Source organism: Rhodococcus sp. BH5, from assembly GCF_027583855.1.
Taxonomy (GTDB): domain Bacteria; phylum Actinomycetota; class Actinomycetes; order Mycobacteriales; family Mycobacteriaceae; genus Rhodococcus_F; species Rhodococcus_F qingshengii.
In genome coordinates, this window is record NZ_JAJHVW010000014.1 from 1 (window position 1) to 115,343 (window position 115,343).

General features: G+C 62.5%; 96 protein-coding genes, 1 tRNA gene and 1 riboswitch (1 of these 98 running past the window's edge). Of the genes, 68 read left to right on the plus strand and 29 right to left on the minus strand.

Annotated features, from left to right (window positions below; translation table 11 throughout):
- From RhoBH5_RS26880 to RhoBH5_RS26890, 3 genes are all read left to right on the plus strand, one after another.
- Nucleotides 1-12,523: non-ribosomal peptide synthetase (locus RhoBH5_RS26880; RefSeq protein ID WP_270008996.1), on the plus strand; the 12,523-nt coding region annotated here is incomplete at its 5' end.
- 86 nt (nucleotides 12,524-12,609) lie between these two features.
- Nucleotides 12,610-13,632, plus strand: a complete 1,023-nt coding sequence (locus tag RhoBH5_RS26885) for an alpha/beta hydrolase (RefSeq protein ID WP_003944025.1) — start codon at nucleotides 12,610-12,612, stop codon at nucleotides 13,630-13,632.
- A gap of 102 nt (nucleotides 13,633-13,734) precedes the next feature.
- Complete coding sequence (locus RhoBH5_RS26890) at nucleotides 13,735-14,556, plus strand: helix-turn-helix domain-containing GNAT family N-acetyltransferase (protein ID WP_003944042.1); 822 nt, start codon at nucleotides 13,735-13,737, stop codon at nucleotides 14,554-14,556.
- 10 nt (nucleotides 14,557-14,566) lie between these two features.
- On the opposite strand, the gene RhoBH5_RS26895 is transcribed toward RhoBH5_RS26890, so the two are convergent.
- The 5 genes from RhoBH5_RS26895 to RhoBH5_RS26915 form a co-directional block, all read right to left on the minus strand.
- On the minus strand, nucleotides 14,567-16,033 hold the full coding sequence (locus RhoBH5_RS26895; RefSeq protein ID WP_047272229.1) for an FAD-dependent oxidoreductase: 1,467 nt from the start codon (nucleotides 16,031-16,033) through the stop codon (nucleotides 14,567-14,569).
- A gap of 87 nt (nucleotides 16,034-16,120) precedes the next feature.
- Nucleotides 16,121-16,582 carry a carboxymuconolactone decarboxylase family protein gene (locus RhoBH5_RS26900; protein WP_003944075.1) on the minus strand — a complete coding sequence of 154 codons (462 nt, stop codon included), beginning with the start codon at nucleotides 16,580-16,582 and terminating at the stop codon, nucleotides 16,121-16,123.
- Nucleotides 16,579-17,514: an NAD(P)-dependent oxidoreductase gene (locus RhoBH5_RS26905; protein WP_270008997.1), complete on the minus strand. Its 936-nt coding sequence runs from the start codon at nucleotides 17,512-17,514 to the stop codon at nucleotides 16,579-16,581. The genes RhoBH5_RS26900 and RhoBH5_RS26905 overlap by 4 nt, the downstream gene beginning before the upstream one ends.
- Complete coding sequence (locus RhoBH5_RS26910; RefSeq protein WP_007728639.1) at nucleotides 17,511-18,260, minus strand: SDR family oxidoreductase; 750 nt, start codon at nucleotides 18,258-18,260, stop codon at nucleotides 17,511-17,513. The genes RhoBH5_RS26905 and RhoBH5_RS26910 overlap by 4 nt, the downstream gene beginning before the upstream one ends.
- Nucleotides 18,261-18,320: 60 nt before the next feature.
- Nucleotides 18,321-19,787, minus strand: coding sequence for an aldehyde dehydrogenase (locus tag RhoBH5_RS26915; RefSeq protein WP_007728641.1), 1,467 nt, complete (start codon nucleotides 19,785-19,787; stop codon nucleotides 18,321-18,323).
- 217 nt (nucleotides 19,788-20,004) lie between these two features.
- On the opposite strand from RhoBH5_RS26915, the gene RhoBH5_RS26920 reads away from it, so the two are divergent.
- The 20 genes from RhoBH5_RS26920 (at nucleotide 20,005) to RhoBH5_RS27015 (ending at nucleotide 39,507) form a co-directional block, all read left to right on the plus strand.
- Nucleotides 20,005-20,862 carry a mycofactocin-coupled SDR family oxidoreductase gene (locus RhoBH5_RS26920; RefSeq protein ID WP_047272231.1) on the plus strand — a complete coding sequence of 286 codons (858 nt, stop codon included), beginning with the start codon at nucleotides 20,005-20,007 and terminating at the stop codon, nucleotides 20,860-20,862.
- Between the two features lie 136 nt (nucleotides 20,863-20,998).
- Nucleotides 20,999-21,565: a TetR/AcrR family transcriptional regulator gene (locus RhoBH5_RS26925; RefSeq protein ID WP_024487471.1), complete on the plus strand. Its 567-nt coding sequence runs from the start codon at nucleotides 20,999-21,001 to the stop codon at nucleotides 21,563-21,565.
- Entirely contained in the window at nucleotides 21,562-22,767 is a 1,206-nt protein-coding gene (locus RhoBH5_RS26930) for a cytochrome P450 (RefSeq protein ID WP_270008998.1), read from the plus strand. The genes RhoBH5_RS26925 and RhoBH5_RS26930 overlap by 4 nt, the downstream gene beginning before the upstream one ends.
- Complete coding sequence (locus tag RhoBH5_RS26935) at nucleotides 22,767-23,573, plus strand: SDR family oxidoreductase (protein ID WP_003944110.1); 807 nt, start codon at nucleotides 22,767-22,769, stop codon at nucleotides 23,571-23,573. Before RhoBH5_RS26930 ends, RhoBH5_RS26935 begins: the two co-directional genes overlap by 1 nt.
- A complete protein-coding gene (locus RhoBH5_RS26940) occupies nucleotides 23,570-24,964 on the plus strand; it encodes a cytochrome P450 (RefSeq protein WP_270008999.1) in 1,395 nt (464 codons plus the stop codon). Before RhoBH5_RS26935 ends, RhoBH5_RS26940 begins: the two co-directional genes overlap by 4 nt.
- Before the next feature lie 2 nt (nucleotides 24,965-24,966).
- Entirely contained in the window at nucleotides 24,967-25,158 is a 192-nt protein-coding gene (locus tag RhoBH5_RS26945; RefSeq protein WP_020907945.1) for a ferredoxin, read from the plus strand.
- Nucleotides 25,159-25,195: 37 nt separating this feature from the next.
- The gene (locus RhoBH5_RS26950) at nucleotides 25,196-25,747 is read left to right on the plus strand and encodes a nuclear transport factor 2 family protein (RefSeq protein ID WP_270009000.1); all 552 of its coding nucleotides are present in this window, start codon (nucleotides 25,196-25,198) and stop codon (nucleotides 25,745-25,747) included.
- Nucleotides 25,748-25,752: 5 nt separating this feature from the next.
- Nucleotides 25,753-27,000, plus strand: a complete 1,248-nt coding sequence (locus RhoBH5_RS26955; protein WP_087503877.1) for a hypothetical protein — start codon at nucleotides 25,753-25,755, stop codon at nucleotides 26,998-27,000.
- 26 nt (nucleotides 27,001-27,026) lie between these two features.
- Nucleotides 27,027-28,664, plus strand: coding sequence for an acyl-CoA synthetase (locus RhoBH5_RS26960; RefSeq protein WP_270009001.1), 1,638 nt, complete (start codon nucleotides 27,027-27,029; stop codon nucleotides 28,662-28,664).
- A 53-nt stretch (nucleotides 28,665-28,717) separates the two neighbouring features.
- Entirely contained in the window at nucleotides 28,718-29,971 is a 1,254-nt protein-coding gene (locus tag RhoBH5_RS26965) for a cytochrome P450 (protein WP_030536770.1), read from the plus strand.
- Between the two features lie 34 nt (nucleotides 29,972-30,005).
- Nucleotides 30,006-30,746 carry an MlaE family ABC transporter permease gene (locus RhoBH5_RS26970; protein ID WP_070161424.1) on the plus strand — a complete coding sequence of 247 codons (741 nt, stop codon included), beginning with the start codon at nucleotides 30,006-30,008 and terminating at the stop codon, nucleotides 30,744-30,746.
- Nucleotides 30,743-31,615: an MlaE family ABC transporter permease gene (locus RhoBH5_RS26975; protein ID WP_270009002.1), complete on the plus strand. Its 873-nt coding sequence runs from the start codon at nucleotides 30,743-30,745 to the stop codon at nucleotides 31,613-31,615. The genes RhoBH5_RS26970 and RhoBH5_RS26975 overlap by 4 nt, the downstream gene beginning before the upstream one ends.
- A 9-nt stretch (nucleotides 31,616-31,624) precedes the next feature.
- A complete protein-coding gene (locus RhoBH5_RS26980; RefSeq protein ID WP_270009003.1) occupies nucleotides 31,625-32,794 on the plus strand; it encodes an MCE family protein in 1,170 nt (389 codons plus the stop codon).
- Nucleotides 32,791-33,813: an MCE family protein gene (locus RhoBH5_RS26985; protein WP_054187427.1), complete on the plus strand. Its 1,023-nt coding sequence runs from the start codon at nucleotides 32,791-32,793 to the stop codon at nucleotides 33,811-33,813. The genes RhoBH5_RS26980 and RhoBH5_RS26985 overlap by 4 nt, the downstream gene beginning before the upstream one ends.
- On the plus strand, nucleotides 33,810-34,832 hold the full coding sequence (locus RhoBH5_RS26990) for an MCE family protein (RefSeq protein ID WP_030536766.1): 1,023 nt from the start codon (nucleotides 33,810-33,812) through the stop codon (nucleotides 34,830-34,832). Before RhoBH5_RS26985 ends, RhoBH5_RS26990 begins: the two co-directional genes overlap by 4 nt.
- Complete coding sequence (locus RhoBH5_RS26995) at nucleotides 34,832-36,094, plus strand: MCE family protein (protein WP_270009004.1); 1,263 nt, start codon at nucleotides 34,832-34,834, stop codon at nucleotides 36,092-36,094. The genes RhoBH5_RS26990 and RhoBH5_RS26995 overlap by 1 nt, the downstream gene beginning before the upstream one ends.
- Nucleotides 36,091-37,224, plus strand: coding sequence for an MCE family protein (locus tag RhoBH5_RS27000; protein ID WP_270009005.1), 1,134 nt, complete (start codon nucleotides 36,091-36,093; stop codon nucleotides 37,222-37,224). The genes RhoBH5_RS26995 and RhoBH5_RS27000 overlap by 4 nt, the downstream gene beginning before the upstream one ends.
- Entirely contained in the window at nucleotides 37,221-38,540 is a 1,320-nt protein-coding gene (locus RhoBH5_RS27005; RefSeq protein ID WP_270009006.1) for an MCE family protein, read from the plus strand. Before RhoBH5_RS27000 ends, RhoBH5_RS27005 begins: the two co-directional genes overlap by 4 nt.
- A complete protein-coding gene (locus RhoBH5_RS27010) occupies nucleotides 38,507-39,043 on the plus strand; it encodes a hypothetical protein (protein WP_270009007.1) in 537 nt (178 codons plus the stop codon). The genes RhoBH5_RS27005 and RhoBH5_RS27010 overlap by 34 nt, the downstream gene beginning before the upstream one ends.
- Before the next feature lie 5 nt (nucleotides 39,044-39,048).
- Nucleotides 39,049-39,507, plus strand: coding sequence for a hypothetical protein (locus RhoBH5_RS27015; protein ID WP_270009021.1), 459 nt, complete (start codon nucleotides 39,049-39,051; stop codon nucleotides 39,505-39,507).
- Here RhoBH5_RS27015 and RhoBH5_RS27020 read toward each other — a convergent pair.
- Nucleotides 39,504-40,094, minus strand: a complete 591-nt coding sequence (locus RhoBH5_RS27020) for a TetR/AcrR family transcriptional regulator (RefSeq protein WP_003943994.1) — start codon at nucleotides 40,092-40,094, stop codon at nucleotides 39,504-39,506. The two genes, RhoBH5_RS27015 and RhoBH5_RS27020, sit on opposite strands and share 4 nt — an antisense overlap.
- A gap of 220 nt (nucleotides 40,095-40,314) precedes the next feature.
- On the opposite strand from RhoBH5_RS27020, the gene RhoBH5_RS27025 reads away from it, so the two are divergent.
- On the plus strand, nucleotides 40,315-41,853 hold the full coding sequence (locus tag RhoBH5_RS27025; protein WP_270009008.1) for an FAD-binding protein: 1,539 nt from the start codon (nucleotides 40,315-40,317) through the stop codon (nucleotides 41,851-41,853).
- A 28-nt stretch (nucleotides 41,854-41,881) separates the two neighbouring features.
- On the opposite strand, the gene RhoBH5_RS27030 is transcribed toward RhoBH5_RS27025, so the two are convergent.
- Nucleotides 41,882-42,391, minus strand: a complete 510-nt coding sequence (locus tag RhoBH5_RS27030) for a MarR family winged helix-turn-helix transcriptional regulator (protein WP_030536759.1) — start codon at nucleotides 42,389-42,391, stop codon at nucleotides 41,882-41,884.
- A gap of 174 nt (nucleotides 42,392-42,565) precedes the next feature.
- On the opposite strand from RhoBH5_RS27030, the gene RhoBH5_RS27035 reads away from it, so the two are divergent.
- Nucleotides 42,566-43,348, plus strand: a complete 783-nt coding sequence (locus RhoBH5_RS27035; protein ID WP_003944012.1) for a dioxygenase family protein — start codon at nucleotides 42,566-42,568, stop codon at nucleotides 43,346-43,348.
- Between the two features lie 39 nt (nucleotides 43,349-43,387).
- Here RhoBH5_RS27035 and RhoBH5_RS27040 read toward each other — a convergent pair whose 3' ends face one another.
- A complete protein-coding gene (locus RhoBH5_RS27040; RefSeq protein WP_030536758.1) occupies nucleotides 43,388-43,846 on the minus strand; it encodes a peroxiredoxin in 459 nt (152 codons plus the stop codon).
- Nucleotides 43,847-43,903: 57 nt separating this feature from the next.
- On the opposite strand from RhoBH5_RS27040, the gene RhoBH5_RS27045 reads away from it, so the two are divergent.
- The 12 genes from RhoBH5_RS27045 to RhoBH5_RS27100 all read left to right on the plus strand — a co-directional run bounded on the left by RhoBH5_RS27045 (nucleotide 43,904) and on the right by RhoBH5_RS27100 (nucleotide 60,307).
- Nucleotides 43,904-45,490, plus strand: coding sequence for an anthranilate synthase component I (locus RhoBH5_RS27045; RefSeq protein WP_058227001.1), 1,587 nt, complete (start codon nucleotides 43,904-43,906; stop codon nucleotides 45,488-45,490).
- Nucleotides 45,487-46,191 carry a TIGR02234 family membrane protein gene (locus tag RhoBH5_RS27050; protein WP_162114712.1) on the plus strand — a complete coding sequence of 235 codons (705 nt, stop codon included), beginning with the start codon at nucleotides 45,487-45,489 and terminating at the stop codon, nucleotides 46,189-46,191. Before RhoBH5_RS27045 ends, RhoBH5_RS27050 begins: the two co-directional genes overlap by 4 nt.
- Before the next feature lie 125 nt (nucleotides 46,192-46,316).
- Nucleotides 46,317-47,126 (plus strand): indole-3-glycerol phosphate synthase TrpC, encoded by an 810-nt coding sequence (trpC, locus tag RhoBH5_RS27055; RefSeq protein WP_003944016.1) that lies wholly within the window; start codon nucleotides 46,317-46,319, stop codon nucleotides 47,124-47,126.
- Nucleotides 47,127-47,200: 74 nt separating this feature from the next.
- Nucleotides 47,201-48,550: a tryptophan synthase subunit beta gene (gene trpB / locus RhoBH5_RS27060; protein WP_007728699.1), complete on the plus strand. Its 1,350-nt coding sequence runs from the start codon at nucleotides 47,201-47,203 to the stop codon at nucleotides 48,548-48,550.
- The gene (trpA, locus tag RhoBH5_RS27065) at nucleotides 48,547-49,350 is read left to right on the plus strand and encodes a tryptophan synthase subunit alpha (RefSeq protein ID WP_003944010.1); all 804 of its coding nucleotides are present in this window, start codon (nucleotides 48,547-48,549) and stop codon (nucleotides 49,348-49,350) included. The genes trpB and trpA overlap by 4 nt, the downstream gene beginning before the upstream one ends.
- A complete protein-coding gene (gene lgt, locus RhoBH5_RS27070; RefSeq protein WP_019748656.1) occupies nucleotides 49,347-50,420 on the plus strand; it encodes a prolipoprotein diacylglyceryl transferase in 1,074 nt (357 codons plus the stop codon). Before trpA ends, lgt begins: the two co-directional genes overlap by 4 nt.
- On the plus strand, nucleotides 50,417-50,842 hold the full coding sequence (locus RhoBH5_RS27075) for a TM2 domain-containing protein (protein WP_270009009.1): 426 nt from the start codon (nucleotides 50,417-50,419) through the stop codon (nucleotides 50,840-50,842). The genes lgt and RhoBH5_RS27075 overlap by 4 nt, the downstream gene beginning before the upstream one ends.
- Nucleotides 50,843-50,968: 126 nt before the next feature.
- The gene (locus RhoBH5_RS27080; protein ID WP_047272252.1) at nucleotides 50,969-51,796 is read left to right on the plus strand and encodes a TM2 domain-containing protein; all 828 of its coding nucleotides are present in this window, start codon (nucleotides 50,969-50,971) and stop codon (nucleotides 51,794-51,796) included.
- 133 nt (nucleotides 51,797-51,929) lie between these two features.
- Nucleotides 51,930-56,429 carry a glutamate synthase large subunit gene (gene gltB, locus RhoBH5_RS27085; protein WP_270009010.1) on the plus strand — a complete coding sequence of 1,500 codons (4,500 nt, stop codon included), beginning with the start codon at nucleotides 51,930-51,932 and terminating at the stop codon, nucleotides 56,427-56,429.
- Complete coding sequence (locus RhoBH5_RS27090) at nucleotides 56,422-57,924, plus strand: glutamate synthase subunit beta (RefSeq protein ID WP_065454987.1); 1,503 nt, start codon at nucleotides 56,422-56,424, stop codon at nucleotides 57,922-57,924. Before gltB ends, RhoBH5_RS27090 begins: the two co-directional genes overlap by 8 nt.
- Nucleotides 57,925-58,006: 82 nt before the next feature.
- Nucleotides 58,007-59,425, plus strand: a complete 1,419-nt coding sequence (gene pyk, locus RhoBH5_RS27095; protein ID WP_003944038.1) for a pyruvate kinase — start codon at nucleotides 58,007-58,009, stop codon at nucleotides 59,423-59,425.
- On the plus strand, nucleotides 59,426-60,307 hold the full coding sequence (locus RhoBH5_RS27100; RefSeq protein WP_003944096.1) for an acyl-CoA thioesterase: 882 nt from the start codon (nucleotides 59,426-59,428) through the stop codon (nucleotides 60,305-60,307).
- A gap of 33 nt (nucleotides 60,308-60,340) precedes the next feature.
- On the opposite strand, the gene RhoBH5_RS27105 is transcribed toward RhoBH5_RS27100, so the two are convergent.
- Complete coding sequence (locus RhoBH5_RS27105) at nucleotides 60,341-60,844, minus strand: SRPBCC domain-containing protein (protein ID WP_030536752.1); 504 nt, start codon at nucleotides 60,842-60,844, stop codon at nucleotides 60,341-60,343.
- A gap of 174 nt (nucleotides 60,845-61,018) precedes the next feature.
- Nucleotides 61,019-61,099: riboswitch (ZMP/ZTP riboswitch) on the plus strand.
- Nucleotides 61,100-61,121: 22 nt separating this feature from the next.
- On the opposite strand from RhoBH5_RS27105, the gene RhoBH5_RS27110 reads away from it, so the two are divergent.
- A complete protein-coding gene (locus tag RhoBH5_RS27110) occupies nucleotides 61,122-62,093 on the plus strand; it encodes a bifunctional 5,10-methylenetetrahydrofolate dehydrogenase/5,10-methenyltetrahydrofolate cyclohydrolase (protein ID WP_064689630.1) in 972 nt (323 codons plus the stop codon).
- A gap of 111 nt (nucleotides 62,094-62,204) precedes the next feature.
- Here the strand turns inward: RhoBH5_RS27110 and RhoBH5_RS27115 are convergent, their stop codons facing one another.
- Nucleotides 62,205-62,819 (minus strand): AMIN-like domain-containing (lipo)protein, encoded by a 615-nt coding sequence (locus RhoBH5_RS27115; protein WP_270009011.1) that lies wholly within the window; start codon nucleotides 62,817-62,819, stop codon nucleotides 62,205-62,207.
- A 75-nt stretch (nucleotides 62,820-62,894) separates the two neighbouring features.
- Nucleotides 62,895-62,971: transfer RNA gene (locus RhoBH5_RS27120), tRNA-Leu, on the minus strand.
- A gap of 107 nt (nucleotides 62,972-63,078) precedes the next feature.
- Between RhoBH5_RS27120 and RhoBH5_RS27125 the strand changes: the two genes are divergently transcribed.
- Nucleotides 63,079-63,696: an ANTAR domain-containing response regulator gene (locus RhoBH5_RS27125; protein WP_003944029.1), complete on the plus strand. Its 618-nt coding sequence runs from the start codon at nucleotides 63,079-63,081 to the stop codon at nucleotides 63,694-63,696.
- Between the two features lie 208 nt (nucleotides 63,697-63,904).
- Nucleotides 63,905-65,236: an ABC transporter substrate-binding protein gene (locus RhoBH5_RS27130; protein ID WP_003944031.1), complete on the plus strand. Its 1,332-nt coding sequence runs from the start codon at nucleotides 63,905-63,907 to the stop codon at nucleotides 65,234-65,236.
- Nucleotides 65,237-65,307: 71 nt separating this feature from the next.
- On the opposite strand, the gene RhoBH5_RS27135 is transcribed toward RhoBH5_RS27130, so the two are convergent.
- Genes RhoBH5_RS27135 through RhoBH5_RS27150 form a run of 4 tightly spaced genes read right to left on the minus strand, consistent with a single transcriptional unit; the run spans nucleotide 65,308 to nucleotide 69,437 of the window.
- On the minus strand, nucleotides 65,308-66,114 hold the full coding sequence (locus RhoBH5_RS27135) for an ABC transporter ATP-binding protein (RefSeq protein WP_007728720.1): 807 nt from the start codon (nucleotides 66,112-66,114) through the stop codon (nucleotides 65,308-65,310).
- Nucleotides 66,111-67,139, minus strand: a complete 1,029-nt coding sequence (locus tag RhoBH5_RS27140; protein WP_007728722.1) for an ABC transporter ATP-binding protein — start codon at nucleotides 67,137-67,139, stop codon at nucleotides 66,111-66,113. The genes RhoBH5_RS27135 and RhoBH5_RS27140 overlap by 4 nt, the downstream gene beginning before the upstream one ends.
- Nucleotides 67,132-68,121, minus strand: a complete 990-nt coding sequence (locus tag RhoBH5_RS27145) for a branched-chain amino acid ABC transporter permease (protein ID WP_003944088.1) — start codon at nucleotides 68,119-68,121, stop codon at nucleotides 67,132-67,134. Before RhoBH5_RS27145 ends, RhoBH5_RS27140 begins: the two co-directional genes overlap by 8 nt.
- A 5-nt stretch (nucleotides 68,122-68,126) precedes the next feature.
- Nucleotides 68,127-69,437, minus strand: a complete 1,311-nt coding sequence (locus RhoBH5_RS27150) for a branched-chain amino acid ABC transporter permease (RefSeq protein WP_223304673.1) — start codon at nucleotides 69,435-69,437, stop codon at nucleotides 68,127-68,129.
- Nucleotides 69,438-69,739: 302 nt separating this feature from the next.
- Here RhoBH5_RS27150 and polA point away from each other — a divergent pair, with 302 nt between their 5' ends.
- Nucleotides 69,740-72,487: a DNA polymerase I gene (gene polA, locus RhoBH5_RS27155; protein WP_007728727.1), complete on the plus strand. Its 2,748-nt coding sequence runs from the start codon at nucleotides 69,740-69,742 to the stop codon at nucleotides 72,485-72,487.
- Between the two features lie 58 nt (nucleotides 72,488-72,545).
- On the opposite strand, the gene trxA is transcribed toward polA, so the two are convergent.
- Together trxA and RhoBH5_RS27165 are read right to left on the minus strand one after the other, a co-directional pair.
- A complete protein-coding gene (gene trxA / locus RhoBH5_RS27160) occupies nucleotides 72,546-72,917 on the minus strand; it encodes a thioredoxin (protein ID WP_003944106.1) in 372 nt (123 codons plus the stop codon).
- A 74-nt stretch (nucleotides 72,918-72,991) separates the two neighbouring features.
- Entirely contained in the window at nucleotides 72,992-73,987 is a 996-nt protein-coding gene (locus RhoBH5_RS27165) for a helix-turn-helix domain-containing protein (RefSeq protein ID WP_003944097.1), read from the minus strand.
- Nucleotides 73,988-74,200: 213 nt separating this feature from the next.
- On the opposite strand from RhoBH5_RS27165, the gene RhoBH5_RS27170 reads away from it, so the two are divergent.
- Nucleotides 74,201-75,130: a DMT family transporter gene (locus RhoBH5_RS27170; RefSeq protein ID WP_054187415.1), complete on the plus strand. Its 930-nt coding sequence runs from the start codon at nucleotides 74,201-74,203 to the stop codon at nucleotides 75,128-75,130.
- Here RhoBH5_RS27170 and RhoBH5_RS27175 read toward each other — a convergent pair.
- Nucleotides 75,075-75,650, minus strand: coding sequence for a 2'-5' RNA ligase family protein (locus RhoBH5_RS27175; RefSeq protein WP_270009012.1), 576 nt, complete (start codon nucleotides 75,648-75,650; stop codon nucleotides 75,075-75,077). The two genes, RhoBH5_RS27170 and RhoBH5_RS27175, sit on opposite strands and share 56 nt — an antisense overlap.
- On the opposite strand from RhoBH5_RS27175, the gene RhoBH5_RS27180 reads away from it, so the two are divergent.
- The 4 genes from RhoBH5_RS27180 to RhoBH5_RS27195 all read left to right on the plus strand — a co-directional run bounded on the left by RhoBH5_RS27180 (nucleotide 75,616) and on the right by RhoBH5_RS27195 (nucleotide 79,506).
- Nucleotides 75,616-76,713 carry an isocitrate/isopropylmalate dehydrogenase family protein gene (locus RhoBH5_RS27180; RefSeq protein ID WP_270009013.1) on the plus strand — a complete coding sequence of 366 codons (1,098 nt, stop codon included), beginning with the start codon at nucleotides 75,616-75,618 and terminating at the stop codon, nucleotides 76,711-76,713. The genes RhoBH5_RS27175 and RhoBH5_RS27180 overlap by 35 nt on opposite strands.
- Nucleotides 76,714-76,823: 110 nt before the next feature.
- Nucleotides 76,824-77,792, plus strand: coding sequence for an ABC transporter substrate-binding protein (locus RhoBH5_RS27185; protein ID WP_270009014.1), 969 nt, complete (start codon nucleotides 76,824-76,826; stop codon nucleotides 77,790-77,792).
- Nucleotides 77,792-78,748 carry an amino acid ABC transporter permease gene (locus tag RhoBH5_RS27190; protein WP_019748635.1) on the plus strand — a complete coding sequence of 319 codons (957 nt, stop codon included), beginning with the start codon at nucleotides 77,792-77,794 and terminating at the stop codon, nucleotides 78,746-78,748. The genes RhoBH5_RS27185 and RhoBH5_RS27190 overlap by 1 nt, the downstream gene beginning before the upstream one ends.
- Complete coding sequence (locus RhoBH5_RS27195; protein ID WP_019748634.1) at nucleotides 78,745-79,506, plus strand: amino acid ABC transporter ATP-binding protein; 762 nt, start codon at nucleotides 78,745-78,747, stop codon at nucleotides 79,504-79,506. The genes RhoBH5_RS27190 and RhoBH5_RS27195 overlap by 4 nt, the downstream gene beginning before the upstream one ends.
- Nucleotides 79,507-79,509: 3 nt before the next feature.
- On the opposite strand, the gene RhoBH5_RS27200 is transcribed toward RhoBH5_RS27195, so the two are convergent.
- Nucleotides 79,510-80,355: a class I SAM-dependent methyltransferase gene (locus tag RhoBH5_RS27200; protein ID WP_007728737.1), complete on the minus strand. Its 846-nt coding sequence runs from the start codon at nucleotides 80,353-80,355 to the stop codon at nucleotides 79,510-79,512.
- A 337-nt stretch (nucleotides 80,356-80,692) separates the two neighbouring features.
- Between RhoBH5_RS27200 and rpsA the strand changes: the two genes are divergently transcribed.
- Complete coding sequence (rpsA, locus tag RhoBH5_RS27205) at nucleotides 80,693-82,180, plus strand: 30S ribosomal protein S1 (protein WP_003944095.1); 1,488 nt, start codon at nucleotides 80,693-80,695, stop codon at nucleotides 82,178-82,180.
- A 179-nt stretch (nucleotides 82,181-82,359) separates the two neighbouring features.
- On the opposite strand, the gene RhoBH5_RS27210 is transcribed toward rpsA, so the two are convergent.
- Entirely contained in the window at nucleotides 82,360-82,575 is a 216-nt protein-coding gene (locus RhoBH5_RS27210; protein WP_003944056.1) for a hypothetical protein, read from the minus strand.
- Between the two features lie 159 nt (nucleotides 82,576-82,734).
- Between RhoBH5_RS27210 and coaE the strand changes: the two genes are divergently transcribed.
- On the plus strand, nucleotides 82,735-83,949 hold the full coding sequence (coaE, locus tag RhoBH5_RS27215) for a dephospho-CoA kinase (RefSeq protein ID WP_007728738.1): 1,215 nt from the start codon (nucleotides 82,735-82,737) through the stop codon (nucleotides 83,947-83,949).
- A 4-nt stretch (nucleotides 83,950-83,953) separates the two neighbouring features.
- Here the strand turns inward: coaE and RhoBH5_RS27220 are convergent, their stop codons facing one another.
- On the minus strand, nucleotides 83,954-84,472 hold the full coding sequence (locus tag RhoBH5_RS27220; RefSeq protein WP_054187412.1) for a DUF402 domain-containing protein: 519 nt from the start codon (nucleotides 84,470-84,472) through the stop codon (nucleotides 83,954-83,956).
- A gap of 86 nt (nucleotides 84,473-84,558) precedes the next feature.
- Here RhoBH5_RS27220 and uvrB point away from each other — a divergent pair, with 86 nt between their 5' ends.
- The 3 genes from uvrB to RhoBH5_RS27235 all read left to right on the plus strand — a co-directional run bounded on the left by uvrB (nucleotide 84,559) and on the right by RhoBH5_RS27235 (nucleotide 88,283).
- Entirely contained in the window at nucleotides 84,559-86,721 is a 2,163-nt protein-coding gene (gene uvrB / locus RhoBH5_RS27225) for an excinuclease ABC subunit UvrB (protein ID WP_007728743.1), read from the plus strand.
- A gap of 45 nt (nucleotides 86,722-86,766) precedes the next feature.
- Entirely contained in the window at nucleotides 86,767-87,642 is an 876-nt protein-coding gene (locus RhoBH5_RS27230) for an SCO6745 family protein (RefSeq protein ID WP_270009015.1), read from the plus strand.
- 188 nt (nucleotides 87,643-87,830) lie between these two features.
- Nucleotides 87,831-88,283 (plus strand): universal stress protein, encoded by a 453-nt coding sequence (locus RhoBH5_RS27235; RefSeq protein ID WP_003944055.1) that lies wholly within the window; start codon nucleotides 87,831-87,833, stop codon nucleotides 88,281-88,283.
- A gap of 1 nt (nucleotide 88,284) precedes the next feature.
- Here RhoBH5_RS27235 and RhoBH5_RS27240 read toward each other — a convergent pair whose 3' ends face one another.
- From RhoBH5_RS27240 to RhoBH5_RS27250, 3 genes are all read right to left on the minus strand, one after another.
- Nucleotides 88,285-88,746, minus strand: a complete 462-nt coding sequence (locus tag RhoBH5_RS27240; protein WP_007728747.1) for a DUF732 domain-containing protein — start codon at nucleotides 88,744-88,746, stop codon at nucleotides 88,285-88,287.
- Between the two features lie 83 nt (nucleotides 88,747-88,829).
- Nucleotides 88,830-91,112 (minus strand): HelD family protein, encoded by a 2,283-nt coding sequence (locus RhoBH5_RS27245; protein ID WP_054187411.1) that lies wholly within the window; start codon nucleotides 91,110-91,112, stop codon nucleotides 88,830-88,832.
- Nucleotides 91,113-91,243: 131 nt separating this feature from the next.
- Nucleotides 91,244-92,176, minus strand: coding sequence for a DoxX family protein (locus RhoBH5_RS27250; RefSeq protein ID WP_003944048.1), 933 nt, complete (start codon nucleotides 92,174-92,176; stop codon nucleotides 91,244-91,246).
- A 296-nt stretch (nucleotides 92,177-92,472) separates the two neighbouring features.
- On the opposite strand from RhoBH5_RS27250, the gene RhoBH5_RS27255 reads away from it, so the two are divergent.
- Nucleotides 92,473-93,810 carry a DUF6884 domain-containing protein gene (locus tag RhoBH5_RS27255; protein ID WP_439132125.1) on the plus strand — a complete coding sequence of 446 codons (1,338 nt, stop codon included), beginning with the start codon at nucleotides 92,473-92,475 and terminating at the stop codon, nucleotides 93,808-93,810.
- A 33-nt stretch (nucleotides 93,811-93,843) separates the two neighbouring features.
- Here the strand turns inward: RhoBH5_RS27255 and RhoBH5_RS27260 are convergent, their stop codons facing one another.
- Complete coding sequence (locus RhoBH5_RS27260; protein ID WP_270009016.1) at nucleotides 93,844-94,530, minus strand: MBL fold metallo-hydrolase; 687 nt, start codon at nucleotides 94,528-94,530, stop codon at nucleotides 93,844-93,846.
- 174 nt (nucleotides 94,531-94,704) lie between these two features.
- Here RhoBH5_RS27260 and uvrA point away from each other — a divergent pair, with 174 nt between their 5' ends.
- Nucleotides 94,705-97,665: an excinuclease ABC subunit UvrA gene (gene uvrA, locus RhoBH5_RS27265; protein ID WP_024487477.1), complete on the plus strand. Its 2,961-nt coding sequence runs from the start codon at nucleotides 94,705-94,707 to the stop codon at nucleotides 97,663-97,665.
- Between the two features lie 71 nt (nucleotides 97,666-97,736).
- Here the strand turns inward: uvrA and RhoBH5_RS27270 are convergent, their stop codons facing one another.
- Nucleotides 97,737-98,444, minus strand: a complete 708-nt coding sequence (locus RhoBH5_RS27270) for an alpha/beta fold hydrolase (RefSeq protein WP_030536734.1) — start codon at nucleotides 98,442-98,444, stop codon at nucleotides 97,737-97,739.
- Nucleotides 98,445-98,524: 80 nt separating this feature from the next.
- On the opposite strand from RhoBH5_RS27270, the gene RhoBH5_RS27275 reads away from it, so the two are divergent.
- The gene (locus tag RhoBH5_RS27275; RefSeq protein ID WP_047270467.1) at nucleotides 98,525-99,235 is read left to right on the plus strand and encodes a helix-turn-helix transcriptional regulator; all 711 of its coding nucleotides are present in this window, start codon (nucleotides 98,525-98,527) and stop codon (nucleotides 99,233-99,235) included.
- Nucleotides 99,236-99,240: 5 nt separating this feature from the next.
- On the opposite strand, the gene RhoBH5_RS27280 is transcribed toward RhoBH5_RS27275, so the two are convergent.
- A complete protein-coding gene (locus RhoBH5_RS27280) occupies nucleotides 99,241-99,657 on the minus strand; it encodes a DUF1801 domain-containing protein (protein ID WP_003944044.1) in 417 nt (138 codons plus the stop codon).
- 1 nt (nucleotide 99,658) lies between these two features.
- Complete coding sequence (locus RhoBH5_RS27285; RefSeq protein WP_007736262.1) at nucleotides 99,659-100,027, minus strand: DUF1844 domain-containing protein; 369 nt, start codon at nucleotides 100,025-100,027, stop codon at nucleotides 99,659-99,661.
- Between the two features lie 369 nt (nucleotides 100,028-100,396).
- Here RhoBH5_RS27285 and infC point away from each other — a divergent pair, with 369 nt between their 5' ends.
- The 6 genes from infC (at nucleotide 100,397) to pheT (ending at nucleotide 106,422) form a co-directional block, all read left to right on the plus strand.
- Complete coding sequence (gene infC / locus RhoBH5_RS27290; RefSeq protein ID WP_003944008.1) at nucleotides 100,397-101,089, plus strand: translation initiation factor IF-3; 693 nt, start codon at nucleotides 100,397-100,399, stop codon at nucleotides 101,087-101,089.
- Between the two features lie 43 nt (nucleotides 101,090-101,132).
- The gene (gene rpmI, locus RhoBH5_RS27295; protein ID WP_003944043.1) at nucleotides 101,133-101,327 is read left to right on the plus strand and encodes a 50S ribosomal protein L35; all 195 of its coding nucleotides are present in this window, start codon (nucleotides 101,133-101,135) and stop codon (nucleotides 101,325-101,327) included.
- Nucleotides 101,328-101,390: 63 nt separating this feature from the next.
- Nucleotides 101,391-101,780, plus strand: a complete 390-nt coding sequence (rplT, locus tag RhoBH5_RS27300) for a 50S ribosomal protein L20 (protein WP_003944011.1) — start codon at nucleotides 101,391-101,393, stop codon at nucleotides 101,778-101,780.
- Nucleotides 101,781-101,803: 23 nt separating this feature from the next.
- Nucleotides 101,804-102,634, plus strand: a complete 831-nt coding sequence (locus tag RhoBH5_RS27305; protein WP_161121471.1) for a TrmH family RNA methyltransferase — start codon at nucleotides 101,804-101,806, stop codon at nucleotides 102,632-102,634.
- A 170-nt stretch (nucleotides 102,635-102,804) separates the two neighbouring features.
- Nucleotides 102,805-103,875 (plus strand): phenylalanine--tRNA ligase subunit alpha, encoded by a 1,071-nt coding sequence (gene pheS, locus RhoBH5_RS27310; RefSeq protein WP_003944109.1) that lies wholly within the window; start codon nucleotides 102,805-102,807, stop codon nucleotides 103,873-103,875.
- A 60-nt stretch (nucleotides 103,876-103,935) separates the two neighbouring features.
- Nucleotides 103,936-106,422, plus strand: coding sequence for a phenylalanine--tRNA ligase subunit beta (pheT, locus tag RhoBH5_RS27315; protein ID WP_003944026.1), 2,487 nt, complete (start codon nucleotides 103,936-103,938; stop codon nucleotides 106,420-106,422).
- Between the two features lie 58 nt (nucleotides 106,423-106,480).
- Here pheT and RhoBH5_RS27320 read toward each other — a convergent pair whose 3' ends face one another.
- Nucleotides 106,481-107,542 (minus strand): Lrp/AsnC family transcriptional regulator, encoded by a 1,062-nt coding sequence (locus RhoBH5_RS27320; protein WP_058227018.1) that lies wholly within the window; start codon nucleotides 107,540-107,542, stop codon nucleotides 106,481-106,483.
- A gap of 56 nt (nucleotides 107,543-107,598) precedes the next feature.
- Here RhoBH5_RS27320 and RhoBH5_RS27325 point away from each other — a divergent pair, with 56 nt between their 5' ends.
- The 8 genes from RhoBH5_RS27325 to RhoBH5_RS27360 all read left to right on the plus strand — a co-directional run.
- Nucleotides 107,599-108,918 carry a flavin-containing monooxygenase gene (locus RhoBH5_RS27325; RefSeq protein WP_270009017.1) on the plus strand — a complete coding sequence of 440 codons (1,320 nt, stop codon included), beginning with the start codon at nucleotides 107,599-107,601 and terminating at the stop codon, nucleotides 108,916-108,918.
- Entirely contained in the window at nucleotides 108,918-109,829 is a 912-nt protein-coding gene (locus RhoBH5_RS27330; RefSeq protein ID WP_270009018.1) for a bile acid:sodium symporter family protein, read from the plus strand. The genes RhoBH5_RS27325 and RhoBH5_RS27330 overlap by 1 nt, the downstream gene beginning before the upstream one ends.
- Nucleotides 109,826-110,761: an SDR family oxidoreductase gene (locus RhoBH5_RS27335; RefSeq protein WP_270009019.1), complete on the plus strand. Its 936-nt coding sequence runs from the start codon at nucleotides 109,826-109,828 to the stop codon at nucleotides 110,759-110,761. The genes RhoBH5_RS27330 and RhoBH5_RS27335 overlap by 4 nt, the downstream gene beginning before the upstream one ends.
- Before the next feature lie 117 nt (nucleotides 110,762-110,878).
- Nucleotides 110,879-111,340 (plus strand): hypothetical protein, encoded by a 462-nt coding sequence (locus RhoBH5_RS27340; RefSeq protein WP_021344370.1) that lies wholly within the window; start codon nucleotides 110,879-110,881, stop codon nucleotides 111,338-111,340.
- Nucleotides 111,341-111,378: 38 nt separating this feature from the next.
- Complete coding sequence (argC, locus tag RhoBH5_RS27345) at nucleotides 111,379-112,449, plus strand: N-acetyl-gamma-glutamyl-phosphate reductase (RefSeq protein WP_230358709.1); 1,071 nt, start codon at nucleotides 111,379-111,381, stop codon at nucleotides 112,447-112,449.
- 20 nt (nucleotides 112,450-112,469) lie between these two features.
- Nucleotides 112,470-113,720: a bifunctional glutamate N-acetyltransferase/amino-acid acetyltransferase ArgJ gene (gene argJ, locus RhoBH5_RS27350; protein WP_064444684.1), complete on the plus strand. Its 1,251-nt coding sequence runs from the start codon at nucleotides 112,470-112,472 to the stop codon at nucleotides 113,718-113,720.
- The gene (argB, locus tag RhoBH5_RS27355; protein ID WP_007736229.1) at nucleotides 113,717-114,640 is read left to right on the plus strand and encodes an acetylglutamate kinase; all 924 of its coding nucleotides are present in this window, start codon (nucleotides 113,717-113,719) and stop codon (nucleotides 114,638-114,640) included. The genes argJ and argB overlap by 4 nt, the downstream gene beginning before the upstream one ends.
- Nucleotides 114,637-115,343, plus strand: partial view of an acetylornithine transaminase gene (locus tag RhoBH5_RS27360; protein WP_007736227.1) — the 5' portion only. It continues 493 nt past the right edge of the window; 707 of the gene's 1,200 nt are visible here — the first part of the coding sequence; it begins with the start codon at nucleotides 114,637-114,639; its stop codon lies beyond the right edge, outside the window. Before argB ends, RhoBH5_RS27360 begins: the two co-directional genes overlap by 4 nt.

Genomic DNA, 115,343 nt, shown 5'->3' on the forward strand with positions numbered 1-115,343 from the left:
GTCGGGGGTGGTGGGTGCTCGGGTGTATCGGACGGGTGATGTGGTGCGGTGGGGGTGTGGTGGGGTGTTGGAGTTTGTGGGGCGCACGGATTTTCAGGTGAAGGTGCGGGGGCAGCGGGTGGAGTTGGGTGAGGTGGAGGCGGTGTTGGCTGCTCAGGTGGGGGTGGCTGGTGCGGTGGTGGTGTTGCGGTCGGGTGTGGGTGGGGATTTTTTGGTGGGGTTTGTGGTGGGTGAGGTGGGGGTGGTGGTCGATGAGGTGGTGGTGTTGGAGGGGGTGCGGAGGTCTCTTCCGGGGTTCATGGTGCCGTCGGTGGTGGTGGTGTTGGGGGAGTTTCCGGTGACGGTGCATGGGAAGTTGGACCGTAAAGCCCTCCCGGACACTGATTTTGCGAGCGCTGCGTTTCGGACTCCCGCCACTCCTGCCGAAATCGGAATCGCCCGTGCTGTTGCCGACGTTCTCGGTCTCGACCAGGTGGGTGCCGACGACAGTTTCTTCGAACTCGGCGGGGATTCCCTCAGCGCCACTCGAGTCATCGCCCGCATCAACGCCGCATTGCACACCAATATGGGGGTCAATGCACTGTTCGACGCCCCCGTGGTCGCGGACCTGGCGGCCTCGATAGATCCAATCGACTCCGCGCCGGGCGAGCCTGGACTCGAGGAAGCTACTCGTGTGCCCCTCACGAGTAGGGCACGGCCAGAACGTATTCCGCTGTCGTTCGCGCAATCGCGGATGTGGTTCGTCAACCAGTTCGACACGTCGTCTCCGCTCTACAACATCCCCGTCGCACTACAACTGGACGGGTTCCTGGATTCGGGTGCGCTCCAAGCCGCGCTGGGTGATGTGGTGGAACGGCACGAATCCCTTCGAACGATCTTTCCTGCGTCCGCAGACGGGCCCTACCAGGTGATCGCCGAACCCGCGGTCGCTGCTCCTCGAATCCACCCCGTGCCGATTCCCGGCGAGGGGCTTTTCACGGACTTGCACGCGTTCTTCGACATCGGATTCGATGTGTCCGAAGAGTTCCCGCTGCACGTGAGGTTACTCCGAACCGGACCGGAGCAGCATGTACTCGTGATCGTTGTTCACCACATCGCCGCAGACGGCTTCTCGATGGCACCACTGGCACGCGACCTGATGAGTGCATATACCGCGCGCACGCAAGGTCGGAGCCCGGACTGGGTGCCGCTGCCGATTCAGTACGCCGACTACACCCTCTGGCAGCGTGAGATCGTCGACGCAGACGTTGGTCCGGAAACTTCGCCCTCGGCCGAATTCGATTATTGGACAGCGAAGCTGTCGGGTATTCCGGACGTCTTGCCGCTCCCTCTCGATAGACCACGAACCTCGAAACGGTCTGCCGAGGGCGCGGTGGTTTCGATGGACTTCTCGCCCGAGATCCATCGAGCTTTGAACGAACTCGCACACCAGAACGGTTCGTCTCTGTTCATGGTGATGCATGCGGCTCTGGCGGTATTGCTGGCACGGCTCACTACAGCGGACGACGTAGTGATCGGGACTCCGGTCGCAGGTCGCGGTGCATCGGTGTTCGACGATGTGGTCGGGATGTTCGTCAACACGCTCGTCCTTCGCACACCTGTCTCATCCGGAGCAACCTTTGCCGAGGTGTTGGCCGCGGTGCGGTCAACGGATCTCGGTGCTCTGGACCATGCAGACATCCCCTTCGAGAGGTTGGTGGATTACCTCTCGCCCGACCGTTCCACCGAGCATTCACCTCTGTTTCAGGTACTCCTCGAATTCCAGACCGATACGGGACTGCGCTTCGACTTGCCGGAACTGACGGTTCGCTCGCTCGACGTCGATCTCGCGGTTGCGAAATTCGATCTGCAACTGAGTGTGATGGAGCACGTCGACGAGCACGGTGAGCCCGCTGGTATCAGCGCCGGTTTCCGTTATGCAACAGATATTTTCGATCGAATGTCGGTGGCGCGCATCGCGGCGCGCTTCGAAAGAGTGATCGGCGCCGTGACTGAGAACCAGTCGGTGGTCGTCGGTGATATCGACATGATTCTGGCCGGCGAACTCAGCGGGTTGCTGGTTGCGCCCACGCCCTCTGGCGCCGGAACAGACGAGGATTCGTTGTCGGATCTCTTCGATCGCACGGCGCGGACGTCCGGTGCTGCCGTGGCGGTGCGCTGCGGCGGATTGTCGGTTACGTACCGCGAACTCGACGAGCGAGCAAACCGCCTTGCTCGACTGTTGGTGGCGCAGGGGGTGGGGCCGGAAACCTTGGTGGCAGTCGCGATGGCCCGCTCGATCGACCTGATGGTGGCATTGCTGGCGGTGGTGAAGGCGGGTGGCGGATACGTACCGGTGGACTCGACTTCTCCGGTAAACCGGGTGGACTTCGTGCTGCGTGACGCCCGGCCGAAGTGTGTGTTGACCACCCGGGCCGACGGCGACTACATACGAGACAGTGACGCAATCGCAGACAGCGAGATTCCAGTGATTGCGGTAGACGACCCGGTGATTCTCGATGCGCTGCACAGGTTTTCTCCGCTTGCGGTGACCGACCGAGATCGGCTGCTACCGCTCCGACCCGAATCGGTGGCCTACGTGATCTACACCTCGGGGTCCACCGGGCGCCCGAAGGGGGTGCAGGTTTCTCACCGCAGCGTAGTGACGTTGCTGGCAAACACCAGAGCGCTCTTCGGCTTCGGCAGCGGCGATGTGTGGACGATGTTCCATTCGGAGGCATTCGACTTCTCGGTCTGGGAAATGTGGGGCGCACTCGCACACGGTGGCCGACTGGTACTGGTCGACTACTTCACGGCCCGTTCACCAGAGGCATTCCTCGAATTGCTACGGCACGAACGTGTCACGGTGCTCAATCAAACTCCCACTGCCTTCTATCAATTGGCGGAAGCCGACCGGCTTGCCGGGGGTGCGGCCCTGTCATTGCGCTACGTGATCTTCGGCGGAGAAGCGCTCGACTTCGGACAGTTGACGCGCTGGTACGCCCGTCGCGGGACTTCGTCACCAGATCTGGTCAACATGTACGGCATCACGGAGACCACTGTGCACGTCAGCCATTTACCGCTCGATCGTGTGCTGGTGCGTCAACGATCGGCCTCGGTGATTGGTCGGGCGTTACCCGGATTGCGTGTGTATGTGTTGGATCAGCGGTTGCACCCGGTGCCGCCCGGTGTGGTGGGTGAACTGTATGTCTCCGGTGATCAGGTTTCACGCGGATACCTCGGCCGGTTCGGTCTGACGTCCGCGCGGTTCATTCCCGACCTCGCGGTCAGTGGTGCGCGTATGTATCGATCCGGTGACCTGGGGCGCTGGAACGACAGCGGGCAGCTGGAGTACCTCGGACGAAACGATCTGCAGGTGCAGGTGAAGGGGTACCGAATCGAACTCGGCGAGGTGGAGGCTGCACTGCTCTCCGGAGTGGGCGTGTCTCAGTCGGCGGTGGTAGCCCGCAGAGACCGGTTGGTGGGCTACGTGGTGCCGGAGTCCGGTGCCACTATCTCTCCGGCGGCGTTGCTCGAGTATGTCTCACAGAGGTTGGCGCCCCACATGGTCCCCGCTGTCGTGACGGTTCTCGAGGGTTTGCCGCTGACGGTGAACGGAAAGCTCGACCGGAATGCATTGCCTGAACCTGACTTCGGGCGACAGGCAACCGTAAGTCGTGGCCCCGCGTCCGCGACGGAAAACATCCTTGCGAGTCTGTTCGCCGAAGTTCTGGGACTCGAGGAGGTGGGGGTCGACGATTCGTTCTTCACTCTAGGCGGTGACTCGATCATGTCCATCCAGTTGGTGACGCGCGCCAGGTCTGCCGGAGTTCTGATCACACCGCGCGAGGTGTTCGAACGCAAAACTGTTGCGGCGCTGTCCGAGACGGCCGGAACGGCTGGCAACCGTGTCGTCGTCGACGAATTGCCTGGCGGCGGCGTCGGTGAGATCGAATTGACGCCGATCGTCGAATGGATGCTTGACCGTGGTGGAGATTTTCGCCGGTACTCCCAATCTGTTCTGCTCTCGGTTCCTGCCACGCTCGACGAGGTCACGCTGACACTGGCCATGCAGGCTGTGCTGGACCACCACGACATCCTCCGCGCGGGCATCCGGGCGACGCATCATCCTGAATCCGCTCGGCGGATGGACGTTGCGCCTGTAGGTACGGTGCGGGCGGAGACCGTCGTACGCCACGGGAGCCTCGGGGGTTCTGCCGCGGAGACGGTCTCGACAGAACTCGACGCAGCTCTGGGGCGGCTCGACCCGGAGGCAGGTGTGATGGTGCAGGCAGTCCTGCTCGACACCGACGGACAGATTCAAAAGGACCGGCAGAGCCGGAAACAGTTGCTAATCGTGGCGCACCACCTCGTGACGGACGGCGTTTCCTGGCGAATCCTGATCCCCGATCTTGCACTTGCCTGTGCGCAGGTGCAGACAGGCGTCGACCCGTCACTTGCTCCGGTCGGAACCTCGATGCGTCGATGGGCACATGGCCTCGTCGACGCCGCGCGCGAGCCGGATCGGGTCGCTGAAATCGACTATTGGCGAGAGGTGCTCGAGGGCCCGGATCCGACTCTGGGTGTGCGCGCCCTGACGAAGAGGGACACCGCCTCGGCCACCATTGACATCGAAGTACGAGTTCCCACGGGATTGACCGAGGCCGTGTCGACGACAGTTCCGCAGGCGATTCACGGGAGCGTCGAGGACGGATTGTTGACGGCTTTGGCACTTGCGATGGTCCGCTGGCGCATGGACCGCGGCATCGACAATCCGGAGACATTGATCAGTCTCGAGGGGCACGGACGCGAGGAACAGGTGGTTCCCGGGGCAGATCTCGCTCGCACGGTGGGATGGTTCACGTCGATCTTCCCGGTGCGGATCGATCTGAGCAGAGTGGATCCGAGCGACGCCTTCGCCGGCGGCCCGGCTGCGGGCGTCGCTGCCAAGGCCGTCAAGGAACAACTCCGGGCGGTGCCGGACCGCGGCATCGGCTTCGGGTTGCTGCGCTATCTGAACCGCGAAACGGCACCAACACTTTCGCAACTTCCGGAGCCCCAGATCAGTTTCAACTACCTCGGACGCGTCGGTGGATCCGAGGCCGACGCTACAGTGGGATGGGTACCGATCCGTGACGAGGACCTGCGGACGGTTGCGGCCGTCGATCTTCCACTCGCCAGCGTCCTCGAGGTCAACGTGATGACGGTCGACAGCGATACCGAGAACGGTCCGCAGCTCGTTGCCGGCTGGACGTTCCCACCGGACATTCTGGGTGCGGACGACGTTCGGCAACTGGGGCAGTGGTGGCTCGACGCACTGGCCGGGCTCGGAGAGTTCGCGGCGGGCGGCGGCGGATTCACACCCTCGGACTTCGATCTGGTCGATCTTAGACAGGAGGCGATCGACGACCTCGAAAGTCGGTGTCCCGACCTGAGCGATGTCTGGCCACTCTCTCCACTGCAAGCGGGGTTGTTGTTCCACGCCGAATTGGCCGAACGATCGGTCGACGCATACCTCGTACAAGTGGCTCTCGATCTAGCCGGCGCAGTCGATTCGGAGCGCCTGCGCCGCGCCGCCGACGCGCTGCTCGGCCGGCATGAGAACCTGCGTACCGCCTTCCTTCACAGCGCCGACGGCCGTGCCGTCCAGGTGGTCCGAAGCAACGTGGCAGCGCCGTGGCAGGAAATCGACCTCACTGGTGCACCAGATCAGGAAATTGATCGAGCGCTGGCCGAGGACCGAGCGCGCCCGTTCGACATGGCACGGGCGCCGTTGATCCGATTCACCCTGATCGCTCTCGCCCCCGAGAAGTTCACGCTCGTGCTCACCAATCATCACATCCTTCTGGACGGCTGGTCCATGCCCCTGCTGATCCGGGAATTGGCGACGCTCTATGCCGCCGACGGTCAAGTGGCGGCCTTGCCTCACGCGCGCGCGTATCGCGACTATCTGACCTGGATGAGCCGCCGCGATCAGCAAGCTTCCCGAGCTGTGTGGGCGAGGACGCTGAGCGGAGTCGAAGGACCGACGCTGTTGGCTCCAGCGGTTCGATCGCGTCGACTCTCCACCATGGCGGCCGAGTGGGTGTTCGATCTGGACGAGGAATTCACAACCTCACTTCGCGGAATGGCGCGTGAACTCGGGCTGACGATCAACACGATTGTTCAGGCATCGTGGGGGATCGTCCTTGCTGCACTGACCGGGAGAGACGATGTGGTGTTCGGAGCGACGGTGTCGGGTCGACCTCCCGAGCTGACCGGGATCGAAACCATGGTCGGGCTGTTCATCAACACAATTCCGGTCCGAATCACGCTGCGCCCGAGTGAAAGTATCGGCACACTCCTCGCGCGGATCCAGGCCGAGCAAGCAGAGCTGTCGGATCACCACTGTCTCGGGCTTTCCGAGATCCACGTAGGCGCGGGGCCGGAGATCGGATTCGACACGTTGACTGTCTTCGAATCGTATCCCGTTGACCGTCAGGGGCTTTCGTCCGATACCGATATTGCGGGGGTCCGGATCACCGATGTCGAAGCCAAGGACGCTGCCCACTACCCGCTCAGCCTCGTAGCATCGGTCGACACCAGGCTCCGCCTGAAATTCGAGTACATACCCGAGGTTTTCGGTGCCGCCGACATCGAAGAGATCGCCGGACGACTGCGGCGCGTACTCGAAGCGTGTACCCAGCCGGATCGTCCCTTGGCTGTGGTGTCGGTGCTCGCAGCCTCCGAACATACTGAATTGGTGCCAGTCCGTGGCACGGCCGGCGGGTCGTCGCGCGTCTTCCCGGAGATCTTCGACGAGGCAGCCCAGCGTGATCCGAACGCACCGGCCGTGGAATCGGCGGACGGCAGCATGACCTACGGCGAGCTGGACATCCTTTCCAATCGCATTGCTCGCATGCTCGTCTCGCACGGCCTGGGAACCGAGGACTATGTAGCGGTCGGTGTCCCACGTTCTCTCGCGTCCGTGGTGTCGATACTTGCCGTCGCCAAGACAGGCGCTGCGTTCGTGCCGATCGATCCCGACTATCCGGACGAGCGGATCAATCACATGCTGATCGATTCGAAGGTCAGCTTCGGATTGACCACCACCGCGGGCCGAGATCGATTGCCCGATATCGCGGAGTGGCTGATTATCGACGATCCGCATTTCACTAAGAAGTGCGAGGGATTCTCAGGGAGCCCGTTGACCGACAACGACCGACTCCGTCCGATCGGGTTGGATTCAGCTGCCTACGTGGTCTACACCTCGGGGTCGACCGGCGTACCCAAGGGCGTCGTGGTCACGCAGCGAGGGCTCGACAACTTCGCCCGAGACCAGCTCGAACGCTACGGCGCAACTCCACAATCACGCACGCTGCACTTCTCCACTCCGAGTTTCGACGGGTCGCTCTTCGAATATCTGCAGGCTTTCGGAGCCGGGGCGACGATGGTTGTCGCTCCACCCGGGATCTACGGGGGCGAGGACCTGGCGCAACTTCTGGCAGAGCACGCCGTCACGCACGCGTTCGTCACCACAGCGGCATTGGCATCGGTGGACCCGGCTGGGCTGGAACAACTTTCGGAAGTCGTATTCGGGGGCGAGGCGTGCCCGCCCGACCTCGTCGCTCGCTGGGCACCTGGCCGCCGCCTGTACAACGCGTACGGACCGACCGAAGCAACGATCATGTCCAACGTCAGCCCGCCGATGACCGCCGGAGAACCAATCACCATCGGTGGACCCGTCAGGGGCGTCAGCGAACTGGTGCTCGACACTCGACTTCAAGCGGTTCCCGTCGGGGTCCCCGGCGAGCTGTACCTGGCCGGACCAGGCGTGGCACGGGGATATCACCGAAGGGCGGGGTTGACGGCAGAACGCTTTGTTGCCAACCCGGCTGACCCAGGAACGCGGATGTACCGCACCGGCGACATCGTGCGATGGACGGCGGACATGTGTGTCGAGTACGTCGGGCGAAGCGACTTCCAGGTCAAGGTTCGAGGCTTCCGTGTCGAACTCGGTGAGATCGACAGTGTGCTCATGTCGGAGCCCAACGTCGGTTTTGCCGTTACGGTTGCCGATTCCGCCCCCACTGGAGACACCCGACTCGTGTCGTACGTCGTGCCCACGGCGGGTCGACTGGACACCAGGATCCTGAGTCGCGCCGTGGCCCGGCGCTTGCCTTCGCACATGGTGCCTGCCGTTCTCACGGTGCTGGAGAACATTCCGTTGACCGCTGTCGGAAAAGTCGACCGTTCGGCGTTGCCAAGACCCGAAATCGAGACGACCACAGGGGATTTCCGTCCCCCGGTCGGCCCGGTCGAACAGGCAGTGTCGGACGTGTTCGGCGAGGTGCTCGGCCTCGAACGAGTCGGTACCTACATCAGTTTCTTCGAGCTCGGTGGAAATTCTCTGAGCGCCACTTCGGTCGCGGCGAGGCTACGGGCGGTGCTCGGAGCTACCGTAGGCGTGCGGGATCTGTTCGAGACGCCGACGGTGGCCGAGTTGGCTACGGTGATCGGCCAGTCGGTTGCCGAAGGGTCGGAGCGACTGGGACCGCGCCCCCGACCCGACAGCATCCCCTTGTCGTTTGCTCAGCAGCGGATGTGGTTCGTCAATCAACTCGACACCAGTTCTCCTGCATACAACATTCCGCTCGTGGTGCGGTTGAGCGGTGAACTCGACAAACCGGCCTTGAGATCAGCGATGTCCGATGTCATCGCCCGCCACGAATCGCTGCGAACGATGTTCCCGGTCCACGGTGACGGACCGGTCCAGCACATCCTGCCCACCGAGAGCGCCGAGCTGCCGCAACTGACCGAGACATCGGTGACCGACGAACATCATCTCCGTGACGAGCTTGCCCGGATGGTCTCGGCCGGTTTCGACGTCGCCGCACGAATTCCCCTGCGGGCAGCGTTGTTCACCATCGATGAGCGCGAACACGTGCTTGCCGTAGTGGTGCACCACATCTCGGCTGACGGCTTCTCGATGTCTCCGTTGACCCGAGACGTGATGATTGCATACGAGGCCCACGCGTACGGCGGGGATCCACAGTGGACGCCGCTTCCAGTCCAGTACGCCGACTTTGCGCTCTGGCAACGGGAGATTCTGGGCTCAGTCGACGACCCCGGGTCGGTGATCAGTGAGCAGTTGGCTTACTGGCGACGTGCATTGTCAGGTGCTCCCGACCTCTTGGAACTTCCGCTCGATCGAGACCGGCCGACGCAACAGAGTTTTCACGGCTCGCGGATTCACTTCTCGATCAGCAGTGATCTTCACCGCCGTATTCTGAACGTGTCGCGGCAGCACGAGTCCACTGCATTCATGACTGTGCATGCAGCGCTCGCGCTCTTGCTGGCACGTTTGGGCAGCACCGACGACATCGTGATCGGCACGCCGATCGCCGGACGGGGAGATCGTGCCCTCGATGATCTGGTCGGCATGTTCGTCGGCACGCTCGCACTGCGCACACAGGTGGATCCGGCTCGATCGTTCCGCGAGTTGGTTGAGCATTGCCGCGAAGTCGACCTCGCCGCGTTCGCTTATTCCGACGTGCCCTTCGAGCGGGTAGTGGACGCGGTCGGGCCGAAACGGTCGAGCGCTTATGCACCGATTTCCTCGGTGTCGCTGGAATTCCAGAACAACAAACGACCGATTCTGAAGCTACCGGGACTGGAAGTCCGCGGGATCGACCCTGAACTCGAGGTAGTGAAGGTAGACCTGGAATTCCTTCTGGCCGAGGAGTACGACGATCGCGGTGAACCGGGAGGGATGAGCGGAGCCGTCGACTTTGCCACTGATCTCTTCGACCCCGGTACGGTCGGCGGTTTTGCCGACATGTTCGTTCGTGTGCTCGAGGCCGTGACCCGGAATCCGCAGGTACCGATCGGTGACATCGACCTACTCGGCGATCTCGAACGTCGCGAGTTGACGCCGGCGCATGGGCTCCCCGAAGTACCTCCGAAATTGTGGCCTGAGTTGTTGGCGGACGCCGTGGCGATCGATCCTGACTCGGTGGCCCTGTCGCTCGAGAACCGGCAGCTCAGTTATCGCGACCTGGACGAGTGGTCGAATCGTGTTGCCCGGGAGTTGTGCGGTCGCGGTGTGGGCCCGGAGACCTTCGTGGCACTGGGAATGCCTCGCTCGATCGAATCGGTGGTGGCGATCTGGTCGGTGACCAAAGCCGGAGCGGCTTTTGTGCCTGTCGATCCGGCCTATCCGCGCGAGCGCGTCGAATACATGCTCGCCGATTGCCGAGCCTCGCTCGGTTTGACTGTTCAGACCAGCCGAACTCACCTACCCGACGTTGTTCCCTGGCTGGAACTCGACGACCCACACTTCGCCCGGCGGGTAGCCGCGCTGTCGCCGGAACCGATCACCGATGACGATCGAACCGGTGAACTGAACCTCGATCATCCGGCCTACCTGATCTACACCTCGGGATCTACCGGGAAACCCAAGGGAGTGAACATTACTCATCGAGGTTTGGCGAGCTTCACGGCCGAAACTCGTGAGAGGTTCGAGGTCACTCACGACTCTCATGTCTCTCAGTTGGCATCGCCGAGTTTCGACGCTTCCATCTTCGAGTTGACGATGGCATTCAGCGCCTCGGCGCAAGTCGTGATCGTTCCGCCTGCTGTGTACGGTGGCGCCGAATTGGCCGATGTTTTCCGGCGCGAGCAGGTCACTCATGCCACCATTACACCGACCGCGCTGGCGGCGTTGGGTGACAACGGTTTCGAGGCGCTCCGTGTTCTCGATCTGGTGGGCGAGGCCTGCCCGCCGGAGGTCGTCGCGCAATGGGCGCCGGGTCGGAGGCTGCACAACGGCTACGGCCCGACTGAAACCACCGTGCAGGCGAGCGTCAGCGATTCGATGAAACCCGGTGCGGGAGTGAATATCGGCTCGCCGGCAGTGGGCTTCGGCTTCCTGGTGCTGGACGAGCGTTTGCAGCCCGTCCCGGTGGGCGTGCCGGGGGAGTTGTACATCATCGGTCCAGGTATGGCACGTGGGTACCATAATCGGGCGTCGCTCACGTCGGAACGATTTGTCGCGTGCTCGTACGGGTCGCCGGGGCGCCGGATGTACCGCACCGGAGATGTCGTGCGTTGGCGTGAATCCGGCGGTGACAGTGCCAAAATCGTTGGCTCCGGCGATGGAGTGCATCACACGCTCGAATACATCGGGCGCAGCGACTTCCAGGTCAAGGTCCGTGGTTTTCGGATCGAACTCGGGGAAATCGATGCAGTTCTCTCACGCCATCCGTCGGTGGACTTCGCCGCGACTGTCGGCCACACGGGACCGTCGGGTGAAACGGTCCTGGTGTCGTACGTGCGTGCGTCAGCTGCCGACGCCACCGGCACTGACGAGATACGGGCGTACGCAGCCGACCGACTACCCTCGCACATGGTTCCGTCGGCAGTGGTGCTTCTCGAGCGGATTCCGATGACACCGGTGGGCAAGCTCGACCGAAAGGCCTTACCGGAACCCGAATTCGGTTCGGCTGCAGCCGAGTTCCGCGAGCCGGTCACCGACACCGAGCGTGCCGTGGTCGACTCGTTCGTCGAGGTTCTGGGTGTCAGCCGGGTGAGCACTACCGACAGCTTCTTCGACCTGGGCGGGTCCTCCCTGGTGGCCACCCGAATCGTCAGCGCACTGCACTCTCGTTTCCAACGGAGAATCCCGCTTCAGTGGATGTTCCTCGACCCGACACCCGCTGGAATCGCTCGACGCCTCGACATGCCGACAGCCGACGCCGGTATGGAAGAGCTTCTCGCCGTGGTTGTTCCACTGCGGACGAAAGGGACTGGGCGACCGCTGTTCTGTGTGCACCCCGGTATCGGCCTGTCCTGGGGGTACGCCGGCTTGGTGCGGTATCTGCCCGAGGACCGACCGGTGTACGGACTTCAGCTCCCCGCTCTCAGCGACGACGGTGACTATCAGTCGATCGAACAGTTAGCCCATCGCTACGTCGAAGAGATGGAGGCCGTTTCGCCGGACGGGCCGTACGACTTGCTCGGTTGGTCCCTCGGCGGAGTCATCGCGCACGCCATGGCCGTCGAATTGCAATCGTCCGGCCGCGACGTCGCCACACTGGCGATGATGGACAGCTACCCCGACAACGGCGATGCCCCTGCGTCAGCCGAACTCGACGTCCGAGACCTACTGCGAGGACTCGGCCTCGAACCCCAGACCGACCGAGATCTGACCTTCGACGAGGCGGCGGCCGTGTTGGCCCGGAGGCTCGGGCCCGAGACGGGAGTCGACGGTCGGGACCTCGAACGGATTGCCCGAGGGTACGAGACTTCACAGAGAATCACGCACCAGTTCGTTCCCCAGGTCTACGAAGGAGATCTGCTGATCTTCCTGGCATCCGGAGAAGACGACACAATTCCGCGCGACAGGTCGCCGCAGGAATGGAGCCCACTCGTGACGGGCCGGATCGTGGAGGTGCCCGTGCGCTGCGAACACAACGAGATGATCGAACCTCCGGCCATGGCGGTCATCGGACCGGAGCTCGCCCGGGTGCTCTCGATGTTTTCCGGATACCCCGAACGGGCATGACAACTTCAAGCCACCAAGCCGCACGCCCGCGAAGCGAGCGCCACCGAGCTGTTGCCGGGCACCGCAATCGAGCACGAGGAGCGGCAATGAGAAGAATCGGACGTACTCGGGCAATGCTTGTCGTCGCACTCGTCGCGTGGACGGGACTGTTCGGCGAAGCAGCGTTGGCCTCGGCTGACCCGGCCCCGACATCCCCTTCAGGCGGTTCAGCTCTCGATCACGTCGAGGAGATCAACGCCCGTCAGCTGACTATGTACGTCTACTCGGCTGCGATGGACAAGGTGATTCCGCTCGAGGTGATTCGGCCGGCAGACACGAGTGCGCCCCGGCCGACCCTCTATCTACTCAATGGCGCCGGCGGAGGCGAGGACACGGCGACGTGGCAGACACGGACAGACGTCGTCGACTTCTTCGGCGACAAGAACGTCAACGTCGTCAACCCGATCGGCGGTGCCTACAGCTACTACACCGACTGGGAGAAGCCCGATCCTGTTCTCGGACTGAACAAGTGGACCACATTTCTCACCCAGGAGTTGCCACCGATCGTCGATGCCACGCTCGGGACTACGGGTACGAATGCCGTTGCCGGATTGTCGATGGCAGGTACCTCGGTTCTGAGCCTGGCCGAGGCGGCGCCATCCGTTTACCGTGCCGTCGGTGCTTTCAGCGGGTGTGCCGAGACGAGTACTCAACCCGGTCAGGACTACGTGAGATTCGTGGTCGGATTCCGCGGCGGCAACGTGGACAACATGTGGGGTCCTCCCGGCGGTCCGGGCTGGGTAGCCAACGATCCTGTGGTCAACGCCGAGAGATTGCGGGGGGTCGACCTCTACATCAGCAATGGATCGGGCCTGCCCGGCCCACACGAGAATCTGGGCGGACCGATGGTCAACGGCGACCTCGGCGTTCTGGCGAACCAGGTGATCGTGGGTGGAGTCATCGAGGCCGGGACGAACCAGTGCACCCAGCGTTTGGCCGAGCGGCTCGACTCCTTGGGCATCCCGGCCACCTATGATTTCCGGGCAACTGGCACTCACTCTTGGGGTTACTGGCAGGACGATCTTCACAACTCGTGGTCGATGATTGCCGCGTCGATCGGTGCGCGTTAGCCGGCGAACCCTGGGGTCGGTGGCTGAGTTGTTTCTCACTCCGGGACACTCTTGCCGAACCTAGCCGACCGAACTGCAGGTCAGCGGCGTTATAGTCGCCTCATGAGTTCAGAAACACTCGCTCCCCTCGACACCGACGTACTTGCGCGCAGGTTTGCGTGCCTGGGTGATCCGACGCGGCTGCGAGTGCTCCGACTTGCTGCCGGCGGTCCGATCGACGTCGACACGATTGCACACGCCGCATCACTCGAGCCGTCGGCGTTGAGTGCCCACCTCGAGGCCTTGATCGAGGTCGGTTTTGTCGAGGCTTCGGTGCGTGAAGGCACTTCGGTTGTCAGTGTTGCCGGAACGGCATACTCCGATCTGATGGCAGCGGCCGCCGTCGTGGCTGCTCGTGGTCCGGTCGAAGACACACTGGGAGTTCTTCCCGATGACGTGGTGGTGCGCCGCATGGAATCCGGCGACTGGGATGCCGTCCGCTCGATCTACCGCGAAGGAATCGACACCGGAACCGCGACGTTCACCACCTCGGTGCCATCCGCCGAGAAGCTCGACGCGCAATGGTTACCCGATCATCGATGGGTGGCCGAGATCGACGGCCGCGTCGAAGGCTGGGCGAGCCTCAGCCCGGTGTCCTCGCGAGACTGCTACCGCGGGGTCGCCGAGAACTCCATCTACATCGGTAGCGGCGCTCGCGGGCGCGGCGTGGGCAAGCTGCTGCTTCGCCGACAGGTGCAAGCCGCCGACGCCAGTGAGATCTGGACAGTGCAGTCGTCGATTTTCCCGGAGAACCGGGCAAGCGTCGCCTTGCATCAGGCCGTCGGATTCCGAGTCGTCGGCACTCGGTCGCGTATCGCTCAACTGGGTGGGCGGTGGCGTGACACGTTGTTCCTCGAACGTCGCAGCGAGGACGCTGACATCTGAGAAGAGACGCTCAGCCCTTGGCAGCGCTGACTCCGGCGCGTCGCCCGTAGAAACTGCCGTCTCCGAGGGACGTTCCGGAGGCATACCCGCCAGCGCAGACACCGGCGGTGCATCGTCCAGCGGCAAACAGACCCGGGATCGGTTCGCCGGAGACGTGCATGACCTCCGAGTTGATCGACGTGCGCAGACCGCCGAGCGTGAATCCGGCGGTGAAATTGCGAAGATCGAGCGCAGCGACGGGTGAGCCGATCGGCTTGACCCACTCCTTCTTCTTTCCCAATACCGGGTCCTCACCACGGGCGGCGTGGCGGTTGTAGACCTCGACGGTCGACTGGAGGGTGCCTTCCGGCAGACCCATGTCGGATTCGAGTTCCTCGACGGTCTCGGCCACCCACTTGGGCTGGAATCTGAAGAACGGTGTGGAACTGTCGGCGGCGCAGCCCTCTTCGTAGGAAGCTTCGTCGATGATCAGGTAGGCCTGATTCTCGTTGCGCAGCAGCGTCTCCTGGCCGATTCTTCCCGGGTACGTGTCCTCGTTGACGTAGCGCTGGCCGCGTCCGTTGACGAGAATGCCGCGGATCATCAACTGGGGGTCGCCGAAGAATGCGACCTCGGTGGCGTCCATGTGCGCGAGGTCGGCCCCGAGAGCCTGCGCCATCTGGATGGACTTTCCGTCGTGCTCTTCGATAGCCGCACCGGGGCGCCCGATCAGCCGTGGGGCGTACGACTGGATCATCGCTTCGTTGTAGGCGAAGCTTCCCGTCGCCAGAACGACACCCGTGCGTGCTCGAACTGCCACTTCCTTGCCGTACTGCTTGGCGATGATGCCGACCACTCGATCTCCGTCGACGACCAGGCGCTGGACTCGCATGTCGTATTCTGCTCGTACGCCGAGGCTTTCGGCCGTCTCGATCAGTGGCTTCATCAACATGAAACCACCGCCCTTCTCCCCGGTGCGCTTGCCGCTCATCTGTGGAACGTGCCCGCGAGGGGCCGGTGTCGCGATCGTGTTGAACGGTGCCGAGTTCTCGCCGCCGGAATACATGAGTCCGTCGTCGAAGGGTGTTTCCCAGCCGGGTTGGCCGTAGAAACTCTCCTTGAACGGCACACCGTTGTCGACGAGCCAGTTGTAGTGCTCGACGCTGCCTTCGCAGTAGTCAGTGATCTTCTCCTCGTCGGCGCCGGGACCGAGTGCGGCCATCATGAACGATTTCATGTTGGCGGGGGAGTCCTCGAACCCGAGTGCCTGCTGCAACGGGGTCCCGCCGCCCAGATAGATGAATCCGCCTGCCAGCGCCGCAGCGCCGCCCCAGCCGCTCGTGCGCTCGAGCACCAACACGTCGGCGCCCGCTCGCGCGGCCTCGATCGAAGCACTCACTCCGGCAATGCCGTAGCCGGCGACGACGACGTCAGCCTCGAAGTGCCACTGCTCGATGTTTGCGGAGGACTGCGGACGGATTGAGCTGGCCTCGGCCATGGATTCGGATCCTTCGTTCTTCTGGTTGGTTGGTGGGGGAATCGGTGGGCGTGATCGATGCCCTGATGGCAGTATCTCGACCGAAAGTCAGTCGGTGTCCGTTTTCGCGGAATCGGCCGCGGCCTTCTCCTTGGCGCGCGCGGCTTTACGTCTGTCGGCCTTCACGGCGATCAGCGCATTGTTGAGCCCGGTGGCCAGCGGCCAGCCGACGTAGTGGCACAGGAAGATTGCGGCCTCTTCGAACTGCTGCTCGGTCAACTCCTCGTTGTGGAGAGCAGCGTTGATCTGGATCTTCGCCACATCGTTCTGCCCCTGGGCGGTGATGGCACCGATCAGGAGTAGTCGTCGATCACGTACCGACAGTCCCGGTCGCGTCCAGATGTCGGCAAAGAGGTGGTCGGCGGTGACCGCGAAGAAGTCGCCGGGAACGTCGGCGGGAAGCTCCCAGCCGTACACCTCGTTCATCTTCGCGACGCCACGAGCACGGGCCTCGGAGATGCGGCTTTCGTCGGTTCCACCGGCATCGGTCATGTGAGTGGTGTCGGTCATGCGTGCTCCCGAGTAGTAGATGCCGTTGAAGGTTCGGCCGGCCTGACTTCGCTGTCATTCCCGACGCCCAGACCGGCACCGAGTCCGGCGAGCGCAAGGTGCGCGAGCGGCAGGTCGAGATTCAGCCGATCACCGAGGTTGATGGCCAAGGCCAAGTCCTTCTCCCCGAGATTGCGAACATGCCGCAGTATCGAGAACCACGGGTCGTCCTCCGAGACCGGTGCGGTGGTGTCGCGGAGCATGATCGCGCCCGCGCCACCAGTGATCGCATCGGTGTGCCTGACGACCTTTCCGAGCGTGCGGAGATCGAGTCCTGCTGCTTCGGCGAGTCGCGCGGCCTCGGTCGTGGCGGTGAACGAGACGAAGTGAAGAAGGTTGCGTGCGAGCTTCATTCGCGTTCCCGCGCCGACGTCACCGGCGTGAACCACCAGCTCGGCCCAGGATCCGAAGGGCTCGCGGACGGCTCCGAACGCCTCGTCGGAGCCGCCGATCATCACTGCCAGCCTGCCCTGCGCTGCGCCGCCGGCACCGCCACTGATCGGCGCGTCGACCAGCAGAACACCACGCTGTTGACAGATGTCAGCGAGTTCCACCGCCGTGGTGTCCGAGATAGTGGAGTGAATCGCGACGACAGTGCCTGGCTGTGCGGTCGACAGAATCCCGTGCGGCCCGCACACAACCTCGCGTACCTGCGCGTCGTCGAGCACCGTGACGGAGATGATGCTCGCCTTCGCTGCAACGTCGGCGGGCGTCGATGCTGCGCTCGCGCCCGCAGCGGTGAACGGTTCGAGCGCTTCTGCGCGGGCATCACACACCACCAGTCCGCCCGGCCAGTCCAGGAGGCGCTGCGCCATCGGCGCGCCCATGTTGCCTAGGCCGATGTATCCCAGTCTGGTTTTCGAAGCGCTGGCTTTCGGCGCCGATTGCGTCATGACCGGTACACCTGGCCTCCGTCGACGTTGAAGATCTGCCCGGTCACCCAGCCTGCGTCGTCGGAGAGAAGGAACAGGCACATGCCGACGAGATCCTCCGGCGTTCCCATGCGCTGCAACGGGATTCGCTTCACCATGTCCTTGACGATGTTGCCGGGGGTGACGGTTCGAGTCGCCTCCGTGTCGATGGGACCGGGAGCGATGGCGTTGATCCGGATGTTCGACCAGCCGAGTTCGGTCGCGAGTTGTTGTGTCAGGCTGTTGACACCGGCTTTCGCGAGTCCGTAGTAGTTCGAGTACAGCCAGGCTGCTGTGGAGGACTGGTTGACGATCGAACCGCCCTTCGCTCGCATATGAGGTACGACCGCCCGGCACACGTGCAATGCGCCGTCCATGTTGACGCTCATGAACTTTCGGTAGTAGTCCCAGTCCACCGTCAACAGGGAATCGATCTTCATTCCGCCGTAGATGGCAGCGTTGTTCACCAGATGCTCGATGCTGCCGAACTGCTCGATCGTGAAGTCGGCAAGTGCCGCAGTCGACTCCCCGTCGGCGACGTCGACGTCCTTGAACACGGCACTTCCACCGTCTGCCGTGATCTGCTTGGCGACAGCTTCACCGAGTTCGCGATTGAGGTCCGCCACGACCACGTTGGCCCCCTCCGCGGCCAGAGCGCGGGCATACGCCTCTCCGATACCCTGCGCTGCTCCGGTGACTATCGCGGTGCGACCGTCGAAACGTCCCATGTCGACCTACTTTCGTGGTGATCATTCTGTGGTGAGGGTGTGGGGTGAGGGTGTGGAATGTCAGGAAGGTGAAGCGACGAGCTTGGTTTCGAGGTATTCCTCGAAACCCGCGAGGCCCATTTCGCGGCCGATCCCGGATTGTTTGTAGCCGCCGAACGGTGCGTCGGCCGAATACCAGACGCCACCGTTGACGCTCAGCGTTCCGGTTCTGACACCGGCAACGACGTGCGCGACGCGATCGGGATCGGTGCCCCACACCGACCCGGACAGGCCGTAGGGGGAATCGTTGGCAATCCGGATAGCGTCGTCGTCGTTGTCGTACGGAAGGATCACGAGGACGGGCCCGAAAATCTCCTCCTGCGCTACGCGAGACGAGTTGTCCAGCCCGGCAATGAGAGTGGGTTCGACGAAGAAACCCCTCTCGCGATCGTCGGGACGGCCCCCACCCGTCACGATCGTGCCGCCCTCTTCGACCGCGAGGGTGAGGTAGCTCTCCACCCTGGCGCGCTGGCGCGCCGAGATGACCGGGCCACACACCGTTCCGCGCGCGCTGGGGTCGCCGGCTCGGATACCCGCCATCGCGGCAGATGCCGCGGCCAGAGCATCGTCGTACCGAGCGCGCGGCACCAGAAGTCTGGTACTGAGCGCGCATCCCTGACCGGCATGAACGCAGACGGAGAACGCGGCAACCGAGCATGCACCTTTGATGTCCGCATCGTCGAGGACGATGAATGCGGACTTACCCCCGAGTTCGAGGAAGACCTTCTTGAGAGTTTGCGCGGCCGTGGCCATCACTGTGCGTCCGGTGGCGGTGGAACCGGTGAAGGACACGAGATCGACGCGCGGATCGCTGCACAGCTGCGCGCCTAGGGAGTGATCCGTCGACGTCACGACGTTGACTACGCCGGCCGGGATCTCGGTCTCTTCTGCAATCACCTTGGCGACCAGCGCGGCGCACCAGGGCGTGTCCGGCGCGGGTTTGAGAACGATGGTGTTGCCGGCTGCGAGGGCGGGACCGAGCTTGGCGAAATTGATCTGGTGCGGAAAGTTCCACGGTGTGATTGCGCCGACGACGCCGACGGCTTCCTTGAGCAGTCGGCGATGGGTCGGAATCCCCATGGGTGACGCGTGCCCGAGATCTTGTTCCCACGAATAGGTTTCGATCAGATCGGCCCAGTAGCGAAGATCTTCGATCGGGCCTTCGAGTTGCGGACCGCTCGTCAGCATGACCGGTGCGCCGACCTCGGCGACGGTGATCTCACGCAACTCCTCGATGTGGGACTGGAGTGCATCGCACAGTTGGCGCAGGCAGCGAGCGCGAAACCCGTGATCGCGTGCCCATTCGGTGTCGTCGAACGCACGGCGCGCAGCGGCGATGGCCGCGTCCATGTCCGCGGCGGTGCCTTCGGCCGCACGGCCGATCAGTTCCTCGGTCGCCGGGTTGAAAACTTCGAAGGTCCCGCCGGATCCGGGAACCAGTTTCCCGTCGACGAGAAGTGCAGAACTGTCTGCGGGTCGAAGCGTCATAGCGCAAACCCTCTCTTTCTGGACATGTGTCTGGACTCTAGTTCACACTTGTGGTTGAGGCAATGGTTTTTGGGGCATAAGAGATTTCGAGAGCCCAGCGGTCTCGAGAGGGTCTCGGATCTGCTTCGACGAAAAGCGCCTCGTGTCCGGTGCGGCGCCGCTACGGTTCACCGCACATTCACAACCACGTCTTCACATCCACAGGAGAGAGGTCGAAATGAACAGAGTTGACGGAAAAGTGGTGTTGGTGACCGGCGCTGCTCGAGGTCAGGGGCGCAGTCACGCCGTCCGTCTCGCGCAGGAGGGCGCGCACATCATCGCCTTCGATCTGTGCGCAGACATCGCCAGCAACGAATACCCGCTCGCCAGTCCAGCCGATCTGGAGGAAACCGCTCGCCTGGTAAAGGAGGCCGGGCAGCAGGTGGTGACGGCGCGTGTCGACGTCCGTGATCGCGCCGGACTCGAAACAGCACTTGCCGAGGCGGTAGGGCAGTTGGGCGGATTGCATGTCGTCGTGGCGAACGCCGGTATCTGTCCGCTGGGCAAACACGTGTCGACCGCCGGTTTCGTCGACGCCTTCGATGTGAACTTTCTCGGTGTCGTCAATACAGTGCACGCGTCGATGGAATACCTCGGCGAAGGGGGTTCGATCATCGCGATCGGCTCTGTTGCCGGTCTGGTGCCGCAGACCGGATTCAACGGGCAACAGGCGCTCCAGGGTCCGGGTGGCGACGGATACGGCCTGGCCAAGAAGCTGATTCAGGCCTACACCAGTTCGTTGGCGCTGACCCTCGGGCCGAGTTCCATTCGCGTCAACGCGATTCATCCGACCAATGTGAACACCGACATGTTGCAGAGCATGCCGATGTACCGGACGTTCCGTCCCGACCTCGAGAATCCGACCGCCGAGGATGCGGCTGTGACGTTCCCGTTCATGCAGGCGATGCCGATCCCGTGGGTCGAACCCGCGGACATCTCGCATGCAGTCGTGTACCTGTCCTCGGACGAGTCGCGATTCGTCACCGGCCAGCAACTGCGCGTGGACGCTGGTGCCGGGATGAAGATCGGTCTGTAGTAGAACTTTTCGCGTCGCTGCTGCCTGTTCGTGGTGAATTTTCCAAGTTTCCCCATTTCGTTGCCCTGGACAGGACGCTGTAGTAACGTCCAGACACGTGTCCAGCAAACGGGGCGATTCAAGTGGCGGGGGATCGATTGTCTACGAATCCACTCGCAGGCGCCTCACGGGCAAACAAGCGGAAACTGTGGCCAGGCTTGCCGAAGCAACAGTGAAAGTTCTACGCAAACAAGAGTTTTCCGGGCTGACTGTCCGTTCGGTTGCGGCCGAAGCGGGTGTAGGAACTGCGACCGCCTACACGTATTTCGCGTCCAAGGAGCATCTCGTCGCAGAGGTTTTCTGGCGAAGACTTCAGAACTCGTCGGCGCCTGATGGCTCAGGGTTGGATCGCACCGCGCACGTGCTGTCTGTACTTCGAAATATCGCGCTGCTTCTCGCGGACGAACCGGAGGTATCGGCCGCCGTGACCAATGCACTGCTCGGATCCGACCCTGAAGTGGAACATCTTCGCGGCCGGATCGGGCTCGAGATCCATCAACGACTCGCCTCGGCGTTGGATCCGAATGGCGAACCCGAAGTGTTGGAAGCGCTCGAAATGCTTTATGCCGGGGCGCTTCTGCGGGCAGGGATCGGCTACGGAACCTACGCGCAAATCGCTGGACGCCTCGAGGCCTCAGCTCTACTGATCCTGGAGAAATCATGACAGAAGCTTTGATCGATCCGGTGGTCTTCAATCCGTACGACTACCACTTTCACGACGATCCGTATCCGACGTACAAGCGTCTGCGCGAAGAATCACCCCTGTATCACAATCCGGACGTGGGATTTTGGGCATTGTCGCTATATGCGGACGTGGTCGACGGATTCAAGGACAACAAGCGTCTGTCGAGCGCAAACGGAGTATCACTCGACCCCGCAGCCTACGGTCCACACGCGCATTATGTGATGTCGTTTCTCGCTATGGATGATCCCCGCCATATGCGGTTGCGCCAGTTGGTTTCTCGCGGATTCACACCTCGGCGTGTTGCGGAGCTCGACGGCCGGATACTCGAACTGACGAAGCAACATCTGATACCCGCGCTGGGCGCGGGGGAGTTCGACTGGATTACGGAGGTGGCGGGAAAGCTGCCGATGGACGTCATCTCCGAACTCATGGGTGTCCCCGAACCCGACCGAGCCGAACTGCGGCGCAAGGCGGATCTGGTGGTGCATCGAGAGGCGGGTGTTCTCGACGTGCCGCAACCTGCGGTGGAGGCTTCGATCAGTTTGATGGGCTACTACAAGGAGATGATCGCGCAGCGTCGCCGATCGCGGACGGACGATCTGACCTCGGCCTTGCTCGACGCCGAGATCGACGGAGACAAGCTTTCGGACCAGGAGATCCTCGGATTCATGTTTCTGATGGTCGTGGCCGGAAACGAGACCACGACCAAGCTTCTCGGAAACGCTCTGTACTGGGGTTCGCACCACCGGGAGCAGATCGCACCGGTCCTCGACGATCCCGAACGAGCCTCGGAATGGGTGGAAGAGACTCTTCGCTACGACACGTCGAGCCAGATCGTGGCTCGGACTTCGGTTGTCGACCTCGAATACCACGGGCGCACGATTCCGGCGGGGGAGAAGGTCCTGCTCCTGATCGGATCGGCCAACCGAGACGCCGACGTCTTCGACGATGCCGACAGCTTCCAGATCGGCCGGAGTTCGTCGGGCAAACTCGCGAGTTTCGGTGGTGGCGTGCACTTCTGCCTCGGTGCCCACCTTGCCAAGCTCGAAGCCAAGATCGCCCTGGCGGAGTTCGGGCGTCGGGTCAGCGACTACGAAGTCGTCGAGTCCGGAATCGAGCGTGTTCATTCGACAAATGTCCGGGGCTTTGCGGCCCTGCCGGTGAAAGTGCAGGTGCGCTGATGCCTCGTTTCGAACCCAATCCCGTTCGCCGGCCGGCACTGATCAGTGGTGCGTCGTCGGGAATCGGCACAGCCACCGCGTATGCCCTGGCCGAACTCGGGCATCCGGTTGCACTCGGTGCGCGTCGAGTCGCCGAATGCGAAGCCATCGCCGAGAAGATCCGCAGCAACGGTGGTGAAGCGTTCGCCCACTTCCTCGACGTCACGGACGGTGATTCGGTCGACGGGTTCGTCTCGGCCGCAGAGGCAGTCCACGGCCCCGCGGAAATCGTCGTCTCCGGTGCCGGAGACCTCGAATTCGGGGCTGCGGACGAGATGAATCCTGAGGCGTTTCTACGGCAGATCCAAGTTCACCTCGTCGGTGCGCAGCGATTGGCGCATCGTGTTCTCCCCGGTATGAGGCAACGACAGCGCGGTGACTTCGTACTGATCGGCTCGGATTGTGCCGAGCGCCAGCGTCCACTCATGGGTGCGTACGACGCAGCGAAGGCCGGGCTCGAGGCAATGGGGCGTCAGATGCGAATGGAGCTCGAGGGAACAGGCATTCGCGCGTCGATCGTGCGACCCGGGCCGACACTGACCGGCATGGGGATGGACACGACGCCGGAGATCATCGGACCGGTCGGGGAATCGTGGAGCAAGTGGGGGTTCGCCCGCCATGGTTACTTTCTGCGCGCCTCGGACATCGCCAATGCCATCGTCGCCGTTGTGTCGGCGCCGCGAGGAGCACACATCGTGCTCGTCGAAGTTCAGCCCGAGGCGCCACTGGACAAACTTCCCACTGCGAACTCACAGGAGACGACATGACGCACGGAGTGCAGGAGACGTCGCGAACACTGCCCGAGCCACCGCGGGTGTCCGGCGGGGATTTCCCGCACGGGCACCTCGAGGAACTGCGAACCGACCCGATAGCGCTCATGCGCCGGGTGCGTGAGGAATGTGGTGACGTCGGCGCCTTTCAACTTGCCGACCGCACAGTGATCTTGCTGTCCGGAGCCGAGGCAAACGAGTTCTTCTTCCGCTCCACCGACGAGGATCTCGACCAACAAGCGGCTTACCCCTTCATGAAGCCGATATTCGGTGAAGGCGTCGTCTTCGACGCCAGCCCGGAGCGGCGTAAAGAGATGCTGCACAACTCGGCTCTGCGCGGCGAACAGATGCGCGGGCACGCCGCCACGATCGGCCGCGAAGTCGAGGCGATGGTCGCGCAGTGGGGAGACGAAGGCGAGATCGATCTGCTCGACTTCTTCGCCGAGCTGACCATCTACACCTCGTCGGCGTGCCTGATCGGCAAGAAGTTCCGCGACGAACTGGATGATAGCTTCGCCAAGCTGTATCACGAGCTCGAACAGGGAACGGATGCATTGGCTTTCGTGGATCCGTACGCGCCGATCGAGAGTTTCCGCCGCCGCGACGAGGCCCGGTTGGCGTTGGTCGCTCTGGTACAGGACATCATGAACGGGCGCATCGCGAATCCTCCGCAGGGCAAGGATGACCGCGACATGTTGGACGTGTTGGTCTCGGTCAAGGACGAGAACGGCGACCTCCGGTTCAGTGCCGACGAGATCACCGGAATCTTCATCTCGATGATGTTCGCCGGCCACCATACGACTTCCGGCACGGCAGCGTGGTCGCTGATCGAGATGTTGCGGCATCCCGACACCATGACGGACGTCGTCGACGAACTCGACAATCTGTACTCCGACGGCGCCGACATCAGTTTTCATGCCCTGCGCCAGATTCCGGTTCTCGAGGCTGTGGTCAAGGAAACCCTTCGACTGCATCCGCCGTTGATCATCCTGTTGCGGGTGGCACGTGGAGATTTCGAAGTGGGCGGCTTCGAGATCCGAGAGGGCCATCTTGTCGCCGCGACACCCGCGATCTCCAATCGAATCGCCGAGGACTTTCCCCGGCCGGACACCTTCGATCCCGGGAGGTACATCGACCCGAATCAAGAGGACATCGTCAACCGCTGGACGTGGATTCCGTTCGGAGCCGGCCGGCATCGCTGCGTCGGCGCTGCGTTCGCCCAGATGCAGCTCAAAGCGATCTTCTCGATCCTGCTGCGGGACTTCGAGTTCGAGATGGCGCAGCCGTCGGAATCCTACCGAAACGACCACAGCAAGATGGTCGTCCAGTTGCAGCAGCCGTGCGCGGTGAGGTACCGGCGCCGAACACGTCCCGGGCGTGAGGGGTGATCATGCACGTCGAAGTCGACCTCGACCTGTGCCAAGGCCATGCGGCGTGTGAGCTGGAGGCACCGGAGATCTTTGTCGTCCCGAAGCGGGGGAAGGTCAGTCTTCTGGACTCGGACCCACCCGAGTCGCTCCGCGGTGAAGCCGAGATGGCGGTCAGGTACTGCCCGACCGGCGCCCTGAGAATTGTCGATTGATTGCAGCGAATTCATGTGCTCGAGGGAGGAAGTTCAGATGACGGGTTTCGACCGCGCAGAGCTCGACGAGATGGTCCAACGCTGGATCGAGGCGAACAAAAATGCCGAAGCCGCCGGCGATTGGAAACCGTTGGCGGACATGTATACCGAGGACGCCACGTACGGGTGGAACTACGGCCCCAAGCAGGATTTCATGGCGGTGGGGCGCGAGGAGATTCGCGAAGTCGCGCTCGGTCTCGAGATGAAGGGCCTCGAAGGCTGGGAGTATCCGTATCAAGACTTTGTGATCGACGACCGTAGCGGAAACGTGATCGGCTTGTGGAAGCAGATTTCCGATGCCAAGCGTGAGGACGGTAGCAGCTACTCCGTCTACGGTATCGGTGGTAGTTGGTTCCGCTACGGCGGGGATTTCCAATGGTCGTGGCAGCGTGACTTCTTCGACTTCGGGAACGTGTCGGCACTGTTCATGGAGATGATCGGCAACAACGCTCTCTCGAAGGGGATGCAGGGCCGGATCCAGCGATCGATCTCGGGCGACCCGCTACCGGGCTGGTATCCGGTGGGCACCGCGCCGGTTTCGCTGTGGTGAGTCCGATGTCGGTGCGCGATTCCTTCGAGGCACTCTCGCAGCGCGACCTTGCCGTGCTGGTGCCCGAGTTGCTCCTGTGCGGGCAGCTGATCGATCGCTCGGGCATGGCGCATCTGATCGTCGAATTCGGACGCGAGGGTATGGCACAGGTGGCCGTCGAGGAGTGGGAGTCGGCCAGCCCCTGGTACACGCGCCGCATGCAGAAGGCTCTCGGATACGAGGGCGACGACGTCGTGACGATCTTCAAAGGATTACAACTCGACATCGGCGCTCCTCCACAGTTCATGGACTTCCGATACCGGGTCGACGATCCGCTGCACGGTGAATTCTGGCTCGACCATTGCGGAGCACTCATGGACGTCGAGCCGTTGGGCGATGAGTTCGTGACCTCGATGTGTCACGACATCGAGGATCCGACTTTCGATGCAACGGCCATCGCGACCAACCCGCGCGCCCAGATCCGGCCGATTCACCGACCACCGCGCAGGCCCGCCGACCGACATCCGCACTGCGCCTGGACCGTTTCCATCGACCCGTCGCACACGCCTCCCGTGATGACCGCGCACACCGAGCAGATCGGACGCACCGCCGCGGTGACGGTCGAGCTGAGCCCGATCGATCACGGTGGGGACGGTAGGGCGGACTACTCGGGTCCGTTGTTGTCCGACCTGAGGTTTTCCGACTTCTCGCGATCAGCCTTGGTTCGTATCGCAGAGGAGATCTGCGTGCAGCATCATCTGTTGGCGTTGGGCTTTCTGGCAGCGGTTCGCCGCCGTGCCGACGAAGACAAGGCTCGCGAGATCACGCGAAAGCAATTGACCGGAATCGCGGGAGTTGCGGCACAGCGTATTCGAGATGCGCTCGGGCTTCCTTCGACGCTGGAATCGTTGGCATTGGTCCTGTCCGTGCATCCCTTGCTGAATCCGAAGCAGTATGTGGAGAGCGAGATTCGACAGGACGGCGGTGCTCTGGAGCTGCGGATCTCGCGAGAAGCTCTTGTCGACCGCGACGGCGGTTGGCCGACCTTGCTCGGCAGCGAGCACCTTGATCCTCTCCAAGCTTTGGTCCGCGGCGTGAATCCGCACTTCACCGTGAGAGTGGTGGCCGAAGATGCCGCGGGGCTTCTTCTGGCCGTCGACATCACCGAAGCTCCCGCTCCGGAATGCGTCGAAGTCGCCATCACGAAGGTCAGTACCGGCGCGGCATTCGTATTCGAAGATCGCGGAATCCCTTTGCCTCTCTTCGTCGTCTGACCGGCCGAACCCGAAGGACTCAACCTATGGCGTACACGTTTGCAGACCTGTTCGAGCATTCCGTCGATGTGATGCCCGATCGCCTCGCGCTGATCGTTTCCGGCGAGGAGGTGACATACCGTGAGCTCGACGAGCGCGCCAACCGATTGGCGCATTACTTCCAGTCCGTCGGGTTGGGTGTCGGTTCGCACATCGGTATTCAGCTGCACAACTCGATCGAGGCGATGGTTGCTGTCCTCGCGGCCTTCAAGATCCGCGGCGTTCCCATCACGGTGAACTACCGCTACACGAGCGACGAATTGGTTTACCTGTACGAGAACGCGGATCTCACGGCGTTGGTTTTCCATCGTGGTTTCGCTGAGCGGGTTGCCGAGGCGTTGGTGTCCGCGCCGCGGGTCAAGTACGTGATCGAGGTGGCGGACGAACTCGCTTTCGGGAACGAACCGTCGATTCCGGGGGCAGTGGCGTACGAGGATGCGCTCGGCAACCAATCCTCGCTTCGCACAGGTGAACATGCATTTCCCGAGCGTTCCGGCGATGACGTCTACGTTCTCTACACCGGCGGAACAACCGGACGACCGAAAGGCGTCGTCTGGCGGCAGGAAGACATCTGGCGCGTGTTGGCCGGCGGTTACGACTTCTATTCGGGTGAGCCGATCGCCGACGAGTACCAGCAGTCGCGCGGTGGCGCCGCGGCAGCCGAACCGATGCGGTGGTGCATGCTTCCACCGCTGATCCACACCTCGGCACTGATGCCGACGTTCAACGCTCTGTTCTCCGGAAACACCGTCATCTTCGAACCGAAGTTCGATGCGGCACAGGTCTGGAAGGTCGTCGCCGAGTATCAGCCGCAGGTCATGGTCATCACCGGCGACGCCATGGGCCGTCCACTGGTCGAAGCCCATCACGAATTGCAGCCGGACGCGTCGAGCCTGGCTGTGCTCGCCTCCGGCGCTGCGCTCTTCTCCGGATCGGTCAAAGATGCGTTCTTCGACGTCTTTCCGAATCTGATGATCTCCGATTCGGTTGGATCGTCCGAAACAGGCTTCGGCGGAATCGGATTCGCAACCAAAGGGCTCGAGCAGCGTGACGGACCCAAAGTGGGCGCCAACAGATTCACGGTCGTCGTCGACGACGACAACCGAGTGTTGGAGCCGGGCTCGGGCGCCGAAGGATGGCTGGCGAAACTCGGAAACGTTCCACTCGGCTACTACAACGATCCGGTGAAGTCGGCCGAGATATTCCGAGAGGTGAACGGCGCGCGGGCAGTGGTGACCGGAGACCGGGCGCGGATCGAGGACGACGGCTCGGTCACCCTTCTCGGACGGGGAAACATGGTGGTCAACACCGGCGGCGAGAAGGTCTTCGTGGAAGAAGTCGAAGCCGTGGTGAAGGCCCATCCCGACATCTACGACGCGACAGTGATCGGTGTTCCGGACGAGCGGTGGGGCAATCGGGTGGCGGCAGTGCTTCGCATCCGCGACGGTGTGGAACCGGATTTCGATTCCATCGAGAAGCACGCCCGCAGTCACCTCGCCGGCTACAAGATTCCGCGTTCCTTCTGGATCGCCGACGAGGTCGTTCGAGCGCCGAGCGGCAAGCCGGACTACCGCTGGGCCAAGGAGTTCTCACAGAACAGCGACCCGGTCCACCGGATCGACTAGCGCTCACACGCAACACCCGGCACCCGGCACCCATCCGTAAAGGAGCATCTGCAATGCCTGAGATCGACCTTCCCGACGGGTTCGACGTGACCGACCCGCATCTGTACGGCGAGCGCGTCCCGCTTGCCGAGTTCGCCGAACTACGACGATGCGCTCCGGTCTGGTGGAACGCCCAGGAACCGGGTACCGGCGGATTTCACGACGGTGGTTGTTGGGTTGTCTCCCGCCACGCAGACGTCCGCGACGTCTCGTTGCGCAGCGAGGAGTTCTCGAGCAACGTCAACGGCTGCATTCCGCGGCATGAAGACAACATCTCGGCGGAGGAGTTGGAGGCGACAAAACACGTCCTTATCAACAAGGACGCCCCTGAGCACACACAGCTGCGCAAGTTGGTGGCACGCTTGTTCACTCCGCGGTCGGTGGAAGCGATGCGGGCCGGGTTGGAAGCGCGGGCAGAAGACATAGCGTCGGCTGCCGTGGCGGAAGGTAGCGGTGATTTTGTCAGCCAGGTCGCCAGCGAGTTACCCATGCAGGCGATCTCGGAGCTGATCGGTGTACCGCAGGACGGGCGCCGTCAGCTGTACGAATGGTCGAATCAGATGACGGGATACGACGACGAGTCACTCGCCGGCGAGTCTCGGATGGCGTCGGCGCAGATATTGGGCTACGCCTATCAACTGGCTGAGGCGAGACGGGAGGAACCGCTCGACGACATCATCTCGCGCTTGGTGCATGCCGACATCGACGGGCAGAAACTCACCCCGGAACAGTTCGGTTTCTTCGTCATCATGTTGGCTGTCGCGGGCAACGAAACGACGCGAAACGCAACGACACTCGGCATGATGGCATTTCTCGAGCATCCGGATCAGTGGGAACTGTACAAGCGCGAGCGTCCGCGCACCGCCGCGGACGAGATCATCCGCTGGGCTTCGCCACTGACGTCGATGCAACGAACAGCAGTGGTGGACACACAGATTGCCGGCACTGCGATTGCGAAGGGGCAGCGCGTCGTACTGCTCTACGGCTCGGCGAACTTCGACGAAACCGTCTTCGGGAACCCCGACGTCTTCGACATCACCCGAGACCCGAACCCGCACCTCGCGTTCGGAGGAACCGGGCCGCACTACTGCGTCGGCGCCAACCTGGCCAGAATGGAGGTCGATCTGATCTTCGGCAAGATCGCCGATCACATGCCCGACATCAGCAAGCTCGGCGATCCGAGCAGGCTCTCGTCCGGTTGGCTCAACGGGATCAAGGAATTCAAGGTCGACTACGGCAACTCCACGTCATGTCCTTCGGGGCATTGACGTGTACAGCGGAAGAGTTGCACTTGCGGGCCCGATGCGCGAACTCGGCCAGTTCTACCGGATGGGCGCAGATGTCGCAGTGGGCTTGTTCCGCAACCGCTTTCAGGTGCAAGAGTTTCTCGAGCAGAGTTGGATGATCGCCCGGGTGTCGATCGTGCCGACAGTGTTGGTAGCCGTGCCGTTCACGGTCCTGGTGAGTTTCACCCTCAACATCCTTCTCCGCGAAATCGGTGCCGCCGACCTCAGCGGCGCCGGGGCCGCGCTCGGTGCCGTGACTCAGGTCGGTCCGGTGGTGACGGTGCTGATCGTGGCAGGTGCGGGCGCGACAGCCATCGCCGCCGATCTGGGATCGAGAACGATTCGTGAAGAGATCGACGCCATGGAGGTGCTCGGGATCGATCCGATCAATCGGTTGGTGATTCCGCGGGTGGTCGCGTCGACCGTGGTGGCTTTGCTGCTCAACGGACTCGTCTGCGTCATCGGCATCGCCGGCGGTTACGCCTTCTCGGTGTTTCTCCAGGGCGTGAACCCTGGCGCCTTCGTCGAGGGAATCACGTTGCTGACCGGCCTGCCCGAGGTGGCGTTGTCGATGGTCAAAGCTGCACTGTTCGGGATGCTGGCGGGATTGGTGGCCTGCTATCGCGGACTGTCGGTACGGGGTGGGCCGAAAGGCGTGGGGGAGGCCGTCAACGAAACGGTGGTGTACGCATTCATGGCGTTGTTCGTCGTCAACACCATCGTCACCGCGGTCGGCATCCGATTGACGGCGGGGTGAGAGAGGTGACGCTGTCGGATTCGCTGGCACAAATCGGCAAGTTCGGACGCACGCGGGCGCGGGTGGCTCGAACGTCACGCTCGATCGACGATGTCGGGCGACAAGCTGTCTTCTTCGCGCGCGCCATCGCTCACATCCCGTGGGCAATTCGCAAACACCCGAAAGAAGTGTTGAGGCTGGTAGCCGAGATCAGCATGGGCACCGGAGCTTTGGCAGTGATCGGCGGCACGGTTGCGGTCGTAGGATTTTTGACTCTCGCCTCGGGCGGCACCATTGCGATCCAAGGTTTCAGCTCACTGGGAAATATCGGAGTCGAAGCGCTCACCGGATTCTTCTCCGCCTTCATCAACGTTCGTATCGCTGCGCCGGTCATCGCGGGAATCGGCCTGTCGGCCACGATCGGCGCAGGTTCGACCGCGCAGATCGGTGCCATGCGCATCAGTGAGGAAATCGACGCCCTCGAATCGATGGCGATCAGTTCGGTCCCGTACGTCGTCAGCACCCGCGTCACCGCAGGGATGATCGCGATCTTGCCGCTGTACTCATTGGCGCTCGTAGGATCTTTTCTGGCCGGAAGGTCCACCACGGTCGTGCTGTTCGGTCAGTCCTCCGGTCTTTACGACCACTACTTCACGACGTTCCTCGATCCGGTCGATGTCGCATGGTCCTTCGTTCAAGTGCTCGTGATGGCACTACTGGTGATGCTGATCCACACGTACTACGGATACAACGCGTCCGGGGGACCGTCGGGCGTGGGAACTGCAGTGGGCCGCGGGGTTCGGCTCTCGCTGATCTGCGTCGTGGCGGTGACCCTGCTCGTCTCACTCGCGCTCTACGGCGGTTCCGGCAACTTCAATCTGTCCGGTTAGGGGGACTGCGTGCACAGATACGGCTACAAGTTGGCTGCTCTGGGCTTGGCTGCGGCGATCGTCGGGGTCATCGCTTTGTCGGTCGCGTCTTTCAACCAGGTGTTTGTCGCTCGCGTCCCGATCACGGTGATCGCGGAGCGCGCGGGGCTCGTGATGGATCCGGGCGCGCGGGTGAAGATGGCCGGGGTGACCGTGGGCTCGGTGGAGTCCATCACGCCGACTGACGACGCCACCGCACAACTGTCGTTGTCGATCGATCCCCAAGCGCTCGAATCGATTCCGTCAAACGTGGATGTGGCGATCACGTCGAACACGGCCTTCGGCGCGAAGTTCGTCAGCCTGTCCTCGCCGGAGCAGCCGAGTAGTGCGCGACTTGCCGCCGGAGCGACGATCGACGCATCCCGGGTGACCGTCGAGCTGAACACGGTGTTCGAGAAACTCACCACCGTGCTCCGGACGGTGGACCCGGGCAAACTCGATTCGACATTGGGTGCCCTCTCGACTGCTCTGCAAGGACGCGGCGAACGGCTCGGGGTCGCACTCGAACAAGCAGATTCCTCCTTGCTCGAATTCAACACTGCACGTGAGGCTCTCGATCATGTGTTGACGGATTTACCAGCCGTCACACAGACCTACCGCGACGCTGTTCTCGACTTGATGGACACACTCGACTCGCTCACGACGACGGGAACCACTGTTCTCGACGAGCAGCAGAATCTTGATCTCCTCTTGCTCAACGTGATCGGGGTCGCCCGCACCGGAGAAGATGTACTGGGAGAAAACGCCGACGGTATCGACACCGTTCTGTCGTTACTGCGGCCGACCACCGCACTGCTCGAGGAATACTCCCCGGTGATTCCCTGCATGTTCCACGGACTGCAGGAGAGCAAGAAGATCGGCGACGGCGCCTACAACGGACAACCAGGAATCAAGATGTCGATCGGTCTGATCGCCGGAACCGAACCGTACCGATATCCCGACGACCTCCCGAAGGTCGCGGCAACAGGTGGCCCGCAGTGTATGGGCCTTCCACTGCGCGACCCGAACGTCAATGCTCCGTACCTGGTGACCGATACCGGGGTGAATCCGTTTGCGCCCGAGCGTCAGCCGAATGGTGGGCAACCGATGAACACGGTCCCGGATCTGATGAGCTACCTGTTCGGGACGGAGATCCGATGAAAGTTCGTGGGTACACCGTCAAGTTCGGAATTTTTGTTCTGGTGATGATCCTCGTCAACGCCGGGCTGATCCTCGTGTTCGGCCAGCTGCGGGGTGGCGACGCGAGGTCGTACTCGGCGGAGTTCGTCAACGCCTCCGGGCTCAGAGCCGGCGACAAGGTGCGCATCGCCGGTGTGCCGGTCGGTTCTGTCGGCTCCGTCGAATTCGGTGGGAATCACCGTGCCCACGTGAGTTTCAGTGTGGATACGGGTGACACCGTGACCGTATCGACCAGGGCCGCTGTTCGATATCAGGATCTGGTGGGTAATCGATACCTCGAACTGCTCGACGATCCGGGGATCGCGGAACCGCAACCGGAGGGCGAGAGCATCCCCGTCGATCGCACCGCACCGGCACTCGACCTCGATGCGCTACTCGGTGGTTTCAAGCCGCTGTTTCAAGCCCTGGACCCGGAGCAGGTCAACGCGTTGTCGATGTCCTTGCTCGAGGTGTTTCAAGGCCAGTCCGGAACTGTGGCATCGGTGCTGGTGCACACCGGATCGATTACGAACACTCTCGCAGACCGCGACCAACTGATCGGTCGAGTGATCGGCAACCTCGACGGTGTGCTCAGCGAATTGCGCAGCCGCGGTGGTCAGTTCAGTGACACTCTCGATCACCTACAACAGCTGGTCAGCGGGCTCGCGGCGGACCGGGAGATGATCGGGACTGCCGTCGAGAGTGTGAACACCGCATCAGGCGCCTTCGCCGATCTCCTCGCCGGAGTTCGCCCGGACATCGCGGGAAACCTGTCGAAGCTGGACGCAAGCCTGAATCCGCTGATCGAGCAACAAAGTGAGCTCGATCGGATTCTCGCGTCCATGCCCTCGAACTACAAGCAGCTGATCCGAGTCGGCTCGTACGGGTCGTTCTTCAACTTCTATCTGTGCGGAATCGCACTGAAGGTCGACGGTGCCGACGGTACGCCGCTCACTGTCGACCTGGTGGATCAGACGACCGGAAGGTGCGCACCACGATGAGAGAGATGGCACAGAGCCAGGCCGTACGCGTGGGGGTCGTGGGATTGGTCGTCACGGCCGCCGTCGTATTGGCATCGCTCCAGTATCAGAATCTGCAGTTCCTGAAATCGGGTGTCGGGTACAGCGCGGTGTTCGCCGACGCCAGCGGTCTCGCGCCGGGAGACGAAGTCAACGCCGCCGGAGTGAAGATCGGAACGGTGGATCGGATCGAGGTCGAGCACGGACTCGCGCGCGTGGATTTCACACTGGAAGGCTCGATCGGTTTGGGAGAAAGCACATCGGCGGCCGTCACCACGATGTCGTTGCTCGGCAAGCGAGCGGTATCGCTCGATCTGGACGGTCCGGGAAGGATCGCGGTCGGCGGCGAGATCCCGGTCGAGCGAACAAGATCGGCGTACTCGCTGCCCGACGTGCTCGGTGACCTCACCACGACGGTCGAGGACATCGATCTCGACCAACTCTCCGAATCGCTCGACGCAGTGGGGCAGGTGATGTCCGACAGTGCGCCGAACCTGAGGCCGGCGCTGGACGGTGTCGCACGGATCTCCGACAGCGTCAATAGACGCGACGACATGTTGCGCACCTTGCTGTCCGATGCAAACGACGTCGCCGGGACGTTGGCCGAGCGTGGACCACAGGTCAACGCGCTACTCGTCGACGGCAACGCCTTGTTGGGAGAACTGGACCGGCGACAGGCGGCGCTGGGGGAAGTGATCACGAACATCTCGGCGTTGTCGACCCAGCTGAGCGGACTCGTCCACGACAACGAGGCGCAATTGCAGCCGGTCCTCGGCAAACTCGACACGGTTGTCGGAATTCTGCAGAACAACAAGGACAACCTTTCTCAGGGAATCGACGGTCTCGGTACGTACGTGGGCACGCTCGGTGACACCGTGGCCAGCGGCCCCTTCTACTACGCCTACGTTCAGAACCTGGTGCCAGCGCAATACACCCAACCGTTGATCAACGCGATGTTCGGGCTACCACCTGCGCCGCTACCGATTCCGGAGGTTCGATGATGGGTGCCTTACGAGTTCGCAAACCGGTGAACTGGCGTCGAATCGCCGTCGTTGGTGGAAGCGTCATCGGTGCGGCGATCGTCGTCGTGTCGGGATACCTTGCGGTGCAACATCTGCGCTACTACAACGTGACGGCCTACTTCACCTCGACGACCGGTCTGTATGTCGGTGACGACGTTCGTGTCGTGGGAGTCGACGTCGGCCGCGTCACCGCGATCGCCCCACAGGGAGATCGAATGCGCGTCGAACTGAAATTGGCGCGCGAGGTTCCCGTCGCCGAGGACGCGAAAGCGGTGATCGTTGCCCAGTCGCTGGTCTCGGCCCGCTTCGTGCAGTTGATGCCGGCGGTGACGGACGGCGCCGACGCACTGAATGACGGTGCGGAGATCCCACTCGACAGAACGGCCGTCCCGGTCGAGTGGGACCAGATCAAGGAACAGCTGGGCCGGGCTGCCGATGCTTTGGGTCCCGTCGGGGACGATCGCGGTCCCGCCGCCAACTTCCTCGACGGTGCCGGATCCGCACTGGCCGGCAACGGAGAAGCGCTGGGGCGCTCGGTGACCGAACTCTCGGAGGCTATGAGCACACTCGACGAAGGCGGAGCCGATCTGTTCGGCACCATCCGCGGCCTGCAGACCTTCACGACCGCACTCGCCGCAAGCGACGAACAGATCGTTCAGTTCCAAGGACGACTGGCAAATGTCTCGAGTGTGCTCGCCGAGAGCCGGACGCAATTGGCTCCGGCTCTCGCCGATCTGGACGCCGCCGTCGTCGACGTACAGCGGTTCGTCGAACAGAACCGAACCGGCTTGACGGAGCAGATCGCGAAGTTGGCCGACGTGTCCCAGGTACTGGTCGACAAGCGCGCAGGCCTCGAGAAGGTACTGCATCTGGCTCCGACAGCGTTGTCGAACTACTACAACGTCTACCGGCCGGCCCAAGGAGCGATGGTGGGTGTGCCCGCATTCCAGAACGTCGGCAACCCGATCGACTTGATCTGCGGCGGAATCGCCGGCCTGGCCAACGACACCTCGAAGAAGGGCGCGGATTTGTGCATCGAATACCTCGGCCCGTTGCTCAACACGATCAAGGCCAACTACCCGGACCTGAGCATCAATCCGACCCGGGCGCTCGGCGCTCTTCCGGACCAACTGGTGTACAGCGAGCCTGATCTGGAACCGACTGGCGCCTTGGGCTTTCCGACGGTACCGGTGGCGTCTGATCTGACCGGCTTGCTCATGCCGTCGACAGGATCACGATGACTGGCCGCCGGTGGGGAACAGTGTGTGTGGCGGCGAGCGCCGTGCTCGTTCTGACGGGTTGTCAATGGAGCGGGCTGAATTCGGTGTCGCTGCCGGGCGCGGCTGGCCGCGGTGAGGGAAGTTTCTCGGTCGTGATCGAGATGCCGGACGTCACGTCGATCAGTCCCAACTCTCCGGTCATGGTCAACGACGTGACAGTCGGAAGTATCAGTGCGATCGAGACCGACAACTGGCACGCACGGGTGACGGTTGCGCTCGACGGCTCGGTGTCGCTGCCCGCCAACGCGACTGCCACGATCGGCCAAACCAGTCTGCTCGGATCCAAACACGTCGCGCTCGCGCCGCCCACCGAGGTGGCGCCGGAAGGGCGGTTGTCGGAGGGATCCGTGATTCCCCTTGCATCGGCCAGTGTCTATCCCACCACCGAGGAAGCGTTGACCGCACTGTCCTTGGTGCTCAACGGCGGTGGGCTGGCCCAGATTCACAGCATCACCACGGAACTGAACACTGCTCTCGGCGGACGGACGGATGCGGCGCGCGACCTGCTGAGCCAGATGGACACCGTGACCGAGACACTCGACCGTCAACGCGAGGCGATAGTCACGACCATGGAGAATCTCGACGTGTTCGCCGGCGAGATCACGGCTCAGCGAGACGTTCTCGGTGAGGCGTTGGAGACCCTCGATCCAGCCTTGGCGGAACTGAGCGCCCAACGCGTCGACCTGACCACCGCCCTCGATGCGGTCGGCAGGTTCGGGGACGTCGGGACCGATCTGGTCGACCGGACCCGCGACGATCTGAAAGCCAATTTGAGCTCCTTGGAATCGACGCTGCAGAAGGTGGTCGAAACAGGACCGGACCTGATCAACAATTTGGGCAACCTGAGTACCTTCCCCTTCCCCCAGACGACCATCGACGACGGAATGCGCGGTGATTACACCAATTTGTGGGCGCTGATCGACCTCACGAGTAATCGTCTGCAGTCGGGGCTCGGTTTCGGCACTCCGTTCGGGGCGCCGCAAACACCAGTGGAGAGCGGAATCCTGGTAGATCCCTTGACCGCCCCACTCGGCACAGGACAGCCCGGCCCACTTGGCACAGCGCAGCCCGCCCAGGGAGGTGGACGATGATTCTCACGAAGCTGGTGCGAAGGCAATTGACGATCTTCGCGATCCTGGCGGTGATAGGCATGAGCGCAGCGGCTATCTCGTACCTGAGAGTTCCGGCCATGCTCGGCATCGGGCGCTATTCGGTGACAGTCGAACTGCCGGACGCCGGTGGCCTTTATCGGAACGCGAACGTGACCTATCGCGGCGACACCATCGGTCAGGTCAGGTCGGTGCGTCTGTCTCCGGGAGTGGTACGCGCCGAATTATCTTTGGAGAGTGCGGTTCCCGTTCCCTCCAGCGGGCTCGCAGTAGCGGTGCGAAGTGTGTCGGCCATCGGCGAGCAATACGTCGACATGCAACCGAGAACCGCGGACGGACCCTTTCTGGCCGACGGAGACGTGATCGGCCCTGACGCTGTCACGATCCCGACCGAGATCGGACCGGTCCTCGATCAGGCGCAGGCGATGCTCGCATCGGTACCGCAGGACAAGTTGCGGTCGGTGATCGACGAGTCCGCGGCAGCATTCGGTGGCAGGGGAGAGGACCTGGCTCGTCTGCTGGATTCGACCACCTCGTTCGTCGATCAGATGTCTGCTGCCACAACCCCGGCCACGACGCTCGTACAGCAGTTGGATCCGCTCCTGCAGACACAGGTGGTGACGGGCGATCAGATTCGCCAGTGGGCGTCCAGTGTCGCTCAACTCAGTGGACAGTTGGAGGTCGCCGACGGGTCCGTGCGCAATATCCTCGAGACCGGACCGGGCTTCGCGACTGAAGCCGACCTGCTGTTTCAAGGCCTCAAACCCACTTTGCCTGTGCTGCTTGCCAATTTCACCAGCACCGCTCAGGTGGCTTTGACGTACAACGCCGGGTTGGAGCAGGTGCTCGTCATCTTGCCGCCACTGGTCGCGGCACAGGAAACCGTTGTCCAACGCGGGCAGGTGGACGGCGCCGCGAATGTCAACTTCCACCTCCAAGCGCAGGACCCTGCGGCCTGCTCGACCGGCTACCTTCCGGCCGATCAGCGACGAGACCCGACCCAGATGAGTGTCCCGGACACCCCGGCCGACTTGTACTGCAAAGTTCCGCAGAACTCGGTCTTCGCAGTTCGTGGATCCCGGAACATTCCCTGTATGGAGGTACCGGGTAAACGAGCACCGAGCCCGGAGATCTGTCGGAGCCCAGATCCGTACGTCCCCTCGGGAACCAATGCGCCCGGCGAGTTGTACACGGGGCCAGACGGAGTCGACTATCAACACACGGAATTGGCTCCTGCTGCTTCCGATTCGGGGGAGGGTGAGCCGTGGCAACAGTTGCTGATGCCGACGAATCGCTGAGGGGCGAGGTGCTGGATCCGGTCGGAGGGAAGCGCGGTGTACTCCTTGCCCTGGTCTGGATTGCACTCGTGGCTCTGAGCGTCGTTGTCGTCTTCGGTGCTCTGGCAGTTCGATCGGACCGCGCGCGAGAGTCCCAGCGTCAAGGGTTCGTCGACGGTGCGGTCGCAGGAGCCCTCGCTCTGATCGACGTTCACTCCGCCACAGTCGACGAGGACCTCGAGACACTGCAGTCGCTGAGTACGGGAACCTTTGCCGACGAACTGAAGTCCGGCGAATCTGCGTTCGTCGCGTCCATCCGTGATTTTGCCGTCGATTCCGACGGGCGTGTCGACACCGCAGCCTTGGCATCGGAATCCGGTAACTCGGGGGTGGTGCTGATCGCGGCATCTGCTCAGGTCGGCAATTCAGCGGGAGAGTCTTCGGCGCGCACCTACCGTCTGCGCGTCGGTGTCGAGGACGTCGACGGGCGGGTACTGATGTCGAGTGTGGAGTTCGTGCCGTGAAGCGCATGGTCATAGCGCTTGCAGCGTTGGTCTTGATGGGAGTCGGCGGCACTGCGATCTGGAGTCACCACCGTTCGAGGGACGCTGAAACCGCACGTGCCGAGGTGATCGGTGTGGCGCCCACGCTCGTCGAGAAGCTCCTGAGCTACAACAGCGATACCGTCGACGACGATCTCGCACGAGCGGCCGAAGGCGCCGGCGGATCGTTTCAGGACAGTTTCACCGAATTCGGATCGAAAACAGTTGCCCCACAGTCGAAGGAGCAGGGAATCAGCACGAAAGCCCGAGTCGTCGATGTCGGTGTGCTCTCCGTTGCCGCGGACCGCGCGGAAGTGCTCGTGTTCGTCGATCAGATCACGACGAGTACCGCGCGGCCGGCACCAGCGTCGACGTCGAGCCGAGTCGAGGTGACACTCGATCGAGTCGACGGCACATGGCTGGTGAGTGCCATGACCCCCGTCTAGTGAAGGTTGTCGCGGCCCGCCATGATCAGCCTGGCAGTGACTTCGAGCCGGTCTGCGATCTGCGAATAGGACTCGTAACCCATGCCGGCTCGAACAAGCGCTCCGGACCAGGAGATTTCGAGTGCTTCGAGTACGTCGGGATCGTATGACGGCCCCAGCGCCTCGATGAGCCGCTCGCGGATGTTCTTGCCGATACGTCCCCGAAGGTGTTCGACGTCGGGATCATTGCCCATCATCGCCGTGGTCACGGCCGCGGCCAGCTCCGGTTCGTCGGAAACGAGGAGTGCGACGCTGCGCAGGACCGAACAGACCTGCGCTTCCCGTTCCGCCTCCGGGGAGGGCTCGTGGGGTACCGCGTCGAGGCGACGCCAGAACAGTTCTGCCACAAGGTGACTCTTGGACGAGAAATAGGTGTATGCCGTAGCCGCGGCGACACCGGCTTCTGCTGCCACCATCCGCACGGTCAGATCGGCAAACCCTTTGTCGCGCAGGACCGTGATCGCTGCCGCGGTCAATCGATCGACGGTTTCGGCTTGCTGCTGGGTCAGTCTGCGGCGAGTGGACTCGAACTTGGTCTTACCAGACATGTGTCCAGACACTACGGGATCAGACCCGTGCGAGCAAAGTGTGCGCTATCGCTGCTCGTTCTCGCTCCCGCTCGGCGTCATGTCTCGCTCCCGCTCGGCGTCATGTCTCGCTCCCGCTCGGTGGGACAGAATTTCGAACCCCCGCGATCGCTAAGTCCATGTGTTAGAACGATTTCTAGAACATGTTCGGAAACTGTGCCCAGAATCAGAGAGGCTGACGATGGCGAAGTGGGACGAGACGTGCGACGTACTCGCTGTGGGATCAGGTGGTGGACTCACCGGCGCGTACACGGCAGCCCGCGAAGGCCTCGACGTCATTGCGATCGAAGCAACCGACAAGTACGGCGGAACAACGGCGTACTCGGGCGGCGGCGGAATGTGGTTCCCGTGCAACGCCGTTCTTCGTCGGGGCGGGGACGTCGACACCATCGAGGATGCGCTGGAGTACTACCGATCAGTGGTGGGTGATCGTACGCCCGCCGACGTTCAGGAAGCCTACGTTCGAGGTGGCGCCGGGTTGATCGACTACCTCGAAGAGGACTCGAACTTCGAGTTCCAGATACTGCCGTGGCCCGACTACTTCGGTGAGGAGCCCAAGGCTCGAGCGAGCGGACGGCACATTGTTCCCAAGCCGATGAACGCGAACAAGCTGGGTGCGCTTCGTGATTCGCTTCGTCCGCCGCTGGCGACGGAACGGCTGGGGGAGGAGTTGCCGAAGTACCTCGTCGGCGGCCAGTCGTTGATCGGTCGATTCCTGTTGGCTCTTGCGGAACTCCCGAACGCCACCATGCACCTGAAGACCACTCTCGAGGAACTGGTTGTCGAGGACGGAGTGGTGGTCGGAGCCGTCGTCGACCGAGATGGTCGGCGTCGAACCATTCAGGCACGCAGAGGAGTGATCCTCGCCGCCGGTGGATTCGAGCAGAACGAGACCATGCGTGCCGAATTCGGTGTCCCCGGATCCGCTCTCGACACGATGGGCTGCCCCGGCAACCTCGGGAAGGCGCACCAGGCGGCGGTCGCCGCGGGTGTCGACACCGACCTGATGGGCGAGGCCTGGTGGTCGCCGGGACTCACCCATCCAGATGGGCGCTCCGCGTTTGCGCTGTGGTTCACCGGCGGAATCTTCGTGGACGACGACGGTCGTCGATTCGTCAACGAATCAGCGCCGTACGACCGCTTGGGTCGCTCTGTCATCGAACACATGCGGGCAGGGAAAGTGACCACGCCGTACTGGATGATCTACGACAACAGAGAAGGCGCAGTGCCGCCGGTGAAGGCACCCAACGTACCCATGGCCCAGACGGAGCAGTACGTGGCTGCGGGGTTGTGGAAGAGTGCACAGACACTCGAAGACCTCGCTGCCCAGATCGATGTTCCCGCAGCGGAACTGGTGGAGACCGTGAAGCGATTCAACGCGTTTGCGGCGACTGGCGTCGACACGGACTTCGGTCGAGGAGACACTGCGTACGACCGCGCCTTCTCCGAGGGGGCTTCGCCGCTCGTACCGATCGATCAAGGGCCGTTTCACGCTGCCGCTTTCGGCATCTCCGACCTCGGGACCAAAGGTGGTCTACGGACCGACGCGACCGGGAGGGTGCTCAAATCCGACGGTACGGCGATTGCCGGGTTGTACGCGGCGGGGAACACGATGGCAGCGGCCAGCGGGACTACGTACCCCGGCGGTGGAAACCCGATCGGAGCGAGCATGCTGTTCAGTCACTTGGCTGCACTCGACCTCGCGAAGCTGCCGTCTTGATCATCAGTCGCTCGTCTCGGGGATGTGGTCAGGCCTTGCCGAGTCCGGCGGCGATTCCCTTGTCCAGTTGGGTGAGCATTGCTGTACCCAACGACGAAAGCTGGGCGACCTGGCGATCGTCGAGGCCCTCGAAGAGGAGACCTTGAACTGAGGCGACGTGCGGCGGTGCGGCCGCGACCACCTTTGCCATTCCCTCATCGGTGAGCACTGCGTTGGAGCCGCGGCTGCCACGAATGACTTCCCGTTTCACCCAGCCGGCCTTCTCCATCTTCGTGATCACGTGCGAGAGGCGGGACAGGGACGCGTTCGCGCGCTGGGCCAGTACCGACAACTGGAGCTTGTGGTCGGGGGCGTCCGAGAGTGCCGCGAGTACGAAGTATTCGAAGTGTGTGAGTGCCGAATCGCGTTGTAGTTGAGTGTCGAGTGCGGCAGGCAACCGTGTCACGAGAGCGATCAGTGTCAGCCATGCTTCTTGCTGCTCGGCTGTGAGCCACTTCGTCTGAGACTGCGCGTCGGGCTGCGCGGTCGGTTCACTCATCGGTGACTTCTCCTTCGGGTCGAGCATTCTTCGTGCACGGAGCGTGCTTGTGTACAGCGTCTCAGACGCATGTCCAGAAGAATCCTGCGGGGAATAGTTGCGGGACGCAAGTGTTGAGTTCTATATTAGGTTGAATCTTCAACTTACGACGAATGTCTATCCCGAGGAGTCCGTATGTCCACCACAACCATGCCTGCGCTGTATCTCAGCCACGGTGCTCCGCCGCTGGTGGACAGCGCGTTGTGGGTCGACCAGTTGGGGGCGTGGGCCGGCGATCTTCCGCGGCCGACGGCAATCCTCGTCGTATCGGCGCACTGGGAATCAGCACCGCTGACGATCGGATCGACGACCACGGGCACCCCGCTCATCTACGACTTCGGTGGTTTTCCCGAGAGGTTCTACCGCGCGAAGTACAACTCTCCCGGCGCTCCGGAACTCGCCGCCCAGGTTGCCGCGTTGATGCCGGACAACGAACGCGTGGTTCAGCAGCCGAATCGAGGCCTGGATCACGGTGCCTACGTGCCGCTCACGGTGATGTACCCGGACGCAGACATCCCGGTACTGCAAATTTCGCTGCCAACCCTCGATCCCGAGCGTTTGCTCCATCTCGGACAGCGCCTACGGCCACTCCGTGAGCAAGGTGTACTGATCGTGGGATCCGGATTCACCACGCACGGGCTACCGTTCCTGCGCGATCCGTCACCGGAGGCGCAGGCCCCGGGATGGTCGGCGGAATTCGACGCGTGGGCAGGGGAGAGGTTCGCTGCCGGTGACGTCGATTCCTTGATCGACTTCCGCGCTCAAGCTCCCGGGATGCCGTACGCGCATCCGACCATCGAGCACTTCGCCCCGTTGTTCGTCACGCTCGGTGCGTCGTCCGATCCGGAACAGGTGCCCACCCAGGTGATCGACGGATTCTGGATGGGGCTTGCGAAGCGCTCGATTCAGGTCGCATAGAGGGTTTAAATCGCGCAGAGAATCAGGTGCCCAGGCACGTCAGCTTCGATTGCGAAGGAACTCGAGCGCCTGGTCTCCGTGGGTGTTGGCGCGTAGTTCACTCGAGATGACTTTGAGGACGGTGCGGTCGGTGTCGATCACGAAGGTCGAGCGTTTGACCGGAGCCAACTTGCCCAGGAGTCCGCGCTTGACGCCGAACTGTTCGGCTACCTTGCCCTCGGTGTCGGCGAGTAGGGGGTAGTCGAAGGATTGTGCGGTGGCAAAGGTGGACTGAGCTTCGACCGTATCGGTGCTGATGCCCGCTCGCGAAGCGCCCACCGCGGCGAATTCGCTGCCGAGGTCACGGAAGTGGCACGCCTCGGCGGTGCACACCGGCGTCGAGGCTGCCGGGTAGAAGAAGAGGACCAAGGGTCCGTTCTCGAGCAGGCTCGTCAGCGAGCGCGGAGTCCCGTCCTGGTCGGGCAGTGAGAAATCGGGAGCGAGTTGGCCTGGTTTCATTCGGCCGAGGTTACCCGCGCACGACGGCCACATGGGGGAGCCTGGGATGATGGAGCCATGCACGGCGAGCCCACCTCCATGTCCGCACGGTCATCCGACACCGCGATCGTCGGTGACGCGTCCGATTCCACCACGACCCGGGAGCAGTTCCGAGCTCTCGCAGCTGAGCACCGGGTCGTTCCGGTCACTCGGAAAGTGTTGGCGGACTCCGAAACTCCGCTCTCGGCGTACGAGAAGTTGGCCGGCAATCGTCCCGGCACCTTCTTGCTCGAGTCGGCCGAGAACGGTCGTTCGTGGTCGCGGTGGTCGTTCATCGGCGTCGGGAGTCCGGCTGCACTGACCGTCGTGGACGGAGAGGCGGCCTGGTACGGCAACGTTCCGGCCGGCGCTCCGGCCGGCGGCGACCCGATCGACGCGCTCGGTGCCACCCTCGAGCTGCTTCGTTCGGAGCGGCTGCCCGACCTGCCCCCGCTGACCGGCGGAATGGTCGGATTCCTCGGCTACGACGCGGTGCGGCGCCTCGAGAGATTGGGTGACTCCGCGGTCGACGACCTGCAGATCCCCGAAATGGTCATGCTGCTTGCCGCCGACATCGCCGCAGTCGATCACCACGAAGGGGCGATCACCCTCATCGCCAATGCCGTCAACTGGGACGGCACGGACGAGCGCGTCGACACGGCGTACGACGACGCAGTCGCCAGGTTGGACGCGATGACTCGTGCTCTCGCGGCGCCGGCGAAATCGACGGTGTCGACATTTTCGAAAGCGACTCCGAACTACCGTCGTCAGCGCACCACCGAGAGCTTCGGTGTCGATGTCGACAAGTTGATCGGCGACATCGAAGCGGGCGAGGCATTCCAGGTAGTTCTCTCGCAGCGATTCGAGATCGATTGCACTGCAGCACCGATCGACGTGTACCGGATGCTGCGAGCGTCGAACCCCAGCCCGTACATGTATCTGCTCAACGTGCCGAACGGTGATGGAGAGACGGCGTTTTCGATCGTCGGTTCGAGCCCGGAAGCACTGGTCACCGTCGCCGAGGGCGTCGCGACAACACACCCGATCGCTGGAACCAGATGGCGCGGTGCCACAGAGGAGGACGACATCCTGCTCGAGAAGGACCTCCTCGCCGACGAGAAGGAAAACTCCGAGCACCTCATGCTCGTCGATCTGGGGCGAAACGATCTGGGTCGTGTCTGTCGCCCGGGCACGGTGAAGGTGCACGACTACCGGCACATCGAGCGGTACAGCCACGTGATGCATCTCGTATCGACGGTCACCGGACATCTGGCCGAGGGAAAGCACGCTCTCGACGCCGTCACCGCATGCTTCCCCGCTGGAACCCTCTCGGGGGCACCCAAGGTCCGAGCGATGCAGCTGATCGAAGAACTGGAACCGACCAGGCGCGGTATCTACGGCGGCATCGTCGGCTACCTCGACTTCGCCGGCGACGCCGACACCGCGATCGCGATCCGAACGGCATTGATCAAGGACGGGATCGGATACGTCCAGGCGGGCGCCGGCGTCGTCGCCGACTCGGATCCGGTCTACGAGGACACCGAGGCCCGCAACAAGGCGATGGCAGTGCTGAGCGCGATTGCGTCGGCGCACACCCTGCGCACCATCGGAGGTGACGATCAGTGAGTGAGAACGAGTCGAGTGCAGCGGAGCCTACAAGCGTTTCTCGTGGCACCGCCGTGCCGAGAACGCTTCTGCTGGCGTTGTCGGCAGCAGCTCTGTGGGGCAGCTCACGAATGACGTGGGTTCATCTGACCTCGAGCGACGGCAAGACGCTGGAGAGGACGACGGATCTCGACGGCAGCACCTGGGCGGCGGCGATGACTCCGCTCGCGCTCGCGCTTCTGGCGGCGATCGCGGCGTCGTTTGCGGTGCGAGGTTGGGCACTTCGGGTAGTCGGACTGTTGGTTGCCCTCGTCGCCATCGCGGTAGCGGTTCCGGCAGTGCAGTTGTTGGTGTCCGGAGCCTCTGCGGACCGAGCGGTGGACTTGGCCGAGTTGTCCGGTCACCCGGAAGATCTCTCGACGACTGTTTCGGTATTGCCTGCCTTGCTTGCGTTGGTCGGAGCGGTGGCGGCGCTCGGCGCGGCGGTACTTCTGATGCGCAAACCTCCAGTGCGAGGCGGGTTGTCGTCGAAATACGACAACCCTGCCGCGCGCCGCGAGGCCGCAGCCAAGCTCGGTCAGGGAGACAAACCCGCATCGGACGAGCCTGTGACACAACGGATGTTGTGGGATGCGCTCGACGCCGGAGAGGACCCGACAGCGACTGACGGGGACGACGGAGTTGGGGGAGACAACGGCGCGAAACCGGGGTCGTCCCACTGAGTAAGACTGAACCCTCACCTGCGTGGGTACCCCGACGGAGTAGCAAAATTTCGTCCCACTAGGCTGAGACCACCCTGATGACGTATCTCACATCGGGCTCTTGCCCAGAAAGGATTCGGGCCACGATGACCGTACTCGACTCGATTCTCGACGGGGTGCGCGCTGATGTCGCCGCCCGCGAAGCCGTACTCGACTTCGCTGCAGTCAAGGCTGCTGCGGCCGCTGCACCGCCTGCACTCGATGCTGCAGCAGCACTTCTGGAATCGAGCATCGGCGTCATCGCCGAGGTCAAGCGAGCGAGCCCGTCAAAGGGTGCGTTGGCCGACATTGCCGATCCCGCTGAGCTTGCCGCGGCGTACCAAGCCGGTGGCGCACGCATCATCAGTGTTCTCACCGAAGAGCGCCGTTTTCACGGCTCGTTGGCCGACCTGGACGCAGTCCGTAAAGCGGTCACCATTCCGGTGCTCCGCAAGGACTTCATCGTGGGGCCGTACCAGATTCACGAGGCTCGCGCTCACGGCGCCGACGTCATCTTGCTGATCGTCGCGGCACTCGAGCAGCAGGCGCTCGCCTCGTTGATCGATCGCACCGAATCTCTGGGAATGACTGCCCTCGTCGAGGTGCACACGGAGGAAGAAGCCAACCGCGCGCTCGAAGCCGGCGCCAAGGTGATCGGTGTGAACGCCCGCAATCTCAAGACTCTCGAGGTGGACAAGAACACCTTCGGTCGCATCGCTCCCGGTCTTCCGACCGAGACGATCAAGATTGCCGAGTCCGGTGTTCGCGGAACTGCCGATCTGTTGGCGTACGCCGGGGCGGGCGCCGACGCAGTGCTCGTCGGTGAAGGCCTCGTGACCAGCGGCGACCCTCGCAAGGCCGTCGCAGATCTGGTCAATGCAGGTGCGCACCCGTCCTGCCCCAAACCGTCTCGATAAATCGCTTCACCCGCCCGGCGTGCTTTGATGCACCCGGGCGGTGACCAGCGACACCGTTGGGGCAGACTGGTGGGGTGACTTCACGTACTCAGGAACCAGGCTCCGGTGCAATATTCAAGGGCGGCAATCTGCCGCCGGCCAGCGCGGGACTCACCGAGCGCTCCCACGATCCCGACGCCGGAGGCCATTTCGGCGTCTACGGCGGACGGCATGTGCCGGAAGCCCTCATGGCGGTTATCGACGAAGTCACTGCGGAGTACGAAAAGGCTCGAGCGGACGACACGTTCTTGAACGAACTCGACCGCTTGCAGCGCGATTACACCGGGCGCCCGTCGCCGATTTTCGAGGCAACGCGAATGAGCGAGTTCGCCGGCGGTGCGCGCATCCTTCTCAAGCGTGAAGATCTGAACCACACCGGTTCTCACAAGATCAACAATGTTCTCGGTCAGGTTCTGCTGGCAAAGCGTATGGGCAAGACCCGCATCATCGCCGAGACCGGAGCGGGCCAGCACGGTGTGGCATCGGCCACCGCCTGTGCACTGCTCGGTCTCGAGTGCGTCATCTACATGGGTGCTGTCGACACCGAACGTCAAGCACTGAACGTCGCACGCATGCGCCTGCTCGGCGCGGAGGTCGTTTCGGTCGAGACCGGTTCGCGCACGCTCAAGGACGCGATCAACGAAGCCTTGCGCGACTGGGTTTCCCACGCGGACAACACCTATTACTGCTTCGGTACCGCGGCAGGCCCGCACCCGTTCCCCACCATCGTTCGGGACTTCCAGCGAGTGGTCGGCCTCGAAACACGCGTCCAGGTTCAGGCACTGACCGGCCGCCTGCCCGATGCAGTCACAGCCTGCGTCGGAGGCGGCTCCAACGCAATCGGAATCTTCCACCCGTTCATCGACGATCTGTCGGTACGGCTGGTTGGCTACGAAGCGGCCGGCGACGGTGTCGAAACCGGAAGGCATGCAGCAACGTTCGCCGGCGGTACCCCTGGTGCATTCCAGGGTGCCTACTCCTACCTCCTCCAGGACGAAGACGGTCAGACCATCGAATCGCACTCGATCTCTGCTGGTCTGGACTACCCGGGCGTCGGACCCGAGCACGCTTACCTGAGCGATATCGGGCGTGCGACCTACGAACCCGTCACCGACAGTGAAGCCATGGATGCGCTGCTGCTGCTCTCGCGCCGCGAGGGCATCATCCCGGCCATCGAATCGGCCCACGCCGTCGCCGGCGCACTCCGACTGGGCAAAGAACTCGGTGAGGGCGCGATCATCGTCGTCAATCTCTCCGGTCGCGGTGACAAGGACATGGACACCGCCGCAAGCTGGTTCGGTCTTTTCGACGGCGCCTCAGGTCAGGCAGCCGCTCCGGATGATGCAGCAGACGAGAACGACAACACGGAAGGCTCGGACAAGTGAGCGAACGACCATCACGCCTCGCACCCACCTTTGCCGCGTGCAAGGCTGACAAGCGTGCCGCCCTCGTCGGTTACCTGCCTGCCGGTTATCCGACCGTTCCCGAATCGATCGACGTGTTCAAGGCGATGGTCGACGGCGGCTGCGACATCATCGAAGTCGGTGTCGCGTATTCCGATCCGGTCATGGACGGTCCGACCATCCAGCGTGCAGCCGAAACCGCACTCACCAACGGCGTTCGCCTTCGCGACATCTTCACCGTGATCGAGCAGATCAGTTCGGTCGGCGGCAAGGCCGTCGTGATGACCTACTGGAACCCGGTACTGCAGTACGGCGTCGACAAGTTCGCACGAGACCTCGCTTCCGCCGGCGGGCTCGGACTGATCACCCCCAACCTCATTCCGGAAGAAGCCGGCGCCTGGATGGAAGCATCCGAGGAGCACCACCTCGACCGGATCTTCCTTGTCGCTCCGTCCTCGACGGAAGAACGACTCGCGATGACACTCGATGCGAGTAGTGGATTCATCTACGCGGCCTCGACGATGGGTGTCACCGGCGCTCGCGACGCCGTGTCTTCGATGGCTCCGGAACTGACCGCACGAATCCGCGCGCATTCCGACATTCCCGTCGGCGTCGGATTGGGAGTTCGCTCCGGCGCACAGGCTGCCGAAATCGCGGCATACGCCGATGCCGTCATCGTCGGCTCGGCTCTGGTCTCCGCGGTCGAGAACGGCCTGGGAGCGGTTCGCTCGCTCACCGAAGAACTCGCCGAGGGCGTCCGCTCGGCTACCGTGGCGTCGTGACCTCAACTGTGGACCTGCTGGCCTATATCCCCAGCCCGCCCCAAGGCGTCTGGTACGTCGGACCGGTGGCGCTTCGCGCCTACGCGCTCTTCATCATCCTCGGCATCATCGTCGCGATCGTGTGGGGAGATCGTCGTTGGGTCGCCCGCGGCGGCGAGAAGGGGACCGTTCTCGACATCGCGATCTGGGCCGTTCCCTTCGGTCTGATCGGTGGCAGGCTCTACCACGTTTTGACCGACTGGCCCGCCTATTTCGGCGAGAACGGTCAGCCACTCGACGCACTCAAGGTGTGGCAGGGAGGCCTCGGAATCTGGGGAGCAGTGTTCCTCGGCGGCATCGGTGCGTGGATCGGCTGCCGTCGACGCGGCATTCCGGTGTCCGCGCTCGGTGATGCGATTGCGCCCGGAATCTTGCTCGCGCAGGCCATCGGTCGTATCGGCAACTACTTCAACCAGGAGTTGTACGGTCGCGAGACCACCGTCCCGTGGGGCCTCGAGATCTTCGAGCGTGTGAACTCTTCCGGCCAGCTCGATCAACTGGCAGGTGTCTCCAACGGAGAAGTCATTCGGGTCGTTCACCCGACGTTCCTCTACGAAGCTGTGTGGAACGTCCTGATCGTGATCCTGCTGGTCCTCGTCGACCGCCGATTCAAGATCGGCCACGGACGTCTGTTTGCTCTGTACGTCGCGGGCTATTGCCTGGGCCGGTTCGTCGTCGAACTGATGCGCGACGATTTCGCCTATGAGATCGCCGGCATTCGCGTCAACACATTCACTTCGGGGATCGTGTTCTTCGCCGCACTGGCCTACTTCTTCCTGGCGAAGAAGGGTCGTGAGGATCCGGCTGATTTGAAGTCGAAGGACTACGTCGCTGCGGTAGCTGCCGGCGAAGCAGGAGTCGCGGCGCCAGTTACCGAAACTGATTCGGCGAAGGCCGATGCGAAAGGCGCCGACGCTGAAGATTCTGAATCCGATGCTGCTGAATCCGCTTCCAGTGAGGCAAGCGCCTCCACGGCAGCGTCGGATGAGTCGTCGGACGCGGTGAAGCTGTCGAAGAAAGACAAGCCGTGACAGGTCCCTATTCGCAGGGGGGATTCCCCGAGGATCAGGGACCGGTCTACGGCGCGCCCAATCCGTACGGATATCAGCAGCCATTGCCGCCTCCATCGATGTACGGGTTCGGAGATCCCTACGCCCCGTACGGTCGGCACCCGGTAACCGGGGAACCGTATTCCGACAAGTCGAAGGGCACCGCTGGACTGTTGCAGATCTTGTTGGGCTTCTTCGGAATCTGTGGAGTCGGGCGCCTCTATATCGGAAGTGTCGGCATCGGATTGTGCCAACTGCTCGGCATGTTCTTCGCGCTGTTCATGTCGGCGTTCCTCATCGGAATTCCATTTGCGATCGGAATCTGGATCTGGGCGTTCGTCGACGGCATCGTGATACTTTCGGGCAATGCGCGGGACGGTGCTCGCCGGCCATTGCGAGGATGAGTCGCGAGCGCGAACCGAGGAAACATGTGTGGGGGACTGGCCTCGAGAAGGTCGAACCTTCTCGAAGTCCGATAACAAAAGCTATTACGTACCGTCGTCGAATCGAAGGAAAGTACGTTGCCTAACTTGAACAAGAATCCGGAACCTTCCGAGTCGGGGGACTCGTCTGGATCACAGCCGCCGGTTCCACCGCAGTTCGGGTCGCCGTTCGACTACGACGCGACGGCGGATGCGTCGTTGACGGAAACCTCGGCACCCACCGAAAAGACGCCGTCGACGGAGACCACCGGCACCGGTCCAGGCTGGGACACGTATTCGGGAGTCGGAAACGGTCCGGGGTGGGGAAACCACCCCATCTACCCGCCGCCGACCGGAACCGAATCGACCACAGCGTTTCCCGCTGCCGATTCTGATTCCACCCCGAATCAGCCGACAGCGCCGTACACGTCGCAGGAAAGTTACGCCGCCCAGAACTATCCGGCGACCGACTATCCGGCGCCGGACTACTCGAGCCCGACCCAAACCCCGACGGACGGTCCCGTCTACGGTGCACCGGCAGATCAGACTCCGAATCCCTACGCGGCTCCGCCGCAGGGCTACCCCCAGCCGGGATACTCACAGCCGGGTTACGGTCAGCCTCAGGGGTACCCACAAGCTCAGGGTTATCCTCAGCCTGGCTACGGCCTGGTCGACCCGTCCGCACCATACGGACGTGACCCGATGACCGGTGAACCGTACTCGGACAAGTCGAAGACGACTGCCGGATTGCTGGGCATTCTGCTCGGCGGATTCGGTGCAGGACGTTTTTATCTCAACCAGCCCGGCATGGCTGTCGCACAGATCGCGGTCACTTGGTTGACGTGTGGAATCGGTGGCATCTGGCCGCTCATCGACGGAATCATGATGTTGACCGGCAGTGTGCGCGATCAGTACAACCGCCCTTTGCGTAGCTGATCGAAACGACCCTCGGCAAGTGTGACCCCCTGATGCCTCGGTATCAGGGGGTCACCGTTTTGCTCTCGCGACCTGCGGTTATGGGCTGATAAACTAGCGCACGTCGGCTGCATGTCCGCGTGGAGGTCGCCGAGTGCCGTTTTCTCGAATACCTGAACCTCGGGGCCTGTACGACCCCGATCAGGAAACCGATTCGTGTGGTGTAGCCGTGGTAGCAGACACCTCTGGACGCCACCTGCATTCCGTTGTCGACGATGCGCTCGCGGTCCTGGGCAATCTCTCCCATCGCGGCGCAGTTGGGCGCGAATCCAACAGCGGAGACGGCGCGGGCATTCTGATTCAGCTGCCGACGGAGTTCTTCGACGCGGTGACCGAGTTCGAGCTTCCACAACCCAACGCGATGGGTGAGAACACCTACGCGGCCGGAAACTGCTTTCTCCCGGTGGATCAGGAAGCACGTCGGCGCGCGGTAGTTCGGATACGCCGGTACGCAGCGGCAGAAGGACTGCAGATTATCGGGTGGCGAGAGGTGCCGGTCGACCGAGACTGCGTCGGAACCGTTGCCGCGCAGTGCGCTCCGTACATCAGTCAGTGTTTTGTGACGTGCGCCGAGACGCGAGATCGTAGTGTGGGCGGAATTGCCTTGGACAGACGAGTGTTTGCGCTCAGGAGACAAGTCGAGCGAATTCATTCGGCCGATGATGCGGTGTATTTCCCCTCGTTGTCCGCCCGAACCATCGTGTACAAGGGCATGCTGACGCCGGCGCAGTTACCCGGTTACTTCACCGACCTACGCGACGACCGAATGCGAACTGCGTTGGCAGTCGTGCACAGTCGATACTCCACGAACACATTTCCGTCGTGGCCACTCGCTCAGCCGTATCGCTGCATCGCCCACAACGGCGAGATCAATACGATTGTGGGAAACAGGAATTGGATGCGCGCTCGCGAGCCGATGCTGCGGAGCACACTTTTAGGTGGGGACATCGATCGCCTGTTTCCGATCTGCACCCCGGGAGGATCCGACTCTTCGTCGTTCGACGAAGTACTGGAGTTTTTGACGCTCGGGGGCCGCAGTGTGCAACACGCCATCGCGATGATGATTCCCGGAGCCTGGGAGAACGATTCTTCGATGCCCGACGAGATAAAGGCCTTCTACCAATTTCACGGTTGTCTGATGGAACCGTGGGACGGTCCGGCGTCCGTGACGTTCAGCGACGGCATTGTTGTCGGGGCCGTGTTGGATCGCAACGGTCTTCGCCCAGGGCGATGGTGGCGGATGAAGAACGACCGTATCGTGTTGGCCAGTGAGAGCGGCGTGTTCGACGCTCCCACGTCCGAGGTGTTGGAGAAGGGGCGCCTCGAACCGGGACGCATGTTTCTCGTGGACACCGCTCGCCATCGCATCGTTTCCGATGCGGAGATCAAGTCCGAACTCGCGAGCACAGCCCCCTACCGGGACTGGGTCGACGGGGGATTGGTCGACCTCGAGGACATCCCCGAGACTGCGCCTGCTCGAGGCGATCCGGCTCCGCTGTTGCAACGGCAGTTGCTCTTCGGATACCACGCCGAGGACCTGCGGGACATTCTTGTCCCGATGGCAAGCTCAGGATCGGAGCCGTTGGGGTCGATGGGTGTCGACACGCCCCTCGCCGTTCTCTCGGATCGGCCGAAGCTGTTGTACGACTACTTCGTCCAGCTCTTTGCTCAGGTGACCAACCCGCCTTTGGACGCGATTCGCGAGGAAGTCGTCACTACGCTTGGTGTCACCCTCGGCGGTGAGCAGAACTTGTTCGAAGCGTCGGCGCTGTCGTGCCGAAGGATTGTTCTCGACAAACCGGTGATCGGACCGGGGAAGATGGCGAAGGTCGCCGAACTATACGGCGCAAGAACTCCGAGAAGCGCTGTCCTTCGCGCAAGTTTCGATCCGAGGGGCAGTCTCACCGAAGGCGTCGAGAGGCTTCGTGAGTCCGCCCGAACAGCCGCCGCAGCCGGTATCGAGATTCTGGTGATCTCCGACCGTGGATCAGGCCCTGAGCAGGCTCCCATTCCGTCATTGCTCGCAGTATCAGCCGTGCACCACGATCTGGTTCGTCATGGCCTGCGGACCAAGGTTTCCCTTGTCGTCGACTCGGGTGACGCGCGCGAAGTTCATCACATCGCGCTGCTGATCGGCTACGGTGCGGCGGCTGTCCACCCGTATCTTGCTCTCGAATCTGTCCAAGCCCTCAGCGAGCAGGACGAACTTCCCGGGATAGATCCGAAGACTGCGTCGGACAACTACCTGAGAGCAACAAATTTCGGCGTGCTCAAAGTGATGTCGAAGATGGGAATCGCTACGGTTCACTCCTACACGGGTGCACAGGTATTCGAGGCCGTGGGCTTGGGTCGAGAGTTGGTCGACGAATACTTCTGCAACACACGGAGCCGGATCGGCGGGATCGGTATCACTGAAGTCGCGCGCGAAGTTCTGATGCGCCACACGGCTGCGTTCTCGTCGTCCGCAGTGCAGCATCGTCAGTTCGACAATCGTCAGTTGACCGACAGTGGACAGTACCGGTATCGCCGCGATGGTGAATTGCATGTGTTCACACCCGAATCCGTGTTCTTCCTTCAGCATGCGACCCGGACCGGGCGAAGTGAGATGTTTCGTCGCTACAGCGATGAAGTCGATCGACTGAGCGCGCAGGGCGGAACACCGCGGGGATTGTTTCGATTTCGGTGTGAGGTTCGTCCGCCGATTCCGCTCGATCAGGTCGAACCCGTCGAGTTGATTCTCGCTCGATTCAACACCGGTGCGATGAGCTACGGTTCCCTCTCTGCGGAGGCGCACGAGACGATGGCGGTTGCGATGAATGCTCTCGGCGGGCGTTCCAACACCGGTGAGGGCGGAGAGTCGCCGGAGCGGTTGCGTGACGACAAGCGTCGAAGCGCTGTCAAGCAGGTCGCGAGTGGTCGCTTCGGGGTGACCAGCGATTACCTGGTCAATGCCACCGACATTCAGATCAAGATGGCCCAAGGTGCCAAGCCGGGTGAAGGAGGGCAGCTTCCGGGGTCCAAGGTGTACCCGTGGATCGCGGAAACCCGGTACTCGACGCCTGGGGTCGGGCTCATTTCTCCGCCCCCGCACCACGACATCTATTCGATCGAGGATCTCGCCCAATTGATCTACGACCTCAGATGCGCGAACAATCGCGCGCGGATACACGTGAAGTTGGTCAGCGCAGCCGGAGTCGGGACTGTTGCGGCAGGTGTGGCCAAAGCGCACGCCGACGTGGTGCTGATCTCCGGTCACGACGGCGGGACGGGTGCTGCGGCACTCTCGTCCATCCACCACGCGGGTGCGCCGTGGGAGATCGGGCTGGCCGAAACTCAGCAGACCCTGGTGCTCAACGGGTTACGCGATCGGATCGTCGTCCAGTGTGACGGGGGTTTGCGCACGGCGCGGGACGTCGTCGTCGCCGCGTTGCTGGGAGCGCAGGAGTACGGGTTTTCCACGGCGCCACTCATCGCGGCCGGGTGCGTCATGATGCGGGTATGTCATCTCGACACCTGCCCCGTCGGAGTAGCGACGCAGAATCCCGAACTGCGCGAGCGATTCACCGGCCGGCCCGAGTACGTCGAGAACTTCTTTCGCTTCATCGCCGCCGACGTACGACGGTTGTTGGCAGAACTGGGGTTTCGAAGTATCGACGATGCGCTGGGGCACGCAGACGTATTGGAAATGTCTCCGGCGGTGGCGCATTGGAAGAGTCGGACGTTGGATCTCTCACCACTCTTCGACGTTCCGGCCACGCCGGCCGGCGCGGCCTACCAACCGTATGTACCTGTTTCGAGCGAACTCGAACGCACCCTGATCGAGTTGGCTGCGAACTCGCTCGAGGACGCTCGACCCGTGCATATCGAACTGCCAGTACACAATACGGATCGAGCGGTGGGAACGAGGCTGGGCGCTGAGGTGACCAGACGCTACGGCGCCGTCGGGCTACCTGACGGCACCATCGACGTCGTGCTCAGTGGAACGGCAGGCCAGTCACTCGGTGCGTTCCTGCCACCGGGCATCTCGCTGGTCGTTGTCGGCGATGCAAACGATTACGTGGGAAAGGGGCTCTCGGGTGGACGAATTGTGCTTCGGCCGAGTGAGGACGCACCCTTCGTGGCCGAGGAGCAGGTGATTGCCGGCAATACGCTGCTGTACGGCGCTACGAGCGGTGCGCTCTATGCCCGGGGGCGTGTCGGGGAACGATTCGCGGTGCGCAACTCGGGTGCGGTCGCTGTGGTGGAAGGCGTCGGCGACCATGCGTGCGAGTACATGACCGGGGGTCGCATCGTCATCATCGGCCCAACCGGTAGGAACCTTGCTGCGGGAATGTCCGGCGGACTTGCCTTCGTACTCGACGTGAAGGCAGAAAAGGTCAACCGCGACATGGTCGTTCTGGAGCAGCCCTCGGCGGAAGACTGTCGTCAGCTGGTCGACATTCTCGGCGAGCATTTGGTTGCGACCGGCTCGCCGGTGGCGGCAAAACTTCTCGACGACTGGGTTGGCCAGAGTCCGAGATTCACCAAAGTCTTGCCTGTCGACTACCGGAAGGTCGTGGAAGAGAACGAACTGGTGGAGCCGGCTCATGCCTGACGCACGCGGGTTCCTCAACGTGAAACGATCCGACGCACCGACCAGACCGACCGACGTGCGCGTCGGCGACTGGGCGTCGGTATACGAGTCGCTGGATCCCGTCGTGCGGAATCGAGACGTATCTGCACAGGCCTCGCGTTGCATGGACTGCGCTGTGCCGTACTGCCATTCGGTCGACATAGGGTGTCCGCTCGGCAATCTCATTCCGGAATGGAACGACCTGGTTCGGCGTGGACGGTGGTCCGAAGCCTCCGAGAATCTGCATTCCACCAACAATTTCCCCGAGTTCACCGGACATCTGTGCCCCGCACCGTGCGAAACGGCGTGCGTTCTCGCACTCGACGACGAGCACACGTCGGGGGGTGTCACCATCAAGCGCATCGAACTGGCGATTGTCGACAACGCCTGGGAGTCGGGTTGGTTGGGGCCGCAGGCTGCGGTAGTTCACAGCGGAAACCGTGTTGCGGTTGTCGGTTCGGGACCGGCGGGACTGGCCGCGGCTCAACAACTGACACGAGCCGGACACAGTGTCACGGTGTTCGAGCGGAGCGATCGGATCGGGGGACTGCTTCGCTACGGAATTCCGGAATTCAAGTTGCCCAAGGCCCTCATCAACCGGCGGCTGGACCAACTGACCGCCGAGGGGACCAGATTCGTCACCGACTGCGCCGTCGGAGTGAACGTGAGCGCGCACGACCTCTCGACGGATTTCGAGGCGGTAGTCCTGGCGGTCGGGGCTGATCGTGCCAGAGACACCGACGTACCGGGTCGTAGTCTTCGCGGAATCCATCGTGCGATGACGTACCTGCGTGCGGCCAACCACGAATGCGAGGGTGATGGTGCGTCGAGCATCTCGGCGCGAGGTAAGAACGTCGTGATCATCGGTGGCGGCGACACGGCCGCCGACTGCCTCGGCACGGTGCATCGCCAAGGCGCCCTCTCGGTGACGGAATTGGACTACCACGTCCCACCTCCGGCACGCCGCGATCGAGATCGCGACCCATGGCCGTTGTGGCCGCGGGTCCTGCGCACCTCGCCGGCGGATGAGGAGGGCAGTGACAAACGATTCCGATGGGCGGCGCAGGAATTTCTCGACGACGGTGGGGGTGCGGTCCGCGCAATCCGGATGGTTCCGGTAGCCGTGTCACGAGCGAAGGACGGACAACGGACCCTGGTGGAGACCGGCGACACGACGGATCTGGTGTGCGAGATGGTCCTACTCGCTCTGGGTTTCGACGGCGTCGAAACCGCCCCGCTGCTCACCGACCTTGATGTCGGCACCGATCCACTCGGCAGAATCGAGTGTGATGTCGGGTGGCAGACCCGGACACCCGGCGTATTCGTCTGCGGCGACGCGCATCGCGGGGCGTCGCTGGTCGTGTGGGCGATTGCCGAGGGACGGTCGGCCGCACGTGCCGTCGACATGTTTCTCACAGGCGAGTCGGCGCTTCCGGCTCCGGTTCATCCAAAGGCATTTCCGCTGTTCGTGAGCTGACCAACTGAATCGAGTAAGTACAGAAAGTGCAGGTCGCAAATGCCGGATAGAAGTGCGGTGGGGTAGCGACTAGGCTCGAGCCGTGAACCGACGGACAAAAATTGTATGCACACTTGGACCTGCGACAGCTTCTGGCGACCGCATCCGTGAGCTCGTGGAGAGCGGCATGGACGTGGCGCGCCTCAACTTCAGCCACGGCGAGCATGCCGATCACGAAGAAAACTACATTCGCGTCCGCGCCGCGTCGGACGCCACCGGAAAGGCCGTCGGTGTTCTCGCCGACCTTCAGGGGCCCAAGATTCGACTCGGTCGATTCAAGGACGAGCGGACCACCTGGGCCAACGGTGAAGAGGTTCGAATCACCGTCGACGACGTCGAGGGAACGCACGATCGCGTCGGCACCACGTACAAGGAATTGGCGCGCGACGCCAAGGCCGGCGATCGACTGCTGGTCGACGACGGCAAGGTCGGCCTGGTCGTCACGTCCATCGACGGCAACGACGTCGTCTGTCGGGTCACCGAAGGCGGTCCGGTCAGCAACAACAAGGGCCTCTCACTGCCCGGTATGAACGTCTCCGTTCCAGCCCTGTCGGGCAAGGACATCGCCGACCTCGAGTTCGCTCTCAAGTTGGGCGTCGACTTCATTGCACTCTCCTTCGTTCGCTCACCGGCGGACGTCGAATTGGTTCACGCCATCATGGATCGAGTCGGGCGCCGCGTTCCCGTCATCGCGAAGCTCGAGAAGCCCGAGGCCATCGACAATCTCGAAGCCATCGTGCTCGCGTTCGACGCCGTCATGGTCGCCCGCGGTGACCTCGGTGTCGAGTTGCCGCTCGAGCAGGTCCCGCTCGTTCAGAAGCGCGCAATCCAGATTGCTCGTGAGAACGCGAAGCCGGTCATCGTCGCGACGCAGATGCTCGAGTCGATGATCGAGAACTCACGTCCCACTCGCGCAGAGGCATCCGATGTCGCCAACGCCGTTCTCGACGGCGCCGACGCAGTCATGCTCTCGGGCGAGACTTCGGTGGGCAAGTACGTCATGGAAACCGTTCGCACCATGGCCCGCATCGTCGAGGCCGTCGAGAACGAATCAACCCGTGTCCCACCGTTGACCCACGTCCCGCGCACCAAGCGCGGTGTCATCTCGTACGCAGCACGCGACATCGGCGAACGTCTCGACGCCAAGGCCTTGGTTGCGTTCACTCAGTCCGGTGACACGGTGCGTCGACTGGCTCGTCTGCACACGCCGCTGCCGTTGCTCGCCTTCACACCGCTGCCCGCGGTGCGCAGTCAGCTGACGCTGACGTGGGGAACCGAGACGTTCCTGGTCGATGCGGTGGCCACCACCGACGAGATGGTGCGTCAGGTGGACAGTGCGTTGCTCTCCCTCGGGCGGTACGTCAAGGGCGACCTCGTGGTCATCGTTGCCGGGTCCCCTCCGGGAACTGTCGGTTCCACCAACCTCATTCACGTCCACCGCATCGGTGAAGAGGACCACTGAGTGACCCACGCGAACGCGTCCACCGACCTCGGTACTCTCCTCGGTTTGTTGGATCTGGAGCAGATCGGTGAAGACGCGTTCCGTGGATACCACCCGAAACAGGTAGGTTCGCGGACGTTCGGCGGTCAGTTGGTGTCTCAGGCACTGATGGCCGCCGGGCGGACCGTCGACGGTGATCGCCCCATCCATGCGGTGAATGCCCATTTCATTCGCGGCGGAGATGTCAAGGCGCCCATCGAGTATCGGGTGGATCGTCATCGCGACGGGCGGGCGTTCGCCAACCGTCAGGTGACTGCCTATCAGGGTGAGAACGAATTGTTCGTGATGCTCGCGGCGTTCCAGGACTCCGGCAAGGGGCTCGACCATGCTGTCGAGATCCCGGATGTTCCACTTCCGGAGTCGTTGCCTCCCATCGGCGATCATCTGGTGGGGTACGAGGAAAAACTGCCGCATTTCAGCGCGGCGCTCAAGCCGATCGACATGCGGTACGCCAACGATCCGGCGTGGATCCTCAAGGGCACCGGCGAGAAACTCAACCACAATCGGGTGTGGATGCGCCCCGACGGTGATCTGCCGGACGATTCGCTCATTCACGCTGCGACGCTGGCATATTCGTCCGACACCACCGTGCTCGATTCGATTCTGACCACTCATGGTTTGTCCTGGGGTCATGATCGTATCGTCGCGGCGACGGTCAATCATTCGATCTGGTTCCATCGCCCGTTCCGGTTCACCGACTGGGTTCTGTACGCCACCGAATCGCCGGTCGCCGCAGGTTCGCGCGGTCTGGCAACCGGACGGTACTTCTCGGTGGAAGGACTGCTGTTGGCGACGGTGGTCCAAGAAGGAATGATCAGGCATTTCCCGCGTAAAGGGGAATGAGATGCGGGCCCGAGACTGAACTCGGGCCCAGAATCAAGCAGACTTGCGATATTGCGGTGAGAGTTCGTCGGCGCGGTCCCACGGAGACCAGTCGACTTTGCGTCCATCGAGTTGGGCCGCAACAACTTCCAAGCCCGCGTGCCAGCCGGCAGCGTGGGCGTACGCGGACTCTTCGTCTTCCATCGTGTGGGTGAGGGTCAGCCAGCAACCGCCGGTGCCGTCCGGTGCCAGTTCCCAATGCAGAGTATCTGCGTCCCAGAGGAATTCGAGAATTCGGTGCGGGTGGACGCTGATGACCGTCCCGCGCGTCACGTGATCTGCTGGCAGTCCGAATCGCTCGACTTGTTCCGGGGTCACCTTGAACAGCAGATCCGCGCCGGGAGTGAGATCGAAATCGACGTCCGCCGGGAACCAGGCGTCGAGGTACTCGCGTTCCGTTATCACTTTCCAGACCTTGTCCGGTGCGTGCGGAATTGCCAGTTGGAAGCTCAGTGACACCCGACCGTCATAGGTCAGGTTTATCTTGCCGTTGTCCATCGGTGCCTCCAATGCTTGGTGCCCGTGCGGTTGCCCCCATCGTGCCATCTAATTGCTTAGGATGGAATAACTGCAGGTCAGATCGTTACCTATTGATAGGTTATGTCGATTTGTCTCGTTTTGAGAGCGGCGTTCCGGATGCGTTTCGTGGCAGTGAGACAAACGCGCGGTACGCTGACCACGCACGACTGGCGCGGGTGGGAATTACCACCGGGGAGTGCACATCGCGAGGCATCGACCGCCTGGGTGCTTCACACATCTTGTGTGAAGGGGATCCATGTCTACCGAGAATCGGCCTACCGAAAACGTCTCTACCAAGAATCTGTCGACCCAGACCGCGCCCGCTCGAATAATCGACGGACGCGCAATTGCCGATGCTGCGCTCGCGGACCTGTCAGTGCGCACCAGGCAGTTTCGTGATGAGGCGGGGCACGTTCCTTGCCTGGCCGCCGTCATCGTGGGAGCGGACCCGGCCTCGAAGGCGTATGTACAGATGAAGGTCAAACGATCTGTCGCCGTCGGAATGACGTCGCGGACGGTCGAACTCCCGGTGAGTACAACCACCGAAGAACTGGTCGACGTGCTGAGAGCGTTGTCGGCGGACCCTTCGATCGACGGCATACTGCTGCAACACCCGGTGCCAGGCCGCATCGACGAACGGGCCGCGTTCGATGCCATCTCGGCCGACAAAGACGTTGACGGCGTTACCTCGGCAGCGTTCGCGGCAATGGCGTTGACCGGTGGGGGATTCGAATCATGTACACCGAGTGGCATCCTGCGCCTCCTCGACGCCACAGGCGTCGAACTCTCCGGAAAGCATGCCGTCGTGGTCGGCCGAAGCCCGATACTCGGATTGCCGATGGGAATGCTCCTCCTGCGTCGAGGCGCAACGGTGACATACTGCCATTCGCGCACCGTCGACCTGGCCGCACACGTCGCCTCGGCAGACGTCGTCATCGCGGCCGTCGGTGTTCCGGAACTGATCAAAGGGACGTGGATCAAGCCTGGGGCAGTGGTGATCGATGCGGGGTACAACGAGGGCAACGTCGGAGATGTGGAGTACGCCGCTGCGCTCCCACATGCCGGTGCGATCACACCGGTGCCGGGTGGCGTCGGCCCCATGACGGTGGCAGTCCTGCTGGAACAAACACTGGCAGCAGCAGTTCGAGCAGCGGAAGTTCGGGCATGCAGTGAGAATCATGACAGTCGTGTTGAACCGGACCCCGCAATCGCCTCGGATCGATTGTGAGACCTCGGTTTCGAGACGGAGTATTCATCCGCCCCGCGATAACCGAATTACCGCGTCGAGCACCGCTGCGCTGGAATGGCTGAGCTGAGCGCGCAATTGGGTATTCGACAGTCAGCTGTCTGCCTTGGGGATGTCGATCGTCAACTGGGACGGTGAATCGGATGTCGATACGGTGTATGCCGGACGGATGTCGACCGTGCCGACAAACGACTGCAGGATCGCACTGTTCCTGGCTGCACTGTCTATGCGCGTGATGTTTTCGCCCTCGTGAGATACGGAGTTGAGCGACGAATCCGATTGGACTCCCATCAGGTCGACTTGAAGTATCGATCGACTTCCGACGTCCACGACTGTGCTGTCATCCGCTCGGATTGCTTCACTGACGTATTCGGTTTTCCAGAACACAGATCCGCTTCCGTCGAAGCGATAGGTGATGCGGGTGAAACCATCGTGATCGATCACGTCGATCTCGGTCACATCGACGCGCGGAGTCGGTGAAGGGACCTCCGTGTCGTTCGGGAACGGGGGAGGCATGGAGATCTCGGTTGGTGGGGCATCGATCGGGGGAGTGCCGACCTGAAGGGCGCCTGTCTGTGTTGCAGCATCGAGGACGGTCTGGGTGGAAGATTCGCCGGCAGTGTCGGATTGGTCGTCAGTCTGACATCCGGGGAGCAGCGCGAAAACAGATATGGCTCCGAGCAGAGCAATCAGGCGACGACCGTTCATGGATCGAATCTAACGGCGGTCGATCTGGGGTACAGCCGAATGCCGAAACCTTGCGGTGCGGCCAGCTGCGGCAGGTGGTGCCCTCGGTGAGACTCGAACTCACACTGGACGGGTTTTGAATCCGTTTCCTCTGCCAATTGGGATACGAGGGCTTGTTGCGATGACTACATTAGAAGATGCGATTTCAATGTCAAACACCGGTACCCTCTAATCGTTCGCGTCTCGTGTCGGGGCGGTTCGATGGAGGAGGATGGTGGCCATGAATTCGCCGCAGCCGCAAGGCAATCAGCTCGCACCCCGTCGTGTTGTCGTCGCTGAAGACGAGGCGTTGATCCGCATGGATCTGGTCGAGATGCTCCGCGAAGAGGGCTACGACGTCGTCGGTGAGGCCGGTGACGGGCAGGTTGCGGTGGAGTTGGCCGAGTCGCTCAAGCCTGATCTGGTCATCATGGACGTGAAAATGCCCAGGAGAGACGGCATCGACGCCGCTTCGGAGATTGCCGCCAAACGCATCGCTCCTGTTGTCATTCTCACAGCGTTCAGTCAGCGCGAGTTGGTCGAGCGCGCACGCGATGCCGGCGCCATGGCTTACTTGGTCAAGCCGTTCTCGATCAGTGACCTCGTTCCCGCTGTCGAATTGGCGGTCAGTCGTTTCCGCGAGGTGACGGCGCTCGAGCGTGAGGTCGCTGATCTTTCGGACCGGCTCGAAGCACGCAAGCTGATCGAGCGAGCCAAGAGTGTTCTGATGGTTCGCCAAGCGCTCACCGAACCTGAGGCGTTCAAGTGGATTCAGCGCGCCGCGATGGATCGGCGCTCCACGATGAAGGCGGTCGCACAGGTCGTACTGGAAACTCTGGGCGGTGAACCGGACGCTTGAGCAAAGTGTCCGGGTTACCCGGTTGCTGCGTCGACCGTCGAAACGTCGCGCAGCGCTACAGCCGTGTAAACACTGTGCACCTTCAGATAACAGTCAGGTCACAGGGCTTTCTTGAAGGATCGCGAAACGGTTCCAAGGTCTAGCGTCTGATCCCACAGCGAGCGCCAGTTCGGGTGGCGCGAGCACCGGCTGATCTTAGGAGCGTGGGATGGCTAGACGAACACTTGTGCGTACTGCTGCAGTTCTCGGCGCGGCATCACTGGCACTTGCAGGCTGTAGCTCGGACAAGTCGGATGACTCGTCTTCGAGTGGCTCTACGTCCGGCGCTTCTGCCGCGACGACATCCGTCACGACTGATTGCACCCCGGAGCAGGCCAAGGCCGGCGCCACCCCGTCCACGGAAGCGCTGCGCATCGGCACGCTTCTTCCCGATACAGGCAGCTTGTCGTTCCTCGGGCCGCCGATGGTCGCGGGCACCCAGCTGGGAGTCAACGACGTCAATGCAGCCGGAGGCGTTCTCGGCCAACCGGTCCAGCTGATTCCCGGCGATTCGGGTGACACCACAACGGACACCGCCAATACCACCGTCGACCGCGAATTGGCTGCAGGCACTCAGGTCATCGTCGGCGCCGCGTCGTCTTCGGTCTCGCTCAAGGTGATCGACAAGATCGCCAGCGCAGGCGTCGTGATGTTCTCGCCTGCCAACACCTCGGACCAATTCGTCTGCTACCCAGACAAGGGCATGTACTTCCGCACCGCTCCGACGGACGTACTGCAGGCTCAGGCCGTCGCACAGCTCATTTCGGACGACGGTGGTCAGCGCGTAGCGATCATGGCCCTCAACGACCCGTACGGGACGGGTCTGGCGGACAACATCGAAAAGAATCTGATCGATTCGGGTGTCCCCTCCGATCAGATCGAGAAGATCATCTACGACCCGAACGCGCAGTCGTTCAACTCCGAAGTCGATCAAGTCAAGAACTTCAATCCGGATGCAGTGGCACTGGTGGGCTTCGAAGAGTCGGCGAAGATCATCACGCGCATGCACGAAGTGGGCATCGGCCCGTCGGACGGAATGGCGATGTACGGCGTCGACGGCAACATGGGCAACGCTCTCGGCGAATCCGTGGCGAAGCCGTTGCTCGACACCATGCAGGGAACGACGCCCCTGACGGACGTCGGAGCTGCCTTCCAGGATCGTCTGAAGGCTGTGAACCCCTCTCTGATCGACTTCAACTACGCCGGAGAGTCATACGACGCGGTGGTGATCTCAGCGCTCGCTGCCGAGCAGGCGAAGTCGACGGCCGGTACCGACATCGCGGCCAACATCAACAGCGTCACCGAAGGCGGCACCAAGTGCACGTCCTACGTCGAGTGCCTGCCGTTGGTGAAGGCGGGAACCGACATCGACTACGACGGCATCACCGGTGAGTTGGACTTCAACGATTCGGGGGAGCCGTCCATCGGTTCGTACGGAAAGCTCAAGTTCGGCCCTGAGAACACCCTGACCACAGAAGGATTCGTGGTGGTGGGCAAGTAAGTCGTGGGCAGGTAAGCAGCCAACGAGAATGGGCCAGGGTCTCGCGACCCTGGCCCATTCTCGTGTCTGTACTACTTCTCTTTGCTTCCAGCGAGCGTTCCCAAGTACAACTCGATCACCTTGGGGTCGTTCATCAGATTGGCGCCGGTGTCGGTGTACGCGTTCTTACCCTGATCGAGTACGTAACCGCGGTCGCAGATCTGAAGGCAGCGGCGCGCGTTCTGCTCGACCATGATGACCGAGACACCCGCAGCATTGATCTTCTTGCAGCGGATGAACACCTCGTCCTGGAACATGGGGGACAGGCCCGCGGACGGTTCGTCGAGCAGCAGCACCGACGGATCCATCATCAGGGCCCGGCCCATCGCGACCATCTGGCGTTCGCCGCCGGAGAGTGCGCCGGCCTTCACCTTTCGTCGTTCACTCAGAAGAGGGAACAGTTCACTCACGAAGGCGAATCGTTCCGCGAATGCCTTGGGACGCAGATAAATGCCCATTTCGAGGTTTTCTTCGATGGTCAGAGTCTGAAAGACGTTCTGCGTTTGAGGGACGTACCCGACTCCCTTCTGAACGAGGACGTGAGCGGGCGCAGACGTGATGTTGTCCTCGCGTAGGGTGACCGACCCTTCGCGTACCGGTATCAGTCCGAACAGTGATTTCAGGAGTGTCGATTTGCCTGCGCCGTTCGGTCCGATGATCCCGACGATTTCCCCTTCCTTCAGGAAGAAGTTGCATTCACGCAGGATGTTGACGCCGGGAATGTAGCCCGCGACGAGGCTGTCGGCGCGGAGCAGGGCACCTGCCGACAGTCGCTGATGCTCCTCGGCCGTCGCGGCGAACTCTGCAGGCGTGAGTGAACGTGCGTGGTTCTCGCTCATGGCTTCTCGTGCCTTCCGCGCGGTTCCTCGGGACTCGATTCCAGCGTCGCGGCGAGATCGGCCGGAAGGTTGTCGACGTCGGGTTCCGACAGGTCCCCGCCCGACTCGAGGGTTTCGACCTCGGCTTCAGCCAGGGCGGCGGCCAGAACGGCCGTCTCGCCCACCGGATTTCCGTTGTCGTCGAACTCGAGGGCCTGGTCATGGTGGCTGCCCAGATATGCGTCGACGACGGCTGTGTTGGACGAGAGTTCGTCCGGGGTGGATTCGGCGATGACGCTGCCCTGCGCCATGACCACCACCCAATCGCTGATGTCTCGGATCACGTCCATGTCGTGCTCGACGAACACGACGGTCATTCCGTCGTCGCGCAATGACTTGATGTGTCCGAGCAGGCTTTGCGTCAGAGCAGGATTGACCCCCGCCATCGGTTCGTCCAGCATCACCACCGAGGGCGAGGTCATGAGTGCGCGAGCCATTTCGAGCAGTTTGCGCTGCCCACCGGAGAGTGAACCGGCGAGGTCGTCGGCCTTGGTGTCGAGTTTGAATCGTGCGAGGAGTTCGTTGGCGCGGTCGGTGATCTCGCGTTCCTGGCCTTTCCAGATCCACGGGACGAGAGATGCAAAAATGCGTTCACCACGTTGGCCGGTGGCACCGAGACGTACGTTGTCCAGCACGGTGAGTTTGGAGAGCGCCTTGGTCAACTGGAACGTCCGTACCACTCCTTTCCTGGCTACCTGGTGGGGATACATGCGGCCCAGCGATTGACCGTCCATCGACCACGTACCGGTGTCCGGCCGGTCGAATCCGGTAAGGAGGTTGAAGAGCGTCGTTTTTCCGGCACCGTTTGGACCGATCAGACCCGTGATGCACCCTCGTTGAATCTCGAGGTGATCGACGTCGACGGCCTTGAGGCCGCCGAACGTCCGCGAGACGTTGTCAGCGACCAACACCGGGTCGGGTTTCGCCGATCCGGGAAGGTGAGGAACGTCGGCAAAGATCTGTGCTCTGGTATCGGCGTCAAGCATTGAGTTGCACCTCCCGCTTGTTACCCAGTATTCCCTGCGGTCTGAAGACCATCAGGAGAGCAATCATCAATCCGAGCAGGACATACCTGGTGGCCCCGACCTGTTGTTCGGTCAGCGAGAGCAGCGGATTCTCGCCGGAGATCGCCTGACGCAGCAAGGCATCAGGGATGGCGAGGAGGAACCAGAACAACATTGCGCCGACCACCGGGCCGAATACCGTTGCCGCCCCGCCCAGAATCAGTGCGCCGAACGCGAAGAACGTCTGCGCGGTCGAGTAGAAGTCCGGGTTGATGGACTTGGTCTGCAAAGCGTTGAACACCCCGGCCAGACCACCGATCACGCCGCCGAGAACCAGCGCCTGCATCTTGTACACGAACACGTTCTTGCCCAACGATCGCGCTGCGTCCTCATCTTCGCGAACCGCCTTGAGGACGCGCCCCCACGGACTGTGCGTCAACAGGTAGACAAATCCGCACAAGATCAAGACCAGCGTCCACCCCACGACCATCGACCAGAGGTCGTCTCCGTAGAACTTCACGCCGAGAAATGAGTACTGCTTGGCCGAGTCGAAGGGGCTCAGTGCGGTGAACGGGTCTGCGAAACCGAACAGGCCATTGGTGGAACCGGTCACCGAATCCGACGCGGTCGAGCGGAAGATCAGACGCAGGATCTCCGAAGCGGCGATGGTCACGATGGCGAGATAGTCGGCGCGCAGACGCAGCGTCGGGATACCGAGCACGAGCGCGAGGAGGCCGGCTGCGGTGAGTCCGACGAGGATGCCGAGCCAGAGCGGCTGGTCGTAGGTCACGGTCATGATGCCGACGCCGTAGCCGCCGAGAAGGGCAAAACCGATCTGACCGAAATTGAGCAGTCCGGCGTAGCCGAAGTGCAGGTTCAACCCGATTGCCAACAGTGCGTAGAAGATTGCCGACGGCCCGATCAGCTGGGCGAAAGAAACCTGGAAAGCTCCCATGATGTCCATATTCGTCACCCGATCCTTTGTCTGGATCCGAGGATGCCCTGGGGGCGAACCACGAGGATCACGATCAAGACGAGAAGTCCGCCGATGTATTTGAGGTCTGGGTTGATGATGAGCGTCGAGAGTTGGACCAGAAGTCCCACGATGACGCAGCCGAGTAGCGCCCCGTACGCGGTTCCCAGACCACCGAGGGTGATTCCGGCGAACATGAGCAGCAACAGTTTGAAGCCCATTTCCCACTGGACGCGTCCGCCGAGCTCGGAGATACCGAACAGCACACCGCCGAGGGCGGCCAGTCCGCCGCCGAGACCCCAGACGAACATGATCACGCGCTCGACGTTGATACCGGACGAAGCGGCGAGGTCACGATTGTCGGAGACGGCACGCATGGCCTTTCCGATGCGAGTCTTCTGCAGAAGCAGTGCGACGCCGACCAGGACGACCAGACTGACGATCATGACTATCGCGTTGGCGTCGGTCAGTGCGATCGGGCCCCAGTTCTTCTCGACCTGGCCCTGGTAGTCGTCGAACGGTTCGGCGCGGTCGGAGAAGAAGATCAGGATCAAGTAGCGCAATGAAATCGCGAGACCGATCGAGACCACCAATTGCGCGATCAACCCGGTCTTGCGCTTACGCAGTGGTTTCCAGACGATTCCGTTGGTCAGCAGGCCGATGCCGATGCCGACGAAGATCGCGAGGATCGTGGCGGGAATCAGCGGAACGCCGAAGGACGTGTTGATCACCCAGGCAGCAACGGCTCCCAACGTCACCATCTCGCCGTGAGCGAAGTTGGTCAGGCCAGTGGTGCCGTAGATCAGGCTCAAACCCACACCGGCGATCGCGATCACGAGGCCGAACCGCAGACCGTCGACCGTCGTGCGGATCAGCTTCTCGCCGAAGCTGACATTCGAGGCGGTACGTACCTCGCCGAACGAGAAGATCACGGTGTTCGCGCGGCCGGCCACCACCTCGCGTTCGACAGCGGCTTGCACACTGACCCCGTCGGGAAGTGTGTCGGCAACGATCTCGAAGGTGTAGGTGCCCGGTGCCACGGCCAGTTCCCAACGGCCGTTCGATGCCGATTCTCCGGTGGCGACTTCCGTGCCGGAAGAATCGAGTGCACGCACGGTGACGCCCTCGAGGCGTGTGCCGCCGTTGTTGAGATTGCCGCTGACGGGGACAGCGTTGTCGGGAACCGGTGCTGTCGGTGGCGCGGATGCTGTCGGGGTCGGCGGTGTAGGGGAAGTGGTCGGTTCCTGAGCCGAAGCAGTTCCGGCCAGGCTGAGTAATGCGAAGAACGTCAGTAATGCAAAGGCCAGTAGTCGGCTGAGTGTCGCGAGGGTCTGCCGTTTCACTACGGGTGGGGCCACGTACGTCCTCCGAGCGGGTCGGGAATAGCGCGTCTGGACAAAGTGCCGCGCAGCAGAGGGATTGTTTCGCTGCTGCGATTTCCGGACTCTAACGGCTCCGTTCGCTTCAGATGGGGTTCTGAGATTTCCGGGATGTTTCGGTTCCGTATCGAAGGCCGAAGGCTGCATCAATTGTCCGATTCTTGTGTCTGTTCCTGCGTAAACAACGGCGAAGGCGTCGATGTCGGTCGCGATCCCTAGACTGATGAACCGTGAGCCCCGCAACCACAACTCGGTCCAGCACGTCCACCGCTCCAGCCGGCACCACCGGCAAGGCGGACGATCGCCCTCTCTTGATGCTTCTCGACGGGCATTCGTTGGCGTTTCGCGCCTTCTACGCGCTGCCTGCAGAGAACTTCAAGACACACAGTGGGCAGGCCACCAACGCGGTGTACGGCTTCACGTCGATGTTGATCAACCTTCTTCGTGACGAGCAGCCCACCCACCTGGCCGCGGCCTTCGACGTGTCGCGTCAGACGTTTCGCGCCGACCTGTTCCCCGAATACAAGGCGCAGCGCGCGAAGGCTCCGGACGAATTCAAGGGCCAGATCGACATCACCAAGGACGTTCTCGGCGCGCTGGGCATCCCGGTCATGGCCGAGGAAGGTTTCGAAGCCGACGACGTGATCGCCACCTTGACCACGCAGGCGGAGGCCCTCGGATACCGGGTTCTCGTCGTGACCGGTGACCGTGACTCGCTGCAACTGGTGACCGACAACGTCACTGTGCTCTACCCGAAGAAGGGTGTCTCGGAGCTCACCCGATTCACGCCGACGGCCGTAGAGGAGAAGTACAGCCTCAGCCCGGCGCAGTATCCCGATTTTGCTGCACTGCGCGGCGACCCGAGTGACAACCTCCCCGGCATCCCCGGCGTCGGCGAGAAGACCGCCACCAAGTGGATCCGTGAGTACGGCGACCTGCAGGGACTGGTCGACAACGTGGACAAGGTCCGCGGCAAGGTGGGCGACTCACTGCGGGAGAACCTCGCGAACGTCCTGCTCAATCGTCAGCTCACCGAAATGGTTCGCGACGTTCCCTTGCCGTACACGCCCGAGCAGTTGGTGTTGGCCCCGTGGGACCGCGAGAAGATTCATGCGTTGTTCGACGATCTCGAGTTCAAGGTTCTCCGCGATCGACTGTTCGCGACCCTGTCGTCGTCCGAGCCCGAAGCAGAGGAAGGGTTCGAGGTCAGCGGCGACGCACTCGCCCCGGGTGCGGTTGCCGCGTGGCTCGACGCCCACGCACGAACCGGTGAGCGTCACGGCGTGACGGTGCTCGGAACCAGAACTCCGTTCGCCGGCGACGTCACTGCACTCGCGATCGCGGCCTCCGACGGTGAATGTGCATACATCGCGGCGTCGACGGCAACACCGGAAGACGAAGCAGCTCTCGGTGATTGGCTCGCCGACGCATCGCAGCCGAAGGCGCTGCACGAAGCCAAGTGGGCGATCCATGCTCTGCGTGGGCGTGGTTGGACGCTCGGTGGACTGACCAGCGACACTGCTCTGGCCGCGTACCTCGTCCGGCCGGGCCAGCGCAGCTTCAATCTCGACGACCTCTCGCTCCGCTACCTCAAGCGTGAACTGCGCGCCGAAACATCCGGCCAGGAACAGCTTTCACTGCTCGACGACACCGAGCAGCTCGATGCCGAAGCGGCCGAGACCGCGATGCTCAGCGCTCAGGCCGTTCTCGACTTGGCAGCTGCACTGGACACCGAGTTGGAGTCGATCGAATCCAAGTCGCTCCTCTCCGACATGGAACTGCCGTTGACGATCGAGCTCGCTCAGATCGAGGCCACCGGCATCGCCGTCGACAGCGCGCATCTGCACGATCTTCAGAGCCGTTTCGCCTCCCAGGTCGCCGACGCAGCAAACTCGGCCTACGAGGTGATCGACAAGCAGATCAACCTGGGTTCGCCGAAGCAGCTGCAGGTGGTCTTGTTCGAAGAACTCGACATGCCCAAGACGAAGAAGACGAAGACGGGCTACACCACCGACGCCGAGGCGTTGCAGGGTCTGTTCGACAAGACAGGACACCCGTTCCTCGAACACCTTCTCGCGCACCGTGATGCGACGCGTATGAAGGTGACCGTCGACGGTCTTCTCAAGGCCGTAGCCGAAGACGGACGCATTCACACGACGTTCAACCAGACGGTTGCCGCGACCGGACGTCTGTCGTCGACCGATCCGAACTTGCAGAACATCCCGGTGCGAAACGACGCGGGGCGCGAGATTCGCGACGGATTCGTAGTCGGGCAAGGGTTCGACGTTCTACTCACTGCCGACTACAGCCAGATCGAAATGCGCATCATGGCGCACGTATCAGGCGACGAGGGACTGATCGAGGCATTCAACACCGGTGAGGACCTGCACAGCTTTGTCGGCTCGCGCGCATTCGGTGTACCGATCGAAGAGGTGACTCCAGAACTGCGGCGCCGGGTCAAGGCGATGTCGTACGGTCTGGCCTACGGGCTCAGTGCCTACGGATTGGCGTCGCAGCTGAAGATTTCGACCGAAGAAGCGAAGCAGCAGATGGATGCGTACTTCGCTCGTTTCGGCGGCGTGCGGGATTACCTCCACGCGGTGGTCGAGCAGGCACGTAAGGACGGCTACACCTCGACGCTCTACGGTCGTCGTCGCTACCTGCCGGACCTCAACAGCGACAACCGTCAGCGTCGTGAGGTTGCCGAACGTGCTGCCCTCAATGCGCCGATCCAGGGCACTGCGGCCGACATCATCAAGGTGGCGATGATCAACGTGCAGAAGGCTCTCGCTGACGCCGGATTGAAGTCGCGCATGCTGTTGCAGGTGCACGACGAATTGGTGCTCGAAGTGGTTGCCTCCGAGTTGGAGGAGGTCACCGCGCTGGTCAAGGACAAGATGGCCACAGCCATCGAGCTGTCGGTACCTCTGGATGTTTCGGTGGGAACCGGTCGAAGCTGGGACAGCGCGGCTCACTAGGCAGCAACGAAAAAGGCTGGGCCGGAATCGACTTCGATTCCGGCCCAGCCTTTTCACGCTATTCAGCAGATGCGGTCTGCTCTGCGATCTGCTTGCGGACCTCGTCCATGTCGAGTGCCTTGACCTGAGTGACGAGCTCCTCGAGCTGAGCGGCGGGAAGCGCGCCGGCCTGGTTGAACACGAGTACGCCTTCGCGGAAGGCCATGATCGTGGGGATGGAGCGGATGTTGGCGGCCGCTGCGATTCCCTGCTCGGCCTCGGTGTCGACCTTGGCGTGAACGACGTCGGCATGCTTCTCCGAAGAGGCTTCGAACGTCGGTGCGAACTGGCGGCACGGGCCGCACCAGGAGGCCCAGAAGTCCACGAGGACGACGTCGCTGCCGTTTATCGTTTCGTCGAAGTTCTGCTGGGTGAGTGTCTGGGTGGCCACAGGGGTCCTTTCCATTGTGCGGGCTGTTGGTGTGTGCAACGCCCCGGAACCGCTGATTCTTCCCTGAGCCGATTTCAGCTTGCGTTCTCGGTCGCCCGAAACGTCCGGCGGTAGGCCTGCGGCGTGGTGCAACGCAGACGAATGAAGTGCTGGCGAAGCACGGCACCGCCGCCGAATCCGACGCGTTCTGCGATGACGTCGACGGAGAGGTCGGAATTCTCGAGGAGATGTTGGGCGGCCAGTACTCGCTGATCGCTGAGCCAGCGGGCGGGGGTTGTTCCCGTTTCCGCTTGGAAACGGCGCGCGAACGTGCGCGCGGACATGTTCGCGCGGGCTGCGACCATGCCCACAGTGAGGTCGAGGGCGAGGTTCTCCGTCATCCAGTCGAGGAGCGGGGCAAGGGTTGCACTCGGCGTCGAGGCGAGGGGAGTGGCAACGTACTGGGCTTGCCCACCGTCACGATGGGGCGGCACCACCATCCTTCTCGCGATGCCATTGGCAACGCGAGAACCCTGTTCTTTTCGGACGATGTGCAGGCACAGGTCAATTCCTGCCGCGGTGCCTGCGCTGGTGAACACCGGATCTTCGTCCACGTACAACACGTCCGGATCGACCTTGGCTTCCGGATACGTCTGGGCAAGCCTCTCTGCATGCCGCCAATGCGTCGTGCATCGCCTTCCGTCCAGTAGTCCAGCCGCCCCGAGGACAAACGCTCCGGTGCACAGACTCGCCACCTTGGCGCCCCGGGCTACGGCCTCGTTGAGTTTGACCAACAGGGGATCGACACTCGAGTCGGGACTCGGTGAGCACATGTACGCGTCGCCGGCGTCGTAGGTTCCGCCGGCGGACACGACGATGAGATCGGCGTCGTCGAGAGAATCGAGGTTGTACGGAACATCGATGTTGTACCCGAACCGCGTTCGGATCGGACCCGGAACTGCGGCGATCAGAGAGAAGTCGTACGTGGGGAGGCCGTCGTCGGATCGGTCGAAGCCGAAGACTTCACATGCCACGCCGAGTTCGAACGCCTCGGTCATCGGCATCAGTGGGACCACCACTTTCGCGAGCATCTTTCGAGTGTGACAGAAAAACAGGAAAGTGGCAGAAAATCGTCCAAGTCTGGCTTTTCTGCCACTACTGCCACGTGGGACATTCCGTCAGGCTGGACACATGGCAATCATCGTCGTCAGCGTCTTGGTCCTACTGGTCCTGAACGTACTAGCTCTTGCCGGCCGAACGCCCGACACTCGTCACGACGTCAGTCCGCACGGAGACTTCACCCTTTGAGGGCAAGTCTTGCCTTTCAATACACCGCAGCTGCGGTGGTGTGGGGAGCTAGTTTCCTCTTCATGAAGATCGGGCTCGAAGGTCTGTCCTTCACGCAGGTAGTTCTGTGGCGCTTGGTCTTCGGTGCGCTCGCGCTGGTTCTCGTGTCAGCGGTCAGCCGGATCGGCCTACCGAGGGACTTTCGCGTCTGGAAACACATGGCTTTTCTCGCAGCGACACAATGCATCGTGCCGTGGCTGCTGTTCAGTTGGGCGGAGCAAAACATGTCCTCGGGACTCGCGAGCATCTACAACGCCACCACACCACTGATGACTATGGCTGTCTCCCTTGCCTTTCTGCCGGGGGAGACGCTGACGCGATACAAATCGCTGGGGTTGCTTCTCGGATTCGGTGGGGTGCTGATCGTATTGGCGCCGTGGAATCTCGGCGTCGGCGGAAGTGTCAGTTCTCAGGTCGCTTGCCTGGGAGCGACTGCGTCGTACGGGATTTCGTTTGTCTACCTCAGACGTTTCGTGCTTCCTCTCGGCGTCGACACCCGCACAGTCGCGCTATTACAGATCAGTATCGGAGCTTTCGTGATGGTTCTGGCCTCACCGGTCATCGCGAATACACCGATGCACCTGACGCCGGCAGTTGTCCTGTCGATGATCGCTCTGGGCGCACTGGGGACCGGGCTCGCATTCATCTGGAACACCAATGTCGTTCAGGGGTGGGGGCCGACTGCGGCGTCCACCGTCACTTATCTCAGTCCAGTGGTGGGCGTCGCTCTCGGCGCAATAGTCTTGAACGAAAGCGTTGGCTGGAATCAGCCGGTTGGTGCACTCGCGGTGATCGCGGGAATCCTGGTGACCCGACGTGCAACCCGCTCTGTCACAGCGGCGGCGTCAGTAACCATTCCGTCTTCTGTTCGCCGTCCCAGCGCCTGATCGCGCCGCAGCGCCCTTGAATCACGTCGGTGCCCAGCAGGGCGATGGCTTCACCCAGACGTGCAGGTTCGACGCGTCGGGCGAGCGTTACATGAGGCGTCCACGCGCCGGGCTCGACGTGGGCGGGAAGCGCCGTCGAACCAACGGTTGCCTCGGCTATTTCTCGGTGCAGGTGAAGGAGTGCGCGCGAAGGAATGACCGAGCGCGCCAAGACCATCTGCTTGCCGCCGAACACGATGTAGCCACCGAGTCGGACCTCGAAGTCCGGGGCCGAGAAGCGCCGCTTCAACAGTCCGTCGACCTCCGCGGGGATCTCACGGGCGACGAACAGTGTGATGTGCGGACGGTTGGACGGGCTGTGATGAGAGGCCTGACTTGGTAAACCGGCGTCGGCGAGAAGCTGCCACTGTGCTCGGACTTCCGACTCACTCACTGGATCGAGGAGCAATTCCACCGACTGGACCATGGTGAGCAATGATTGCCTGATGACAGGTGCGAGCGCAATCGGTACTTCGGCCATGCGGCTGGGACTCATGCACGGCGACGGAATCGGCCACGAAATCGTCCCGGCGACACGGCAGATCGTGGATGCGGCGTTGTCAGCGGTTCATGCTCCGCCCGTCGAGTGGGTCGAGCTTCCGCTCGGGAGTGCGGCCATCGACAGCCACGGCACGCCGATTCCCGACGAGACCATCGATGGGTTGGGGCAGCTGCAGGGTTGGATTCTCGGACCCCACGACAGTGCGTCCTATCCGGAGAGGTTTCGCGGACAACTCACACCCGGCGGCGTCATCCGGAAGAAGTTCGAGCTGTTCGCGAACATTCGGCCGGCAGCGGCGTTCTCCGGTGTCAAGGCAATGGTCCCCGACATGGATCTGGTGATCGTCCGCGAGAACACCGAGGGGTTGTACGCGGATCGGAACATGGCAGTCGGCAGCGGCGAGTTCATGCCGACGCCCGACATCGCGCTGGCCGTCGGTGTGTTCACCCGCGCTGCGTGTGAACGGATCGCACGCACTGCCTTCGCGTTGGCGTCGCGACGGCGCAATCACGTCACGATCGTCCACAAAGCCAACGTCCTCACACTGACCACCGGCCTGTTCCGTGACGCCTGCCGAACCGTCGCTGCGGAGTACCCACACGTAGTCGTCGACGACGAGCACGTCGACGCGATGGCGGCGCACCTGGTTCGACGCGGCGGCGACTTCGATGTCGTGGTGACCGAAAACATGTTCGGCGACATTTTGTCGGATCTGGCGGGCGAGCTGTCCGGTTCACTCGGAACCGCGCCGTCGATCAACGCTTCCGAGACGCAGGTCATGGCTCAGGCTGCGCACGGTGCAGCACCCGACATCGCCGGGAAGAATCGGGCGAACCCGACGGCACTGTTCCTCTCGAGTGCAATGATGCTCGACTGGCTCGGTGATGCGCGTGGCGATCGGTTGTTGTCTGCGGCAGCACGCCGCATTTCAGACGCGGTTCGCACGACCATCGCGTCGGGCATCGCGACCGCCGACCTCGGCGGTTTGGCATCGACCAGCGAATTTTCCGAAGTCGTGTACGCACACACTCTGCGTCGCTGATTCTTGTACGACAGGCCGGAATCTTGCGAAGTCGGCGACGGTGGAACTCCTGCCGTAACCTACCGTTCGACTGAATTTCGGATGGACGTTGCAAGTGCGGCGATCGACGAATGGAGAGCAGAGTCGTGGTCGATGAAAACGCACGGGCACCAAGGCCACGTGGCGTGAGTTATGGCTCGAGCAGTGGCGGGCGTATCCGCGCCAACGTGGTGCGAGTCCTGTTGGTGGGCTTGATCGTCGCATTGTGCGGCGGATGTGTCACCAACAACGAGGGTCTCGTTCCGGAAGGGCCGCCACTTGATGTCCAGAAGGTGCCCGAGATCGCCGCACTTCTGCCGTCCAAGGTCACGGATTCGGGCAAACTGCAGGTCGGGGTCAACATTCCTTACGCGCCAAACGAATTCAAGGACGCGGACGGCAACATCGTCGGTTTCGACGTCGACCTGATGAATGCCGTTGCCGCCGTGCTCGGGGTCGAAGCTGTCTTCAACCAAGCCGACTTTGACAAGATCATCCCCGCTATTCAGTCGGGAAGCTACGACCTCGGCATGTCTTCGTTCACCGACTCCAAGGAGCGCGAGAAGACGGTCGACTTTGTCACGTACTACAGCGCGGGTATCCAGTGGGCCCAGCGGCCGGACAAGCCAGTCGATCCGAACAATGCGTGCGGGCTTCGGGTGGCGGTGCAGACCACGACCACCGAGGACATCGACGAGGTGCCTGCCAAGAGCGAGGCCTGCGTGGCCGAGGGCAAACCCCCGATCGACAAGATCAAGTACGACAGCCAGGACGACGCGGCCAACGCGCTCATTCTCGGTCGAGTCGACGCGCTGTCCGCTGATTCACCAGTGACCGGCTATGCGATCAAACGGAGCAAGGGCCGGATGGAAGCTGCGGGAGAACCCTTCGATTCGGCGCCTTACGGCTGGCCGATCGTGAAGGGCTCCGCCCTCGGTCCCGCCCTGCAGCAGGCAATGCAGTACCTGATCGACAACGGTGTCTATCAACAGATCGCGCAGACCTGGAGTGTCGAGGCCGGCGTCATCGAAGTATCCAAGATCAACGGCGCGGAAAGCTGATGAACATGACAACAACTGAGACCGGCGATCCGGTGCCGATCAAGGCGATTCCACTACGCAGACCTGGTCGTTGGATTGCCGCGGTCGTCGTCGTGGTCCTCTTCGGACTGTTCGTTTACGGCGCGGCGACCAACGAAGCCTTTGCATGGGGGACTTACGGTCAGTATCTGTTCGACAAACGCATCTCCGCTGGTGCGTGGACAACGATCCAGCTGACGGTGCTGGCAATGGTGATCGCGATCGTCCTCGGTGTGATTCTGGCAGTCATGCGACTCTCTCCCAACCCGGTGCTTCGCGCCGCGGCTTGGGGCTATCTGTGGATCTTTCGAGGAACACCTGTCTACGTGCAGTTGGTCTTCTGGGGCCTGTTCCCGTCGATTTACAAGAGCATCGATCTCGGTATTCCCTTCGTACATCAGTTTGCGCACATCAATCTCCAGGACTTGCAGGCAGCATTTCTGTTTGCCGTGATCGGTTTGGCATTGAACGAGGCCGCCTACATGGCCGAGATCGTCCGCGCCGGCGTGAGTTCGGTCAACGAGGGCCAGACCGAAGCATCTGTTGCATTGGGTATGACGTGGAGTCAGACGATGCGACGAACCGTTCTACCGCAGGCGATGCGCGTCATCATTCCGCCGACCGGTAACGAGGTCATCAGCATGCTCAAGACCACCTCGCTCGTGACGGCGGTCCCTTACAGCTTCGAGTTGTACGGTCGAGCGCGCGATATCTCGGGCGCCAACTTCGAGCCGATTCCCCTGTTGATGGTGGCGGCGACGTGGTACCTCGCAATCACGAGTCTGCTCATGATCGGGCAGTACTACGTCGAGCGTCACTATTCGAAGGGCGCAACCCGAGCACTGACCACACGCCAACTTCAGGCACTGGCCGACGCGCAAGGAAAAGCTACGGTAGTGGAAACGCTTCCGGATACCCCCGGAGGAGAACGCAAATGACCCCCATGGTGAAAGCAGACCGAGTTTGTAAGAACTTCGGCGCATTGGAGGTCCTGAAAGGGATTTCGCTCGAAATCGACCCCGGTCAGGTCCTGTGTCTCGTCGGGCCGTCCGGGTCGGGCAAGTCGACGTTCTTGCGCTGCATCAATCACCTCGAGCAGGTCAACGCCGGCCGACTGTACGTCGACGGCGACCTGGTGGGCTACTCGGAGAAGAACGGAAAACTGTACGAACTTCACCCGCGAGCAGCGGCCAAACAACGCCGCGACATCGGGATGGTGTTTCAGCACTTCAATCTGTTCCCGCACCGCACCGCTCTCGAGAACATCATCGAAGCGCCGACGCAGGTGAAGCGCGTCAGTAAGAAGAAGGCTGTCGAACGAGCGAAGGACCTCCTCGATCAGGTCGGGTTGAGCGCCAAAGCCAACGCCTACCCGGCCCAGTTGTCGGGTGGTCAGCAGCAAAGAGTTGCCATCGCCCGCGCCCTCGCGATGGACCCGAAGCTCATGCTGTTCGACGAGCCGACGTCCGCGCTCGACCCCGAACTGGTCGGTGAAGTTCTCACCGTGATGAAGCAGTTGGCCAAAGAAGGCATGACGATGGTGGTCGTCACCCACGAGATGGGATTCGCCCGCGAGGTCGCCGACCAGTTGGTGTTCATGGACGGGGGAGTTGTGGTCGAGGCAGGCGAGCCGCGGGAACTCCTGGCCAATCCTCAGCACGACCGGACCAAGGCCTTCCTGTCGAAGCTGCTGTAGCCGTCAGGGTTTGACGGCGCTGAAAATTGCAGTGCCCGGAAAGAGTTGGCCGCGCAGGGGACTCCACTGTCCCCATTCGCGGTCCAACCACTCCGGCCATTCGGGCTCGATGATGTCGCGCACCTGAAGTCCGGCGGCGACGATCTCACGAACCCGGTCGCCGATGGTGCGGTGATGCTCGACGTAGGTGGGGACTCCGTTGTCATCGACCTCGACGTACGGGGTGCGGTCGAAGTAGGGGAGGGTCGCGGTCAAGCCCTTCGGCCCGGGATCGTCGGGGAAGATCCATCGAATCGGATGGTTGACGGCAAAGACCCACGATCCGCCGGGACGCAGAACCCGGGCGACTTCGTTCATCACTCGCTGCGAATCGGCAACGAACGGGACGGCGCCGAACGCGGAACAAACGATGTCGAAACTCTCGTCGGCAAACGGCAGGAGTTCCGCACTTGCCTGAATCAACGGGACGGCCGGTCCGCCGGCATTCATCGCGTCCTGCCCGCGGGCGAGCATCCCCATCGAGATGTCGAGACCGACGGCCCGAGCACCATGTCCGGCGAGCCATCGGGCACACGGTGCCGAGCCGCAACCCACTTCCAATATGTCTTTGTCGACTATGTCGCCGAGCAAGTGGTGATCGCCCTCGTGCAGCCCTTCGGGGCACCAGACGAATTCACCTTCCGCGCTGTTCACGCCCAGAAACTCGCCGTGGGTTCGGTGGTAATCGTCGGCGTCGGCGTCCCACCACGCACGGCTGGCGCGGTCGCTGGCACTCGAATCGACACGGACTCGGCCGACGCCGCTGGTACCGAGAATGGAATTGGCAGCGGCATGGCGCTCGTCAGACATGAACAACACAGTAGAACGGGTGATGCGGGCGCAGGGTACCCGGGTTTGCCCGGCAAGATAGCCGACGCGTAGTCTTACTCACGCGAGTGTCTGTCATCCGACCGATTGTCTATACGAGATCTTTACCAAGGTCTCGGAATCAGTCGGACCGAGGGAGCTCGCGGTGCGCTTCCGCGGTGTGGAATGTGATCCGGTATTCGGTTGTTCGTTATTGATGCAGCTGGGTACTTCGATCTAGTACTTCACAAAGTACTTCCAACATTTGTACGCCACAGTCGCGCATCTCGTCCGACAAAATCCATCAACCGACCACAACTCGTCCGGAGCAATTCAACATATGCCCTCCACAACCGTCACCTCGCCGCAGGTTGCCATTAACGACATTGGCTCCGCCGAGGACTTCCTCGCCGCCATCGATGCCACGATCAAGTACTTCAACGATGGCGACATCGTCGAAGGAACCATCGTCAAGGTCGACCGCGACGAGGTTCTGCTCGACATCGGTTACAAGACCGAAGGCGTCATCCCTTCTCGTGAGCTCTCCATCAAGCACGACGTCGACCCCAATGAGGTCGTCTCCGTGGGAGATGCGGTCGAGGCTCTCGTCCTCACCAAGGAGGACAAAGAAGGTCGACTGATCCTGTCGAAGAAGCGCGCTCAGTACGAGCGTGCCTGGGGCACCATCGAGGAGCTCAAGGAGAAGGACGAGGCCGTCAAGGGCACCGTCATCGAGGTCGTCAAGGGCGGCCTCATCCTTGACATCGGTCTTCGTGGCTTCCTCCCCGCTTCGCTCGTCGAAATGCGTCGCGTCCGCGACCTCCAGCCGTACGTCGGCAAGGAGATCGAGGCCAAGATCATCGAGCTCGACAAGAACCGCAACAACGTGGTCCTGTCGCGCCGCGCATGGCTCGAGCAGACTCAGTCCGAGGTTCGCAGCGAATTCCTGCACCAGCTCCAGAAGGGCCAGGTCCGCAAGGGCGTCGTGTCCTCCATCGTCAACTTCGGTGCATTCGTGGACCTGGGCGGCGTAGACGGTCTGGTTCACGTTTCCGAGCTGTCTTGGAAGCACATCGATCACCCGTCCGAGGTTGTCGAGGTCGGCACCGAGGTCACCGTCGAGGTTCTCGACGTCGACCTGGACCGCGAGCGCGTCTCCCTGTCGCTCAAGGCAACGCAGGAAGATCCGTGGCGTCAGTTCGCCCGCACGCACGCCATCGGCCAGATCGTGCCCGGCAAGGTCACGAAGCTGGTTCCGTTCGGTGCATTCGTGCGCGTCGAAGAGGGAATCGAAGGCCTCGTTCACATCTCGGAGCTCGCTGAGCGCCACGTCGAGGTTCCGGACCAGGTTGTCGGCGTCGGCGACGATGCACTCGTCAAGGTCATCGACATCGACCTCGAGCGTCGTCGTATCTCGCTGTCGCTGAAGCAGGCCAACGAGGATTACAACGCCGAGTTCGATCCGTCCAAGTACGGCATGGCCGACTCGTACGACGAGCAGGGCAACTACATCTTCCCCGAGGGCTTCGATCCCGAGACCAACGAATGGCTCGAGGGCTTCGACAAGCAGCGTGAAGAGTGGGAGAACCGCTACGCCGAGGCTGAGCGTCGCCACAAGATGCACACCGCTCAGATGGAGAAGACCGCTGCAGACGAGGCCGCTGAGGCTGCCACCGCTGCTGCCGGCTACTCCTCGGAGACGGCTGCTGCAGACGACGCCGAGGCTCCGGCTGCTGCCGGCTCCGCTCCGGCCGAGTCCGCTGGCGGATCGCTTGCCAGCGATGCACAGCTCGCCGCACTTCGCGAGAAGCTGTCGGGCAACGCATAAGGATTACCGCTTGATCTGATCAGGCGAGATCTGTGAAGAACCCCGCCCCTGCACGTGCAGGGGCGGGGTTCTTTTCTCTGCCAGGTGTCACTTGCGAGCGAAGAATCAATTCAGTGAGTGAACACAAAAATGACCGGCACCGAAGGGTTGCCGGTCATTTTGTACTTCGTGAAGAGAACTCAGTTTGCGGGAGCAGGCACCCAGTAGGTGGCGGTCGCTTCGGCTGTGCGCTTACGCATCGACGCGAAGCTGTGTCGGCCTTGGCTCACGAGCATCGTGAACCACGTACGACGGTGCTCTGCCAGGGCAAAAGCAACTTCGGGAAACTCTATGCAGTGCACGCCGTTCGGCATTCCGAGGCGGTGCTGACCGTGATGGTCGCGATCTGCTCGCATGGCGTCCACTTTCTCGAGAAGGTGCAGGTACAGGTGCGTTCGCTAGAACATAACCGCACGGTCACCGAAATTGTGGTATTTGAGCCTCGAACGCCCCGGCGTGTTCGATCAGTAGGCGTGTCTGAATCTCTCGGGCGCGGAGATGAGAGACTGTCGAGTGTGTTGAGAGTTGGCCTCACTGGAGGCATCGGAGCCGGTAAGTCGACAGTGTCGAAAATCCTCAGCGAACTGGGAGCCGTCATCGTCGACGCCGACCTGATCGCCCGAGAAGTGGTCGAGCCCGGTACTCCGGGACTTGCCGCTCTGGTCGATGCATTCGGCGACGGGATTCTGTCCGAGGACGGCAGCCTCAACCGACCCGCGCTGGCGTCGTTGGCGTTTGCCGACGACACGTCACGCGGAACTCTCAACGGCATCCTCCACCCACTGATCGGTGCGCGGACGATGGAGCAGATTTCGTCTGCGCCGTCGGATGCAGTGCTCGTTCAAGATATTCCGCTGTTGGTCGAGGGTTCGATGGCGCCGGCATTCAATCTGGTCGTCATCGTCTACGTCGACGAGGAGGAACGAGTTCGACGCTTGGTGGGCTCGCGCGGCATGCCTGAATCCGACGCTCGTGCGCGCATCGCAGCGCAGGCAAATGACGATCAGCGTCGTGCTGTTGCCGACGTGTGGCTCGACAACAGCGGAGAGCCGGGTTCACTCGACGACGTGGTCCGCGACTTGTGGGCGAATCGACTTGTTCCCTTCGAGAAGAACCTCCGCGAGGGCACGGTAGTGCGCGCACTGCCCGAGCTGACTCCAGCCGACCCGTCGTGGCCGGCGCAGGCCGAACGAATCATCGGCCGGTTGTCGTTGGCGTCCGGTGACCGCGCGCGCCGTATCGATCACATCGGATCGACCGCAGTGCCTGGTCTCGATGCCAAGGACGTGATCGACATTCAGATCACTGTCGAGCACCTCGGCGTTGCCGACGACCTCGTGGAAGATCTGGCCGCTGCCGGGTTCCCCCGGATCGAGCACATCGTCGCCGACGACCCGAAACCGTCGTACCTCGGTGGCGAGACCGATCCGGCGGTGTGGGCGAAGCGGATCCACGGGAGTGCCGATCCAGGGCGCCGCGCGAACATTCACATTCGGGTGGACGGTTGGCCAGGTCAGCAGTTCGCGATCCTCTTCCGCGACTGGCTTCGCGCCGATGCGTCGGCGCGTGCCGAATATGCCGAACTCAAGGTCAAGGCAGCCGAGAGTGCCGCCGGCATCGACGACTACGCCGCTGCGATCGACGCCTACCTGGGAGTCAAGACGCCGTGGTTCGACGCCGCTTTCCACCGGGCATGGGAGTGGGCCGAGAAATCAGGCTGGTCCCTCTAACCACTCAGCGCCACGTGACCGGCATGCCCACCGAGGTGAGCCAGGCGTCGAGATCGTGACCGTGGGCGGCGATGCCGTCGATAGCGCGGGCCGCGTTCAGCATCGCACGCTCTGACGTCTTCGGGTCGAGAATCCCGGCGGTGTTCGCCTCGAGCAATTCGTCGACGTCGAGCAATTCGACGCTGCGTCCGGTCTGCACGATCAGGTCGAGGTAGTGGTCCTCGGACGTCCAGACCTGGTCGCCGCGGATGAAGTCGCCGATGTCGACATAGAAATCCCAGTCTCGGATGTGTTCCGGGGTGAAGTGCAGGATCGACGCCCGAATTCCGAGTTCGGGAATGATCCAGGACTCCAGGTAGTGAAACCGGGGATGGTCGGCGTGGCGCGCCATGTACAGCCCCCACGGTTCTTCGCGGTAGTGCTCGACCGGGCGAACGAAGCCCTTGGGATCGACGTTGGTGCGAGCTGCGATGTCGAAGGTTTCGACCTTCGGCCGGTGAATGTGGGGACGTTCCTCGCTCATGGTCGAAGAACCTACCGCCGAACTGCATTTTCGGCTGAACGCGGACGAGCGGGCATTGTGTCGGTAGGTGCGCTTACCCTGGTTTCATGGCGTTTGCTTCCGAACATCCCGTGGTCGCGCATTCCGAGTTTCGGCCGGTTGGTGACATCGAGCGCTCAGACGCGCGCTTCGAGGTCGTCAGCCCGTACGAACCGGCAGGCGATCAGCCGGCAGCTATCGCCGAGCTGGAGAAACGGATCAACGAGGGGGAGAAGGACGTAGTCCTCCTCGGTGCGACCGGTACCGGCAAGTCGGCCACGACTGCGTGGTTGATCGAGAAGCTGCAGCGCCCGGCTCTGGTGATGGCTCCGAACAAGACTTTGGCGGCTCAGCTCGCGAACGAGCTTCGGGAAATGCTACCCAACAACGCGGTCGAGTACTTCGTCTCGTACTACGACTACTACCAACCCGAGGCGTACATCGCCCAGACGGACACCTACATCGAGAAGGATTCGTCCGTCAACGACGATGTCGAGCGGCTGCGCCACTCGGCGACGTCCAGCCTTCTGTCACGACGGGACGTGGTCGTGGTGGCATCGGTGTCGTGCATCTACGGCCTCGGTACACCGCAGTCGTACCTCGATCGCTCGATTCAGCTGGACGTCGGTGTGGAGGTGCCGCGGGATGCGTTCCTGCGTCTGCTCGTCGACGTTCAGTACAACCGCAACGACATGGCGTTCACGCGAGGTTCGTTCCGCGTGCGCGGCGACACGGTCGAGATCATTCCGTCGTACGAAGAGCTGGCGGTCCGCATCGAATTCTTCGGTGACGAGATCGAGGCACTGTACTACCTCCATCCACTGACCGGTGACATCGTTCGCCAGGTCGACACGGTTCGTATCTTCCCGGCGACGCACTACGTCGCCGGCCCTGAACGCATGGAGCGTGCCGCCAAGGACATCGAGGCGGAACTCGAAGAGCGACTCGCCGAGCTCGAAGGCAAGGGCAAGCTCCTCGAGGCTCAGCGTCTGCGCATGCGTACGCAGTACGACCTCGAGATGATCAAACAGGTCGGATTCTGCTCCGGCATCGAGAACTACTCGCGCCACATCGACGGCCGTGGCCCTGGAACTGCCCCCGCAACCTTGATCGACTACTTCCCGGAAGATTTCCTTCTGGTCATCGACGAGTCGCACGTGACGGTTCCTCAGATCGGCGCCATGTACGAGGGCGATATGTCGCGCAAGCGAAACCTGGTCGAGTTCGGATTCCGGCTACCGTCGGCAACAGACAACCGCCCTCTGACTTGGGAAGAATTCAGTCAGCGGATCGGTCAGACCGTCTACTTGTCGGCGACACCAGGTAAGTACGAGTTGGGTCAGTCCGGCGGTGAGTTCGTCGAGCAGGTGATCCGCCCGACCGGATTGATCGATCCCGAGGTCATCGTCAAACCCACCAAGGGACAGATCGACGATCTCGTTCACGAAATCCGCGAGCGAGCGGAACGTGACGAGCGTGTGCTGGTTACGACGTTGACCAAGAAGATGTCGGAAGATCTGACCGATTACCTGCTCGAACTCGGTATTCGCGTCCGCTACCTGCACTCGGATATCGATACGCTCCGGCGAGTCGAGTTGCTCCGTCAGCTCCGCCTGGGGGAGTACGACGTGCTGGTCGGCATCAACCTCCTGCGTGAGGGACTCGACCTTCCCGAGGTGTCGCTGGTCGCGATTCTCGATGCCGACAAGGAAGGTTTCCTGCGTAGCTCCACCAGTCTCATTCAGACGATCGGCCGAGCGGCTCGAAATGTATCCGGTCAAGTGCACATGTATGCGGACAAGATCACCGCTTCCATGGCGCAGGCCATCGAGGAAACCGAGCGACGACGCGAGAAGCAGGTCGCCTACAACGAGAAGATGGGCGTCGACCCACAACCTCTACGCAAGAAGATCGCGGACATTCTCGATCAGGTGTACGAGGAGGCAGAGGACACTGCGGCGTCCGTGGACGTCGGTGGTTCGGGTCGCAATGCGACGCGTGGTCGGCGTGCGCAGGGTGAGGCCGGTCGTGCGGTCAGTGCGGGTGTGTACGAGGGGCGCGACACCAAATCGATGCCTCGGGCCGAATTGGCAGATCTGGTCAAGGAACTCACCGATCAGATGATGAACGCTGCACGTGACCTTCAGTTCGAGTTGGCTGGGCGATTGCGAGACGAAATCTCGGATTTGAAGAAGGAGCTTCGAGGAATGGACGCCGCGGGTCTCAAGTAGGTCGCCTCGCGTGCGTTCGTGCTTTCGACCGCTACGGTTTCAGGTATGGATGCACAGACTGCAGGCAAGACCGCGCGGACTCTCGAACTTCTCCATTCCTTGGCGTACTTCGTCCCGGAGACGGAGAAGGAACTTGTCGGCGTCGGGTTGGAGCCTGGCCGAATGGTGTACTTTGCCGGGCGATCAGCTCCGCTCGGCGCTCCACCCGCGACTGTCGTCACGGCCACCTTCTTCAACTTCAATCCTGAATTGATCGCCAGTGTCATCCCACGTGCCTGGGAATTGGCAAGGCCCACAGAGGTTGTCGCCGCGCGGTATCGGGCAATCGACGCGGCGTACGTCCGCCTGTTCGGTGCAGACGTGACAGGATCGGGGGACATGGCCGAGGCCGCCGAACTCGTGTCGATCGCTGCCCAGAACATTCCTGGAGTGGACGGCCGCCCTCTGTACGCGGGTTGGGCGTCGCTCGACTGGCCGGCCGAGCCGCACCTGCGTTTCTGGCACGCGCTGACACTGCTGCGTGAGTATCGCGGTGACGGCCACATTGCGGCCCTTCAGACCGCGGGATTGAACGGCCTGGACGCGTTGATCACGCACACCGCGACGGGAATCGGGTTTCAGCGCAAATTCGCGCAGACTCGTCGCGGATGGTCGCAGGAACAGTGGGACGAGGCCGTCGAGAGTTTGAAGGACCGCGAACTGCTGGATCGTTCGTCCGGTGCGCTGACCGAGGACGGGCAGGACTTGCGTGACGTCGTCGAAGACCTGACGGACGACCTCGCTTTGGCTCCGTGGGATGCGCTGGGTGAGGAGGGTGCCAAGCGGTTGCTGGAATTGGCGACGCCGTGGCGTACCGCCCTGGTCGAGCAGGAAGTATTTCCGGCGGCGCTGTTCGGGCCCCGCTTTGGCAAACGTCGCTGAGTGGTCACCACCGAACAAATGTGTCTGTGACGAAGAATCACATTCACTGTGGGCTTGTGGCGTGTACTGCAAATAACACTATCCGCGGCACAATCCCGCTAATGTCAGCGCAGCGGTTGTCGAGCGGGCGCAACAGCGTTGCGCCCGGTGCCGGCCGTACCGTCCGTCCCGTAACCATGGAGGAATGAATGAGTGCCTACCGGACCGTTGTCGTAGGAACCGATGGCTCCGAGTCGTCACTGAAGGCAGTCGACAGAGCTGCCGCCATTGCCAGTGGCTCGGACGCTCAGCTCGTCATCGCGTGTGCGTACTACCCGGCTGATCCCAAGGACGTGAGCGCTGCCGCTGATGCGTTGGGTAACGAGGCCTACCAGGTCACCGGTTCCGCTCCGACCTACGAGATCCTTCGCACCGCTCGTGAGCGCGCACATGCCCAGGGGGCAAAGGATGTTGTCGAGCGCGCCGTCGTCGGCGCTCCCGTCGAATCGCTTCTCGCTTTGCTCGACGAGGTGAAGGGCGACTTGCTGGTCGTCGGAAATCGCGGATTGAACACGTTGACCGGGCGTCTACTCGGATCGGTGCCTTCCGATGCCGCTCGCAAGGCGACGTCCGATGTCCTGATCGTGCACACCGTTCGCTGAACTACCGGCAGTAGTCGGCCTCGGCCGCATCGACGAACACTTCAGCCAGCTGATCGGCGCTGGGGGGTGTTGTCGATGCGGCCGAGCCGTTTCCGGAGGTGACCATTGGTTCGCTTGCTCCGTTCAGCGATACCGCCCGCAGATTCGCGATGATCATCGCTCGATCCGTTCCGGCCGCGAGCTGCTGGCAGACGCCGTCACCGAGCGCCTGCAACATGTCGTCGGAAAAGGCGGGCGTGACCCCGGTAGACGCAAGCGCCGCCCGCAGCCGATCTGCCTCGTCTACCGGTTTTTCTGTCGGTGCGGCAGCAACAGCAGCGATGTCGTCGCTGCCGGCAGCAGCCGTCGAACTCGAATCATCCTCTGAGCAACCGGCTGTCACCGCCGCAAGCATCCCGACGCCGATCACCACGCGAGCGATCTTGCGGATGGGTGCGGCGGAACTTGCGGGCAGGCCAAGCACGAGGGGTCATTCCTTCAGTCGTCGACACAAATTGGAGTGACACCACCATTCGTGGTGTCACGCACGAACCTACTCCGTGATGCTCACGAATCGAAGGCCAACTCTGCTGCTTCGACGCCGTCGAGAACCGCGGGGAGCGACTCGACGTGAATGATGCCGAGCCTCTGGGTAGCGCGGGTCAATGCGACGTAGAGGTCGTTCATTCCGCGTGGTGACTCGTCGAGAATGTCGGCAGGTTCGACGATCAACACGGTGTCGAACTCGAGTCCCTTGACGTCCTTGACGGACAGGACGCTTACGGTGTCACTCGCTAGGCCCGCCAGATCGGCAACAACCTCGGAACCGGCGATCACTGCGGTGATACCGGGATGCGACTCGGACTCGATGCAACGGCGCACGGTCGATTCCAATTCTTCGGCCGTGGTCTTGAGCGCCCACGGCGCGAATCCGCTGTCGCGTACCGACCGGGGCACGGATTGCTCCGGGTCGATCTCTTCGAGCACACGGTGCGCGACATCCATGATCTCCGAGGGAGTTCGGTAGTTGACGGTCAGTTCGGTGAGCTTCCAGCGCTTGGCGACGTAAGGCTCGAGAATCTTCTGCCAGGACGAAGTTCCCGCGGGATCACCGGTCTGAGCTGTATCGCCGACCAACGTCATCCAGCGATTCGGTATGCGCCGCATCAGCATTCGCCACGCCATTTCGGAGAGCTCTTGGGCTTCGTCGACGATCACGTGACCGTAGGTCCAGGTTCGGTCGCCGGCAGCGCGTTCTGCCGTGGTCTGGCGCTGGCCCTGATCGTGGCGTTGGGCGAGTTGGCTGGCGTCGATCAAGTCGTACGCCATCAAGATCTCGGGATCCATCTCGTCTTCGAGATCCTGTGGTGCAGACCCGGTGAGGATGTCGAGGGCGCCCTGGGCGTCGGCGATCTGCGCGCGCCATTCACGTTGTGCGCGTTCGCGTTCGGCGGCGTCGTCGACGCCGAGAATCTCGGCCAGTTCGTCGAGCAGGGGAGCATCGGCCGCACTGAAACCCGGTCCGACGCTCTGCAGAAGCTCGTCGCGTTGGGCGTCGTCGAGTTGCGGCGCTGCCTTGGCCAACCTCGCCGGCGACGTCCACAGTTCCGCGAGGATTTGCTGCGGCGACAATTCGGGCCACAGCTTTCCGATGGCGGACATGATGTCAGGGTCCTCACGCATCTCGTCGCGAATGTCGGCGATGTCGTCCCGACTGAGGAGTGACCCACCGTCGACGAGGTTTCCGCCGATGAGTTCGGCCATCTGCAGTGCCAACGCCTCGATGACTGCTGCCACGAAGATCGGGCGCGCCAGGTTGTGTGGGCGACGCGACGACCGAGCACGCCCGCGCGCCTTCGTGACAGTCTTTCGATCCAGCTTCAAGTCGTACGTGTCGAATCGAAGGGTAATCGGCTTCGACGGAACTTCCTGCCGATCCCGGACGGCGTTCTTGAGCACGTCGAGGATCGCGAGGGAACCCTTGATCTCACCGGCGGCGAGGGAATCCGTACGAGTCGCACGCACTCCGGGGTACAGGTCCCCGATCGTCGAGAGTAGAACTCCGGTCTCACCGAGTGAAGGAAGGACCTGGCTGATGTAGTCGAGGAACGTCGCGTTCGGCCCGATGATGAGAACACCGGCCTTGGCCAGTTGCTGGCGGTAGGTGTAGAGCAAGAAGGCGGCACGGTGAAGGGCGACTGCGGTTTTGCCGGTACCCGGACCGCCCTGGACCACCAGAACGCTTTTGTGCTCGGAGCGGATGATGGCATCCTGCTCACTCTGAATGGTCTCGACGATGTCGTTCATCTGACCCGTACGCGCTGCGTTCAGAGCGTCCAGGAGTGCGCTCTCACCGGCGACGCCACCGGCTTCGGTCACCACGCCGGCGGCTCGGGCAGCGTCGAGGTCCAGGTATTCGTCGTTGATTCCGGTGACTGTTCGGCTCCGACTGCGGATATGGCGTCGTCGCTTGACGCCCTCAGGTGCCGCGGGCGTCGCCAGATAGAACGGGCGTGCCATCGGAGCTCGCCAGTCGAGCAGTAGCGTTTCGTAGTCGTTGTCGGTGTCCAGAATTCCGAGTCGGCCGACGTAGCGTCGCTCGTCGTCGAAGTCGATGCGTCCGAAACACATTCCGTTCTCGGCTGCGTCGTACTTGGCGAGATCCTCGGTGTACATGGCATTGAAGGATTCGCGTTCACTGCGTGCTTGCGGGGTTCCGCCGGTCTCGAGGAGCACCGTGCTCAAGCGAGTTTGGGCATACTTTCGAAGATCGTCGAGACGGGAGTACAACATCGTCACGTACTGCTGCTCGAGCTCTTGCTCGTTCAGTGACGGGTCCGCGTCGGGCAAAGGATCTCCTAGGCTTGATGAGAAATTCACGCGCTGCAAAAGCGCCAAGACAGTCTAGTTCCCCCAGATGAACTGCCGCATAGATACAGGTCAGGCCACCCGAAGGTGGCCTGACCGTGTTTTCGGTGCACTCAGTGCGTCAATTCGTCCTTCTTGGCGCGAGCCTTTTCGAGCGCCTTCTCGGCGCGCTTTCGGGCACGCTTACCCAGCACCTCGGTCTGCTCCGACGCCGTTTCGGCCCACTCGTTGCTCTTCTCGAGGGCGAGTTCGGCGAACTCAGAGCTGCGCTTGCTCGCCAGCTCTGCCAGTTCGGCGCTGCGCTCGCGTGCGGTCTCGGCCAGTTCGGAGCCGCGCTTCTGCGCGACTTCGAGGATGTCCGGGCCGCGTTCCTTGGCGACCTCTCCGAATTCCGCGGCTCGCTTGCTCGCGATCTCCGCAAACTCGGAGCTGCGTTCCTTCGCAAGTTCGAGCCAATCCGTGCCGTGTGCCTTCGCGGTTTCGGCAAGCTCGGAACCGCGTTCGGAAGCCACCGACAGAGCATGCTCGACGCGATCGCTCGTGTGATCGGTCTGCGATGCGACCAATGGAAGTGCTGCGGCGATAGACGCCTGGGCTTTCTTCGCGGCGCGACGGCCGCGCCAGCCGAGCGACGGCTTGCCCTCGGTGTCGACGGAGGCGATCATCAGTCCGCCGAGCAAGCTGACGTTCTTGATGAAGTTTGTGCGCTGCATCGCTCGCAGTGACGGATCGGTTTCGTTCCAGAAGTCGTGACCGGCAAGCGTGGTCGGTACCAGGCTCCCCGCGAGCACCAACGACGCGAGCCGCGGCGCCTTGCCGGTGGCCAGCAGGGCACCGCCGCCGATCTGGACGGCGGCGTTGATCTTGACGAGTGTTTCCGGATCAGCAGGCACCTTCTGCGTCACTGCTCCTGGCAGCGTCTCGACGGATTTGTCGATCAGCGGTGACGCTTTGGCTGCTCGCTGAGCAGGGTTGCGCAAAGCATCGATTCCCCCGGCGATGAAGATCGTGGAAAGCAGTGGACGAGCAATTCGACGTACCAGCATGTTTCAAGCCTCCCGATGTAGGTTCGTTTTCCACCCTAGCGATCTCACAAGGAATTGGTCCGGTTCGGCGATCCCGGCACGCCTGACCCGGTTGACGGATTCCTGGTCGCCGAAACGCGCTGTACTGCGACGATGACTTCTCCACTGATCCGGACACACCGTTCTGAAGTATCCGTTACCGTTTGTCCGCTTACGGCGTGTTCGTGGTTGCCGCACGTGCGCACGTCGATGGTTCGGACGAAGCGCCCACTTAGTTGAGGCGCAAGGAATCGTGTCTGCAATAGATTGTGGGTCATATGGTGCACACTGTTTCTGTGGCGCAGTGGGACACATTAAGAGTGACATTGGTCGAGGTCAACGATTCGATTCATCTGACCTGGCAGGAACTTGAGTCAATCGTCGGTGAGCTACCGCCGTCTGCATCGAGGTACCGAGCTTGGTGGTCGGGCGATCGTCCTCACGTTCGAATGTGGCAACGAGCGGGGTTCAGCGTGGCCAGCCTGGAACTGGGGCAGGAAGTTACTTTTGTTCGTGCAGAACGAGTTCAAGCGGCTACTTCAACATCTGACCGGTATTCTCCGGCCGCGACTGTGCTGGCTTTGGGAGCCGGCACAGACAACAACGTCGCCCGGCCGGATCTCCTTCTTGTCACGTGTGTCAAGTCGAAGGGATCCGCGCCCGCCGCTGCCAAGGACTTGTATGTCTCGGCGCTGTTCAAAAAACAACGCGCGTATGCAGAAAGCAAGCGTGTTCCCTGGTTCGTCCTCTCCGCAGAGCACGGACCTGTGGCCCCAGATTCGTGGATTGCACCGTATGAGCGGTACTTGCCGGAAATGCCCGCCGCCTACCGCGCAGCGTGGGGATTGTGGACCGCGGAACGTCTCGAATTATTGGCGGGTCCCCTACAAGGCAAGGTCATCGAGATGCACGCGGGCGCTGCCTATGTCGACGCGGCGAAAGCGGCGCTGAGCTCCAAGGGAGCCACGGTGACTACTCCACTCGAAGGGCTCGCGTTGGGCGAGCGACTCGCGTGGTATTCGTCAGACCCGGAGGTGATCGATGAGTCTTACCACGGGTCGGGTGAATTCTTCCCGAGCGGCACCGCATCATTCGTCGCGATGCTGCTGGACGAGTCACGTTCGATCACCCCCTCTGAGTTGCTTGAGAGCAAGCGCGAGGAGCTACAGTCCCCTGGTCTCTATAGCTGGTGGGTTGACCAGGACGGCGCATCTGACCTGACTGATGGTCTCGAACTACTGGTCGAACCCGGACTGATCTACGCAGGACTGGCTGGTGCGACCCGATGGCCGAGTGGGAAGCGTTCGGCGAACACATTGTGGACTCGTGTCTGTGGCATGCACCTTGGCGGCAATCACGAATTCTCGACATTTCGAAAGACACTAGGGTCGATTCTCGCCCACGCCGCTGAAAGCCCACGAATCGATGAGGCGTATCTCACCTCGTGGATGAAGGAGCACCTAAAGGTCATCGCGATTCCTAGTGATGATCCCGACAATCTCGGATCCCTTGAGCACGATGTACTGGCAGATATCGACCCTCCGCTGAACCTGAAGGGGATGGCCATATCACCTGTACGTTCGCGGCTGAAAGAACTCCGACGCGACATCCGATAAACGCTCACATAAGACCAACCAAAACCTGACACTTCACCAACCGCGCTCGCGCCATTCCGCCAGGTGCGGGCGCTCGGCGCCGAGCGTCGTGTCCTTGCCATGCCCGGGGTAGACGACGGTCGCGTCGTCGTACCTTCCGAACAGCTTGTTTTCCACGTCGTCGAGCAGAGAAGTGAACTTCTCGGGGTCGGCGGTCTTGCCTACTCCGCCGGGGAAGAGTGAGTCGCCGGTGAAGAGGTGAACCTGTCTGCTCGGTTCGGTGAGAGCCAGCGCGATGGAGCCGGGCGTGTGGCCGGACAGGTGAATGACGTCGAGGCTCAAGTTGCCAACGGTCACCTTGTCGCCGTCTTCGAGGAGCACGTCCGGGGTGACGGGAAGGACCTCTGCGTCGAGGGGGTGCGCGGCGGTCGGCACCTTGGTTGCGGCGTGAACGTCTTCGAGGGCCAACCAGTGATCGCCGTGCTGGTGGGTGGTGACGATGGAATCGAAAACAGGTGCTTCCTGTTCGATGAGCGCGATGATCTTCTCGGCTTCGTTGGCCGCATCGATCAGGAGAGATTTCCCGGTCGTGGAACAGACGACGAGGTAAGTGTTGTTGTCCATGGGGCCGACCGACATCTTCGTGATGACGGCGCCTTCGACTGTGCGCCGCTGAGGGGCAGAATCGGGGGAGACCTGACCGGTGTAGGAGTCGTCGATCACGATGGGCTGATTCGTCATGAAACGCAGGCTACCTTCGAATAGGGGCAGGTAGAGCGATGGGCTCGCCTGGTGAGAAAAACGTGTCGGTGGCTCGGCCTACGATGACGATCGCTCGAGGACTCGCGTTTGCGAGGCCACTCGAGACTTCTCCGGGGGGACGGCCCCGGACGATTGACAATGAAGGGAATTGGTGTGGCGGATCGCCTGATCGTGCGGGGTGCGCGTGAGCACAATCTGCGAGGAGTCGATCTCGACCTCCCGCGAGACAGCCTGATCGTCTTCACCGGGTTGTCCGGCTCCGGCAAGTCCAGCCTCGCGTTCGACACGATCTTCGCCGAAGGTCAGCGCCGCTACGTCGAGTCGCTCTCGGCATACGCGCGTCAGTTCCTCGGTCAGATGGACAAGCCGGATGTGGACTTCATCGAGGGATTGTCTCCTGCGGTGTCGATCGACCAGAAGTCGACCAACCGCAACCCCCGTTCGACGGTGGGCACCATTACCGAGGTCTACGACTACCTCCGACTTCTCTATGCCCGCGCAGGTTCGGCGCACTGCCCGGTGTGTGGTGAGAAGATCGCACGTCAGACGCCCCAGCAGATCGTCGACCAGGTGCTCGAGATGGAAGAGGGCATCAAGTTCCAGGTCCTCGCACCGGTAGTCCGTACTCGTAAGGGCGAGTTCGTCGACCTTTTCGATCAGCTCAATACCCAGGGCTACTCGCGAGTGCGCGTCGACGGTGTCGTCCATTCGCTGGCGGATCCGCCGAAGCTCAAGAAGCAGGAAAAGCACGACATCGAAGTAGTGGTCGACCGATTGCAGGTCAAGGCGAGTTCGAAGCAGCGCCTGACCGACTCGGTCGAGACCGCACTTCGCTTGGCTGAAGGCATCGTGGTCCTCGACTTCGTCGACCGTGAAGAAAATGCACCTGATCGTGAGCGTCGTTTCTCCGAGAAGCTGGCCTGCCCGAATGGCCACGCACTCGCGATCGACGATCTCGAACCGCGCTCGTTCTCCTTCAACTCGCCCTACGGCGCCTGCCCGGAATGCACCGGCCTCGGTATCCGCAAGGAGGTCGACCCGGATCTGGTGGTTCCCGATCCCGACCTGAGTCTCGAAGACGGAGCGATCGCGCCGTGGTCGATGGGCCAGAGTTCGGAGTACTTCGGACGGTTGCTCTCCGGCCTCGGCGACATCCTCGGTTTCGACATGAAGACGCCGTGGAACAAGTTGCCGGCGAAGGCCCGTAAAGCAATCCTCGAAGGCAGCGAGGAGCAGGTTCACGTCCGGTACAAGAATCGGTACGGCCGTACCCGTTCTTACTACGCGGAGTTCGAAGGTGTGATGCCGTTCCTGCATCGCCGGCTCGAGCAGACCGAATCGGATCAGATGAAGGAACGGTACGACGGGTACATGCGCGACACGCCGTGCCCGGCGTGTGGTGGTGCTCGCCTGCGCCCGGAAATCCTGTCGGTAACTATCGCGGCGGGAGACTTCGGCAGTAAGTCCATCGCCGAGGTCTGTGAACTGTCGATCTCCGATTGCGCGGACTTCTTGAACAGCCTCACTCTCGGTTCGCGCGAAGAGGCGATTGCGGGTCAGGTCCTCAAGGAAGTTCAGGCACGACTCGGGTTCCTGCTCGACGTCGGCTTGGAATACCTTTCCCTCTCGCGTGCCGCTGGCACGTTGTCCGGTGGCGAGGCCCAGCGAATCCGCTTGGCAACGCAGATCGGTTCCGGACTCGTCGGCGTGCTGTATGTACTCGACGAGCCGTCCATCGGCCTGCATCAGCGTGACAATCGACGACTGATCGAAACCCTGACGCGCTTGCGCGACCTCGGCAACACGCTGATCGTCGTCGAGCACGACGAAGACACTATCCGCACGTCCGACTGGGTAGTCGACATCGGACCGTACGCCGGCGAGCACGGCGGCAAGGTCGTCCACAGCGGACCGTACGAAGAACTGCTGACGTGTGAAGAATCTCTGACCGGCGCCTACCTGTCAGGTCGTAGCTTCATCGAGGTTCCGGCCATTCGTCGGCCGGTGGATCGCAAACGCCAGGTCACGGTCGTCGGAGCTCGCGAGCACAATCTCGACGGCATCGACGTGAGTTTCCCGCTGGGTGTTCTCACCGCTGTCACCGGTGTCTCCGGTTCGGGCAAGTCGACGTTGGTCAACGACATTCTCGCGACCGTCATGGCGAACAAGCTCAACGGTGCACGCCAGGTGCCTGGCCGTCACACACGAATCAACGGACTCGATCAGCTGGACAAGCTCGTGCAGGTCGATCAGTCTCCGATCGGCCGGACTCCGCGATCGAATGCGGCGACGTACACCGGTGTGTTCGACAAGATTCGAACCCTGTTCGCGGCCACGACGGAAGCGAAAGTCCGCGGTTACCAGCCCGGCCGATTCTCGTTCAATGTCAAGGGTGGACGCTGCGAGGCGTGCTCCGGCGACGGAACCTTGAAGATCGAGATGAACTTCCTGCCGGACGTGTACGTGCCCTGCGAGGTATGCCACGGCGCTCGGTACAACCGCGAAACGCTCGAGGTCCACTACAAGGGCAAGTCGATCGCCGAGGTACTCGACATGCCTATCGAGGAAGCAGCCGAGTTCTTCCAGCCGGTCACCTCAATTCACCGGTACCTCAAGACGCTGGTCGACGTCGGCCTGGGCTATGTCCGACTGGGTCAGCCGGCTCCGACTCTGTCCGGTGGTGAAGCGCAGCGCGTCAAGCTCGCCGCCGAATTGCAGAAGCGGTCCACCGGTCGCACGGTGTACATCCTCGACGAGCCCACCACGGGTCTGCATTTCGAGGACATCCGAAAGCTCCTGATCGTGATCAACGGTCTGGTCGACAAGGGCAACAGCGTGATCGTGATCGAGCACAATCTCGACGTGATCAAGACGTCGGACTGGGTCGTCGACATGGGACCCGAGGGTGGATCCGGCGGCGGAACCGTTGTGGCGCAAGGTACGCCGGAAGACGTTGCCGCGGTCCCCGAGAGCTACACGGGCAAGTTCCTCAGTGAGGTTCTCACCGCACAGCACGCGCCGGTCAAGGCCAAGCCGATCACTAAGAAGCGTGCGACGAAGGCAGTTGCCGCAAAGAAGGCCGCGCCACGGAAGAAAGCCGCTTCCGTGAGCTAGTAGAACGTGAGCAAGTAGAAATCGGTCAGTGATGCCGGGTCGGAATCGACCCGGCATCACTGCTTTGTCGATCAGGAAGTGCTGGTCTCGAGAATTACGTTGGCGACCTCTTCGGGGCGCGACCACATCGGCCAATGGCCGGTCGGGAGGTCGACGTACGTCACGGGGAGTTTCGCCAGTTCGGCGGCCATCGGATGACCTCCGTCGGCCATCTGGGCGATCACCGCGGAGGGGAACGTGCTGCAAACGACGGTTGACGGCACCTGGTAGCGCTTTTCGTTCGTCAGGACAATCGGCTCACGCGCGGGCCCAGCCGGTTCGGGTACCGCGTTGGCGCGGAACGTCTCCAGAGCTTTCTCGTCGAGTCCTTCGAGGCTGCTGCCGTCCGCTTCGAGCTCTGCCCACGTGGGGAGCGGAATCTCGATGACATCGGAGGCCAGATCCGGTCGCAGCGCTGCGCCGTCGGGCATGGGGCCCGAGTCGACGTAGACGATCCGAGCGACGCGATCCGGGATGCGATCGGTGACGGCGTACCCCACCGGGCCAGCGCCGCTGTGTACGACCAAGACCGTGCGCTCGTCGGAGTCCGATACGGCGTCGACGACTGCACGGACGTGAGCGTCGAAGGTGACCGCTGATCGATCTGTGTCTACTGCGTCGAGCCCGGGCAGTGTCAGGCTGGTCACGCGGGTGTCGGAACGTTCGAGGTGTGGGAGTACTGCATCCCAAGCCCATGAACCGAGCCAGAATCCGGGAACAAGAACGATGTGAGTTTTCATGTACTCACAGTGCACCCGGGTTGGTGACAACAGAGTGTCACCAATTATGTCACCGTTTGGTATCGGAATCTGAGACACTGGTGAACGTGAATCGAGCTGCGAGATTGCATGCTCTCGTCGAGGAACTTCGGCGACAGGGCGATCGAGGGACTACGTGCTCCCGATTGTCCGAGGAATTCGGTGTCACCACCCGGACGATCAAGAGGGATATCGAGACGCTGATGATGTCGGGTGCGGCGATCGAAGCGCGCTCAGGCCCCGGGGGTGGTTACCGACTCGTAGGTCGCGCCACGCTACCGCCGGTGAATTTCACTGTTCCGCAAGCAGTTTCGATCGCGTTGGCCTTGACGGCGATGGGTGATGCTCCGTTTGCGCCGGATGGACGAGCAGCGCTGGCGAAACTGCTCGATGTGATGGACGAGGAGAGTCGTCGCAAGGTCGCGGAGCTCGGTGGCCGCGTGTGGATTCGCGGTGACGGCGGGGCTCTGACGGATTCGCGCGCGAACCGGCAGGCCGTCGAGCAAGGTCTCGAGCAGAGTCGCGTCGTGTCGTTGCACTACGTGGATGGGGACGGTGCGGAGACGGTGCGGGCAGTTGAGCCGCACATTCTGGCGCAGGACCGTGGGCAGTGGTTTCTCATCGGCTGGTGTCGCCAGCGCGACGCGGTGCGGTGGTTTCGACTCGATCGAATGCGTCGGGCCACGCTGACGAACGATCACTTCACACCACGCGATTCGACCGTCTTCGGGCAACCGCCCGAAGACGCTCGGCCTGTTTCTCCCCGTAGGTGAGTGACTCAGTCGATCATGTTGCGGGCTGCGGCAACGGAATCCGTGATCAGTTCGGTCAGGGCCGTCATATCGACGTCGCTCAGCCGTTTGACGTACAGGCAGCCCTTGCCGATTTTGTGCTTGCCGAGGCGAGCGAGCGTGTCGGTGTAGTCGTCGAAGTTCAGCGACAAGTACAACGTGAGCGCGGTGGCCCTGGGGGAGAACCCGATCAGTGGGGTGTCACCTTCGTGGCCACTCGCATATCGGTAGTGCCGTGCCCCGAATCCGATGATGCTCGAGCCCCACATGACAGCAGGCTCGCCGGTTGCGGCCGACAGCAGGGAGATCAGCTCCACGGCGTCGGCGCGTTTGCGGTCGTCGACGCGTGAAATGAATGCGTCGACGTCCTCGGGCGTCGGTTGAGTCTTGTTGGCGGTTGCCAACTCAGTAGACCGGACCGGTGAACTTCTCGCCCGGTCCCTTTCCTGGCTCGTCCGGGTGCGAGGACGCCTCACGGAATGCGCGCTGCAGGGCTTGGAGGCCTTCACGGATGGGTCCGGCATGAGGGCCGAGGTATTCGACCGACGCAGTCACGAGTCCGGCAAGTGCCGTGATGACGCGACGCGCTTCGTCGAGGTCCAGGTAGGGGCTGGAAGACGGATCGGCGTCGGAGAGGCCGAGTTTTTCGGCAGCCGAACTCATCAGCATCACTGCAGCGCGGCTGATGACCTCGACCGCGGGAACTTCGGAGAGTTCGCGGACGTCGGGGTTCGCGCCGTCGGTGTTCTGTTCTGCCTCGAAGTTCTCACTCATGGATGTAAGGATTCCATCAGGCCGTGACGGTGTTGAATCGGGCCTCTCCCGGCAGCACTGGGAGCGGCACCGATTTCTTTCATCTGTGGCGACCTGTTACTCTTGTTGCAACGACCGCCTCCGACTTGTTCGGGGGCAGCAAGTGGAGTCCGACTCCCACCTCTGCACGGCAGGTGAAACTGCAGTTCAGTGGTTCCGGTCACCTGTTATCGGAGATCATTCTTCGTCAGGTTCCTCGCTCAGTCGAGGAGATAGGTTTCGGCGTGAGCTGGATCCTATGTGATCGGTCGACATCGGGCCCCGCGGATGAGCAATCATCACAGCGGGGCTTTTTTGTTGGGGTGCGGGCGGTACGGGCTGCGTGCGGTCATGAAGACCGCACCGTTCAACCTAGGAGGCCCCATCAGCACTGAGACCCGCATCAACGATCGTATCCGCGTTCCCGAGGTTCGTTTGGTCGGACCTGGCGGCGAACAGGTAGGCATCGTGCGTGTTGAAGATGCACTCCGCTTGGCCCTTGAGGCCGACCTCGACCTGGTCGAGGTAGCTCCTGACGCCCGTCCACCGGTCTGCAAGATCATGGACTACGGCAAGTTCAAGTACGAGGCTGCACAGAAGGCACGTGAGTCACGTAAGAACCAGCAGCTGACGGTCATCAAGGAGCAGAAGCTCCGACCCAAGATCGACGACCACGACTACGAGACCAAGAAGCGCAACGTCGTTCGCTTCCTCGAAGCCGGTTCCAAGGTCAAGGTCACGATCATGTTCCGCGGACGTGAGCAGTCACGCCCCGAACTCGGCTACCGCCTTCTGCAGCGTCTGGGAGCAGACGTCGCAGATCTCGGATTCGTCGAAACCTCGGCAAAGCAGGACGGCCGAAACATGACGATGGTCCTGGCACCGCACAAGGGCGCCAAGACTCGTGTCAAGGCGCAGGAGAGCGCTCAGGCGCCAGTGGCTCAGGCTGCTCCGCGTCCGGCTCCGGCCGCACCGGCTTCCAGTGAAGCAGCTCCGGAAGCACCGGCGACCGGCGATGCCGCTCCCGAGGCTCCGGCCAGCTAGTCGATTTCCCAAGATCCACCACGTAACAAGAACTGAGGACTCCATGCCCAAGATGAAGAGCCACAGCGGCGCCTCGAAGCGATTCAAGGTGTCCGGCAGCGGAAAGCTCATGCGCCAGAAGGCCGGCCGTCGCCACCTTCTCGAGCACAAGTCCAGCAGGGTTACCCGTCGTCTCGACGGTGTCGCTGTTGTCAGCCCTGACGACGCTCCGCGCATCAAGCGCATGCTCGGCATCTGAGTCGCCCCCTTACTGACCACCCGGGGCCGTACTTTCAGCCCCTAGATTGACAGGATTTTTCAAGTGGCACGCGTAAAGAGGGCGGTCAACGCCCAGAAGAAGCGTCGTTCAATTCTTGCTGCATCCAGCGGCTACCGTGGACAGCGTTCGCGTCTGTACACCAAGGCCAAGGAGCAGCAGCTCCACTCGCTCACCTACGCGTACCGCGACCGTCGTGCGCGCAAGGGCGAGTTCCGCAAGCTGTGGATCACGCGTATCAACGCTGCAGCTCGTGCAAACGACATCACGTACAACCGCCTCATCCAGGGCCTGCGTCTGGCAGAGGTCGACGTCGACCGCAAGATCCTGGCCGAGCTCGCTGTCTCCGATGCCGAGGCCTTTGCCGGCCTGGTCGCACTCGCGAAGGCCGCTTTGCCGGCTGACGTGAACGCTCCTGCCGGAGAAGCAGCCTGATTCACGCATCACAGCAACGGCCCGTGGACCCGCTCACCGAGCGGACTCCGCGGGTCGTTTCTGCTGTCAAGCTCCTGCGCACAGCAGAACGACGCAAAGCAGGACGTTTCCTCGTCGAGGGCGAGAACTCGGTCACCGAACTGTTGAACGGTGCACTCTCGAATGGCGAGGCCCGCCCGGTACACGACCTCTTCTACACCGAGGACGCAGCCGAGCGCTATCAGCACGTCATCGATCGGGCGCAGACCGCTGGAGTTCGTGTTGCTCTTGTGACCGATCGAGCAATCAAAGCTCTGAGCGATACCGTCACGCCACCCGGTCTCGTTGCCGTCAGCGATCTACTGGACGTACCGCTGAGCGCAGCCGTCCATCAGGAGACCCGCCTGCTCGCAGTGCCTGTCGAGGTCAACGAACCAGGTAACGCGGGCACCGTCATTCGCATCGCCGACGCAGTGGGTGCCGATGCGGCAATCCTCGCCGGCGACAGCGTCGATCCGCATAACGGCAAGGTCGTTCGTTCGTCGGCGGGCAGCCTGTTTCACCTGCCAGTCGTCCGCGATCGAGACACAGTGTCGGTGATCGAGCAGATTCGCGCAGCCGGCATTCAGATTCTCGCGACTGCAGCTGACGGCGAGGTCGATCTCGACGAGGCCGACGAGTTGCTGAGCAAGCCGACGGCCTGGCTGTTCGGTAACGAAGCGCACGGTCTCGATCCGGCGATCGCCGCGCAGGCTGATCATCGGGTCAGGATTCCGATCCATGGCCGCGCCGAAAGCTTGAACCTCGCGACAGCGGCGGCAATTTGCCTGTACGCAAGCGCGCGGGTGCAAAATCGCGCCACCGATCACGGCTGAAAACGCACGCGAAGACCTCACGGAATCCCATTTGCGGAAGCCTGAGACAATACAAGAGCAGAGACAATGCTCGAGCGAGTTCGAAAGCTCGCTCGCAGTACAAGAAGTAAGCAGTACAAGAAGCACGCAGTACGAGAAGTAAACCGAGAAGCGACAGGAGCGTCACAGCCGTGGCCAAAAATGAGGGCGCGACACCGCCGGAGGTCGACGCGAGTGTACTCACCGAAGAGGCGTTGACCGCTGCGGCTGAGAACGCCGAGAAGGCGCTGGCGGACGCCGCTGACCTGGATGCGCTGGCGCACGTCAAGGTGGAGCACCTGGGGGACAAGTCCCCGATCGCCCTCGCTCGCCGGGGACTCGGCAGCCTTCCGGGCAAGGAAAAGGCGGACGCCGGTAAGCGCGTCAACATCTTCCGCACTCGGATCAACAACGCGTACGACGCTCGTCGTGAGGTCCTCCTCGCCGAGCGTGACGCCGCGGTGTTGGTTGCCGAGGCAATCGACGTCACTCTGCCTTCCGATCGTCACCCCGTCGGGGCGCGTCACCCGATCAGCCTGATTTCCGAGCAGGTCGCCGACGTATTCGTCGCGATGGGTTGGGAAGTTGCCGAGGGTCCGGAGGTGGAGACCGAGCACTTCAACTTCGACGCGCTCAACTTCTTGCCGGATCACCCTGCCCGCACGATGCAGGACACCTTCCACCTGGCACCCGAGAACTCGCGCCAGGTGCTGCGTACCCACACCTCGCCGGTGCAGGTCCGCACCATGCTCTCGCGTGAGGTACCGATCTACGTGGTGTGCCCGGGCCGCACGTTCCGCACCGATGAACTCGATGCGACCCACACGCCTGTCTTCTCGCAGGTCGAAGGCCTGGCCGTCGACAAGGGCCTGACCATGGCCAACCTGCGCGGGACTCTCGACGCGTTCGCTCGTGCCCTTTTCGGCCCCGAGACGCGTACCCGTATGCGCCCCAACTACTTCCCGTTCACGGAACCGTCGGCCGAGGTCGATGTCTGGTTCGCGAACAAGAAGGGCGGCGCAGGCTGGGTCGAGTGGGGCGGCTGCGGCATGGTCAACCCGAACGTTCTGCGCGCCAGCGGTATCGATCCCGACGAGTACTCGGGTTTCGCATTCGGCATGGGCCTCGAGCGGACCCTGCAGTTCCGCAACGGTATCCCGGACATGCGCGACATCGTCGAGGGTGACGTGCGTTTCACGCTGCCCTTCGGTGTCGCAGGCTGACCGATCCGGTCCGCGGAACCTTCACAAAGACTTATCGACAAACGAGAGAGCTGAGCAGACGTGCGAGTAGCGCAATCCTGGCTGACCGAGATCCTGCAGCGGGCAACTCCGGACTGGGAGGTGACCCCGGAAGAGCTGGACGCCGGGTTCGTCCGGGTGGGACTCGAAGTCGAGGAACTCGACACACTCGAGGCGATCGACGGCCCGTTGGTCGTCGGCAAGGTCGTCTCCATCACCGAACTGACCGAGTTCAAGAAGCCGATCCGCTTCTGCCAGGTCGAGGTCGGCGAACCCGAGCCTCGCGGCATCGTCTGTGGCGCGCGTAATTTCAACGAGGGTGACCTCGTCGTCGTTGCGTTGCCCGGCGCGGTGCTGCCCGGCGGATTCGAAATCGCCACTCGCAAGACGTACGGCCAGGTGTCCGACGGCATGATCTGCTCCGTCTCGGAACTCGGTATCGGCAAAGACCATTCGGGCATCTTGGTGCTCGAGCCCGGTACCGCCGAACCCGGCGCGGACGGCAACGAGTTGCTCGGTCTCGGTGACACGATCATCGAACTGAACATCACCCCGGACCGTGGCTACTGCTTCTCGGTCCGCGGTCTCACGCGAGAACTCGCGTGCGGCTTCGATCTCGAATACGCCGATCCCGCTTCGGTTCCCGCTCACCCGGCTGAGGGTGAAGCCTGGCCGGTGCGCCTCGAACCGGAGTCCAAGGCTTCGCGTTTCGTGATGCGGAAGATCACGGGTATCGATCCGCAGGCAGTGAGCCCGTGGTGGCTGCAGCGTCGACTGCTGCTCTCGGGTGTTCGCCCGATCTCGCCGGCAGTCGACGTCACCAACTATGTGATGCTCGAACTCGGTCAGCCTCTGCACGCGTTCGATGCGACCGCAGTGCAGGGCGACCTGGTGGTCCGTCGCGCCAAGGCGGGGGAGAAGCTGACGACGCTCGACGACGTCGAACGCACGCTCGATCCCGAAGACGTTGTCATCGCCGACGATTCCGGAGTCATCTCGCTGGCTGCCGTCATGGGCGGCGCAACCACCGAGGTGGGAACGGCAACGACGGACATCCTCCTCGAAGGAGCTACCTGGGATCCGCTCGCAGTCTTCAAGACGGCGCGCCGGCACAAGCTGCCGAGTGAGGCGAGCAAGCGTTTCGAGCGCGTCGTCGATCCGGCAATTCCGCTCGCGGCCGTCGACCGCGCAGCCGCTCTGCTGGTCGAGATTGCCGGCGGACGGATCGAACCGGTCCTGACCGACGTGGGCGATGTCGCCCCTCGCGCTGCCATTCGCATGGATATCGACCTGCCCGACCGTGTCGCCGGAGTCACGTACCCCAACGGCACCGCAGCTCGCCGCCTCACCCAGGTTGGCTGCAACGTCGAGGTCGGCGTCAGCGAAGAAGGACACGGCCAGTTGGTCGCGACGCCGCCGTCGTGGCGTCCGGACCTGGTGCAGCCTGCGGACCTCGTCGAGGAAGTTCTTCGCCTCGAAGGTCTCGAGCAGATCCCGTCTGTGCTTCCCGCCGCTCCGGCCGGACGTGGGTTGACTCCGTCGCAGCGGCGAAAGCGCACCGTCTCGAAGGCCGTGGCTCACGCCGGTTACGTCGAGGTCCTTCCTCCGGTCTTCCTGCCGACGAACGTCTTCGACGTCTGGGGCCTCGACGCGGATGATCCGCGCCGCAACACCAGCAAGGTCCTCAACCCGCTCGAAGCCGATCGTCCGGAGTTGGCGACCACGCTGCTCCCGGGTCTGCTGGAGATCCTGGCTCGCAACGCTTCTCGCGGTCAGCGTGATCTGTCGCTGTACGGCATCGCGCAGGTCGTCCTGCCGGGCCCCGACACCAAGCCGGTGGATGCATTGCCGGTGGATCGTCGTCCGACGGACGAGCAGATCGCGAACCTGATCGCGTCGTTGCCGGCTCAGCCCGTGCACATCGCTGCAGTGTTGAGTGGTTTGCGTGAGCCGAGCGGCCCCTGGGGTCCTGGCCGTCAGGCCGAGGCTTCGGACACTTTTGCAGCCGTGCGGGTCATTGCAGCTGCAGCAGGCGTCGAGGTGGAACTGCGTGCGGCGCAGTACCTGCCGTGGCATCCCGGCCGTTGCGCCGAGGTTGTCGTTGACGGCAACGTAGTCGGTCATGCGGGCGAACTGCATCCGGCTGTTCTCGAGCGCGCGGGACTGCCCGCGCGCACCTGCGCACTGGAAATCGATCTCGACGCTTTGCCATTGGTCGAGAATCTGCCCGCTCCGCGCATTTCGCCGTTCCCCGCAGTGCTCCAGGACGTGGCAGTTGTAGTCGATCGCGACATTCCGGCAGCCAAGGTGCAGGAAGCTCTGCGTTCCGGCGGCGGTGAGCTTCTCGAAGACATCCGCCTCTTCGACGTCTTCGAGGGCGAGCAGGTCGGTGAAGGCCGCAAGTCGCTCGCGTTCGCATTGCGATTCCGTGGTGTCGACCGGACGCTGACCGAGGACGAGGCCAGTGCCGCGCGCGATGCAGCAGTGGAGGCGGCTTCCAAGGCTGTCGGTGCGCAGATGCGTGGCTGATTTCCTCAACTGATCACAGAGCCCACGACCGTTGCCGGTGGTCGTGGGCTCTGTCGTGTTATCGGCTTTTCGACTGAGGTGAATCGGAAAGCCACACATCTGGCGCAACGGTGTCCGTCCGTCGCCCTTGCTGGTCGAGCACGTGGCCGAGCAGTTTGCGCAAATACAGCACGATGGATCGTTCCGTGACGCAAAGACCCGGAATCTCCTTGCGCAGACGAGTTTCGAATGCATCGAGTTCTGCAGGAGAATGCAGCCACAACTGAACCACCAGGTTGTCGGCGCCGACCACAGCGAAGCAGTTTCGGACTTCCGGCGCTCGGCTCAGCACTCGTCCCGCCGTATCGAGAAGCTCGGGTTCGACGCGGCACCACAAAGTGGCGAGCACGGGAAGCCCGGCCAGCGGCCGCGCGAATTCACACCGCAGCGCCACCAACCCCGAAGACGTGAGCCGGTCGATCTGGCGTTTGCACGCAGCGGGACTGACACCGATCGCGTCGGCCAACTCCTTCATGGGAGTGCGCCCGTCGTAGGCGAGCATCGTGAGAACCTTGCGATCCTGTTCGGAAATGCCGGTCGGCCGAGCGCGCACGGCAGTACGGTTTTCGATGGTGGTCAGCACACCCTTCTCGGACGGTGCCAGCGCATTGAGTCTCCATCGGCCACCTTCGGTGAACCAGCGTGTGATGATCGAGGTTCGTGTCGCCAGTACACCGTCGATCGTTGCGACGTCTTCCGAGATGAAGCGCGACATCGACGCCAGATCCGCGGTACCGGCTGTGACGAGCAGATCTGCTCTGCCCGTTGATGCTTCGATGGTCACGGCGTGGGCCGAGCGAGTCAGCCGTGCCGCGACGGTGTCGAGAAGAGCAGGTGAGCAATCGATTTCGATGATCGCTGTGACGATGCTGCCCAGCACCTGTGGCCCTGGAGTGACCGTGACCCAGGCCAACGACGATTCGGAGAGTCGATTCCAACGACGGGCGAGAGTCGCGGCGTCGAGTTCGAGTGGTCCGGCCAACGAAAGCCACTTCGATCGCGGTGCGAGCTGGAGCGCATTGATTATCCTCAGATCGATTTCATCTATCCCGCGACCGTTGCCGGTATCTGGTGCGCTCATAACGTCATTATCCGGCATATTTCTGCAAGATTCGGACTATCTGCGACGCTCGACGGATGATCACAGAGGAGAAGTACGCGCTGATCGGAGCGGGCCCGTCTGGATTGGCCGGCGCGCGAAACCTCGATCGGGCCGGGATAGCGTTCGACGGCTTCGAGGGCCACGACGACGTCGGTGGGCTCTGGGACATCGACAACCCGCACAGCACCGTCTACGAGTCGGCGCACCTCATCTCTTCGAAGGGCACCACCGCATTCGCGGAGTTCCCGATGGCGGATTCGGTGGCCGACTACCCGAGCCACGTCGAACTTGCCGATTATTTCCGCGACTACGCCGATACTCACGATCTTCGCAGGCACTTTGCCTTCGGCACTACCGTCGCCGACGTTTCGCCGGTCGATTCGCTGTGGCAGGTCACCACGCGCAGTCGCAGCGGTGAGACAACAGTCGCGCGGTATCGAGGCGTGATCATCGCGAACGGAACGCTGTCGAAGCCGAACATGCCGACTTTCCGGGGCGACTTCACCGGCACGTTGATGCACACGAGCCAGTACCGCAGCGCCGAGATCTTCCGCGGGAAGAAGGTACTGGTCATCGGGGCGGGCAACAGTGGATGCGACATCGCCGTCGATGCCGTCCACCAGGCCGAGTGCGTCGACCTGAGCGTTCGGCGAGGCTACTACTTCGTCCCCAAGTATCTGTTCGGCCGACCCTCGGACACCTTGAATCAGGGAAAGCCGTTGCCGCCGTGGATCAAACAACGCGTCGACACCTTGGTACTCAAGCAGTTCACGGGTGATCCGGTGCGGTTCGGATTTCCGGCACCGGACTACAAGATCTACGAATCGCATCCGGTCGTGAACTCGTTGATCCTGCACCACATCGGGCACGGTGATGTGCACGTGCGCGCCGACGTCGACCGGTTCGAGGGGAAGACGGTGCGGTTTGTCGACGGATCGTCTGCCGACTACGACCTCGTTCTCTGCGCCACGGGGTATCACCTCGACTATCCCTTCATCGCGCGCGAGGACTTGGACTGGTCGGGCGCTGCCCCGGACCTGTTCCTCAACGTCGCGAGTCGCCGCCACGACAATCTCTTTGTTCTCGGCATGGTCGAAGCATCCGGTCTCGGGTGGCAGGGCCGTTTCGAGCAGGCCGAGTTGGTGGCCAAATTGATCACCGCACGTACCGAAGCCCCCGCCGCGGCGCGGGAATTCTCGGCGGCGGCGGCCGGTCCTCCTCCCGATCTGTCCGGGGGATACAAGTACCTGAAGTTGGGACGAATGGCCTACTACGTGAACAAGGACGCCTACCGATCGGCGATCAAGCGACACATCGGACTGCTTGATGCCGCTCTGACGAAGGGAGGACAGTGATGCCGATCGACGACGTGGTGCTCAACTTCAACCCGGGATCGTTGATTATCCTCAACGTGGTGCTGGCCGCGATCATGCTGGGGATCGCCCTCGACACTTCGGTCGACGACTTTCGTCGTGCGCTCACCAAACCCAAGGCGATGGCGGTGGGTATTGCTGCGCAGTTCGTGCTGTTGCCGGCAGTGACTTTTCTCCTGACGCTGATTCTCTCGCCGGCTCCGTCGGTAGCACTCGGCATGATCCTGGTGGCGTGCTGCCCGCCAGGGAACATCTCGAACGTCCTGACTCACCGGGCGGGCGGCGACGTCGCACTCTCGGTGTCCATGACGGCGGTGTCGAACGTCCTCGCGATCTTCCTCATGCCGCTCAATCTTGCGTTCTGGGGGAGCCGACGCCCGGAGACCGACGCTCTGTTGCAGTCCGTGAACCTGAATGCGCTCGAGATGGTCGCGCAAATCGCCCTGATCATCGGTGTGCCGTTCGTTCTCGGCATCTGGGCGGCACGAAGGTTTCCGGAGATCGCCGCGAAAGCGCAGCCTTGGGTGAAAAACGGTTCGTTGGTGGCGTTGTTGATCTTCATCGTCGCGGGGGTGTCGGGGAATGCGTCGTACTTCGTCGACTACATCGGGGTGGTACTGCTCGCGGTCTTCCTGCACGACACGGTTGCCCTCGCACTGGGATACTTCTGCGGCGCCGTCACCGGGTTGAACGAATACAGCCGTCGCGCCGTCTCTTTCGAGGTCGGCATCCGCAATGCCGGGCTGGGGCTTGGCCTGGTGTTCACGTTCTTCGACGGTCTCGGTGGCATGGCCGTCGTGGCCGGCTGGTGGGGGATCTGGGACATCATCGTCGGGTTGGCTCTGGCGACGATCTGGTCCAAGCGACGCGCCCGAAAGGCGGTACCGGCATGACCGTCGCACTCGTCACGGGCGGAAACGGGTTCCTGGGTACCGCTGTCATCGACGCACTGATCGCGCAGGGCATCACCGTCGTCTGTGTCGACCTCACGGTCAAGGACACGCCGGACGATCGCATCCGCCGCGTCAGGGCGGACGTCTGCGACCCCACAGAATTGGGGCGGGTGTTCGGTCAGTACCGACCGAACGTCGTGATCCACCTTGCGTCCATCGTGAATCCCGGCAAGAACACGACAGCAGAGCAGGAGTACCGCGTCGACGTCGACGGGACACGAAACGTGCTCGCGGCCTGCGTCGAACACGGGGTTGGACGGATCGTCGTGTCTTCGTCCGGAGCGGCGTACGGCTACCACTCCGACAACCCACCGTGGATCACCGAGGACGTACCTGTCCGAGGCAACGACGAATTCACATACAGTCGCCACAAACGCCTGGTCGAAGAGATGCTCGCCGAATATCGCGTCGAACACCCGGAGTTGGAACAGGTTGTCTTCCGGATCGGCACGATCTTGGGTGAGAGCGTCGACAATCAGATCACCGCGTTGTTCGATCGCCGCAAGCTGCTCAAGGTTGCCGGGAGCGACAGCCCCTTCGTCTTCGTCTGGCACACCGATGTCGCGGGCGCCTTTGCGGAGGCCGTGACCGGAAACCAAGTGGGCATCTTCAATGTCGCGGGCGACGGCGTGCTGACCGTCGACGAGTTGGCTTCCCGGATGGGCAAGAGCACGGTGACGCTTCCTGCATGGTTGTTGCGAGGCGTTCTACGCGTCGGACGGCGATTGGGCGTAACGGAACACGGTCCGGAGCGCGTCGGATTTCTCCAGTACCGACCGGTTCTCGACAATCGGCGGCTCAAGGAACAGTTCGGATACGTCCCCGAATATTCGAGCGAGGAAGCGTTTGCCGCGTATCTCGCGTCACGCTGACCCCTTCGACGGACGGTCGTGGAAGGATCGGAATTGTCCGTCGGCGTTTTCGAGAAGGGACTCACAGTGTCACGAAATGATGGGCCCGAACATGATGGGTCCGAGCACGATGGTTCCGTGCACCAGGTAGTCGAGGCCGCCAGTGCACTCGACGACAAGGACTTCCTCGCGGTCGTCCGCGCAGTGGTCGAGCGTCGTCCGAGTTTGTCGGTCCTTCTTTCCGTGGTGGACACCGCTGCCGCGAGCCTCGAGCCGCACCGTGTAGAGGACGACAACACGATCACCGACGCCGAAGAAGTCGAACTGCCCGACACCGTTGTGGAGGTCGACGAGATCATCGACGTCCCGGTGGTACTTGCGACCGACCCGAGAATTCCCGAACCCGACTACACCGAAGGGGGAGTCCCCACTTTCGACCGTGTTCGGGAGAAGATAGAGGGGCGCTTCGGTACTTCCATAGGTTCGGCCGAATTGGCACACGAGAGTCCTGCCGGAAAGTCCGTGGACGAGCAGTGGGACGAGCGCCAGAAGGCCGCAAAAGCCAAGCTCGAGGAGATCCGGCGATCCATGGGTAAGTAATTATGCATTCCGATGCACAATGATGCATACTGTGTGACATGACTGAAGGTGGTACGACCGAGAACACACGCAAGCCGATCAGAGTCGCCGTTGCCGGCGCCAGTGGGTACGCCGGTGGTGAGGTTCTGCGTCTGCTCCTCGGGCACCCCTCCTATGTCGACGGCAGTCTGGTGATCGGTTCGCTGACCGCCGGTGGCAACGCCGGTTCGACGCTCGGTGAGCATCATCCGCACTTGCTCCCACTCTCGTCGCGGGTACTCGAAGAGACCACTGTCGAAATCCTCTCGGGTCACGACGTCGTCTTCCTCGGTCTCCCGCACGGAAATTCGGCTCAGTACGCCAAGTTGCTACCCGAATCGACGGTCATCATCGACTGCGGCGCGGACTTCCGGCTGCAGGATTCCGCAGCCTGGGAGAAGTACTACAAGAGCACTCATGCCGGTACCTGGCCATACGGTCTTCCTGAATTGCCCGGTGCCCGTGAGAAATTGGTAGGCGCAACCCGCATTGCCGTTCCGGGCTGCTACCCGACGGCTGCGAGCCTCGCGCTGGCCCCCGCCGTTGCCGCGGGGATCGTGGAGTCGCACGTGAACGTGGTTGCGGTCAGTGGCACTTCGGGCGCCGGCCGGGCGCCGAAGGCCGATCTGCTGGGTTCCGAGGTCATGGGCTCCGTCCGTGCGTACGGTGTCGGAGGTGTCCATCGCCACACCCCTGAGATCATTCAGAATCTTTCGGCCGCAGGCGGCAAGGACATCAGTGTTTCCTTCACTCCAGTCCTCGCGCCCATGCCGCGCGGCATCCTCGCGACCTGCACGGCAGCCACCACGGCCACCGAAGAGCAAGCGCGTGAAATCTACGAAAAGGCATACAACGACGAGCCGTTCATCCACGTACTGCCTGCCGGAGTCTTCCCGCAGACCGGTGCCGTGATCGGATCCAACGCCGTACAGATCGGGGTCACCGTTGACGCCGACGCCGGTCAGCTCGTTGTCATCTCGGCAATCGACAATCTCACCAAGGGCACCGCCGGTGGCGCGGTGCAATCGATGAATCTCGCCCTTGGCCTACCCGAGACCGCAGGTCTCTCTACCGTGGGAGTAGCTCCGTGAGCACCGACAATCCGCAGCAGATCGACAACGCAACCGAGCCTGACGCGACCGTTGCAGACGTGGTTCACGTCGCCGGGGGACGTCTGCTCCGCACGCAGGGCGTCACCGCACCTGCCGGATTCCGCGGTGCCGGAATTGCTGCCGGTATCAAGAAGAGTGGCAAGTCGGACCTCGCATTGGTGCTCAACGAGGGACCCGATCTGGCCGCTGCCGGCGTCTTCACCCTGAACAAGGTCAAGGCAGCTCCGGTGCTCTGGTCTCAGCAGGTCCTGACGACGGGCAAGCTGCGCGCGGTGGTGCTCAACTCGGGCGGCGCGAACGCCTGCACGGGCGCGGGTGGATTCCAGGATGCACACAAGACTGCCGAGGAAGTTGCTTCGGCACTGAGTAATTGGGGCACCGAGACGGGCGCGATCGAGGTCGCTGTCTGTTCGACCGGACTTATCGGTGACCGCTTGCCCATGGACAAGCTGATCCCCGGTGTCACCGAGGTAGTGCACGAACTGGCCGGCGGAATCTCCGGCGGCACCGACGCGGCATACGCGATCATGACCACCGATACCGTGCCGAAGCAGGCGTCGCTGCACCACGCGAACAAATGGAACGTCGGCGGAATGGCCAAGGGCGCAGGCATGCTCGCGCCTGCGCTGGCCACGATGTTGTGCGTCGTCACGACCGATGCTGTCGCAACGGCCGAGCAGCTCGATATTGCTCTGCGCGCCGCCACCCACCTGAGCTTCGATCGCCTCGACGTCGACGGCGCCACGTCCACCAACGACACAGTGCTCCTGTTGGCCTCCGGCGCCAGCGGTGTCACGCCGACGCAGGACGAACTGAACGCCGCAGTGCTGGCCGTGTGTGATGACCTCGCGGATCAGTTGATGGCAGACGCCGAGGGTGTCACCAAGCGGGTCAAGGTGACGGTTCGCGGCGCGGCGTCCGAGTCCGATGCGTTGATCGGCGCCCGGACCATCGCCCGCGACAGCCTGGTCAAGACAGCGCTTTTCGGTTCCGATCCCAATTGGGGTCGCGTTCTCGCCGCAGTGGGTATCGCTCCCATCGAGCTCGATCCCGATCGAATCAGTGTGTCCTTCAACGGGAGTCCCGTCTGCATCGACGGCGTCGGTGCTCCGGGGGCGCGTGAGGTGGACCTGAGTGGGATCGACATCGAACTCGACATCGATCTGGGAATCGGCAACGAGTCCGTGAGCATTCGCACCACGGACCTCTCGCATGCTTACGTCGAAGAGAACTCGGCGTATTCGTCATGACCGAGACGTATCCCGTGATCAGCGAGCATCAGAAAGCGCATGTCCTCGCCGACGCGCTGCCGTGGCTGCAGCGATTCCGCGACAAGGTGGTCGTGGTCAAGTACGGCGGAAACGCCATGATCGACGAGACGCTCAAAACGGCATTTGCCGCCGACATGGCGTTCCTGCGGACTGTCGGCATCCATCCCGTCGTCGTGCACGGCGGTGGCCCGCAGATCAACGCGATGCTGGCACGCCTTGGCATGAAGGGTGAGTTCCGCGGTGGTTTCCGTGTGACGACGCCCGAGGTGATGGACGTCGTGCGGATGGTGCTTTTCGGTCAGGTCGGCCGTGAACTCGTCGGCTTGATCAACGCGCACGGTCCTTACGCGGTCGGTATCTCCGGTGAAGATGCGCACCTGTTCACCGCTACTCGACGCACTGTTGCGGTCGAGGGGGAGCAGACCGACATCGGGCTGGTCGGGGACGTCACCACCGTGAACCCAGACGCGGTACTCGATCTCATTGCGGCAGGACGTATTCCGGTCGTCTCGACCATCGCACCCGACGCCGACGGTGTCGTCCACAACATCAACGCCGATACCGCTGCTGCAGCACTGGCCGAGGCGATCGGTGCCGAGAAGCTCGTTGTCCTCACCGACGTCGAGGGCCTGTACACCGATTGGCCGGACCGAGCCTCACTGGCCACCGAAATCGACACCGACGCCCTGGCCCAGTTGTTGCCGAGTCTCGACGCCGGCATGGTGCCCAAGATGGAGGCCTGCCTTCGCGCGGTGCGCGGAGGTGTGCCGTCGGCGCACGTGATCGACGGTCGGCTCGAACATTCAGTCCTACTCGAACTTTTCACCGGTGAAGGAATCGGCACGATGGTCGTGCCGGGTTCCTCGGTCGCCGGTCCCCAGCAGGGAGCTATCTCATGAGCACGATCGATCTGCAGCAGCGGTGGTCCGCTTCGCTGATGAACAATTACGGCGTACCTCGGGTTGCTCTCGTCCGCGGTGACGGCGCCGTACTCACCGACGCCGACGGCAAGCAGTACGTCGACTTCCTGGCAGGAATCGCGGTCAACATCCTCGGACACGGACATCCGGCCGTCGTCGAAGCCGTCACTACTCAGTTGTCGACACTCGGCCATGTTTCCAACCTGTACGCCAGCGAGCCGGTCGTCGAGTTGGCGGAGCAGTTGCTCGCTCATCTCGGCAACGTCACCGGGCGCGCGTTCTTCTGCAACTCCGGTACCGAGGCGAACGAGGCTGCCTTCAAGCTCGCTCGCGCCACCGGCCGGAAGAAGATCATCGCAGCCGAAGGCTCCTTCCACGGTCGCACGATGGGGGCACTCGCTCTGACGGGTCAGCCGGCCAAGCGGGCGCCGTTCGAACCGATGCCCGCCGGTGTCGAGTTCGTGCCGTACGGCGACGTCGAGGCACTCGAGCAGGCCGTCGATTCCGACACCGCCGCTGTGTTCCTCGAACCGATCATGGGTGAGGGCGGCGTCGTGGTGCCACCCGAGGGATACCTCGTCGAGGCTCGGCGGATCACCGCCGAGCGCGGTGCACTTCTCGTGCTCGACGAAGTGCAGACCGGCATCGGCCGGACCGGCTGGTTCTACGCCCATCAGGCAGT

Bases quoted from the DNA above. Each gene is read 5' to 3' on its own strand.
- RhoBH5_RS26885 (WP_003944025.1), top strand. From the start codon at position 12,610: ATGAGAAGAATCGGACGTACTCGGGCAATGCTTGTCGTCGCACTCGTC.
- RhoBH5_RS26890 (WP_003944042.1), top strand. From the start codon at position 13,735: ATGAGTTCAGAAACACTCGCTCCCCTCGACACCGACGTACTTGCGCGC.
- RhoBH5_RS26895 (WP_047272229.1), bottom strand. From the start codon at position 16,033: ATGGCCGAGGCCAGCTCAATCCGTCCGCAGTCCTCCGCAAACATCGAG.
- RhoBH5_RS26900 (WP_003944075.1), bottom strand. From the start codon at position 16,582: ATGACCGACACCACTCACATGACCGATGCCGGTGGAACCGACGAAAGC.
- RhoBH5_RS26905 (WP_270008997.1), bottom strand. From the start codon at position 17,514: ATGACGCAATCGGCGCCGAAAGCCAGCGCTTCGAAAACCAGACTGGGA.
- RhoBH5_RS26910 (WP_007728639.1), bottom strand. From the start codon at position 18,260: ATGGGACGTTTCGACGGTCGCACCGCGATAGTCACCGGAGCAGCGCAG.
- RhoBH5_RS26915 (WP_007728641.1), bottom strand. From the start codon at position 19,787: ATGACGCTTCGACCCGCAGACAGTTCTGCACTTCTCGTCGACGGGAAA.
- RhoBH5_RS26920 (WP_047272231.1), top strand. From the start codon at position 20,005: ATGAACAGAGTTGACGGAAAAGTGGTGTTGGTGACCGGCGCTGCTCGA.
- RhoBH5_RS26930 (WP_270008998.1), top strand. From the start codon at position 21,562: ATGACAGAAGCTTTGATCGATCCGGTGGTCTTCAATCCGTACGACTAC.
- RhoBH5_RS26935 (WP_003944110.1), top strand. From the start codon at position 22,767: ATGCCTCGTTTCGAACCCAATCCCGTTCGCCGGCCGGCACTGATCAGT.
- RhoBH5_RS26940 (WP_270008999.1), top strand. From the start codon at position 23,570: ATGACGCACGGAGTGCAGGAGACGTCGCGAACACTGCCCGAGCCACCG.
- RhoBH5_RS26945 (WP_020907945.1), top strand. From the start codon at position 24,967: ATGCACGTCGAAGTCGACCTCGACCTGTGCCAAGGCCATGCGGCGTGT.
- RhoBH5_RS26950 (WP_270009000.1), top strand. From the start codon at position 25,196: ATGACGGGTTTCGACCGCGCAGAGCTCGACGAGATGGTCCAACGCTGG.
- RhoBH5_RS26955 (WP_087503877.1), top strand. From the start codon at position 25,753: ATGTCGGTGCGCGATTCCTTCGAGGCACTCTCGCAGCGCGACCTTGCC.
- RhoBH5_RS26960 (WP_270009001.1), top strand. From the start codon at position 27,027: ATGGCGTACACGTTTGCAGACCTGTTCGAGCATTCCGTCGATGTGATG.
- RhoBH5_RS26965 (WP_030536770.1), top strand. From the start codon at position 28,718: ATGCCTGAGATCGACCTTCCCGACGGGTTCGACGTGACCGACCCGCAT.
- RhoBH5_RS26970 (WP_070161424.1), top strand. From the start codon at position 30,006: ATGCGCGAACTCGGCCAGTTCTACCGGATGGGCGCAGATGTCGCAGTG.
- RhoBH5_RS26985 (WP_054187427.1), top strand. From the start codon at position 32,791: ATGAAAGTTCGTGGGTACACCGTCAAGTTCGGAATTTTTGTTCTGGTG.
- RhoBH5_RS26990 (WP_030536766.1), top strand. From the start codon at position 33,810: ATGAGAGAGATGGCACAGAGCCAGGCCGTACGCGTGGGGGTCGTGGGA.
- RhoBH5_RS26995 (WP_270009004.1), top strand. From the start codon at position 34,832: ATGGGTGCCTTACGAGTTCGCAAACCGGTGAACTGGCGTCGAATCGCC.
- RhoBH5_RS27000 (WP_270009005.1), top strand. From the start codon at position 36,091: ATGACTGGCCGCCGGTGGGGAACAGTGTGTGTGGCGGCGAGCGCCGTG.
- RhoBH5_RS27005 (WP_270009006.1), top strand. From the start codon at position 37,221: ATGATTCTCACGAAGCTGGTGCGAAGGCAATTGACGATCTTCGCGATC.
- RhoBH5_RS27015 (WP_270009021.1), top strand. From the start codon at position 39,049: ATGGTCATAGCGCTTGCAGCGTTGGTCTTGATGGGAGTCGGCGGCACT.
- RhoBH5_RS27020 (WP_003943994.1), bottom strand. From the start codon at position 40,094: ATGTCTGGTAAGACCAAGTTCGAGTCCACTCGCCGCAGACTGACCCAG.
- RhoBH5_RS27025 (WP_270009008.1), top strand. From the start codon at position 40,315: ATGGCGAAGTGGGACGAGACGTGCGACGTACTCGCTGTGGGATCAGGT.
- RhoBH5_RS27030 (WP_030536759.1), bottom strand. From the start codon at position 42,391: ATGAGTGAACCGACCGCGCAGCCCGACGCGCAGTCTCAGACGAAGTGG.
- RhoBH5_RS27035 (WP_003944012.1), top strand. From the start codon at position 42,566: ATGTCCACCACAACCATGCCTGCGCTGTATCTCAGCCACGGTGCTCCG.
- RhoBH5_RS27040 (WP_030536758.1), bottom strand. From the start codon at position 43,846: ATGAAACCAGGCCAACTCGCTCCCGATTTCTCACTGCCCGACCAGGAC.
- RhoBH5_RS27045 (WP_058227001.1), top strand. From the start codon at position 43,904: ATGCACGGCGAGCCCACCTCCATGTCCGCACGGTCATCCGACACCGCG.
- trpC (WP_003944016.1), top strand. From the start codon at position 46,317: ATGACCGTACTCGACTCGATTCTCGACGGGGTGCGCGCTGATGTCGCC.
- RhoBH5_RS27090 (WP_065454987.1), top strand. From the start codon at position 56,422: ATGCCTGACGCACGCGGGTTCCTCAACGTGAAACGATCCGACGCACCG.
- RhoBH5_RS27105 (WP_030536752.1), bottom strand. From the start codon at position 60,844: ATGGACAACGGCAAGATAAACCTGACCTATGACGGTCGGGTGTCACTG.
- RhoBH5_RS27110 (WP_064689630.1), top strand. From the start codon at position 61,122: ATGTCTACCGAGAATCGGCCTACCGAAAACGTCTCTACCAAGAATCTG.
- RhoBH5_RS27115 (WP_270009011.1), bottom strand. From the start codon at position 62,819: ATGAACGGTCGTCGCCTGATTGCTCTGCTCGGAGCCATATCTGTTTTC.
- RhoBH5_RS27125 (WP_003944029.1), top strand. From the start codon at position 63,079: ATGAATTCGCCGCAGCCGCAAGGCAATCAGCTCGCACCCCGTCGTGTT.
- RhoBH5_RS27130 (WP_003944031.1), top strand. From the start codon at position 63,905: ATGGCTAGACGAACACTTGTGCGTACTGCTGCAGTTCTCGGCGCGGCA.
- RhoBH5_RS27135 (WP_007728720.1), bottom strand. From the start codon at position 66,114: ATGAGCGAGAACCACGCACGTTCACTCACGCCTGCAGAGTTCGCCGCG.
- RhoBH5_RS27140 (WP_007728722.1), bottom strand. From the start codon at position 67,139: ATGCTTGACGCCGATACCAGAGCACAGATCTTTGCCGACGTTCCTCAC.
- RhoBH5_RS27145 (WP_003944088.1), bottom strand. From the start codon at position 68,121: ATGGACATCATGGGAGCTTTCCAGGTTTCTTTCGCCCAGCTGATCGGG.
- RhoBH5_RS27165 (WP_003944097.1), bottom strand. From the start codon at position 73,987: ATGCTCGCGAAAGTGGTGGTCCCACTGATGCCGATGACCGAGGCGTTC.
- RhoBH5_RS27180 (WP_270009013.1), top strand. From the start codon at position 75,616: ATGACAGGTGCGAGCGCAATCGGTACTTCGGCCATGCGGCTGGGACTC.
- RhoBH5_RS27175 (WP_270009012.1), bottom strand. From the start codon at position 75,650: ATGGCCGAAGTACCGATTGCGCTCGCACCTGTCATCAGGCAATCATTG.
- RhoBH5_RS27185 (WP_270009014.1), top strand. From the start codon at position 76,824: ATGGAGAGCAGAGTCGTGGTCGATGAAAACGCACGGGCACCAAGGCCA.
- RhoBH5_RS27190 (WP_019748635.1), top strand. From the start codon at position 77,792: ATGAACATGACAACAACTGAGACCGGCGATCCGGTGCCGATCAAGGCG.
- RhoBH5_RS27195 (WP_019748634.1), top strand. From the start codon at position 78,745: ATGACCCCCATGGTGAAAGCAGACCGAGTTTGTAAGAACTTCGGCGCA.
- RhoBH5_RS27200 (WP_007728737.1), bottom strand. From the start codon at position 80,355: ATGTCTGACGAGCGCCATGCCGCTGCCAATTCCATTCTCGGTACCAGC.
- rpsA (WP_003944095.1), top strand. From the start codon at position 80,693: ATGCCCTCCACAACCGTCACCTCGCCGCAGGTTGCCATTAACGACATT.
- RhoBH5_RS27210 (WP_003944056.1), bottom strand. From the start codon at position 82,575: ATGCGAGCAGATCGCGACCATCACGGTCAGCACCGCCTCGGAATGCCG.
- RhoBH5_RS27220 (WP_054187412.1), bottom strand. From the start codon at position 84,472: ATGAGCGAGGAACGTCCCCACATTCACCGGCCGAAGGTCGAAACCTTC.
- uvrB (WP_007728743.1), top strand. From the start codon at position 84,559: ATGGCGTTTGCTTCCGAACATCCCGTGGTCGCGCATTCCGAGTTTCGG.
- RhoBH5_RS27230 (WP_270009015.1), top strand. From the start codon at position 86,767: ATGGATGCACAGACTGCAGGCAAGACCGCGCGGACTCTCGAACTTCTC.
- RhoBH5_RS27235 (WP_003944055.1), top strand. From the start codon at position 87,831: ATGAGTGCCTACCGGACCGTTGTCGTAGGAACCGATGGCTCCGAGTCG.
- RhoBH5_RS27250 (WP_003944048.1), bottom strand. From the start codon at position 92,176: ATGCTGGTACGTCGAATTGCTCGTCCACTGCTTTCCACGATCTTCATC.
- RhoBH5_RS27255 (WP_439132125.1), top strand. From the start codon at position 92,473: ATGGTGCACACTGTTTCTGTGGCGCAGTGGGACACATTAAGAGTGACA.
- RhoBH5_RS27260 (WP_270009016.1), bottom strand. From the start codon at position 94,530: ATGACGAATCAGCCCATCGTGATCGACGACTCCTACACCGGTCAGGTC.
- RhoBH5_RS27270 (WP_030536734.1), bottom strand. From the start codon at position 98,444: ATGAAAACTCACATCGTTCTTGTTCCCGGATTCTGGCTCGGTTCATGG.
- RhoBH5_RS27285 (WP_007736262.1), bottom strand. From the start codon at position 100,027: ATGAGTGAGAACTTCGAGGCAGAACAGAACACCGACGGCGCGAACCCC.
- infC (WP_003944008.1), top strand. From the start codon at position 100,397: ATGAAGACCGCACCGTTCAACCTAGGAGGCCCCATCAGCACTGAGACC.
- rpmI (WP_003944043.1), top strand. From the start codon at position 101,133: ATGCCCAAGATGAAGAGCCACAGCGGCGCCTCGAAGCGATTCAAGGTG.
- RhoBH5_RS27320 (WP_058227018.1), bottom strand. From the start codon at position 107,542: ATGAGCGCACCAGATACCGGCAACGGTCGCGGGATAGATGAAATCGAT.
- RhoBH5_RS27325 (WP_270009017.1), top strand. From the start codon at position 107,599: ATGATCACAGAGGAGAAGTACGCGCTGATCGGAGCGGGCCCGTCTGGA.
- RhoBH5_RS27330 (WP_270009018.1), top strand. From the start codon at position 108,918: ATGCCGATCGACGACGTGGTGCTCAACTTCAACCCGGGATCGTTGATT.
- RhoBH5_RS27335 (WP_270009019.1), top strand. From the start codon at position 109,826: ATGACCGTCGCACTCGTCACGGGCGGAAACGGGTTCCTGGGTACCGCT.
- argC (WP_230358709.1), top strand. From the start codon at position 111,379: ATGACTGAAGGTGGTACGACCGAGAACACACGCAAGCCGATCAGAGTC.
- argB (WP_007736229.1), top strand. From the start codon at position 113,717: ATGACCGAGACGTATCCCGTGATCAGCGAGCATCAGAAAGCGCATGTC.